We start from the raw sequence: 115,343 nt of genomic DNA, 5'->3' as shown, positions 1-115,343 counted from the left end.
TCGAGCGGCAGGATGCGGTCAAAACCAAGGTTCCTGGCCTCGGTATCGTCGGGGCCAAGCTTGGGACCTGTCCAGCGCTCGGCGGCGCGGTTGCGCTGCGGCAGCAGCAGGACCTCGGAGTAGGGACGCGTCTTGAAGGTCGAGGGCCGGCCCGGCGGCAGCTGCGCATTCATCTCCTGCAGCGCTTTCTCGTCTAGGGCGGGAACAATCAGCAGCGCCGCGCCCGGCTCGTTGACGCCGGTGAGATACCAGAAGTCCTCGTCCTGGCGGAAGCCGGTAAGCACTTCGGAGGCGTCACGCTGGATTGGAGCGAATACAACGATGGGCGAGCCACCAGCCTTCTTGGCCAGCGCCTCGCGACGGGCGCGGTAGGCCCGGTTCGGTTGGCGCTCCAGGGCGGAAGCGGCGGCGGAGACCAGCAAGAGGAAGATCAGTAAGCGCTTCAAGATTGTGACCTCACGGGCGAAGCGGGAATTATACCGAGGGAGGCGGGTAGACAGCTGTCAGGGGAGCCGCTGGCGGTCAAAGGATGGCTGCCGATCGCTTCCGAATAAAATCCAGGCCGCCTCTCATGACGACACTGTCCGCGCTGTGAATCTCAAGTGGATCACCTTGCGGGCTGACGCTGTTGGGGGTAACCTTCTGGCCGTCTGCCGGCTCGAAGATTGAACAAATCCCGCGTGAAATGAGTCGATGCGCCGTTGCGGAGGTGGGGAATATGAGGCTGTTCCTTTCCGCCCAAGTTTGTGCCGCGGTGTGCTGCTTCTTTTTTGTGCCCGCCGCATTGGCGCAATCCAAGTCTGGCCTTGCGCAGCAACGATCGGGTTCTGATTCCTGGAGCACGCACACTGACCCCGCGGGATTCGTCGTCGATCTTCCTTCTGCCTGGACCGTCGCTAAGGAGCAGGCAACCGGCCGCATCGTCCTTCGCGGGATCCGCGGCGAACAAGCCGTGATTTGGCCACTGTTTCTTGCGCATGCTGAACTCGATTCCGGCCGCGCCGCGATCCTGCTCCCGCAGTTGGCGCATCGAGTCGAGGCTCAGATGGCTTGGGGTAAGGTTCAATCCACGCAAAGAGTCGTTCGCACGTTCGCGTCGGGCGGTCAACGCAGCGGGACGGCCCTGCTGAGCTGGGCAAATGGCGCGAGCGGCGCCTCGGCTTACTTTTACTGCCTGGAAGCCCCGCGCGACGTCTACCACAGTTCCACAGACTCCTTCGTCAGAATCCTGAACAGCTTTCACATTGTCCAGGACCCCTCCCTCAAGAGTCTCGCGGAATCTGCCAGCGGTTCTGGCTCTGGAGCGCTCAGTTTTGTGAACTGGAACGATCCCCGCGAAGGCGCATTCAGCATGGCCGTTCCGCAGGGCTGGAGAGTGATTGGTGGAGCCTATCGCCTGAGCGCGACCGATGTTCGCTATGCCGTCACCATGGGCTCCCCGGACGGGCAGGTTCGGGCGACCGTCGGCGACTCGAATATCGGTCTTTTCATTCCGCCTTCACAGATGCTCGCCATGGCTGGCCTCCGGGAAGGCGGCTTTTACGGACTGAGCGACGGTACGAGGGTGGAGGTGCGCCGCTATATCCCAGGCCCGCAGTTTGTGCGTCTTTATGCGCAGAGTTTCATATCGCGCCAGTGCAGCGGGTTGCAGGTTCAGTCCAACAATGCTCGCCCGGATCTGGTTGCGACGTTCGTCCAATCCGCTCGCAACGAAGGCGTGCCCAATCCGTATATCACCGCCGGTGATGTTTCTTTCACCTGCAATCTGAACGGCAGGCCGGTACAGGGCAAGTATGTTGCCGCAACCATGCCTTTTGTCCCCAACCAGACGTCGATGTGGGTCATGTACCGCCTCTATGGATACCTTGCGGCAGCGGGCAGGGAGCGGGATGGAGAGCAGGCAATGGCGCAGGCGCTGCGAAGCATGAAATTCAATCCCCAGTGGGAAGCGCAGCAGAGAGGCATCGCGAACGCAGCCGTGCAGCAGGACAACATTCGCTCCCAGCAGATTCGCAGCCGCGCGCAGCAAGCGATTGCTGAAGACCAGCGTCAGACCTCGCAGACGATCATGAAAGGCTGGGAGCAGCGCCAGAAGGTTTACGACGAGATCAGCCGCCGGCGGGAGAATGCCATTCTGGGGACGCTCGACGTCATCGATCCACAGACCGGGACCCGGTACAAGGTCAGCAACTTCGGCGATTATCACTACATGAGCAACGAAGGCTACATCTACAGCACGAATTCGCCCAACTCCCCAGGCCCCAACCTGCGAGAAATGATTACCCTGCCATATTGACGCTGTTCGCCAACCTGGTTGTGGAGAGCGCGCCAGCTTTACCGAGGCCGGCAACAAGCCAATTCGCGCTGCCCATCTCAGTGCCGACCTTCATAATTGACAAATAGTTCAGGGAACTGCTGTCTCAGGGATTCGATCTTGGGACGATCACAAACCTGAATATAGGGATTGTCCGGGTGGTGGAGCGCGTAATCCTGGTGGTAGTCCTCGGCACGGTAGAAGGCCTTCAACGGCGTCACCTGAGTGGCGATTCGTCGCGGAAACACCTTCGCTTTGTCGAGTTCTGCGATATAAGCAGTCGCGATTCGCCTCTGGTCGTCATCGACGTAGAAGATTACCGACCGATACGAGGTACCGACGTCCGGGCCCTGCCGGTCGATCTGCGTCGGATCGTGGGCGACGGAAAAGAAAATGCGCAGCAATTGACCATAGGTGATCTTAGAGGGATCGTAATCCACTTCGACAGATTCCGCATGTCCAGTGGTTTCCGTCGTCACCTGATCGTAGGTTGCCGTTGCTGCGGAGCCGCCAGCATATCCAGCCGTGGTGTTGATCACACCCTTCACTCTTTCAAAAACCGCTTGCGTTCCCCAAAAACAGCCGCCCGCGAACACCGCCTTCTGTTTGCCTGGGGTCAAAGCGAGGGAAACATCCACTTTCGCCGTTGGAATCGGCGTCTTTGGAGCGGCATTCGCGTTACACGCGACAACAAAAATCGTGCATCCCAGGATCACAGAAACACCTAGCAAACGCGTGCGCATAAAGATCCACCTCTAGTCCTGCTCTTTATATGAGACGCGCTTTTCGGTGAATGGTTGCGATATCGGAGATAGCATCGAATGTTCAGACCTCCAGCCGCCGCTCGTAGTCCACCGACTCGCCATGCTCCAGATTCCTTCGCAGGATTCGCAAATACATCGCCCAGCAATAACAGGAGACGCGCCAATGTTCGTTCTGCTCGGGCCAACCGGTGTGATAGAAGCGGACCCATGTCACGTTGTTTCCTTCAGGCGACAGTTCACAGCCGACGCGGGTGCCCATCCAAGCCAGATGCGCTACCGTCATCTGAAGCTCGAAGGCGGAAGGCGGAATGTAACGCGTGACTTTAGCTCGCCAGTTGTATTCCGGACCGAAATAGAGCCCAAACTCGCCTGCCTCGCGCAACTCTCCTGTCGATTTCTTGGTCCACCATTTATCCAGCCCCGCCGGTGTGGAGAACAAACGGTAAACCTCACCAACCGGAGCCTTCACTGTGAACTCGTGAATGATGTCGGCCATGCTTTCCCCGTCGTCTTTCGTCCGAGTGCGCAAGTTTACTAAAAGCCTCGACGCGGGCGGTGTCGGACTTTATCAATCGATCAGCGGCGACTATGCGGAGGCGGCCTCGCGGCGGAAACTTCCGGCATTCTCCGCCAGGAATTGATCGAAGCGGCGCGGTTCGCTATTCAGGATGCGGCGAACGTCGTCGGTGACGGCAGCGCCGGGGCCGTCGGTGTAGAAGGTCTGCAATTCGAGCAGGGCGTCGGCAAGCCAGGCAGGCATTCCCTGGCCGAGCATTGCCTGCTTCAACTCGGCGGCAGGAAGATCGACGTAGCGAATGGGCCGGCCGGCGAGAATGGAGAGCCGTTCCGCAATGTCACGATGGGTCAGCAGTTCAGGCCCCGTGAGCGTGTAAGTCTGGCCGGCGTGCCATTGCTCTTGGGTGGTGAGGACGGTGGCGGCGACGGCGGCGATATCGCGGAGATCGATGTAGGCGATGGGCGCGTTTTTCAGCGCCGCAAAAAATGCGCTCTGCGCGCGGATGGTAGGAGAGTAGAAGGCGACAACGTTCTGCATGAAACTTTCCGGACGCAAAACGGTGGCAGGCACTCCCGAGGCGCGCACTTTTTGTTCCACCTCGTAATGCCAGGTGGGAAACGACGCATTGGTCTGGCCGGCGCCAAGGGCGGAAAGCTGCACCAGGTGCCGAACACGATGAGCGCGGCAGGCTTCCACCATGGTGCTTTCGAACTCGACGAGTTGTGGGATGGGGGAACAGACGAGAAAGACGCGATCGACGCCGTCGAGCGCGCGATCGAGGCTGGCTCTATCGCTGTAGTCAGCGATCGCCCGCTCGGCAGCGGCGGGCGCCTGGGCGGCATCGGAGGCGCAGCGGTACATGGCCCGCACCGGGGCATTGAGTTTCAGCAGCGCATTCAGCACCGCACCACCAACATTTCCGGAAGCTCCCGTCACCAGGATCACGACCCACCTCACTTTCAGCTTCGGCATGTTGAGATGATCGGCAAAGGATGTCAGATTCGCGAGTTGGTGTCGGCTGCTGGGACAAGAGGAGAGTATCTTGTTGAGCATGAAATCAGGTACCTGCGGTTTCGCTCTTGCCGTCCTGTTTGCCGCCACGATGTTCGGCGCCGATCTGCAGAAAGACCTCAACACAATGGCGGCGCAACACGCGGGGAAGGTGGCGCTTTATGCCAAGAACCTGAAAACGGGCGCCGCGGTTGCCGTGAACGCGGACGAGCCGGTGCAGACGGCGTCGGTGATCAAGTTGCCGGTCATGATCGAAGCATTTTACGAAGCGGCGGCGGGCAAGGTGCAACTGGAGGAGCGGCTGAAGCTGGCGAAGGAGAATCAAGTGCCGGGATCCGGCGTGCTGACACAGTTGCAGCCCGGGCTGGAGCCGACGCTGGCCGATGCCGTCACCCTGATGATCATCATCAGCGATAACACGGCGACGAACATGGTGCTGGACCGCATTGGCATTCCGCCCGTGAATGCGCGCATCGCGGCCATGGGCCTGAAAAACACCTACCTGTACAAGAAAATCTTCACGGCCGCGGAAGGGCCGATGCCGGCGGACCAGAAGAAATTCGGGCTGGGTAAAACCACCGCCCGGGAGATGGCGGAAGTGATGGAGAGCATCCAGCGATGCGACCTGAAGAATGAAGGACTGTGCGCGCGCATGCTGGCCATCTTGCGCGCGCAACAAGATCAAAGCATGATTCCGCGCTACATCACGACCGGAGAAAAAGGGCTAGCGGCGTCGATCGGCGACAAAGTGGGCAAATTGGACGCAGTACGCAACGACGTGGCGCTAGTAACCACCAAGGCGGGGCCCATCATGATCTCGATTTTCACCTGGGAAAATAAGGACCAGCGCTGGACGCCGGACAACGAAGCCGAAATCCTGATCGGCAGGATGGCGAAGCGCGTGGTGGACGAATGGACGCAGTGAGGCGCTTGCCGGCCCGAGAGAGCGTGGCAAGCGCATCCCGACTTGCGCCAGCGGTTATTGCTGCGGCGGCGTGCGCGGCGAGGACGGCGGTTCGCGGCGCTCGTGCATGCCGTCGTGCGGCCCATCGGATCGCGGACGAGGGTGGACCCGATGGGCGGCCCTCAGCGACTCCAGCTTATGCCACTGCTCGGCGGTGAGGGTGGTGCGGACGGTGAGCGCCATCTGGCCGAGGTCCTTCACCAGGCGGGTCGCGGCCGTGGATGCATTGTCCAATTCCTGGTTGTACGCATTGCGATCGAAGGGGTCAGCGTCGAGCAGTCCTTGCAGGCGGACGTAGGATTTCAGCCCACTGGCGCCCGCGTCGATGAGAGTGAGCTTCAGATTGGTGCTGACCTGCTCGAGCTGTTTTTTCTGGGCTTCGTTTAAGCGCAGGTCATTCGCGATCTCGGGATCGTTCCACCAGTCGGACATTAAGGCGGCGGGCGGGTTCCAGTTGCCCATGAATGGCACGTCAGGCGAGGGCGGACGCGATTGCGCCTGCGCCAGCGCCGCGCTGAAGGGAACCGTTAGGATGAGGGCGAGCAACAGGAATCTCAGTTTCATGGCGAGTCACCTCAGGTTCTGTAGTCCTATACGATACGCCGCACTTGCCAGTTCTGAGAATCGTATCCGGCACGTGGCATCCCGAGGCGTGCGAGCGAACCGATGAGTGCGGATTCGCCGACAAGAAATGAAGGTTTACTGCATCCAATCGGGGAAGATGGATTTTCGCGAACATGCGGGCATCACGGGCGGAGCGCTGAAGAGATGGTTTCTCGCCCAGTTGCAGGACTCGCTGGCGGTGGCTTGCCTATGGCTGGTGGGGTTGCTGATCATCGGCGTGCCGTGGGCCCCCCTGTGGGCGGTGCTGGCGGCGGCGCTGCAGTTCATTCCGCACCTTGGCCCGGTGATGGCGTTGTGCGGTCCGGCAGTGGCGGCAGCGGTGAGCGGCGGCAGCATGCGCCTGATCTATGTCTTGATTTTGTACGCGGTGGTGGCGGTCACCGACGGACTGGTCCTGCAGCCGTACCTGATGCGGCGAACCGCGAAGGTGCCGATCTGGGCGTCAATCCTGGCGCCGATTGTGCTGGGGATGATCTTCAGTTTTTGGGGCGTGCTGCTGGCGGCGCCATTGCTGGCTGTGCTCTACGCCTACCGCGGACGCCTGCGCCAGCCGCAAGATTAAGATTCGGCGACAGTTTCTCGATCGGGAACTCGGAACAACAAAACCGCGGTACAATTGGCAGCGCGCCCCCTCGCGGGATGGACTTATATGACAGTTTGGCTAGGCCAGTTGGTAATCTCCAAAGCTACCCACAAACCCCCTGCGTTCCGTGTGCAGTATTGGCGTAACCCGAGCATGACCCCGGCCTACCTCGGTTTGGATTCCCTGGAGGACGTGCACCGGTACTTGCGGCATTGCAAGCTGAGTGACACGACGCCGGAAGCGGTACTGGAACAGCTGCGAACGAAAACGCAGGTGACCCTGAACACGATCGAGTGGGAAGAGAAGATCAGCTGATTCCGCAAGGGCGGCGTTCTTCCGTGGTTCCCGCTGCTATTGGCGTTCTGCCGCATGGTATAATCCGCGGTTGCTGCAATGTTTTTGGGCGTCAGAAGGCGCCGGGCACTCTTCTGCCCACTTCTTATTGGATCGAGGTTTCTCATGTCTGGCCATTCCAAATGGGCCACCATTAAGCACAAGAAGGGCGCGCTCGACGCCAAACGAGGCAAGATTTTCACCCGCCTGATCCGTGAAATCTCGATGGCGGCGAAGTCGGGCGGGGATCCGGACAAGAATCCGCGGCTGCGCAAGGCCATCCTGGACGCGAAAGCGGAAAACATGCCGGCGGACAACATCAAGCGCGCTATCCAGCGCGGCACTGGCGAATTGCCGGGCGCCTCCTACGAAGAGTTCAACCTGGAAGGCTACGGGCCGGGCGGGGTGGCGGTGCTGGTGGACCTCTCCACCGATAACCGCAACCGCACGGTGAGCGAGATACGTCACGCCTTTGGAAAAAATGGCGGCAATCTGGGCGAGGCGGGCTCGGTGGCATGGATGTTCCACAAAAAAGGGGACATTGTGGTCCCCAAGTCGGCGGCCAAGGAAGACGACCTGATGAACCTCGTGCTGGAAGCCGGCGGCGAAGATTTGAAAGACGACGGCGAGAACTGGGAGATCATCACCGATCCGCACGCGTTTGAGGCGGTGCTGGAGGCACTGAAGAAGGCAAACGTGACACCCACGACATCGGAGATCGCCATGATCCCGCAGAACTACATCAAGCTGGAAGGGCAGCAGGCGACCACCATGATCCGGCTGGTCGAGGCCCTGGAAGAGCAAGACGACGTCCAGCACGTGTGGTCGAACTTCGATGTGGACCTGAAGCAGTTGGAGGAAGTCGCCAGCTAAACCTGGTTCCAGTTTTCAATTTTCAGAAAGGGCCGCACCAAGCGGCCTTTTTGTGTCTGGATAAACTCAGTAGCTCTGCAAATCCGTAGACTGGGAGACTGGAAGACTGAGAGCTGGTGAGCTACTGAGCTACTGAGTTACCCATTCCGCCATCGACACGGCACTTGCGGCCCTGCTACATTCTGCACATTTCCAGGAAGAACACATGAAGAAAGTCATTGCGGTGATGGTGTTGCTGTGCGCGTCGGTGTGGGCGCAGGAAAATCCACTGCGCCAGCCGGTGTGGGAGTTGGGACCGTGGTTTGGCGGCGGCACGGGATTGGGATTTGCCTCGGAATTCAAGTTCATCGATGCCGGGGTACGCTTCGGGCGCGTGCTGACGGGCGAGTTGGGCAGCGGGCGGATGCGCGGCACGTTCGAGTGGGCGGCCGACATCATGCCGCTCTACGAGGTGCGGCAGTCCGCCTTCTACAATTCCGGGCCGCAGCAGTGGGTGTACGCCTTCGCCGCGAACCCGGTGGTGCTGAAATACAACTGGACCGGCGGGAACAAGGTAATCCCTTACTTTGCCGCCGAGGGCGGCCTGCTGTTCAGTTCCAAGGAGATTCCGCTGCCGGACACATCGAAGGTGAACTTCATGCCCGGAGGCGCATTCGGATTTTATTTCCTGCGCAGCAACCGGCAAGCGGTGGATGTGTCGCTGCACATAACCCACATATCGAACGCCAGCCTCGCCGATCATAATCCCGGCATCAACGCGACCATGCAGTTTCGGGTGGGGTATACGTGGTTTAAATAGTTCGCGGTCGGCGGTCAGCTGGCGTTGAGCAGGTGGATGGTTTCAAGCACCGCGCTCCCGACAATTTCCAGGCTTTGCGCGCTCAGCTTGTCAAGCGTGTCCTGGGCGGTGTGCCAGTAGGAATTTTGGGGGCCGTAATTGAAATCGATGAGGTCGACGACGGGAACGCCGGCTTGACCGAAGGGCAGGTGGTCGTCCGCCAGTTCGTTCGGGCGCCCGAAAAAGTGGGACTGAGACCCCAGGTTTGACGCCGCCTTGTAAACCACGTCCTGCAGCCACGGAGTTGAGTTGGAGTCGCGCTCGATGTTGAGCTCGGCGTCGCCAATCATGTCGAGCAGCAGAAAGGCCTGGATCTTTTTCAGCGTGCCGTCTTTCGCCCACTTGGCAGCGAGATGCTTGCTGCCGTAAACGGAATCCGGGGGCGTCCATCGCCGGATGGCCTCTTCGCCGTCGAACCACACCAGCCAGACACTGGAACCGTCGAGCTTCTTGCCGCGCAGTTGGCGAGCCAGTTCAAGCAGCAGGCCGGTGGAGGAACCGCCGTCGTTGGCGCCGACGAAATCCTTGCGATTGTAGAGGGTGTCGTAATGGCCGGAAACGACGATGATCCCCTCTTTCTTGCCTGGAAACTTGGCGATGAAATTTGTCATCTTCAAGCTGCCGGCGGGGGTGCTGGCGGTAAAGCTATCTTCCTGGAGATTGTCGCCCTTGAGTTCCTTGCGCAGGTACTCCTCAGTTTTGGCATGGCCGGGGCTGCCGATGTAACGGGGGCCAAACCCGACCACGTCGCGCGTGAATTGCAGCGCGCGCTGGCCATCAACGCGGGGCAGCGAGTCGGGGGCGGGTGTGGGAGCGGCTGCCGGCGCCGGTCCGGCAGCGGAGGCGGTAGAGTCAGCGCGATTGCAGGCGGCGAAGGCGAACACGATGAGAAGTGCGGGGACGATGGATACCGGCCGAAAGATCATGCGACGTACCAGTCATACAGGATAACAGGTTGATTTGGCAGGCGGCATGGGATGCCAGGTTTTGCGCTCGCGATGCCGCGCGCGCCCGTTAATCCAGTAAAATCAAATCCTCCTATGGTGACCATGGTGTCGCAGGCAGCTCCAGCGCTGACGTGGCAAGCGGCTGCCAGCATGATCGATCACACGCTGCTGAAGCCGGACGCCTCGCGCGAGCAGATCGAAAAGCTGTGCCGCGAGGCAGCGCGCTTCGACTTCGCCTCGGTGTGCGTGAATGCTTACTGGGTCCCGGTATGCGCGGCCATTCTGCGTCCGACCGCGGTCAAGGTGTGCACGGTCGTGGGTTTTCCGTTGGGAGCGACGCTGACCCGCGCCAAACAACTGGAGACGGTGGAAGCGCTGCGGCTCGGCGCCGACGAAATCGACATGGTGATGAATGTCGGAGCGATGAAGTCGGCCGATCATGCCCGGGTGGAGAACGACATCCGGGCCATTGCTCAAGTAACGCATGATGCCGGCGGGCTGCTGAAGGTGATCCTGGAAAACATCCTTCTGACGCGGGAGGAAAAGATCGCGGGATGCGAACTCTCGTTGGCTGCGGGAGCCGATTTCGTCAAAACGTCCACCGGGTTTTCGACCGGCGGAGCAACGGTGGAAGACGTGGCGCTTATGCGCCAGACGGTGGGAAACTTGGCAGGCGTCAAAGCCGCTGGCGGGATTCGCACCGCCGACCAGATGCTCGCAATGGTGGCTGCGGGCGCGGACCGGATTGGCGCGAGCGCGTCGGTGGCGATTTGCCGCAAGCTGGGAGCGCCGTACTAGCCGTGCGGCCTTCCATTCGCGTGCGCTTCTGCGTTGCTGCCTGAAAGGTCACTGCTGAAGCGGGCGAGTGGCTGATATCATCCAATTCCTGAATGTCCCGAAACATGACCACGACTGCGACCCCGGCCGCGCCCTCGCAACCTGACTGGTTGCTGATGGAAGTGGCAGAGGTGGTGAATACCACGCTCGACCTGAACACCATCCTGCGCCGGGTGGCGGAATTGGTGCGCCGGGTCATCGACTACGAGCATTTTGCCATCCTGTTGCTCAACGAAAAAACGCAGGAGCTGCGGATTCGCTTCTCCATCGGCCATCCGCCGGATGCGGTGGAGCGCTGCCGAATCAAAGTGGGGCAAGGCGTGACCGGGCTGGCGGCGCAACGCCGGGAGCCGGTGCGGGTGAACGATGTCCGTAAGACGCCGCAGTATATCGAGACCATGGCGGATGTGCGCTCGGAGCTGGCGGTGCCGCTGATCATCAAGAATCGGGTGATCGGGGTGATCGATATCGAGGCGGCGCAGCCCGGCTACTTCACCGAAGATCACCAGCGGCTGCTGTCGCTGGTGGCATCGCGCATTGCCAGCGGCATCGAGAACGCGCGCCTTTACACCCGCGTCTCGCGGCAGGCGAAGACGCTGGCGGTGCTGAATGAAATCAGCCGGGACCTGACATCGATCCTGCATTTGGATGCGCTGCTGCAGCGGGTGGGCGAGGCGGTGACGCGGCTGATCGACTACCAGATGTTCAGCGTGCTGCTGGTGAACCAGGCGGGGACGTTGCTGGAACACCGCTTCTCCCTGCGCTTCAACGAGACGGTGCAGGTCAAGCACGACATTCCCATCGGCAAGGGCCTGGTCGGCTACTCGGCGCTGAACAAGACGCCAGTGCTGGTGGCCGATGTTCACAAAGACCCGCGCTACATCAACACCAACCCGGAGACGCGCTCCGAGCTGTGCGTGCCGCTGATCTACAAGGACAAGGTGATCGGAGTGCTCGACATCGAGCACACGCGGCGCGGGTACTTCACCGATGACCACTTGCGAACGATGACAACGCTGGCGGCGCAGGTGGCGATAGCTATCGAAAACGCGCGGCTCTATGAGCGGGTGGCGAAGCAGGAGCGCCGCCTGCAAAAAGACCTGGCGCTGGCGCATGAGCTGCAATTCCGGCTGCTGCCGCATTGCTGCCCGGTAATGGGAAGCGCCGAGTTGGCGGCGAAATTCGTTCCAGCGCGCGAGATCGGCGGCGATCTTTACGATTTTTTGCAGTACGAGCGCCGGGCGCTGGTCGGCGATCAGGGCGACAAACGCAACCCGACTCTGGGCATTGCCATCGGCGATGTGAGCGGAAAGGGAGCGCCGGCGGCGCTCTATGCCGCGCTGGCGAGCGGATACCTGCGGTCGCACGCAGTGTCGCGGCCGGGAGCAGCGGAGATGCTGTCGCTGCTGAACCAGTCGCTCGGTTCACGTCGCATTGATGGCCAGTACATTTCCGTCGCGTACGCAGTCTGGGACGATCAACAGAAGCTCTTGCGAGTCGCCAATTCCGGCCTGCCGCGTCCGCTGCACTGCCGCGCTGGGCACGTCGAGCGGGTGGACAGTGTGGGCCTGCCGATAGGGTTGTTCGACAATGTGAAATACGACGAAGCGAACTATGACGCGCAGCCCGGCGACGAGTTCGTGTTTTTCAGCGACGGCGTGCTGGATGCGCAGAACCGCGAGGGCGATCAGTTCGGCGAGAGGCGCCTGGAGAGAGTGATTGCGGCGAATAGCGGGCGCAGCGCCGATGCCATCGTGACCGCGATCTTTGCCGCGGTCGCCGAATTTACCGCCGGCGAAGCTCCCTACGATGACCAGACCGTGGTCGTGCTCAAGGTCCTGGACGACTCCGGCAAACGCAAATGAGCAACCGCGCCGCGCCCGAGGGGCGACCGCCCGCGTTCGTGTATCGCAGGGACGTGCTGCACTGCGACCGGGCGAAGCTGCCGGAATTGGCCCGGAAGTACGGAACGCCGCTGTATGTTTATTCCGCCGCTGCGATCCGCGACCGCTACCGGGCCTTTGACCGCGCGTTTCGCGGCTTTCCGCACACTGTCTGCTACTCCGTCAAGGCAAATTCCAACCTGGCGCTCCTGAAAATGCTGGCGGCGCTGGGTTGCGGTTTCGACGTGGTCTCCGGCGGGGAATTGCAGCGAGTGCTGCACGCCGCTAAACCCGCGGCTAAGCGCGTGGTGTTTTCCGGGGTGGGCAAGACACGGGAGGAGATGGATGCGGCGCTAAATGCGGGCATCCTGATGTTCAACGTGGAAAGCGAGAGCGAGATGGCGGTGCTGGCAGAACGCGCCGCACGCCTGAAAACCAGGGCTCAAGTCGCATTCCGCGTCAACCCGGATGTTTCAGCGGAGACCCATCCTTACATTGCTACCGGCTTGCACAAGCACAAGTTCGGCGTGCCCATCGACTCCGCGGCCAAGCTCTACCAGCAGGCGGGGAGGGAAAAGTGGCTGGAGGTGGCGGGGGTCAGCGTGCACATCGGATCGCAGATCACGCGCGTGGAGCCATTCGGGGCAGCTATGGAGCGGGTGGCGGAACTGGTGCGCGGGCTCAAGCGCGACGGACACCGGATTCGATACGTCGATGCCGGCGGCGGCCTCGGCATCCGCTATGACGCGCAGGAACTGCCCGGGTTCGCCGATCACTCCAGGGCTTTTGCCAAGGCAGTAACGGGTCCGCTGCGCAAGCTAAGGGTGCACCTGCTGCTCGAGCCGGGGCGATCGATTGTTGGCCCGGCGGGCGCGCTGGTCGTGCGGGTGCTCTACCGGAAGTCGAACAATGGCAAGCTTTTCGTGGTCGTGGACGGAGCCATGAACGACTTGATCCGGCCTGCGCTCTACGGTGCACACCACGAGATCGTGCCGGTGGTCAGGACCAGCTTGGCGGAGCGCGACATAGTGGACATCGTGGGGCCGATTTGCGAGACGGGAGATTTTTTTGCGCGCGACCGCGAGCTCTCGCCAATCGAAGAAGGCGGGTTGCTGGCAATTCTCGACACCGGTGCGTATGGAATGTCGATCACGTCGAATTACAACACGCGTCCGCGGGCGGCGGAAGTTCTGGTCGATGGCAGCAGGACGCGGGTGATCAGGAAACGGGAAACAATCGCGGACCTGTTGAGAGACGAAACCAGGTAGGCGAAGACAAGTCGCGCCATACCAGGGCACACTTGGGACCGTGACTACTCCTTGTTCCAAACCACCCGGCCGCCCACCACCGTGGTAACTACCTTCACGTCGGGAATATTCTTCGGGTTGATGGCGAAAAGATCGTCGCTGAGGATGATGACATCGGCAAGTTTGCCGGGCGTGAGCGAGCCCTTTTCGTTCTCCTGAAATTCAGCATAGGCAGAACCCAGGGTGTAGGCCTCGATGGCCTCCGCGAGCGTGATCTTCTGTTCCGGCACCCAGCCATCGGGGTTCTTGCCGTCCAGGGTTGCGCGCGTGACGGCCGCGTACAGGGTGAGCATGGGGTTTAGCGGCGCGACGGTCCAGTCGGTGCCGAGGGCAAGCCGCACTCCGTGGTCGAGCAAGCTGCGAAAGCCGTACGTTGTCTTGATGCGCTCAGGTCCGATGCGCCGCTCCGCCCAGCGGCCGTCGTCGATGGCGTGGTAGGGCTGCACGGAGGCGATGACCTTGAGCGCGGCGAAGCGGTCAAAATCTTTTTGTGCCAGGTGCTGGGCGTGCTCGATTCGCCAGCGCCGGTCGCCATCGCCGTGGAGACGCTGAACCTCGCCGAATAGGTCCAGTGTAATGGAGATCGCCTGGTCTCCGATCGCGTGCATGCAAACCTGCAAGCCGGCATCGTCGGCATTCATCAGCCAGGAGCGGACTTTGGACAACGGCTGCATGCCTTCGGTGAGCAGGCCGCGGTTCTTCGGGTCGTCGCTGTAAGGCTGAAAGAAGTAGGCGGTTCTGGAGCCAAGCGAGCCGTCGGCGAACATTTTGAGGGCTCCGACTTGCAGACGAGATGAGCCGTAGGCATGGCGGATGCCGAGTTTGGCCTCGTCCTGCCAGCGCTCCAACGGCTGGGCAACGTAAATTCGAGAGGTGAGTTCGCCTCTCTCCTGCAGCTCACCGTAAATCCTGATGTTGTCGCCAAGATCTTCGCCCATGCCCGCCATTTCCTGCACGCTGGTGACACCCAGCACGGCGGCATAATTCAGCGCGCGTTTGGCTGCGTGCAGCAGGCGATCATGCGAAAAAGTGGGAACCTTCCTGCCCGCCAGGTCCATCGCGGCGTCTTTCAAAATTCCGGTTGGATTGCCTTGCGCGTCGCGAAGAATGGTTCCGCCGGGTGGATCAGGGGTTTGCGCGGTGATGCCGGCCAGCTTCAGCGCCATCGAATTGGCCAGGACCTCGTGACCGTCGTAGCGATTGACGAGCACCGGCGTGTGCGGTGTCACCGGGTCGATCAACTCCTTGCCCGGAAGCTGCGGCGGATTCCATTTCTCCTCGTCCCAATCGCCGCCGAGGATCCACTCTCCCTTGGGAGTATGCCGGGCGCGCTCGCCGATGCGGCGGGCGAATTCCTGGGGAGAGTCGGCGTCCTTGAGCTGGACATTGTCGAGCTGAAAGCCGCCATCCATGAAGTGAGTGTGGGCATCGTTGAAGCCAGGCAGAACAAGACGCTCGCGCGCGTCGATGACGCGGGTCCCCGGACCGCGCCACTGGTCAATGTCGGTGGCGGTGCCGACGGCGACGATGCGCTCTCCGATGACGGCGAGGGCTTCAGCGCGCGGGCGCGACCTGTCGACGGTGTAGAGCTTGCCGTTGGTGATGATCAGGTCGGCGGCGGGGCGGTTTTGGGCGACAGACAGCAACTTCATGGCAAGCAAGAGAACAACGAGAAGGGAGCGCGCTGTCATGAGGTTAAGCTGTAATGTTTCACGTCGTCATTTCGTAACTTTCGTGTGTAGGCGCAATTTATTCCGCCGATCACGACGGAATCAATCTGCTCGCTACACCGCACCCGCGAGGGCACGTGCGCCACAAAAGCAATCTTCACCGCATGCCGAGCTTCAGCTTGGTCCGCAGCACGTCGAAAAACGTCTTACGCATTCTCAGCAGAGTGGTGTGGTATTCGGACTTCCGGCACCGGATGCGGTCATCGTCCGACAAGGGGACGCCGACCTGTCCGTCGATGCTGAGGTAAGCCTCTTCGCCCGCGCTCTTCACACTGATCTCGATTTCGACTGTGTCCTTGACCACGATGGGCCGATGGGTCAGCGAGTGCGGGCAGACCGGCACGATCACCACGGCGTCCACCGAAGGCATCAGAATGGGCCCGCCGGCCGCGAGCGCGTACGCGGTCGAGCCGGTCGGGGTGGAGATGATGACGCCGTCGGCCTTGTAGTTGGAGACGAACACGTTGTCGAGATAGAGGTCGAAACTTACCAGGCGCGCGATCGCGCTCTTGTTGACGACGGCATCGTTGAGGCAGTCGTAGCTGGCCACCGCTTTGCCGTCGCGCATCAACCGGCAGTTCAGCATCTTGCGGGTTTCGAAGGAGCAGCGCTGCTGGTCAACGGCCTCTAGCGTTTCCCAAAGTTCGTCGAGCGGAACTTCCGTCAGAAACCCCAGCGAACCAAGATTGGCGCCGAGAATGGGAATGTTGTTGGGGGCAACCGCTCGCGCTGCGGAAAGCAGTGTGCCGTCGCCGCCCAGGACCAGCACGAAGTCCGGCTTCTTGTCCGCAATGTCGTTGCGCTCGATGGGGTCCAACCCGGAGACGTACGCCGCGGTTTCGCGGTCCGCCCAGACACGCTCATAGCCATGCTCGCGCAACCACTGCAGGATCTTGGGCACGAGTTGCTCGAGTTCAGGCTTTTCCGGCTTCGATACGATGGCGACGGTCTTCATTGGCAACCGGGGATTGTACAGGCTGCCGGCGGAAACGGGCTAGCGCTGCGCGTACAACAAGAATTCGTGATTGCCTTCCGTGCCCAGAATGGGCGAGTCAATCACTTCGATGTTATGCCATCCAAGCTGGTGCAGGGCGTTACGGACCTTCGCCACGGCGGCTTGCTGTGCCGCCGCATCGCGGACGATGCCACCCTTCCCAACCATCTCTTTGCCCGCTTCAAACTGCGGCTTTACCAGAACCACGATGCCGGCCAGGCTTTCTCCGGCTGCCTTGACCACGGCAGGAAGCACCAGGGTCGCGGAGATGAAGGAAACGTCCATGGCGGCAAACTCCACCGGTTCGGCGATGTCCTGACCACGCAGGTAGCGGGCGTTGGTCTTCTCCAGCAAGCGGACGCGCGAGTCCTTACGGAGGCGCAGGTCGATTTGACCGTAGCCGGTGTCCACCGCAATCACCCGTGCCGCGCCGTGCTGGAGCAGGCAGTCGGTGAAGCCGCCGGTGGAGGCGCCCACATCCATGCAGAGCCGCCCGCGGACATCGATTTGCCAGTGCTGCAGAGCGCGTTCCAGCTTCAGGCCGCCGCGGCTGACGTAACGCAGATCGTCGCCGAGTAACCGAATCGTGGCATCGGCCTCGATCGCGACGCCCGGCTTTTCGATTTTCTGCTCGTTGGCCAGCACCTTGCCGGCAAGAATGAGCGCCTGCGCTCGTTCTCGCGAAGGAACCAGGCCACGCTCGACGAGCAGCTTGTCAATGCGGGTCTTCACCGCGCCAGCGTAGCACGGGCGCTACGCCGCGCGTTTCTCCTGCGCCCGCCGCGGCCGGACAAAGATCTGGCCGTCGCGGACCTCGGCATCGAAGATTTCGATGGCGTCCTTCGCCGGACCGCTCTCCACCCCGCCGGTATGGACATTGAACTGCGACCCGTGCCAGGGACACTGCACCGTGCATCCGATGAGCGCGCCGTCAGAGAGCGGCCCGCCGGAGTGGGTGCAACGGTCGGAAAAAGCGACGATGCCTTCGGAACAGCGGCCGACGGCGACGCGGGTTCCGGTGATGTCGGCCAGTAGGAGTTGCCCCTCCGCCAGTTCGTCGGCTTTGCATAGCGGCTGGTCCCACCGCGTAAGTTCCACCTCGCGGTACTTGCCGGCATTCGCGTAACGGTGATCCACCGCGATCTGGTTGCGATAGACAAGAGTGCCGCCCAGCCATCCGGAGATGGCAAGCGCAACGATTCCGATGGCGGAAAGAAGCAGAGACAGCCCATCCGGTGCGGTGGCGGGGCCGGCCCGGTGCGCGGCGACCGCAATGAAGAGCGCAATCACCACGACGTTCAGCACCGCGTGCTTGTAACCGCGGCTGCGCCCACTGGAGTTGGGAGGCACCACGGAAAACAAATCGATCGCGCCCGGAATGGCCGCCAGTCCGCCGCCGCACAATCCGGCGATGATGCAATACCATGCCGCCGCCCACAGGGCCGAGTTGCCACCCAGAACTCCGATGACGTCGAAGACGAAGCTGGTGATGAATAACCCGATCGGAAATGCGACCAGGAATGGATGGACCGGATGCGACTTGATTTGTGCACGCGCGCGCATAAAGCCTCCCCGAACTGCCTCTTTAGTGTGACGTTCATTGTGCCGGGCAGGATGGCCGAACAACAGGGTTCCGGCGCAGCTTGCTTGCGCGCGCCCGCGGCCAGAGCGGCAGTGACTAGCTCTTTTCCGGGATTTCCTTTCTAATCGGCTGCTGGCCGCGCGGAACTGGCGGCTGAAAACTTCATGAACGAACTCGGCTTCTGGATCGCGTTCAACGTCTTCGTCGTGGTTATGCTGGTGCTGGACTTGGCGGTGTTTCACCGCAAGCCCCACGCCATACGTTTTCGCGAAGCGGCCGGGTTCAGCGTCATGTGGGTCGTGATGGCGGCCGCTTTTGCCGCGTTCGTCTTTTACTGGCGCGGGCGCGCCACCGCGCTCCAGTTCGTGACCGGATACGTGGTAGAGGAATCGCTGAGCGTCGATAACCTGTTCGTATTCCTGCTGATCTTCCGCTACTTCCGTGTCCCTTCGCATTACCAGCACAAGGTGCTGTTCTGGGGCATACTGGGCGCGCTGATCATGCGCGGCGTATTTATTCTTGCCGGCGTGAGCCTGATACAGCGCTTCCACTGGATCATTTACGTCTTCGGCGCATTCTTGGTTTACACCGGGCTGCAATTGCTCCGGCAAGGCGAGCGCGACATCCACCCGGAGCAGAACCCGGTGCTCAAGCTTTTCCGCCGCTGGGTGCCGGTGACGCCTGACTACGTCGGCGGACGCTTCACGGTGCGCAACCCGGGGCTGTTTGCGACCCCGCTGCTGGTGGTCCTGATCGTGGTGGAGACCACCGACGTGCTGTTTGCGGCCGACTCCATTCCCGCGGTGCTGGCGATTACCCGGGACCCATTCATCGTGTACACCTCGAACGTCTTCGCAATCCTGGGGCTAAGGTCGCTCTATTTCGCGCTGGCGGGGATGATGGAGGCGTTTCAGTTCCTGCACTACGGACTCTCGGCGATCCTGGTGTTCATTGGGGTGAAGATGCTGATTTCGAGTCACTACGAGATCCCGACCGAGTATGCGCTGCTGGCGGTAGGCGCGGTGCTGGCTTTGTCGGTGATAAGTTCCTTGGCAATTCAACCGAAAAAAAAGCCCAAGCACTAGAGCGCAACGACTGCGTCCGCTCGGAACGTGCGGTGGCTCACCACACCCGGCATCGATCCGCAGGCGCCATCGGCTGCCCAGTCTGGCATCGGAATGCCTGCTGGAATTCCGGCATGTTGCGGACGACGCCGTTGGTGCGGTACTTAGGCGGGGAGTGCGGGTCCGTGATGGCGCGCATGCGCGCTACCTCAGGACGCTGGTTGGAGCACCAACTCTGGGCGTAGCCGATGAAGAAGCGCTGCTCCGGCGTCAGGCCGTCCACCGGCTGAAGGTTTTGTCCGCGGGTCTGATCGCGCCATGCCATGTAGGCGAGGATGAGGCCGCCGATATCGGCGACATCTTCGCCCAAGGTCAGCTTGCTGTTGATCTTGATATCGTCCACGACGGTGTACTGCGCGTACTGGCTGGCCACACATTGCGCGCGGCGCTCAAATTCCGTAGCGTCCTGCGGCTGCCACCAGTCGCGCAAATTCCCCGCTGCGTCGAACTGCCGTCCTTCGTCGTCGAAGCCGTGCGTGAGTTCGTGGCCGATGGTGCCACCGGTGTCGCCGTAATTGGGAGCGTCGTCCATCTTAGGATCGAACAGGGGAGGCTGGAGTATGCCGGCGGGAAAATTGATGCTGTTGTTCTGGGTGTCGTAGTAGGCATTGACCGTCGGCGTGGTGATGTACCACTCGGTTCGGTCCACGGGTTTGCCGATCTTGTGGAGCTGGCGCATGAACTCAAAGGCGTTGGAGCGCTCGCCATTGCCGAGGGCGTCACCACGCGCTATTTGTAGCGCCCTGTAGTCGCGCCATTTGTCGGGATAGCCGATCTTATTGACCACGGCATGAAGCTTGGTGAGCGCCTGCTGCTTGGTGGCTTCCGACATCCATGTGAGTTGTTGGATATCGCGCGCCATGGCCTGCTCGATCTGCTCGACCATTCTGCGGGCGCGCTGCCTGGCCTCGGCGCTAAAGGCGATCTCCACGTAGGCTTGGCCCAGGGCCTCGCCGAGGGCGCGGTCGGTGTAGCGCACGCACCGTTTCCAACGTGCCTGCAGTTCGCGCGCTCCGGTCAAGGTGCGGCTGTAGAAGTTGAAGTCCTCGTCGACAAACGCCGTCGACAGCCAGCGCGCCTGGGCATGGACCAGGTGCCAACGCAAGTAGGCTTGCAGCGCCGGCAGCGGTTCGCTCATGATCACCGCCTCCATGGCTTTAATGAAATCCGGCGCAGCCACATTGAGCGCTTGGACCTTCTGCAGCCCCAGCGCGCCGAAATAGCGTTCCCATGGGAATGTCGGGCTGAGCGCCTGAAGTTGCTGCAGCGACATGCGGTGATAAACGGCGTTGGGATCGCGGCGTTGAACGCGGCTCATCGAACCTTTGGCGAGGGCGGTCTCGATGCGCAGGACGGCCTGGGCGTCGGAAGCGGCGGCCGGCGCCGCCTCCCCGGCAAGCTCGAGCATTTTTTGCACGTGCGCCACGTACTGAGGCCGCAGCTCTTGCGACTTGGCATCCTCCTTGAGGTAGTAATCGCGGTCGGGAAGGCCAAGGCCGCCCTGGTCGACTTCCGCGATTACTTCCTCGGAATTTTTCGCGTCCTGCGTAGAACCGAAACTGAACAACGGCGCCTGGCCGAAATAAATTCCGATGTCGGTGGGATGTGCGTGCGAAAGATAGTCGGCGAGATCGCTTTTCGCCCGCAGCGCGGCGATGGCGGCGAGATCGGACTTGAGGGCGTTCGCGCCAGCGGCGTCCACCGCCTTCTGATCGATGCAGGAAGCGTAGAAGTCGCCAATCTTCTGCTGGATCGGGCCGCGGTGCGGATCGGGGGCCGCGGCATTTTCCAGGATCAGTCGCAACAGCTCCCGGTTGTCCTCCTGCAGCTTCGCGGTCACGCTCCACGATGATTGATCCGCCGGAATCGAGTTCTTCTTCTGCCAGCCGCCACAGGAATAAGCGTAGAAATCAACACAGGCGTCGGCGGTTTTGTCCATCGCGGCGGGATCAAGACCGGGAGCGTAGGTGACCGGCATGGACTTCGCGGGCGCTGGAGCCGCAGGCCTCGGCGCTGGATGCTGTGCCGCCGGCGCTGGCTGCTGGGCCCAACCGCCGATAGAAATCAGGAGCAGGCAAAGAATTCTTCTTGACGCTTGCATGAGCATGACTTTCCTGTTGCATCGCAATGAAATTCTGCCGTCACGGAAGTCGAACCGCGAGCGGCTATTCAAACCGGATCTGCTCGCCTTTGACGACGGAGTGTTTCTTGAACTTTGCATCGTTGGGTAGAGGATAATCCGTGCGATATTGCGCGCCGCGGCTTTCCTCTCGCGCCAGCGCGGAGCGCGTGATCAACAACGCCACCTGGTGAATGTTGGCGGCCTGGCAGCCATTCCGGGAGTGCGGCCAAATGGCTTGCAGCCTGTGCAGTTCGTGGATCGCGTGCTTGAGGTGAGAGCCGATGCGGACGATCCCCACCTGCCGCCACATCAGATCCCGGATTTGCTGCACGATGTCGGCGGCGGCAGCCGGAGCCGTTTCATTTGCGATCTCCGGCGCGGAGTGATGGGAGCCGGCGTGGGGCTTGGGCTGACGCAATTGCTCGCGCATGATCTTGGCTGCACGCGCTCCGAAGACGAGGCCCTCGAGAAGGGAATTGCTTGCCAGCCGGTTGGCGCCGTGCACGCCGGTACAAGCTGCCTCGCCCGCCGCAAACAGTCCGGGCAGGCTTGTACGACCATCCAGGTCCGTGCGCACCCCGCCCATGGCGTAGTGAGCGGCAGGACGCACCGGCACGAGGTCGGTGGTGATGTCCACGTTATATTCGAGGCAGGTTTTGTGGATCCGCGGAAAATGCGATTCGATTTTCTTCGGATTGAGGTGGGTGAGGTCGAGATAAACCACCGCATTCTCCGACTTGACGAGCCCGATCTCGTGCGCGATGGCGCGCGCCACCACGTCGCGGGGTGCGAGTTCGGCGAGCTCGTGATACTTGGGCATGAAACGCACCAGTTCCATGTTGCGGAGATAGGCGCCTTCGCCGCGCAACGCCTCGGAGAGCAGGAAACGGGGAGCGCCCTTGACGTAAAGCGCCGTGGGATGGAACTGCACGAATTCCATGTCGCTGATCTCCGCCCCCGCGCGCCAGGCCATGGCGACGCCGTCGCCGGTCGCCACGCCGGGATTCGTGGTTTCACGATAGATCTGGCCCAGGCCGCCGGTGGCGAGCAGCACCGCCGAGGCGTGCACTTCCTTGCGCTCGCCCTTTTCGTTCATGACCTCGATTCCGGCCACGCGGCCGTCATGCAGGCAGAGCTCGGTGGCAAACTCGAATTCCAACAGCGAGATATTCTTGAGGGCCTTGGTTTTGAGCCACAGGGCGCGCCCGATCTCGCGTCCGGTGGAATCTCCGTGCGCGTGCAGGATGCGGTTGCGGCTGTGCGCTCCCTCGCGCGCGAACACCAGCTTGCTGCCGGCACGGTCGAACTCGGTGCCCCAGGCAATGAGTTCCTCGATGCGCTCCGGGCCTTCCTCCACCAGCACGCGGGCGGCGGCTTCGTTGCACAGCCCGGCGCCGGCGTTGAGCGTGTCCTGGAGATGGAGGCCGATTTCGTCCTCATCGCTGAGCGCGGCGGCAATGCCACCCTGGGCGTATTGCGTGGCGGATTCGGTCAGTTCGCGCTTGGCTAAAACCAGCACCCGACCGACGGGGGCCAGGTCGATGGCGGCCCGCAGCCCGGCGATACCGGCTCCGACGACAATGAAATCGGTTTCGTGAGGAACGGATTTCATGAACGGACGATGTTACATCCTCGCCCCAGTTACGTCAGCATCACGCGCCTGGCCGGGCGGGAGCGGGTCCAAAAGTGGACTGCTACGGCCCGCCCGCAGCAACCTCGCGCGTGCGTTATCATGGAAGGGTGCGGCAAGTCGAAGTCAAACTTCCCTCCAATCCGTACACCGTCACCATTGAATCCGGGCTGCTGACGCGTGCCGGCGAGCTGCTCCGGTCGCTCCTGCCCGATCGCTCGCGGTTTGTCGTGGTCACGGTTCCTCCGGTCAAGAAGCTGTGGGCCGACACTCTGACCACATCCCTCGCCAATGCCGGGTTGCCGCACACCGTTCTGGAAATGCCGGACGGCGAGCGCGCCAAGACACTGGAAACGGTGCGTGACCTGGCCACCAAGCTGGTGCGGCGCGACGCCGATCGCAAGTCGGTGGTGATCGCGCTGGGCGGCGGCGTGGTGGGTGACGTGGCGGCTTTCGTGGCCTCCATCTACATGCGAGGCATCGACGTGGTGCAAATTCCCACCACCTTCCTGGCCCAGGTGGACGCTTCCATCGGCGGCAAAACCGGGGTCGACCTTCCCGAGGGCAAGAACCTGTTGGGAACATTTCATCAGCCGCGCGCGGTGCTCGTCGATCCCGGAGTGCTGGGAACAGTCGGGGAGCGCGAATTTCGCGCCGGCTTGTACGAGGCCATGAAGTGCGGCATCATACGACGTCCAGACATCTTCGAATTCATGGAGCAAAATCGCGAACGGGTCTTGCAGCGCGACCCGGCGGCGCTGGAATGGCTGATCGCGGAATGCGTGCAGGTGAAAGCGGACGTGGTGGCCGCCGACGAGCGCGAGTCGGGTCTGCGCCGCATCCTGAACTTCGGGCACACCGTCGGCCATGCTCTGGAGGCGGAAACCGGCTACAAGCAATTCTTGCATGGGGAAGCCGTGGCCTGGGGCATGGTGGCCGCTTCCATGATCTCCGCCGCGATGCAAATGTCAGATTCGGAAACCGCGCGCCGCATCATTTCGTCTGTGCTCGCCTACGCGTCTCTGCCCAAAGTAGAACCGCGCGGCAAGCGCATCGCGCGGCGACTGGCGCATGATAAGAAAACAATGAATGGAGTCGTGCACTTCGTGCTGCCCATCGAAGTCGGCAAGGTGGAGATCGTTCCCGACGTTCCGGAGCGTGCCGTGGTGCAGGCGGTCGAAGAGCTTCGGTACCTGTCACAGGCGTAACCATGGCGGTGACTTGCGCATCCGAGGTGCCTCGGGCATTTTTCTTGCGGAGGCGCCATGTCCCCCGCTTTGATCAAGCTGCTGTTCCTGGCCGCGCTGCTCGTGATCTGGACACTGTTCGGCAAACGCATCGTTGCCATGTTCCTGGTGCGCAGCGCCTCCCAAGGCGCGCTCAACCATGTCGGAAAGAAGGCGATCGAGTCGCAGCCTGACTTCGTCAACCTGGCGCGCGACGAATTTCCCAAGTTCAGCAATGCGGCAGGCATTGACGAGTTGAAGAACCCGCTGCTGGCGTCCGGGTTCGACTACGTCGGCACGTTTAACGTGGACAAGATGCCCGGGGTGAAGGTGGTCGTTCTGGCCAAGCCGGACGATTACGTTACCGCGCATATCTACGAGCATCCCAGGGCCGGCATCTGGATCGAACTGGTGACGCGCTACCAGGACGGCAGCAGCCACTCGTTGACCACTCTGCCTGCGACCGGCATCCAGCTTCCGCCCTTCGTGCAGACTATTCGCGCCCCCAAGGCGCCGGCCCCAGTCCTGGTAAAGATGCTCATGAGCGGGCGTCACGCCGGAGAGATGAAGCGCGTCGGCGTGTCGGAGGCAGTCCAGGAATTCGAGCAGAACTATGCCAAGTACATCCTGTGGCAAAAGAACAAGGGAATGACGACTGCTGAGATGGCTCAGATCGTGCAGAAGTGGGCCGAGCAGAAACTGCCCAGCCAGGTGCACAGCGCGCGAGCATAGAATCAGAGCGCCGGAATATGGCCCGGATTTCTGCGCCAGCCAAAGAACAGAAAAGCCACCTCAGGCCAGCCGCAATTTTGCCGTCCTCCTTGTCCTCTGTGGTTAACTACTGCACATGGCGGATTCCACGAAGCCGGTGACAGGCGCGTCGCCTGCCGGCGCAAAAGACCGGCAGCAGGCCGCCACCGCAGTGCGCGAAATGTTCACCTCTATCGCGCCCCGCTACGACCTGCTGAACCACCTGCTTTCGTTCAACATCGACCGCCTCTGGTGGCGCCGCGCCGCGCGCACCTTTCGCCATATCCTGCAGCGGCCGGAGGCGCGGGCGCTGGACCTGTGCTGCGGGACCGGAGACATGGCCTTTGCCCTGCTCCGCGCATCGCGGCGGAAAGTCCAAATCGTAGGCGCTGATTTCTCTCATGCCATGCTGGTGCGGGCGGCGCGGAAATCGCGCGGGACTTCGCTGCGCTGGCTGGAAGCGGACGGGCTTCGCCTGCCCGTGCCGGACAGCAGCTTCGACCTTGTCACCTCGGCATTCGGCTTCCGCAATCTCGCCGATTACGACGCCGGCCTGCGCGAAATCTTCCGCGTGTTGCGGCCCGGCGGGGAAACTGGGATCCTTGATTTTGGAGAGCCCTCGGGGATGATCGGGAGCGTGTACCGCGTTTACTTCAAGCGCGTGCTGCCCGCGGTGGGAACGCTGATTTCGGGCGTGAAGGGCCCCTACGCCTACTTGCCGTCGTCGGTGGAGCGGTTTCCTTCGCCCAGCGAAATGCTCGGGCAGATGCGGGCGGCGGGGTTCAGCGAAGTCACGTGGACGCCGTACACGTTTGGGATTGCAGGGCTTTACCGCGGAAAAAAGCTTTAAATCTGCGTTAATGAGAGTGACAGTTCTTTTCTTGCCTTCCTGCACCTTTGTGCCCTTCGTGGTTAGACCGACTTGAAGAAGCGGTGAAAATTCTCGGTCGTCGCCACGCCAACTTCTTCCGCCGAAATTCCACGCAATTCCCCGATGTGGCGCGCGGTTTCGGCGACAAAGGCAGGCTCGTTGCGTTTGCCGCGATGCGGCACAGGCGCGAGGTAGGGCGAATCGGTTTCGATCAGCATTCGGTCGAGCGGAATCCGGGTCGCAGTCTCGCGAATGGAAACAGCTTTGGGATAGCTCACGTTTCCGGCGAAGGAAATCATGAAACCCAGGTCCATGCCCAGTCTTGCGTGCTCAACGCTTCCGGTGAAGCAGTGCAGGATGCCGCCGAGTCCCGCCGATTTCCAGTGCTCGCGCAACAAGCGGAATAGGTCCTGCCAGGCATTGTCGTTGTTGTCGGAAGGCCGATTGTGAACCACGATGGGCAAGCCGGCCGCGCGCGCCAACTCCATCTGACGAATGAAGACCTTCTGCTGCACGTCGCGCTTGGAGTGATCATAAAAATAATCCAAGCCGATTTCTCCCCAGGCAATCACCCGCGGATCGTGAGCCAGTTTCTCCATCTCGGCAAAATGACGTTCTTCGGCTAGCGCTGCTTCATGGGGATGCACGCCGATCGTGGCATAAATGTTCAAGCCTTGGCTTGGACCGTACTGCTCGGCAAGCCGGATGCCGCAGGCGACGTCGTCGGGGCCGCTGCCGTTACCGATCGCGACCAGCGCCTGGACACCGGCTTCTCGCGCGCGGGCCAGCACCTGCTCGCGGTCTGGAGCGAACTTGGGGCCTTCGAGGTGGCAATGGCTATCTATCAACATAGGAAAAACAACGCCACGGATTTACACGCATGAACACATGTCAGAAACAAGAAACGTTAAATCCGTGTTGATCAGTGCGATCTGTGGCTGGTTATTTCAACTTCGCGCCGACTGGGATATCTTCCAGGAAGCCCGCCAGCACGGGTTTGCCGCCCTCCGTGGATGCGGCCACGATCATGCCATTCGATTCCAGGCCTTTCAGCTTGCGCGGCGCGAGATTGGCGACAATGACCACCTTGCGGCCGATCAGTTGCTCCGGGGTATAGGCCTCGGCGATTCCCGCAACAAGCTGCCGCACTTCGGTGCCAATATCGACTTCCAGGCGCAACAGGCGGTCCGCGCCTTTGACTTTCTCAGCGATTTTTACCTGGCCGACGCGCAACTCCACCTTCAAGAAATCGTCGATCGAAATTTTTCCTTCCGCCGGCGTAGGAGGTGTTTTGGGAGCCCCCGCTTTGGCCCCAGTGCCTGCCGGCCGCGCGGTTTCGCCGTTCTGCCCCATGGCCATCTCCACTGGCGGGCGCGCCGCGGCGGCCGGAGGTTTTTTCGCTTCGGCACCCACCAGGGGAGCGCGGCCCTGCTGCTCGAGTTCGTGCATCTTCTCAATCGCGGTTTTGTCAACGCGCGGAAAGACGGGCTCGACCTTGCCGAGCTTTGTGCCGAGCTCCAGTTGTCCCCACTGGAGGCGGTCGAGCCGGAATTTTTCGATGTCGCCAAGCCCAAGCTGCTTCCAGATGCGCGAACTGGACTCGGGAATCACCGGGTAAACGAGGGCGGTAGCGACGCGCAGCGCTTCGGCAGCGGTGTAGAGAATCGTGCCCAGGCGCGAGCGGCTCTGCTCATCCTGCTTTTCCGCAACTGCCCAGGGTTCATTCTCACCGATGTACTTGTTGACGGCGCCGATGACGCCCCAGACGCATTCCAGGGCGCGGGAGAACTGGTAACCGTCGAACAGGCGAGAGCACTCCGCCACGGCTCGGGTCGCGTGCTCCTGGATGGCATGATCGGCGTCGCTCAGCGCGGCCTTGCCGGACGGATAGGGAACTTCGCCGCGGAAGTAACGCTGGATCATGCTCAAGGTGCGGCTGGCCAGATTGCCGTAATCATTGGCGAGGTCGGAATTGAAGCGGCCGACGAGAGCGTCAAAGGAAAACGAGCCGTCCTGTCCGAAGACGATCTCGCGCAGCAGGAAGTAGCGCAGCGCATCCACGCCGAGCACGTCGATGATGGTTTCCGGGCGCACGATGTTACCGCGCGATTTCGACATCTTGTCCTGCTCGAACAGAATCCAGCCGTGCGCCATGATGGTGGCGGGCAGCGGCAGATTGGCGGCCATCAGGAACGCCGGCCAATAGACGCAATGGAAGCGCACGATCTCCTTGCCGATCATGTGAACGTCGGCGGGCCAGTATTTCTCGAACTGCTGCTGGTCCTTCTTCTTGTCCGACCCGTAGCCGATGGCGGTGATGTAGTTGCTCAGGGCATCAAGCCAGACGTAGATCACGTGGCCGGGATCGTCCGGCACCGGGATTCCCCATTTGAAAGTACTGCGGCTGATGGAGAGATCGCGCAGACCGCCGCGCACGAACGACATCACCTCGTTGCGCCGCGTCTCCGGGCGAATGAAGTCGGGGTGCCGCTGGTAGTACTTCAGCAGCTTGTCTTCGAAGGCGGAGAGTTTGAAAAAGTAGTTCTCCTCGCTGATGGTCTCGGTCGGACGGCCACAGGTAGGGCACGGTGCGCCGGGTCCCGCGGCATCAACATAGAGATTGTCATGAATGCAGTATTGGCCGGTGTAGCTTCCTTTGTAGATGTAGCCGTTGTCACGCAGCACCCGAAACAGCGCCTGCACACCCTGCTTGTGTTCCGCCGAGGTGGTGCGGATGAATTTGTCGTAGGTGGCGCCGACGCGTTCGGCCATGGCCTTGAAGGCAGCCGCGATTTCGTCGGCATAGTCCTGCGGCTCGCGTCCGGCCGCTTGGGCGGCGCGTTCCACGTTGACACCGTGCTCGTCGGTTCCGGTCAGGAAGTAGGTATCTTTGCCGAGCATGCGCTGGCGCCGCGCGATGGTGTCGCAGACGATGGTGGTATAGGCATGCCCGAGGTGCGGGCGAGCGTTCACGTAGTAGATCGGGGTCGTGATGTAGAACTTGTCCGGCATTTGTGTACTGATGACAACGGAGCGGAAACGTTCATCATAGGGAACGCTGAGCGACCGCGTCAAACCTTCGGGCGTTGCTATAATCCATGTTTCTTCAGCCGCTTCGAGGACGCCTGATCCTTGTACCGCCGATTTCAGCAGCAACTCGCCGCACGCGTGCGTGCCTGTCTGCACGAGAAATACGACATTGATCTGCCGAGCATCGTGATCGAGCAGCCGCCGAAGGTGGAGCTCGGTGAATACGCCCTGCCGTTGTCCTTCGAGCTTGCTAAGCGGCTGCGCAAGCCGCCGCGCAAAATTGCCGAAGAGATTGTTGGCGGTATTGGCCCGCTGGAAGGCTTCGAGAGACTGGAGGTCGCGGGGGCAGGTTATATCAATGCGCGGCTGGACCGGGGCGCGGCTGCGGCGGTGCTGGCCGCGGGAGACGAACCACCGCAAATCCCGGTCGAAGGCAAGATCCTGGTCGAACACACCAGCATCAACCCCAACAAGGCGGCGCACATCGGGCATTTGCGCAATGCCATCCTCGGCGACACCTTCGTGCGCCTGCTGCGCGCTGCCAATCGAACCGTGGATGTTCAGAACTACATCGACAACACCGGCGTGCAGGTGGCGGACGTGGTGGTCGGCTTCCGCGAACGGGAGCACAAAACCAAGGCCCAAGTCGAAGAATTGGCGAAGCGAGAGCCTCGCTTCGACTACCTGTGCTGGGACCTCTACGCCAGCGTGTCGCAGTGGTACCAGGAAGATCGCGCCAACCTGCAGAAGCGCGCCGAGGCTCTGCACGCGATCGAACAAGGCGGCAACCAGGCCGCCGAATTCGCCGAGATCATTTCCGCCGCGGTATTGCGCCGGCACCTGGAAACCATGGATCGTTTGTCGATCGAATACGATTTCCTGCCGCGTGAGAGCGAAATCCTGCGGCTGCATTTCTGGGACCTGGCTTTCCAGCAGATGAAGGAACGAGGGGTGCTGTACCTGGAAAGTGAGGGCAAGAACGAAGGATGCTGGGTGATGGGTCGTCCGCACGTGGCGGGGAAGTCGGAAGAGGAGCACACGGAAGAAGACCAGAAGGTGATCGTGCGCTCCAACGGCACCGTCGGTTACGTCGGCAAGGACATTGCGTATCACCTGTGGAAGTTCGGGTTGCTGGGGCGCGATTTCGGGTATCGCCGGTTTTACAAGTACCCGAACCAGCACGAAGTCTGGATTTCCGCCGTCGATGGAGAAAAAGAGCACCCGCATTTCGGCGGCGTGAGCGCGATCTACAACGTGATTGACGCACGGCAGGCGGAGGCGCAGAAGACGGTCATTGAAGCGCTGCGGGCGCTGGGCTACACGGAGGCGGCGGAGCATTACACGCACTTGTCCTACGAGATGGTGGCGCTCACGCCGCGTTGCGCGGCAGACCTCGGCTACGAATTGAGCGAAGATGATTGGGCCAAGGCCTACATCGAGGTCTCGGGACGGAAGGGATTCGGCGTCAAAGCGGATGACCTGCTCGATCGCCTGATTGCTGCCGCCGCCAGGGAAGTGGACACCCGCCACCCGGAGTTGGGCGATGCAGCGCGGCGCGAGATTGCGGCGCAAATCGCCATCGGAGCGCTGCGGTATTTCATGCTCAAATTTACCAAGCCCAGCGTGATCGCCTTCGACTTCAAGGAAGCGCTCAGCTTCGAGGGCGAAACTGGGCCGTACGCTCAGTATGCGGTGGTGCGCGGAACGAATATTTTTCGCAAAGCCGGGATTGAACCGGACTCGATCCTGGCTGCCGCCGGCCGGCAGGCAATCGATTTTTCAAGGTTTCTCAGCGGCGATGCGGGCAATGAATTCTGGGAATTGTTGCTGGCCGCGTCCAAGACCTCATACGTGATCGAGCAGTGCATCGCGACGGCGGAGCCGGCCCACGCCGCCAAGCATGCCTTCCAGTTGGCGCAGGTCTTCAACAATTTTTACCACCGCCATCACATCCTCAACGAGCCCGACGAGAACAGAAAGCGGTTTCTGCTCGTGACCGCGGCCATCGTACGGCGCGAACTTATCCGCGTGCTGCAAGTCATGGGAATCGCGGTGCCGCCCGTCATGTAGGCCCTGCGGACGGTCGCGACCTCCGGCGCCCCATTGTGAATCGTGCAGGAAGCGTAGTATGTTGGCCCCTCGAGCGGCAGCCCGGACCACGGAGGGACCATGTTGCTTCGAACCAGCAGCCGGATTTACGGCGAAGCGCTCATTCTCGACTGCAACGGCAGGATCGTTTTCGGCGAAGAGACCGCATTACTTCGCCAGCAGGTTCTGGAAATGCTGACGCAGACGGGCGCCGTTGTCCTGAACCTGTCCAATGTCAGTTTCATCGACAGCTCGGGAGTCGGGGAACTGATACGCTTGCTGACAACGGCCTCGCGGGACCGCAAGAAGATTGTGCTCGCCGGACTCACCGGGCGGGTGCGTGACGTGCTGCAGATCACCAAGCTGGCGAGCTGCTTCGAGACCTATTCCACGCCGATCGAGGCGGCGGAGTCGGTCAGCGCGGAGGCCGCGGGAGACAACAACTAAGAAGGGCAGCCGGCACGCGAGCCGAAAAACGCGCGGGCGTCGCGTCGCGCACGAAATCCTCCCATTCCAATCCTGAACGTCTACCAGGTTTTCTTGATCCGCGTGTCGAAGCCGAAGCCGCCATTCTGATCGCGCGTGCCGCTGACCGAAAAGCGCGGTGAAACCTTGTACTGCAGCTCGATGATCTGGTTCTGTGTCGACGTCACGTCGGTAGAAAAGGTCACGAAAATGTTGCCGGTAACGCGCTGTTGCACGGTGATGCGGGCGCCCGGATTCTGCTGGTTGCTGCCCTGCAGGACCGGATCGACCGAGAGCTGCGAGATTCCCGCGATCTTGGAAATGCGGCTGGTGACCTGGCTGCTGACCTGGGAGGCAACCAGCGACTCCGCCCCCAACGCTCCCGGTGGCGAAGGATTGGCCGCGGAAGCCTCGGTGGTCTTGCCAAACGCGATCAGGTTGATGATGTCGGGCGGCGGCAGCGACGGATCAGAGGTGTAGCTGGTTTGCAGGTGATCCACCGGCCCGCGGAACATCATGTGAATGTTGTACTGCTGGATGGTGGTCTCGACGCGCACGTTGAGCACCGGCTGGGTTTGATAAGGGTTTACGAAATCAATGAACCCGCCCTGCAGGATGTAGCGGTTGCCCTGGAAGATGAGGTCGCCACCGTTCAGGTTGATGCGGCCGAGCACGACGGGCTCATTCGCTGTGCCCTGCACTCGCAGGTTCGCCGCCGCCTGCAGGCTCAGTTCGCGGCTGACCAGGCTGACCCCGCTGGTCGATTGCACGCTGACGTTCAGCCTCAGGTTATCGGCGAAGCTCTGGGATGGCGGCGGAGCTGTGCTGCCGCCGAACGAGCCGATCATTCCCATCAGGTCGAAATCAGGTGTAAACGACAAATCACTCAGGTGCACCTGCCCAGTCAAAATTGCGTTCTCCGGCGTCCCGGCAAGTGTGAGGTTCAGGCCGAAAGTCTCGCGCACTCCGTCGGGATACAGCATTCGCACCTCGCGGCCGGTTAAGGCCACGTCAAAGCGCATTTGAGGACGGTAAATCACGCCACCGGTTGCGGTCACGGTGCCGCCGCCGACGGTGCCCTGGAACTGCGTGATGTCGAGACGATCCTTGGTCAAGGTCAGAACCCCGTTGCCGTTTTGTATGCCCAGCGGAGCGCTGCCGGTGGCGAAGGTGGCATTGACGATGCGCACTTGCCCCTGCACATCCGGATTAGCAAACTTACCGAAGGAATTGATGTTGAACTGAAGCTGGCCGGAGCTGGTGACGTCGGGGCTGAAGAGCTGCGCGATTTGAAGGTTGATGTTGCCCTGTAACAACAGCGACAGCGGTTTGCCGCGGTCAACCACCGGCACCGAACCCTGGAGTTCCAGGTTGGTGTCAGTGCCCCGGATGGTGGTGCGCTGCAGATCGAGAACGCCATTGGCGTAGTCGATGTGAACGGGCTGCACGGCCCCGATCTGCACCGTATTCTTGTAATTGACGCGCAGAGTCGGAATGACGGCGTGCGCTTCCAGCAGCGCCTTGTTCTTGAGCGGGCCGCGCAAAGTTGCGTGCAGCTCCGTCTGCCCGGTGACATTGCCGGCTTGTGCGGGCGCGTAGGCGGCGACGATTGGCGCCAGCGGAATGGGCTGCGTGTCGATAGTCACGTTGGCGAAGTATTGTCCGATGAGCTGCACCGTTCCGCGCGCGCGCAGCGACGTATTGATGGCCTGCGAATCGAGGGCAAAAGTGCCGACATGGTTGGCGACGTTGGCCTGCAACACCAGTTCATTGATTGCCTGGTCCGCAACCTTGAGCTGAGGAGCACTGATGTTAGCCGACAGTTGCGGATTGTCGAATGAGCCCTGGCCGCTGGCGTCCAGGTTCAAGATGCCGGTCATGTTGCGCGCTTTGCCCGACTGGAGCAGTTCGATTCGGATTCCGTGTGCCTGCAGGTTGGCCTGAAATTCCTTCTTCCTGGGAAAAATGGTGGCCGCGCCTTCCGCCGAGCCTGCCGGCACGCGCAAGGCGAGGCTGGTGCGGACGGTGTCGCCGGCGCCGTTGAACTTGAGGTTCAGCGATTGAATCGCCTCGCCGGAGACTTTTGCATTGGTGAGGCTGACGGTACCGTTGCCGATCGGGTTCGACTCCGAGCCGTGCACCGCAATGTTGGCGGCGAGCGTGCCCGACACCGGGGTCTGCCAACCGGCGGCTTGCGCCAGCTCCCCGGCGTTAATGTTGGACGCGTTCAGCGCGACCTGCACCGGGCTGGTATCGGTGAAGGACCATTGCCGCAGCCCGGCGCTGAGGTTGAACGTGATGCGTCCGCGGTCCAAGGGCTGCAGCAACCCGTCCTTCAGGCTGGCTTGCGACGGACTGAGGCTGACATTCGTGCGCAGCACGCGCCACGCCGTGTTTCTGACCTTCAGGTTTTGCGCATTCAGCTGCCCGGTGATCTCCGGTGAGCTGGTGGTGCCGCGAACCGAAGCGTTGAAGCTCGCCGTCCCATACAAACCGAGCGCCGGCTGACCCGCTGCCGGCGGTTGGAACATATTGGCGACGGTTTCCAGCTCATGCAAATTCTGCGATTGCAAATGGACCTGCAGAGCGGAGCGGTCGCTCACGGTGCCATCGAGCGTGAGCGAAGTTTGCGGCGTCCGCAGGTAGCTCTGCGCCAGCGTGATCTGCTTGGCGCGTGCGGAGTAGCGCGCGTGAATTGTGCCGGTCATGGGCACGCCGGCTGCCCCGTTTGCGGAAGCCAGGCGCGCGTTGAGATTGGCGTCTGCGCGAGCGACCAGGTTATCGAACGTCTTGCCCCAGGTAGCGTCGGCGGTCGCATTCACGCCGCCGCTAATGGCTACCTGCTTCAGCGATGGCGACGCCATCATGGATTTCAAGTCAGCCAGCGAGACGCCGCGCAGGGCGGCATGAAGGGCCGATTGCGGCGCATTCCCGGTAATCCCGCGAACGTTCAACGTTCCCGTCAACGAGCCGCCGAGGAGATTGGCGCGCAAGTCCCTGACATCGAGATTGCCGTTCGCGACCGTGTAGCGGGCGCCGATATTGGAGATATTGCCGCGAAACGAGGGCGTGTCGACACGCAGAGCGCGGCTGCTTAGATCGCCGTTCAACACCAGTGCCGCCATCATCGGCACATTGGGGCGGGCCGCATAGTCCACCTTTCCCGCCAACCGGATCACGCCGGCGGGCAAGGTCGGGTTCTTGGTGATGTGGCGAAACTCGCCCGTATCAATCGAGGCGTCGTAGGTCGCCCGGACATGCGGATTTGCATAGTCTTCGACGGTGGCATCCAGGTTGAACTGCGAGTGGCCGCTGCTGAGCACGGCGCGCTGCAGTGTGAACGCCTGGCGCGTAGCCAGAAACTTGGCCTGGAAATCGTGCGGCATCGGGTTGTACGCGCCCATCTGAAGATGGCCGTCGCGGTAGCCGAGCGAGCCGGAGTAGCTCTGCTGCGCGGGATCGAATGCCGCCTGGAAACTGAGATCGTGCAGGTCGGCGTTGAGCACGCTCTTGCGGTTGTTGTAGTACACCTCGCCGTTGTTCAACACGGCATGGCGCACTCCGAGATCGAAAATGTTGGTGTTGCTCTGGCTGGAGCTGCTCTTGGTCTGCGGCAGGTTGTCGGTGCCATGCCTGTCCACGAAGACGCGGACGACGGGATGATCGACTCTTATATCTTTCAGGTACCATGTTTGCCGCAGCAGGGAAGTGATCTGCACGCTGGCGAACATGTGGTCCACGGTAAGCAATGGAGGCGTCGGGTAGGGGCTGGCGCCGGCAACGACCACATCATACAAATCAACCGCCGGGCTGATTCCGGAGAAGGCGAGGCGAAAATTTCGCGTCTTCACCTGCGAACCTAATGACGCCGAGACCCTCTGCTCCACCTTGGCGAGGATGTACTGGTGACCGGAGTTGCTGTGCAGTACGAGGACCAGTCCGACCACCACCAGCAGAATCACGATCGCCACGATGCCGGCCGTCCATGCCAGTGCGGCTTTCCACGCTGGCCGCCGAGGAGGTGGCGCTTGCGCTTCCTCGGCAACGTGATAATCGGGCGGAAATTGCGGTGCGGTGCTCAAAACGCTTGTCCTAACGTAACGAAGACTTGAGTAGATTTGAGGCCCGGCGGCGCATTCAGGTTGTGACCGATGTCTATGCGGACGGGGCCAACCGGAGTGGAATAACGAAGTCCGGCTCCGATGGAATTCGTGTACTGCGCGCCGAAGTTGTGGAACCCAACCGACTGAAATACGTTGCCGCCGTCATAGAACACGGCGAAGCCAAGGTTCTTGTGCACGATCGGCAAGTCCACCGGGGACGGGACCCGAAGCTCGGAATTCAAAATCAGGAGTTGATTGCCGCCTACCGGCACCGTGATCAACGAACAAGTCGACGGGACCGCGGGATTGCCGCAGGCCGGGATTGTTCGCTGCGGGCCGGCGCCATTCAGCGGGAAGCCGCGCAGGCTGCTGCCGCCGCCGGAGAAGAAGGCCTGGCTGAGCGGCACGGTGCTGCCGCCGAAGGACTGCTCCAATCCAAGCCGAACGCTATTTGCCCAAACGATATTGCCGCGAATTTTCTTGTAATAGGCCGTCTGCCCCAGGAAACGCGCGAATTGGAAATTGGAGAGCACCCGCGGATTGATGTCAACCTCGAAGCTCTGATAAATGCCCTTGTGGGCATCGAGCACGTTGTCGCGGGTGTCATTGGTATAGGTCGTGGAAAATGTGGAGAGCCGCACATGCATCTGCGAGGACGGGACCAACTCGGGAATCAGCAGATGTGTCAGGCCGGTTTCGGAGAGGCTGTACTTGACGAACCAATACCGCGTCTTTTTCTTGTTGAGCGGCCGCCGGAACTGGAGTGCGACCTGGGCGATGCGGGATGAGTAAATCGGGTTTTCGCTGTTGTGTTCTCCGGAGAGCGAAACATCAGTCGCCCAACTGGACCAGCGGAACGAGGGATCGGAAAACACCACCGATCCGCGCTGTTCCAGGCGGGCGCCGAGCCCGCTAAACGTCAGCGATTCAGCTTTCCCCCGCAAGTTGCTGCGCGTGTATTCAATCGTGCCGCGTGGTCCCCAGAAGGTGGACTGGCTGGTCTTGAAAGTGGACGGCAGCCCCACCGGCGGCAAGCCAGGTACCGCGACCGTTCCGCTGGGAACGCTGCCTCCGCGGTTGATGACCTCGAAGCCGAAGCCATAAGTCAGCACATTGCGCTTGGCCTCGTGGACCTTGACGAGCACATCTTCTTGCGTCTGGGTGGTGATCTGGCGACGCGGGTCCACTTGCGCCCAGTCAAAGATCCCGGGCTCGTACAGCTCGGTTTCCGAGCGCATCATTTCGTCGGCCCGCAGCGGCTGCCCGGGATTGATCTCCGCGACATCGCGGGTGATCAGCTTTTGCTGCGTGTCTTCACGTCCCAGCGTAACCACAGTCGCGGTGTGCACCTGCGGCCCTTCCTCGATCTGGTAGACCACGTCGAGGCGGTGCGGTTGATTGGCCTTCGCAATTTCGCGAAACGTCGCGTTCAGGTATCCCTGGCGCAGGTAGTTGGCCATGACCTCGTTTCGGTCTTCGTCCGCCAATTTTTGCGAATAGGGCTTGCCCGGTTGCAGCTTCAGACCATGGGGAGCAAATTTTGATTCCGGCAAGGTGTTCGCGCCGGCAATGCGGATCGATTGAACGATGTCCTGCGGTCCCTCATTGACGTTGAAGGTCACAACGATGTTTCCGTTCTGATTCACAACTTGGGGCGTGACCTTGACGCTACTGTACCCGTTGGCCTTGTACAGATCGGTAAGGTTCTTGACGCTGCTGCGCACCAGTTTCTGGCTGAAGTCTCCATGACTGAGGAAGTGGGCCTTTTCCACCTTCAGGTGCTGCATTAACTCTTTGGTGCCAAGCCCCTGGTTGCCCACGACCTTCACATCGGCCACCTTATGTCGGGGGCCCTTGGCGATCTGGTAGACGATGTTTTCGCCGCCAGGCTGCTGCTGGACGTTGGTGGTGACGTTGACGTCGAAATACCCCTTGTTCTGGAAATGCGAGATGAGATTCTGGCGGCCTTCCTGGATCAGCTCTGGATCCACCCCGATCTGTTGATACACCGGGAGCAGCTTCTTCCGCGTCCAGGGCCAGAGGTGAGCGCCTTCGACGTTGACCTTGACTACTGGTCCGGTGTCGACGTGAAAGCTTATGTCGGCGCGCCGGGTTTCAGGATCGTAGTTGGCGCCGATGAGCCGCACCTGTGCTGCCAGGTGGCCGTTCTTCATCAGCGAGGTCTGCAGATACTTGGTCGCGTTCGTCAGCTTCTTCAGCTGGTAAGTCTTGCCCGGGCGGATGGCGGAGTTCCGCATGCGCGCCAGGAATGAATGCGAGACCTGGATCAGATGCTGCGTCTCCTCCGGCGTCGTACCCTCGATGTTCACCTTGCCGAACTTTGCGCGCGGGCCGAGGTCGGTTCGATAGATGACATTCGCAATCCCGTGCTGGCGGTCGGTTCGCACCTCGGGATGAATCTGCGCCTGGAAAAATCCAGTGCGACGAAAGAAGGTCCGCAGTTGATTTTCCCCGGTCTGCACATCGACCGGGGTGTAAGCGCCGCGGGGCGGGTAATTCGTCACCTGCAGCAGGCGCGAGTACGGAAAGCGACGCAGCGCGCCGGGAAAATCGTAGATCCCGAAATACACCGCCGGCTGAAGGATCATGAGGACGCGAACGCCGTTAGCGTCGGGCCTCACTTCCAGGGTAACGTCCTGGAAACGGTGTGTATTTTTCAGGGCGTCGATACTGGCCTGCACCTTGGCCTGGGAAAACGGCTGCCCGGCGCGTTGTTGCAAGAGCGGCACCAGCGACTCGGTATTCACCTCGGGCTGGCCGGCAATTTCCACCCCGGAGACGCGCTGGCCTTCATAAGAAGGCAGCACCTCCTGAGTTTGCGGTGCGGTTCTCGGAGGCGGCGGCGCCTCGGTGGGCGTTGGCTTGTTCTGGTATTCCGGCGGCTTGACGGTTTGCACGTTCTGGCCGTAGGAGACAGCGCCCATTAAAAAGATGACGCCGCACACGAGAATACAGGACGGGCACGACTTGCGAATCAACTGGCCCAAGGCGGTACGCTTCCTCTGCTGTCGTTTGGTGCCACGCCACCGCCCGGCGGGGGACTTCTCACCTGAGCGCGGCTGACGAGTGTGAGATGCCCCCGAACCCGGCGCGTTTGTCTTGATGAATCAGAACAGCTTGGCAGAGCTGCTGCTAAGTTTTCCCTCCGCTTCTGAGCCCACATTGAGAGAAGTCCGCGACGAGAGTACCCTGTGGCCATGGCGCGCGAGAAAATCACCATCTACGAAAAGCCGACGTGAAGCACTTGTCGCGAGGTCAAGAGGATCTTGACTGCGAAGGGGGCCGAGTTCGAAGCGGTGGATTATACGAAACATCCGCTTACAGCAGAGGCGCTGAAAAAATTGCTGCGCGACGCCGGCCTCAAACCCCTGGACGCCGTGCGAACGAAAGAGGCAACATTCAAGCGCCTGGTCGCCGGAAAAGACCTGGACGACGACCAGTTGATTAGGCTCATGGTGGCGCATCCGGAGTTGATCCAGCGCCCGCTCGTCGCGCGCGGGAAGAAAGTGGTGCTGGCCCGTCCGGTCGAGCGGCTGAAGGACCTTGGGATCTAAGTCGGCAGGAATTCGCCTGCTTGACTTCGTTTCGACGAGCCATTAGAAGCGAAGCATGCCTGCACAGCTCAGCGGAAAAGTAGCGGTCATCACCGGTGCCTCGATGGGAATTGGCGAGGCGCTGGCCCGGGTGTTTGTTGAAGAGGGCGCGTCGGTGGTCATGACTTCGCGCGACCAGGCGAGGGTGGAGGCGGCGCGGGCGCGGATCGGCCATCCGGAAAAGACGCTGGCGCTGACCTGCGACGTCCGCAATCGTGAAGAAATTGACCGCGTCCTCTCGCTGACACTGCACAACTTCGGCCGCGTGGACATTTGGGTAAACAATGCCGGGCACGGCCTGAACGACTCGGTCGAAGCCATGGACCGCGATGCCTACCGCAAAATGTTCGACACCAACCTGTTCGGCGCCATTGATGGCATGCAAGCAGCGATTCCGGCCATGAAGCGGCAGGCCACCGGCACCATCATCAACATCTCCAGCGTCGCCGGCCATGTTCCCCTGCCCTATGCTGGCGCCTATTGCGCGACTAAGTTTGCGATGAACGCGATCGGAAAGGCGGCTCGCGTCGAACTGCTCGGAACCGGCGTGCATGTCATGACCGTCTGCCCGGGTTACATTGCCACCAACTTCAACAAGAACAAGACGCCGGGACGGCAGCCGAAGCGTCTGAATGCCGACAACCGTATCGGTGCGGATGCCAACCTGGTGGCCCGCGATACCCTTAACGGCTACTTGAAGCGGAAGCGGGAAGTCTTTACGCCCTGGTACTACTGGTTGGTTGCCAAACTCTACCAGTTATTTCCCGGCGTGGTGGACGCGGCGATGGCGCGAAGAGTGGCGAAGAACAATTAGCTGGCATGATTGCGAAGCGCAGTGGGGAAAGCCGAGGCTTTCGCCTACTGCGGCATTACATCCAGCATGCCCTGCATCTCTGACGCGGCGTGCTGGTTGCCAGTGCGCCGGGCCGAGGCAATGCCGTCGTCAAACATCTTGCGCGCTTCCTCGATTCGGCCCGCGCTCAGCAACATTTGCCCAGCCATCTGGTAGGCGGGAACGTAATCCGGATTGTGCTGAAGAATCATCTTGAACTCAGCCAATGCACCCTCCAGGTCACCCGACGTTGAATACTCCATTGCCAGGCCGTAGCGCGCGAAAGCGTCGTTCGGGTTGGCGGCGAGGACTTCTCTGAGCGCAGCGATGCGATCCATAAGCGTGGCTACCGGTTATCTCATAATTGGTTTTGGGTAGGGCACGGCTTCAGCCGTGCCGCCCGGAGCGTCAATGATGAAGGCTTTAGCCCCTGAGGTAAAGATGATTGCCCTCTTCATTGGTTTTGGGTAATTGGTTTTGGGTAGGGCAGGGCTTCAGCCGTGCCGCCCAGAGCCGTTAACCCCCTACCCACCATCCACTGGGTTACAATGCCGCTCCATGGCGTGCCCCTACTTCCTCCCGCAGAAGCGAATTGAAAATCCACCGTGGCCGCACCCGGCGAGATTGCCGCTCGGCGACGCTTGGAGCGGCTGCTGTACCGCGCCGGGTCATGACGGCGTGCGACCCACGGATGAGGAATTGAAGGACGGCTGCAACCTGGGCTACGCTCGCCACTGCGCTCGACTGCCGGTAAGTCGAGCTGCTGACGCGGTGCGGTTTTCCGTTGCCCGCGATCGCGATCACAAGTTAAGCGTGCAGTTCGTCTGCGAAATTGGGTACGCTCCCGCCGCCCACGGCATGCTCCAGTTCGACGCGGCTGCGGGACGTTGGTCGTCCGAGCACGCCGATGCACGGATACAGAAAATGGCCGAGTGCTATGTCGAGACCTATCTGAGCCGGACCGGTACGGCCTCACAGATCGAAATGCCGCGCCAAAAGAACGGGGAAGCTCGCGGCACACGGAAGGCGACGCGGGGCCGCAAGATTGCCACCGATGGCCGCGAAAGCCAGGTCAGTTGATGGCCCAGGAAAGAACTGTTCAACCCGTCGCCAGCCTGGAGCCGCGTCCGGTGCGCGACTCGCAATCGGAAATGACAGAGATTGTTCTGCCCAACGACGCCAACCCCCTAGGCTCCCTTCTCGGTGGCAGGCTGATGCACTGGATTGACCTGGCCGGCGCCATGGCGGCTCACCGTCACGCCCGGGCTTACGTGGTGACCGCGTCCATGGACCATGTGGACTTTCTCACCCCGGTGCGGGTCGGTGACCTGGTCATCTTCAAGTCGTCGGTGAATCGCGCATTTCATTCCTCGATGGAAGTCGGTGTGAAGGTCGTGGTGGAAAACTACATCGATACGACGCAGAAGCACGTTGCTTCCGCGCTGCTGACCTTTGTCGCAGTTGACCGCGAGGGTCACCGCCTGCCGGTTCCGCCCGTCATTGCCGAGACCGAGGAAGAAAAACGGCGCTATGAAGATGCCGGGCGCCGGCGCCAACTGCGCGAACAGGAACGGGCGAGGCAAAGCAGTTTCAAGACTCGCTAATTGAGTGCCCCGCTCATGCCGGCTTTTTGGCTTGCGTGGGAAATGTTCCCAAGCGCGCGGCAACGACCGGGTCGATGAATCATTCCTCTTCGGTCCCGAATCATGACACTCAACTGGACCGAATCTGCACTCCCGCTTAGACACCTTCCTGTTGTGACCAGTATCACTGCGCGCATGGCGTGCCGACTGCAACATTACAGCCATGGGATCGTGCGGGATCGTTCATCGTTCCTCACGCCCGCGGGGCACCACCCAGCCATGGACAGCGCACTGTTGATTCATCGCCTGCACTTCGCGTTTACCGTCACCTATCACTACCTGTTCCCGCAGCTGACCATGGGGCTGGCGCCGCTGATCGTGGCGCTGAAGTCGCTGGCCTTATGGAAGAAGGACGACCGCTACAATCGCGCGGCGCGATTCTGGGCGAAGATTTTCGGCATTAACTTCGTTCTTGGCGTGGTGACCGGCATCCCGATGGAATTTCAGTTCGGCACCAACTGGTCGCACTTCTCGCAGTGGGCAGGCGGCGTGATCGGCCAGACGCTTGCCATGGAAGGCATGTTCGCATTCTTCCTGGAGTCCACATTCCTGGGGCTGTTCCTGTACGGCGAGAAGCGGCTGAGCCCGAAGCTGCACTGGTTCAGCGCATTCATGGTATTTGCCGGATCGTGGCTCTCGGGATACTTCATCGTCGCCACCGACGCCTGGATGCAGCACCCCACCGGGTACGTCCGCATACCCAACGGCAGCGTCCAACTGGAGAGCTTCTGGAAGCTGGTGCTGAACCCGTGGGCCGCCTGGCAGTACGCCCACAACATGAGCGGCGCCGTGATCACCGGGTCCTTCGTGATGGCCGCCGTGGGCGCCTTCTACCTGCTCAGCGAACAGCACCGCGAGCAGGCGCGGATTTTTCTTCGCACCGGCGTGACCGCCGGCCTTATCTTCAGCCTCCTGCAGCTGTTTCCGACCGGCGATGGGCAGGGGCGCATGCTCGCCCGTCATCAGCCGGCGACGCTGGCGGGAATGGAAGGGCTGTTCCGGACGCAGCCCGGCGCGGACCTGATCATCCTTGGGCAGCCCGATATACTCGAGCAGAAAATCGACAACCCGCTGACCGTTCCTAAGATGCTCAGCTTCCTCACCTACCAGCGCTGGAACGCGGAGGTGAAGGGCCTGGATGCGTTTCCCAAGCAGGACCAGCCGGAGAACGTTGCGCTGCTCTATTACAGCTACCACATCATGGTGGGGTTGGGGACGATCTTCATCGCCGTCATGGCGCTGGCGGCGGGGCTGCTGTGGCGCAAGAAGCTGTTCGACACACGCTGGGCGCTTTGGATCCTGATGCTCAGCTTTCCATTTCCCTACATCGCGAACACCGCCGGCTGGCTGACGGCCGAGGTCGGCCGCCAGCCCTGGCTCGTGTACGGTCTGCTGCGCACCGCCGACGGCTACTCGAAGATGGTGTCGGCGGGCAATGGCATGTTTACGCTGCTCGGCTTCATGGGTATGTACAGCGTGCTCTCGTTCCTGTTCCTGTACCTGGTTTATCGCGAGATCGATCGCGGTCCGGAAAAGGCCGCGCCGGTCAAGCTGCCATCGCATGAGCCGGAATTGGTGGAGGTGCGGTAATGGAGACTCTCTGGTTCGTGATTGTCGCGCTCATGCTGGTGGCCTATGTTGTGCTCGATGGTTTCGACATCGGCGCCGGCATCATTCACTTGTTCGCCGGACGCAACGACGAAGAGCGCCGCACCGTCCTGCGCGCCATCGGGCCGGTCTGGGACGGCAACGAAGTCTGGCTGCTGGCGGCCGGGGGGACCCTCTACTTCGCTTTTCCGCTGCTCTATGCTTCCAGCTTCAGCGGTTTCTACCTGCCGCTGATGATGGTGCTGTGGCTGCTGATGCTGCGCGCCATTGGCATCGAGTTCCGCACCCACCTGGAGAGCGAAGTATGGCGCGGCTTCTTTGACGTGGTCTTTTCCGTTTCCAGCATTCTGCTGGCGATTTTTTTTGGCGCCGCCCTGGGCAACGTGGTGCGAGGCGTGCCGCTGAACCATGACGGCTACTTTTTCGAACCGCTGTGGACCAACTGGCGGGTCGGGCCGCAGCCCGGAATTCTTGACTGGTTCACTGTTATGACCGGCGTGATGGCGCTGGCCACGCTCACGATGCACGGCGCGCTCTACATCGCCCACAAAACTTGCAACTCGATCAACGAACGCGCCCGGCGCATTGCGCTGGCGGTGTGGCCGGTGGTCCTGGCGCTCACCGTCATCAGCCTGATGCTCACCATCCGCGTGCACCTTGACGTGGTCGATAACTACACGCGCTGGCCGATTGGACTGGCGATTCCGATCATCGTTTTTGCCAGCTTGGGCGGCGTCCTTTACTTTGCCAGCGAATACCGCGAGAAGGCGGCATTCCTTTGCTCCTCGACCTACATTGCGGGAATGCTGGGTGGGGCGGCGTTTGGAATTTATCCCGACGTGCTGCCGGCCGCGATGAACCAGCCCAACAGCCTTACCATCTACAACACCGCTGCGGCGCACCACGGCCTATCGGTGGGTCTAGTCTGGTGGTCGATCGCGATCGTCATCGCCATCGGATACTTCACCTTCATCTATCGAATGTTCAAAGGGAAGGTAGTCCTGGAGGAGGGCGCCGGGCACTGATTCGTAGCTGGGAGCTGGCGATTTGGGGAGATTTGCGCCCAGTTAGGTTTCGCCTGCCAACTACCCGCTACACCCTGCCAACTGCCAGCTGCCAACTACCGCCTGCCACGCCGTCGTATAATCAAGGATTACTTTACACCTGAGGTTCTCTCTTGAGTCACATGCATGCGCAACAGCCGATGGGGCCGCAGCCGCTGCCCGGAGTGGACGCGATCGTCGCCGTGGGTTCGGGGAAGGGCGGTGTCGGCAAGACCACCCTGGCCGTCAACCTGGCGCTCGCCCTGGGCAAGCTTGGCCACAAGGTCGGCCTGCTCGACGCCGACGTCTACGGTCCTAACGTTCCCTTGATGCTCGGTTCCAGTTCGACGCCGCGCATCGTCGGCGACAACCGCATCGAGCCGCTGGAACGCTATGGCATCAAGGTGATCTCGGTCGGCTTTCTTAACCCCGGCGACAAGCCTCTGATCTGGCGCGGGCCCATGCTGCACCAGATGATCCGCGAATTTGTGCAACGCGTGGATTGGGGCCAGCTCGATTTCCTGGTGGTGGATCTGCCGCCGGGCACGGGTGATGTCGCAATCTCGCTCATCCAGACCGTTCCGATCACCGGATCGATCGTCGTCTCCACCCCATCCGATGTCGCGTTGCAGGACGCTCGCAAGGCCATCGAGATGTTCCGCCAGATGAAGGTGGACATTGTTGGCCTGGTGGAGAACATGAGCCACTTCGTCTGCCCGCACTGCCACCAGGAGATCGACATTTTCTCGAAGGGCGGCGGCGGACGTACCGCCGAGCAGTTCGGCCTGGCGTTTCTCGGGCAGATCGAAATTGATCCCGACATCCGCAAGGGTGGTGACTCCGGCCATCCCGTAGCGCTGGACGGGCCGGATTCCTCGCACGCGAAATCGATTTATGCGTTCGCACAGAAGGTGAAGGAGCGGGTGCAGGAGATCCGCGCCGCCAGCCCCGCGGACGTGATCCAGATAATGTAGTTTCTAGTTTTTGGTTTCTGGTTTCTAGTTCCTGAGCGGCCGGCACCGATGCCGGCAGCCAGGTTGATCACTGCGACTGGAAACTGGAAACTCCTTTAGCACTCCGCCCTTGTGACTGCTAACCTTGACTTCCCACCCCTCTCTTCCTACAATTCAGGAAAGGTGAGAATCGAATCCTAAGTTTTTGCATCTAAAGGTACTTAGAGCTTGCCTTAAGGTCCTATGCCCCCGAGTGGACAAATCGGCCCCCGCGAACACGAGATCCTGACCGCAATCGTGGAAAGCTACATTGCTACGGGTGAGCCCATTGGCTCGCGTACGCTGGCGCGCATCAATCGCGAGGGGCTCAGTCCGGCGACCATTCGCAACGTCATGTCTGATCTCTGCGACGCGGGATTTCTGGACCAGCCTCATACGTCGGCTGGCCGCGTGCCTACGGCGGACGCCTACCGGTATTACGTCGACCAGCTAAGCGGGGAGGCCAAGCTCTCTCCCGAAGACCAGGGAGTGATCGAAGGGGCGTTGCACGGCGTCACCGACGTGCAGGAGTTCATGGAGCGCACGTCGCACGTGCTTTCGCTGATTTCGCACGGCGTGGGTATCACCCTGACCAGCGGCGGTCCCAAGAACGCGCTGGATCACATCTACTTCTCCCGGTTAGGGGACAAGAAGATTTTGGCCGTGGTGGTCATGAAGTCCGGGGTCGTGCGCGACCGCGTGCTGCGCATGACCTCCGATTTGGCGCAAGCCGACCTGGAAATTGCCGCTCGCTACATCAATGAAAACTTCCGCGGCTGGACCCTGACCGCGGTTCAGTCGGAGTTGGAACGACGGATCCAGGCCGAGCGCAGCGAGTACGATCGGCTCATGCAATCCCTGGAGCAACTCTACAAACAGGGCGCAATCGGAGCCGAGGAGGCGCCACACGGCATCTATCTGGAGGGGGCGTCCAACCTCGTTACCAGCGAGGAAGACCGCCAGAGGCTGCGGCAGCTTTTGCAGACCCTGGAAGAAAAACAGCAGGTTGTGCAGTTGCTGAATGCTTACCTTGATGCCAAGCAGGAAGCGGTTCGAGTGGTTATCGGGCTGGAAGAAGCGGCGCCTTACCTGCGGAATTTTGTGCTCATTGGCGCACCGGCGCGCGTCGGCGAGGAAGTGATGGGATCGCTGGCGGTGATCGGACCCACCCGCATCGATTACCAGCACACCATCACGGCGGTGTCGTACATCGCGCGGCTTTTCGACCGCATACTGAACGACTCGGAATAGGGAACCATGGCACCAGGAAACGGAAAAACTGACGGCGATCGCCGGGCGCTCGATCTCGAGCACGAATTGCCGCCGGCGGAGAGCAATGAACAGGAAACGGCAAGCGCGGCCGCCGCCCGGCAGGAGGAACTCGAACGGCTACGCCAGGAGCGTGACACGCTGCTGGACCGTTTGGCGCGACTGCAGGCGGAATTCGATAATTTTCGCAAGCGCAACGCGCGCGAGCAGCAGGAATTCCGGGATTTCGCGCTGGCGGAGGCCATCAAGTCTCTGCTGCCGGTGCTGGACAGCTTCGACCGCGCGTTGTCCACTCCAGAGCGCAGCAGCGAAGAATTTCACCAGGGACTGGAGTTGATCAACCGGCAGTTCCATGACGCGTTGGGCAAGCTGGGAGTGCAGCCGATCGCGGCGCGAGGCGAGCCCTTCGATCCTAACCTGCACCAGGCGGTGCAGATGGTCGAGAGCAACGAGGCCGAGGACCACCACGTACTCGACGAGTTGCAGCGCGGGTACACACTCAAGAACAGGCTGCTGCGGCCGGCCATGGTGCGCGTCGCGACGAATCCCAAAAAATAGGCGAGTTGCACTCCCGGTTGGCTCCCGCGCCATAGCGCGGGAACTCAACCCGAAGTCGAAGGCCAGAACAAAACGGAAGCTTGGCAAACAACGGCAAACGCGATTATTACGAAGTTCTCGGTGTAACCCGCACCGCGACCGAGCAGGAGGTGAAAAGCGCCTACCGCAAGCTCGCCTTGCAGTACCATCCCGACCGCAATCCCGACAATCCCGACGCCGAGGAGCGCTTCAAGGAGTGCACCGAGGCGTACACCGTGCTCGCCGATGCCGACAAGCGCTCGGCCTACGACCGCTTTGGCCATGCCGGCGTAAGCGGGATGGGCGCCGGCGGATTCGATCCCACGATTTTCCAGGATTTCGGCGACCTCGGCGACATTCTCGGCAGCATCTTCGGCATGGGCGACATGTTCGGCGGCATGGGAGGCCGTAAGCGCACTTGGGCGCAGCGGGGCGCCGACCTGCGTCACGATCTCACGCTCGAGTTCGAAGAAGCGGTATTCGGGGTCGAGAAGAAGGTCAGCGTCCGCCGCCACGAAGCCTGCGAAACCTGCGAAGGTTCGGGGGTTGCGCCCGGACATGGCCCGACAACTTGCCGCACCTGCGGCGGTCGCGGCCAAGTGCGATATCAGCAGGGATTCTTCAGCATCGCCAGGACGTGTAGCGCCTGCCAGGGACGCGGCAGCGTGATTACCGACCCTTGCAAGGCGTGCCGCGGGGAAGGCCGCCAAGTCCGCGAGCGCATGATTGACGTCAAGGTGCCCGCCGGAGTCGAAGACGGCACGCGCATTCGATACTCCAGCCAGGGAGAAGCCGGCACGCACGCCGGACCTGCGGGCGATCTCTATATCGTGCTCCACGTTAAGGAGCACTCGATGTTTGAGCGAGAGGGCAAGGACTTGCACTGCGTTGTCCCCATTTCCTTCTCGCAGGCGACTCTGGGGGCGGAAATTGAGATTCCCACCCTGGAAGGCGTGGAGAAGCTCAAGATTCCTGACGGCACGCAGAGTGGAACAGTGTTCAAGCTCCGCAACCGCGGCGCCCCGGTCCTGAACGGGCGCGGCAAAGGCGACTTGTTCGTGGAAGTGAGGGTGCACACCCCTTCCAAGCTGACCAAGCGCCAGCGCGAACTGCTGCAGGAATTCGCGGGAACCGATGGCATCGAGAACAAGCCGCAGCGGGCCACCATTCTCGGGAAGGTCAAAGACATCTTTGGATAAATTCGCGCGCTACTACTCATGGTTCCTGCTGATCGCTACGGCGCTGCCCGCCATTGTCCGGCTGGCGCAGGCGAAAAACTTCGCCCAGATCACCAGCCAGAAGATTTCCGAACCGAAGGCCCGGGCGCGGCACCGCATGTGGGGATGGACTTCGCTGCTCGGATCGGTGGTTCTCGTCCCCGTCTATTTCTTCTATTCCCACCAGCGTTGGATGATCGTCGCGTTTTTCATTGGCATACTGACCGGGCTGGAGATGATCGGCAACGCGAAGTCGCCGGAAGAACAAAGCCTGGCCCGCCAGAACCGTTATTTCGGTTTCGCATACGCCGCTGCCGCCGCCGCGACCTGGTTTTTCCTGATCCGCAAATGACGCGCCGCCGCTGGATTGCCGACCAGGTCTCCGGCGAGCGCGCGATCCTGTTGGGACGAAACGCCGAGCACCTGGCGCGCTCGCTGCGCGTGCGCGTGGGGCAGGAGTTCGAGGTCTCCACCGGCGAATCGGTGCGACTGGGGCGGGTGGTCCATGTCGCCGATAACCGGGTGGAGTTCGAACTCGGCGACCAGGTACCGCAAAAGGAAGTCACGCGCCTGACCCTGCTGCTCGCCGTCTTCAAGTTCGATCGCATGGAGTGGGCGATCGAGAAGGCGACCGAGTTGGGAGTGGCGGCCATCTTGCCGGTCCTGGCGCGTCGAACTGAAACGCACCTCGCATCCGCCGCTGCGAAGCGGGTTGAGCGCTGGCGTCGGATCGTGCACGAGGCGGCGCAACAGTCTCGGCGTATCGCGCCTCCGGAGGTCGTCACGCCCCAGCCGCTGAAAGGGGCGCTGACGCTGCCGGCCGAATTGCGCATCATGCTTGCGGAGACAGAAGCCGGCTTGAGTTTGAGGCAGGCTCTTGACCAAGATTCGCTTCCCAAAGCCGCATCAACAACGGGCGGTGGACCATTGACGGTCGCTCTCGCCGTTGGCCCCGAGGGTGGCTGGGCCGCTGATGAACTCGCCTCATTTAAGGCTGCGGGCTGGGCCTCCGCTTCGCTCGGCCGCACCATCTTGCGCGCCGAAACCGCCGCCATCGCAGCGCTCGCCATCACGTTATCGGAAATCAACCACCAATAGTCTACGTCGCCAGGAACTCGGTATTAGCCTCGGGTTGCTTGTAAGGCAAATTCCGAGTTGCTGACCTTCTGCTCCTCCCACATAATCAACTGCTTCCCCGAAGAGAGCAGATGAGCGGCTTCGTTCCCAATCCGCAGCAGCGGCAAGCCATCGAGCACGTCCGCGGGCCGATGGTGGTCATCGCCGGGGCTGGTACGGGCAAAACCAAGGTGCTGGTGGAGCGCATCGCGCAGCTGGTCGCGAGCGGCGAAGCTCGCCCGCAGGAAATTCTCGCGGTCACTTACACCGACAAGTCCGCAGCCGAACTGGTGGAGAAGCTCGGCGAGCGCGGCGTCCCAACCGGATGGCGCGCCTGCACCTTCCACGCGCTCTGCTACGGCATCCTGCAACGAGCCCGGCAGGATTTCCGGCTCCTGGAAGAGAAAGACCTCTGGATCCTGCTGCGGCGCCGCCTCGACACGCTCGGGCTGAAGTACTACATCAAGGCGCCCAGGCCGCATGAATTCCTCAACGCGCTGCTCGACTTCTTCAGTCGCTGCCAGGACGAACTGGTCGATGCCGCGCGCTTCACCGCTTATGTGGAGCAGCTGCGGGCGGGCAAGCACGAACTGCCGCGGGTCACGAAGTCCAAGCAGTGTGACGCCATCACGCTCGCTGAACACATGGAGCGTTGCCAGGAAATCGCCCGCGTCTTCACCCGCGTGGAAGCCATGCTGCGCGAGGAGAACCTGGGAACCTTTGGCGACATGATCACCCGCGCCGTCCGGCTGCTGCGCGCCGATCCTGCCGTCCTTCGCAGCGAGCAGGAGAAAGCGCGCTTTCTCCTGATTGACGAATTCCAGGATGCCAACGTGGCGCAGATCGAACTGGCAAAGTTGCTCGCTGGCGACGAGCAGAACGTATTCGCCGTCGGCGATCCCGACCAGGCTATCTTTCGCTTCCGCGGCGCTTCCAGCGCTGCCTTCGAGGAATTCCTGCGGCGCTTTCCGAGATCCAAGGCGGTGGCGCTAAAGGAAAACCAGCGTTCGACCTCTCACATTCTTCACTGCGCCTATTCCGTCATTCTGCTCAATCCCGCCGTTCATTGTCCGCTGCCGGGCGGCCGCGAGTACGTTCGCCAGCCACTGCGCTCGGCCCGCGAACAGCGCGCAACAGACGATGGGAAGCCGCTGGTCCCGCAGAAAATGGAAATCGTTCTCAACGGCGGCAAGGAGGAAGAAGCCGCCGACATTGCTGCCGCTATCGACGAGATGCGAAAGCTGGATGCTTCGGGAAGCATTGCCGTCATCTACCGGCAGAACTCCCATCGCGAGGAAATCGCCCGCGCCCTGTCGGAGCGCAAAATACCGTTCGTCGTAAAAGGGCTGGACATCTTCGACACCGCCGTCATTCGCGATCTGGTGGCCTGCCTGGGAGCGGTTGCCAGCCTGGCGAATTCGGAGGCGCTTTTCCGTGTCGCCGCGCTTCCCATGTTTACCATCGACGGCGAAGCCATGCGCGCGGCGCTGGCCTCGGCCTCGCGCGAAGCATCCTTCGCGACCCTGCTCAAGCAAATTCCAGGCGGACCGCGCGTGCTGGCCGCCGTGGAAAAGGCGCGCAGCTACGCCGCATCGGTGGACTGGAATGCCTCGCGGGTATGCGATTACGTGGTCCGCAGCTTCCGTTTTTCTGAGTTCGATGAGGAAGTGCGCGTCTTTCGCGAGTTCGTGGACAAGTGGCACGCCAAGCCCATCACCGAAACCGGTTCGCTCGAGGAACTGATGGGTTACCTCGAATTGTTTCGCGATGCCGGCGGCGTACTGGAGATGCCCGTGCCCGAGCACAATGGCGCGGTGCAGTTGATGACCGTGCACTCGGCCAAAGGCCTGGAGTTCAACACCGTCTTCGTGCTGCGCGCCAATTCCGGCTCGTTCCCGGTCAGCTACCGCGAAACCTTGTTCGAATTTCCGCAGGCGCTTCGCGAAATGCCGCGCACCGACGACGGCAAGCAAATCCAGCAGGAGGAAGAGCGCCGTCTGTTTTACGTCGCCCTCACGCGCGCCCGCGATTCGCTTCATGTCTATGCCCGCCCTGGAACCGGGAAGGACATCAGTCCCGCCGGCCTGCTGCGCCTGGTGATGCGGAGCGATCTTGCCAAGGGCTGTTGGACGCAACGCCGAGCGCGTCCGTTCACCGCGAACCTTGCTGCGGCTGCGGCGGACACTTCGGGGATCGTGGCTTGGCTCCTGATGAAGCCGCGTGCCGACATCCGGCAGCGCCCCCTGAGCGCCACTTCCATTGACGCCTACGATACCTGCCCGCTGAAGTACAAGCTGATGTACGACTGGCGCATTCCGGGGCCCGCTTCGGCAGCCATGGTCTATGGACAGATCGTTCACGATGTCCTGCGCGACATTCACCAGGCCATCATCGCGGAACGGCCGCGCAGCGAGGGCGAGGTGCTGCAGCAATTCCGGGAGCGCATGGCGGAAGCCCGCTTCGACGACGAATATCAGCGCCGGCTGTTCGAGCAGCAGGGCGCCCGACATCTGAGCGCTTATCTCGCGTCTCTCGCCGCAGGCCCGGCGCCGGCGGTCTTGCACGCGGAACGAACCTTCGACATGAAAGTTGACGGGATACGTGTGCGTGGCCGCATGGACCGCGTAGACCGCTCCGCCGACCACCGGCTGCGCATCGTGGATTTCAAGACCGGATCGGCATTTGATCAGAAGAAGGCGGACGACAGTCTGCAACTGTCTATCTACGCCATCGCCGCCCGCGAGACGCTCGATGCAGAAGCCGGCGAACTGGTCATTCACAACCTCGAGGACAACTCCCAAGTCCTGACCCGGCGCGACGGCGATGCCATGGCGGAGACTCGCGCCAAAATTGTCACCGTTGCCGAGGGGATTGCCGCCGAACACTTTCAGGCCAAGCCGGGCTTCTGGTGCCACAGCTGCGACTTTCGCAACCTGTGTCCAGCAACCGAGCAGAAGCTGTGGGTGATTTCGAGCGCGGTAGGAACGAGCTGAACAAAACTTGCGGACAAAAAACTTAGGGGACGCTTTGGGCGTCCCCCTTTGCTTCAGTGTGAAGGCTTAGTGCTTCTTGGTTTTCTTTGCAGCCTTCTTGCCACCCTTTTTCGTTGCCATGATCTATTCTCCCTTCCATTGTTCATGGATTCGCAACAACGTACTGTTGCAATTGCTTGATTGTATAGAGTCATTCAAAAACGAAGTCAAGCAAAAAATCCACGGAACCAGAGATCGCACATTCGCGCGCGGGGATTTCATGCCGCCTCGCAACACGAATTTCGTGCGGAAGCTTACTTCAGTAACCGTGACGCGATGCCGCTGACGGAATCCTGCAGGGCGTGAGCGAACATTCCCGGCCGCAAGCTCCTCCTCCACGCCGCGAGCATCCCGAACATCGCGCCGTACACTCCGATCAGGACTACGCGGCGGGGACCCTGGTAGTAATGTGCGATGCCGAAGAAAATCGCCTGCAGCACAATTCCCCAGGCCTCGCTGCGCGTAGCTGCGGACAATTGTTTTTGCAGGTAGCCACGGAACATGATCTCCTCGCAGAACCCGGCGGTGGCGCTGAGCGCGAGCCAGACTCCGAGTTCCACTCCGTTGGCCGGCAACAGCGGCCCGATGTGCTTCTTTGCTTCCGCCATCTGCGTCGGCGAAGCCAAGCCCAGCGCGTACGACAATCCTGCCAGGATGCCCGCGGCGAGGATCCAGAACCCGAATGCGAACGCCCAGTCTTTGGCGAAGTCTTTCGGCGTGTTCCACCTTCCGCCTGCCAGGTCGCGCAAGGTGACGTTCTTCTTTTGCGCGCCCCACAAGATGTAACCGACCAACACGTATTCCCAGAACATGGTGACAAGGTACGTGGTCAGGCGACCGTGGCGGGCGATCATTTCGCCCTGCGAACGCGCTGCCAGGACGGCGGTTCCTATGACAACCGCGACGAACAGCACCGTGTGCCACGCTGGCGCTACCGGCGCGGGTGATGGCGGCGCCGGGTGCGCTGCTTCCATTTGATATAGGGTGTTTCCGTCAGCTGGCAACCTGTCCTCCCGGAAATCTTGCGGGGCGCTTCCTGGGGCATCTTATAATGGACAGTTTGTAATTCACACAGGAGCACTCTTATGGCCAGCGTTGAGGATGTAGTCATCATCTCCGGAGTTCGCACTCCGATCGGCAAGTTCCAGGGCTCGCTGTCGGAACTCTCCGCCCCCAAACTCGGCGCCATCGTGGTGCGCGAGGCGGTGAAGCGCGCCGGCATCACCGATCTGCAGCTGGTCAATGAATGCATCATGGGCAACGTGGTCCAGGCCGGTCTGGGACAGAACCCGGCGCGACAGGCGGCGCTCCTCGGCGGCCTGCCGCCACAGGTCGGGGCCATGACCGTGAACAAAGTCTGCGGCTCGGGATTGAAGTCGGTGGCGCTGGCGGCGCAGGCGATTCAAACCGGCAACAGCGAGGTGGTGGTCGCCGGCGGGATGGAGTCCATGACCAACGCTCCCTATCTGCTGCCCAATGCGCGGAAGGGGTTTCGCCTCGGCAACGTCACCATGGTGGACTCAATGATCCACGACGGCCTCTGGGATGCCTACGAGGATTACCACATGGGCAACACCGGCGAAAATGTCGCCGAGAAGTATCACATCACGCGCGAGGAGCAGGACGAGTTTGCCGTCAATTCACATCGCAGAGCTGTTTCGGCGATCAAGGAGTGCCGCTTCAAGGCGCAGATTGTCCCGGTCGAAGTTCCCGGCAAGAAGAAGGGCGAAACTGTCTTGTTCGAAAAAGACGAAGGGCCGCGCGAGGACACCACTGCGGAGGCGCTGCGCGCCCTTAAGCCCGCATTCAAGAAGGACGGCACAGTGACGGCAGGCAACGCTCCCGGCGTCAATGATGGCGCCGCCGCGGTTGTGGTTACCGGCGCGCACACCGCCGCCAAGCTTGGCGCCAAGCCGATGGCGCGCATCGTGGCGCAGGCCACCAGCGGAGTGGATCCCAAGTGGGTCATGATGGCCCCAGTGGATGCCATTCGCCAGCTTTGGAAGAAGACGGGTTGGGACAAGGGCGAGGTCGATCTCTACGAGATCAACGAGGCGTTCTCGGTCGCTGCCATTGCCGTGACGCGCGAACTCGGCCTCAACCTCGACAAGGTGAACGTCAACGGCGGCGCGGTTGCGCTCGGTCACCCCATCGGCGCCAGCGGCGCGCGCATCCTGGTCACTCTGCTTTACGAGATGATTCGCCGCGACGTGAAGAAGGGAATCGCCGCGCTCTGCCTTGGCGGCGGCAATGCCGTGGGCTTGGCCATCGAACGCTAAGGGCGCTCGGTGGCGTCGTCCAGAATAGCGTCAGCTATCAAATCCGTTTTGGGCACGCATGGGTAAAGAGTGGCCCATAGCGGCGGCACATCACCGCTTTTCAGTTCCTCCCTTTGCTATACTCCGCGGTTCTTTTGTCAGATTGGGCAACTAGCCCGTGGAATGCTTTACAAGACCCTCAGTGCCGCGGTTTATGGCATCGACGCCGCCGTGATCGAAGTGGAGGTGGACGTCTCCGGTATTCGCCGCAACGAAGATCACTTCATGACCGTCGGCCTGCCCGACGCCGCGGTCCGCGAAAGCCGCGAACGTATCCGCGCCGCCCTGCGCAACTGCGGCTACGACATCCCGCCCACCGACATCACCGTCAACCTCGCTCCCGCCGACATAAAGAAGGAGGGCTCCGGCTACGACCTCCCCATCGCGCTCGGCATCTTGGGAGCCTACGGCGGCATTGCCCGCAAGCAAGTTCCGGATTACGTGCTGGTCGGCGAACTTTCCCTCGACGGCGGCGTGCGGGGCGTCCGCGGCGCTCTTCCTATTGCCGTCGCGGCCCGCAGCGGCAAGATCGCCAATCTGGTCGTTCCTGTCATCAACGCGCGTGAAGCCGCAGTGGTGAGCGGCGTCAATGTGTTCCCAGTCACATCGCTGATGGATGTTGTCAGCCTGCTCAATGGCGGCAACGGCATCGTCCCCATGAAAGTGGACACCGGTGCGTTGCTCAGCGAGGCCCAGCAGTTCACCGTTGACTTCAAGGACGTTCGCGGGCAGCACACTGCCAAGCGCGCGCTCGAGGTCTCCTGTGCCGGCGGTCATAACATCCTGATGATCGGGCCACCCGGCTCCGGCAAGACGATGCTGGCAAAACGCATGCCGACCATCATGCCGCCGTTGACCTTTGAAGAGGCGCTGGAGACCACCAAGATTCACAGCGTCGCCGGGGTGCTTGATGCCAGGGCCGGCCTGGTCGGAACGCGTCCGTTCCGCGCCCCGCACCACACCATCTCCGATGCCGGCCTGATCGGCGGCGGCGTTGTGCCGCGCCCCGGCGAGGTGTCACTCGCCCATCACGGCGTTCTCTTTCTTGATGAACTGCCGGAGTTCCCGCGCAACGTGCTCGAAGTCATGCGCCAGCCGCTGGAAGACGGGACCGTCTGCATCGCCCGCGCCTCCATGTCGCTGACCTTCCCCGCGCGCTTCATGCTGGCCGCCGCCATGAATCCCTGCCCCTGCGGCTACTTCAACGACCGCACCCGCGAGTGTCACTGCACGCAGCCCATGATCCAGCGCTACGTGGCCAAGATCAGCGGCCCTCTTCTCGACCGTATTGATATTCATATGGACGTACCCGCGGTGAATTACAAGGAGCTACGCGGCGGCGCCAGCCCTGAGACCTCCGCCCACATTCGCGAGCGCGTGGTCCGCGCCCGCGAAGTTCAATTGCAGCGCTTTGCCGGGGCCCGTCCGCGCATCTTTTGCAATGCCCAGATGCAGACCAGCCAGATCCGCCAGTTCTGCGAGCTTTCCCCGGACTGCGAGCGCCTGCTGGAGCGCGCCATCAACCAGCAGGGACTCAGCGCCCGCGCTCACGACCGAATTCTGAAGGTCGGGCGCACCATCGCCGATCTGGAAGGTGCCCCCCACCTCGATTCCAAGCACATCGCCGAAGCCATCCAATATCGCACCCTCGACCGCACTTATTGGGCGTAAATGCAGTCCGCGCCTGCCATGCCCTCAGTTGTTGTCATCCTGGGCGAGGGCGCATGCCCGAGTCGAAGGATCCCAGCGAGCCACACAGGATGCGGCCAAACAAAGACATTTTCGATTGCCTATTCGTGGACCGCTGCAATCAGCAATGCGGTTACGCGCCTCTGTGCCTCTGTGGTGACCGGTAGCTAAGAAGCCAAGAGCCAACAGCTAAGAGCCAGGAGCTAAGAGCTAAAAGCTGGCATAATGTACCTACGTCACACGCCCATGAGACCAGCGTCACAGTCTGGGTGTGCGTGAGAAAGCTACCCTGTCGTGGCAGTCAACGATGGCAGGAGGCAGCACACTATGAAGACCGTTTTTGTCGTTGGGGCGGGACCCGCCGGCATGTTCGCCGCGCAGAAAATCGCCCTCGCCGGCCACCAGGTGGTCATCTTTAATCGCGACATCAAGCACGGTGGCCTGGCCGAGTATGGAATTTACCTGGTGAAAGACAAGATGAAAAGCGGCCTGCGCAAGCAGTTCGCCAAAGTCCTGTCGCTGCCCAACGTGCATTACTTCGGCCACGCGCCGGTGGGCGCAACCCAGAAGATCACCGTCGACGATCTCCGCGCCTTCAACCCTGACGCCATCGTCTTTTCCGTCGGCGCCCAGGGGACCAAGAAACTCGGCCTCCCCGGCGAGGACGCCAAGGGCGTCTATTCCGCCAAAGATTTCGTTTACTTCTACAACCAGCTGCCGCCGTTCGCCAGACAGGATTTCTCCATCGGCAAGAAGATTGCCATCGTCGGCATGGGCAACGTCATGGTGGACATCGCCCGCTGGGTGCTGCTCGATTGCCCTGACCGCAAGACGGAAGAATTGACCATCGTCGCCCGCCGCGGTCCCTTCGAAGCCAAGTTCGATGAGAAAGAGATCAAGTACCTCGAAGCGAATCTTGATCGCGAGCTTCTGAAAGCGGAACTGCAGCGGGTCGCCGCCAAGGTCGCCAGCGTCGGCCAGGACATCAGCAAGGCGGATGAGATTTTCACCGTCCTCAAGAAGACCGACCCGCAGACCACACCGGTGATGAAGTTCCGTTTCCTGTGCTCGCCGAAGGAGATCGTGAAAGGCCCTGACGGCCGCATCTGCAAGCTGATCGTCACCGAGAACAACCTGGTGAAAAAAGGCGAAGGCACCGCCGCCAAAGCCACCGACCAGACTGCCGAGCTCGACCTCGACACCATGATCTTCGCCATTGGCGACGTGCATGATCCCAACCTCGGGCTGCCCATGGGCCCGGAGGGCTACAGCACCAAGCCAAAAGAGGGCGACGAGCGTTCGCTATACCAGGTGGCAGATCCCGTCACCGGCGCCGAGATGGACGGCCACTTCGTGGTCGGCTGGGCCCGCCGCGCCAGCGATGGCCTGGTTGGCATCGCGCGCCATGACGCCGAGGTGGGGGCCACGCACGTCCTCCAGTACCTGGAAGGGAAGCAGGATAAGCGTGGGGCGGCGGTGGAAACAATCGAGAGCACGCTGCGGGCGCGTGGTATCCAGCTGGTGAATAAAGCCGAACTGGCGCTGCTGGGCAAGGCAGAAGAGAAAGAAGCGCAAGCGCGGAACCTTACCTATTTCAAGTATTCCGACGATACTTCCATGCTGCGGGCGATCACGCGTGAAAAGAACTCGACTAACACGCCCGCCATGGCCGGGGCCGACTAGCCCGCTTTGCAAAATCATGATCGGAGTGGCACGGCTCAACCGCCGTGCCATTTCGTTCTGGCGGAATCATTTCCTCGCTTCCACAATCTAACCCCTATGCGCACGCCAGCAGAAAAAGGAAATTTGTTTCGCGACTTGCACCACCGCGACCGGGCTTTCATCATTCCCAATCCCTGGGACGTAGGCAGTGCGCGTCTGCTGCAAATGCTGGGATTCGAGGCGCTAGCCACCACCAGCGCCGGTTTTGCATTTTCCCTGGGTAAGCCTGACGGCGCCATCGACCGCGATACCATGATTGCCCATGCCGCCGCCCTCGCCGCCGCTACCGACCTGCCTGTCAGCGCCGATCTGGAAAACTGCTACGCGGACGATCCCTCCGCGGTCGCTGAAACCGTTCGTCTGGCCGTGAAGACGGGACTTGCAGGTTGTTCGATCGAAGATATTGCTGCGCGAGCGCAACACGAACCGTATGAAATCTCGCTTGCGAAGGACCGGGTTCGTGCCGCGGTCGAGGTCGCGCATGCGCAGCCTTTCCCGTTCACGCTGACCGCGCGCGCCGAAAACTTCATTATCGGCCGTCCCGACCTGCGCGACACCATCGCTCGCCTGCAGGCCTTCCAGGAAGCGGGCGCCGACGTGCTGTTCGCGCCTGGCCTGAAAAGCAGGGAAGACATCGCCACCGTAGCGCGCTCGGTCGACCGGCCCATCAACGTGATTATGGGATTACAGGGTGTGCAGCTGAGCCTGGCAGAACTGTCGGAACTCGGAGTCAAACGCGTGAGCGTCGGCAGCGCGCTTTCCCGGGTTGCGCTGGGCGCTTTCCTGCGCGCCGCGCGCGAGATGCGGGAGCATGGCACCTTTACCTTCGCCGAGGAAGCGGTCAAATACCAGGACATCACCGCCATGCTCGCGGCGTAGGCGGACCCGGCGGCCAGTTGCTCGGCTTCTTGAATCCGCTCCTTAATTCCGATTTCCCCCCGGCAACCGCGAACTTTTCATTCCAAGTTCTGGATAAATATTCATATCGTTCTGCGACACAACCCATTTTGGGACCAGGCTACCCCTCGCTGTGACGCGCCTCACTTCGCGGATGTCCCGTCCAGTCCAACACTGAAGGTTAGCCTGGGAGGAACCATGAAACGCGTTGTCATCCTCGGCGCAGCCGGCCGCGATTTCCACGATTTCAACACTTTGTTTCGCAACAATCCCGAGTTCGAGGTGGTCGCATTCACCGCCACCCAGATTCCCGACATCGACGGGCGCCGTTATCCGGCGGAACTGGCCGGCCCGCTCTATCCCGACGGCATTCCCATCGTCGCGGAGAAGGAGTTTGAATCGCTCGTCGCCGATCGCGCCGTCGATGTGGTGGTCTTTTCCTACAGTGACATTTCGCACGCCAACCTCATGCATGTCGCTTCCCGGGCGCTGGCGGCAGGGGCTGATTTCTGGCTGGCCGGCGGACGCCACACCGAGCTGAAAGCCAACGTGCCGGTGATCTCCATCTGCGCCGTGCGCACTGGATGCGGCAAGAGTCCCGTCGCGCGCCGCGTCCTGGCCGAACTCCGCAACCTCGGGTGGAACCCTGTGGTCGTCCGCCATCCCATGCCCTACGGTGATCTCGCGCGCCAGGCGGTGCAGCGCTTCGCCACGCTGGAGGACCTGCAGCGCCACCAGTGCACCATCGAAGAGCGTGAGGAGTACGAACCGCACCTCGTCAACGGCACCGTCGTTTACGCGGGCGTGGACTACGAAGCCATTCTCCGCCGCGCCGAAAAGGAAGCCGACCTCGTTCTCTGGGATGGCGGCAATAACGACACCCCGTTTTTCCATTCCGATCTGGAGATTGTGGTTGCCGATCCGCATCGTGCCGGCCACGAAGTGAGCTACTTCCCCGGCGAAGTCAACTTCCGTCGCGCCGACGTCATTGTCATTAACAAGGTCAACACCGCCGCGGCGGCAAACGTGGACATCGTCCGCAACAACATCACCGCCGCGAACCCCAAGGCGACGGTGATTGAGGCCGCTTGCCGCGTCACGGTGGAGAATCCCGAATTGATCAAGGGGAAACACGTGCTGGTGGTCGAGGACGGTCCCACGCTTACCCACGGCGAGATGCCTTACGGCGCCGGCGTGGTCGCAACGGCCCAGTACTGGGCAGCTTCGCGCGTCGATCCGCGTCCCCATGCCGTCGGCTCCATCCGCCAGACATTTGAAAAATATCTGCATCTGCGTGACCTGCTGCCGGCCATGGGATACAGCCAAAACCAGCGGCAGGAATTGCAGGACACGATCAACCGCACGCCCTGCGACCTGGTGGTCCTGGCCACCCCGGTCGACCTGGGGCGAATTCTGCAACTGAACAAGCCCTGCGTGCGTGTCGGATATGAAGTTGAAGAACTGACCAAACCGAACCTGGCGGACCTGCTGTCCGACTTCACCACCCAACACCAGGTGAAGCACTCGGCCGTGTTCGCGGACTGAACGTATTGGATCAAGAAACTGAAAGCTGGAACGAGGCAACGTCATGGATCACCGTAATGATTTCCTTTCCATCCGCGACTTTTCGCCCTTCCGAATCCGCGAACTTCTCGACTTGGCCGCCGATATCAAGGCCAGCCCGAGCACTTACGCGGATTCGCTCAAGGGCAAGACGCTGGCCATGATTTTCGAGAAGCCCTCCCTCCGCACTCGGGTTACTTTCGACGTCGGCATCCAGCAGCTCGGCGGCTTCTCGCTTTATCTTTCCCCCGCCGAAATCAGCCTCGGCAAGCGCGAGTCCGTGTACGACGTGGCCAAGAACCTGGAGCGCATGGTGCAGGCGATCATGATCCGCACCTTTGCCCACGACATCGTCGAGCGTTTGGCCGAGTACGCTTCCATTCCCGTCATCAACGGCCTGACCGATTTCAGCCATCCCTGCCAGGCCATGGCCGACTTCCTGACGATCGAAGAACGTAAGGGACACATTGCGGGACTGAAGGTTGCATTCCTGGGCGACGGCAACAACGTGGCGCATTCCCTGATGTTCGCCGGAGCACAACTGGGCGCGAACGTCTGGATCTCAACCCCTGACGGTTACGAACCCAACCCGCAGGCGGTGCATTGGGCGCGTGAACGCAGCCTGCAGACCGGCGCCATCATCACCTTGACCAACGACCCCGTCGAAGCCGCGTTCGATGCCGATGTCGTCTACACCGATGTCTGGACCAGCATGGGGCAGGAAAACGAAGCCGAAAAACGGGCTCGCGCTTTCCATCCCTTCCAGGTCGACGCCCGGCTTTTCAGCAACGCCAAGCGCGATGCCATCTTCATGCACTGCCTCCCCGCTCACCGCGGTGAAGAGGTCACCGACGAGGTCATCGACTGCGCTCAATCCGCAGTTTTTCAGCAAGCGGAAAATCGCCTCCACGCGCAGAAGGCGATCCTGTACGAGCTCATGAAAGGGGAGGTGGTTTTGCGTCCCAGGAGAGTGGTGCGTGGGCAACCTGTTCAAGAGTTGGAGCTGGCGGAAAGGGGCTAGCCCCTAAGTCCAGAGGGAGGAAAAATGTTAACGGCAGAACTCAGTAAAAGCGACGAATTTATCGCTCTCGAAGAGCAGTACGGCGCCCACAACTATCACCCCCTGGATGTCGTCATTCATCGCGGGCAAGGGGTCTGGGTTTATGACACCGAAGGCAGGAGGTACCTCGACTGCCTGGCATCGTATTCCGCGGTCAACCAGGGACATTGCCACCCGCGGATCCTGGAAACGCTCATCGACCAGGCCCACCGCGTCACCCTCACCTCGCGCGCCTTCCGCAATGACCAGCTCCCGTTACTACTCAAGGAACTCCACGAACTTACCGGCTATGACATGGCACTGCCCATGAACACCGGCGCCGAGGCGGTCGAGACCGCTATCAAGGCCGCCCGCAAGTGGGGCTATACCGTGAAAGGTATTCCCGACGGCCAGGCAGACATCATCGTCTGCGCCAACAATTTTCATGGCCGCACCACCACCGTAGTCAGCTTCTCCACCGACGAGCAGTATCGCCACGGCTTCGGTCCGTTCACGCCCGGCTTCAAAGTCATACCGTTCGGCGACGCCGCCGCGCTGCAGGCGGCCATCACCCCGAACACCTGCGCCTTCCTGGTGGAGCCCATCCAGGGTGAAGCGGGCATCATCATTCCCGCCGACGGTTTTCTGCGCGACGCCGCCCGTGTCTGCCGGCTCAACCAGGTGCTGCTGATATGCGACGAGATCCAGTCCGGCCTCGGCCGCACCGGCAAACTGTTCGCCTGCATGCACGAGCGCGTCACTCCCGACGTGCTGATCATCGGCAAGGCGCTCGCCGGCGGCTTCTATCCCGTATCCGCCGTGCTGGCGTCGAAAGAAGTGCTCGGCGTCTTCCGTCCCGGCGACCATGGTTCCACCTTCGGCGGAAACCCGCTGGCCTGTGCCGTCGCACGTACTGCGCTGCGGGTGCTCGCGGAAGAAAACATGGTGCGTAACTCGGCCGAACTCGGAGCTTACTTCCTCGATCGCCTGCGCACCCTCAGCAAGCCTGAGATCCGCGAAATCCGCGGCCGCGGCCTTTGGATCGCCATTGAACTCCTCGGCCCGGCGCGTCCCTATTGCGAGGCCCTGAAGGAGCAGGGAATCCTGTGCAAGGAGACGCACGAAAAGGTCATCCGTTTGGCCCCGCCGCTGGTCATCACCCGTGACCAGATCGACTGGGCTTTCCCGCGTCTTCAAAAGGTGATTGAGCGCCGGCCGATGTGACCGGCGCTAAGGTTCCCACTATGTCCTGGGCCTTTGGCCCGCAAAAAATGGGCTTCGACCCTCGGCCCCTGCGCCGATCACCAGCCTGCCAGGGCTGTTAACCGTCAACTTGCCGCATCCTGGCAAATATTTCTTCGTCCCGGAGGTTCCCCCTGCTAGTCTGGCTCATCCAACCACCGGGCCCGCTAAAAAATGAGCAACTTTGGAGGCCTGTTCGGCATCTACAAGTTACGGTAGTAGATCCGCCACACTCATCCCACCTCCCCAAAATTTACGAGGTTGGCAGTTTGGAACCGGAACTCATGGTTCCGCCGCGGGTCTGACGGTACAGGAGATTATAGGATGCAACGCTCTAATCTGGTTTTCGACGCTTTACACACGCTCCGGAACCGGTATATGCTTTGCCAGCTTGCCTCCAAGGCCACGCGCCGATTTCACCGGCCCAATACCCGCATTCAGGAAACCATGAACGAGGTATTGGAGCGGATCGGGGTGGCTGACCGGGCGCAAGTCCTGGCGGAACCGGAAAAAGTTGCAGAGGCGCAGCGTCGGGCTGCATAATACAGCTTCCCAGCGCGCCTCTTCGTTGCGCGCAGCACGTCTTCTGACCCCCCTTGAACATCTCTCCGTAGGTGAATATGACCATCGCTGAACTAAAAGAAAAAAACATTACCGAGCTTACCCGCATTGCTCGGACGCTCGACTTGCCGGGAGCCTCCGGGCTCCGCAAGCAGGACCTCATCTTCAAAATCCTGCAGGCGCAGAGCGAAAAAGAAGGACACATCTTCGCCGAAGGTGTGCTGGAAATCCTGCCCGATGGCTACGGCTTCCTGCGTTCTCCGGACTACAACTATTTGCCCGGCCCGGACGATATTTACGTCTCTCCCTCGCAGATCAGGAAATTCGATCTCAAAACCGGCGACACCATCTCTGGCCAGGTCCGCCCTCCGCATGAAGGCGAAAAGTATTTCGCGCTGGTAAAAATCGAGGCGGTCAACTTCGAGTCGCCCGAGGAAGCGCGCAACAAGATCCTGTTCGACAACTTGACCCCGCTGTATCCCCAGGAGCGCGTCAAGCTGGAGACGGTCAAGGACAACATCTCCGCCCGCGTCATGGATCTGTTGACACCACTGGGCAAAGGACAACGCGGCCTGATTGTTTCTCCGCCGCGCACCGGCAAGACCATGCTGTTGCAGAACGTCGCCAACAGCATCACCACCAATCATCCGGAAATCGTTCTGATCGTCCTGCTCATCGACGAGCGCCCGGAAGAAGTCACCGACATGCAGCGCTCCGTTAAGGGCGAGGTGATCAGCTCCACCTTTGACGAGCCCGCCGCCCGCCACGTGCAGGTCACCGAGATGGTGATCGAAAAGGCCAAGCGCCTGGTCGAGCACAAGCGCGACGACGTCATCCTGCTCGACTCCATCACCCGTCTGGCCCGCGCCTACAACACCATCGTTCCGCCTTCCGGCAAGGTCCTTTCCGGCGGCGTGGACTCCAACGCCTTGCAGCGTCCGAAGCGCTTCTTTGGCGCCGCCCGCAACATCGAAGAGGGCGGTTCGCTCACCATCATCGCCACCGCGCTGGTCGATACCGGATCGCGCATGGACGATGTGATCTTCGAAGAGTTCAAGGGCACCGGCAACTGCGAAATCATTCTCGACCGCAAGCTGGTGGACAAGCGAACCTTCCCGGCCATCGACATCCAACGCTCCGGCACCCGCAAGGAAGAGCTGCTGATTCCCAAGGAAGATTTGGCGCGTATCTGGGTGCTGCGCAAGGTGCTGAACCCGTTGTCACCGGTGGAGGCGATGGAGCTTCTCATTGACAAGCTCAGCAAGACCCAGAGCAACGGCCAGTTCCTCGCCAATATGAGCTCGCTCTGAAACCGGTTCGCAAAAACTTCAGCCCGGTCGCCATCGACCGGGCTTTCCTTTTGCGAGATCGTTGCGCTGCCGATCGCGCTACGCCGCGTTGTTATAAACCCTGGTCAGACGTGACACCATGCATCCGTCCTCCAGCACCCTGGCGGCATAACGCACCGTCACCACTCCGCCGGTCTTATGCCGCAAGCTGATAATTCCGTTCTGCACTCCATCGCGAACGTAGGCCGCGAACTTGCCCGGCACGTCCACCTCCGGCACAGTAATGTCGTCGATTTTCCGCCCCAGCAGTTCTTCACGCTCATAGCCCAGCAATTCCGCGGCTGCGTCGGAGACGTGAAAGTATCTGCGGTCCTGGTCTACGAACAGCACGCGTTCGTTCTTGGACACCCGGTGCCCGTGCGCCTTGACCAGGGTTTCCCCGACAACCCGCAGCAGCCCTTCCGGCCCCGCCAGCGGCAGTACGATCGCATCACAGGCCGTTCCATGCCCAGTCATCGACACGATCGGAATACGGGGGGAAATCTTCCGCACCAGGCTTACGACCTGTTCTGCTGTAGCTTTCTTGTCGGTCCATCCCACCAGCACCAGGTCCACCGTATTGCGCTGCAGGGCCTGGTTTATCTCCGTTGCCGTCTCGGCGCGTTGCACGCGGTATCCGGCGTGTTCCAGGACCCACCGCCGTGTCTTGGACAGTGAATGCCTCGATGCAACGAATAGGATGTTGCGCCCCGCCGCCATCGAAATCCATTGTAGCTCGCCAGAGTAGTACCTGGCATCCTTGGCGAACATGCCGCACGCCGACCTCCAGGTATGGTCGCCGGGGGCCCGGCGGGTCCGTCGGGCAAGAAAAAAACGGGGCCTCTGGCCCCGAAACCGTCGTTTAGTTTTGATTACTTCCTGCTTTTCACTCTCTGGTTCCTGGGTTGTTCCTATTCCCTCGCCCTCTTCTTGATCTCAATGCTCAAGCGCTTGATCTTCTGGTTCAGTGTGGACAGCGGGATCTTGAACTTCTCCGCCGCTTCCGTCTGGTTCCAGTTGCAGCGCTCCAGCATGTCGACGATGATTCGCCGCTCGCATTCTTCCACGATCTCGAACAGGGAAGCGTCCGCCCGGTGCTCCAGCATGCTCAGTCCGGCGCCGCGGCCAGCGATGTGGTCAGGCAGCAGGTCCAGCGTCACCGTCGGGCCCGAGGACAACACCACCGCGCGCTCGACAACGTTTTCCAATTCGCGAACATTGCCCGGCCAGCCATATTCGATCAGGGCGCGCAGCGCTTCCGGCGCAATCTGCCGCACCGGCCGCTCGTTCTCCTCGGCAAATTTGCTGATGAAATGTTCCACCAGCAGCGGAATGTCCTCCCGCCGTTGCCGCATGGGCGGCAAGTCGATAGTGATCACGTTCAGCCGGTAGTACAAATCCTCGCGGAATCTTCCCTCCCGCGCCATTTGCCGCAGGTCCACATTGGTCGCGGCGATGATGCGTACGTCCACCTGCAGTTCCTGTACGCCGCCCAGGTGCATGAACTTCCGGTCCTGCAACACCCGCAGGATCTTGGCCTGCGTCTCCATGCTCATGGTGCCGATCTCATCCAGGAACAGGGTGCCGCGGTCGGCAATTTCGAACAAGCCCTTCTTGGAGGCGATGGCGCTGGTGAAGGCGCCTTTGACGTGGCCAAACAGCGTGGATTCCAACAGGTCCGCCGGCATCGATCCGGTGTTCACCGGCACAAAGGGGCGGTCCTTGCGCGGCGAATTCATGTGGATCGCCTTGGCGATCAGTTCTTTTCCGGTTCCGCTTTCCCCCTGCAGCAGCACCGTGGAGCGGCTGGGCGCGATCTGGGCGACCAGGTCGAAGATTTTCAGCATCGGCTCGCTCTTGCCGACGATGTTTTCGAAGTTATAGCGCTGCTTGAGGGCGCGCTTCAACTGCACGTTTTCTTCTTCGGCGTGGCGCCGGGCCACCACCGCCCGCACGTCGGCCAGCAGCTTCTCGTTGTCCCATGGCTTCTGGATAAAGTTGGTCGCTCCCGCCTGCATCGCCGCTACCGCGTTTTCCACGGTGCCATAGGCGGTGATCATGATGACCCCCAGCTCCGGCTCGCGATCGCGGATATCGCGCAGGATCTCGAGGCCGTTGCGATCGGGCAGCGCGAAGTCCAGCAGCACCAGGTCCATCGGCTGCTCGGCCATTCTTGCCAAGCCTTCTTCTCCGGTCGACGCGGTCTCCACCTTGAACCCTTCCAACTCTAGCAGTGTCTGCAGCGACTCGCGGATCGAGGCTTCGTCGTCAACGATCAAAATCGAACCCCTCGCCGTGCCTTGCTCCTTCATCGCGCTACGGCGGGTTATGACAGCTGCTTCACTCAATGCGTTTCCTCATTTCGCCCGAGGTCGATGGTCCATGGTCGATGGTTGATGGCCAAACGAATCAGCACCGGCCATCGACCATCCGCCATCGACGGTTGTCACACATTGACTGCTTTCCTCATCAGTGGAAACTCCAAATGGAACGTTGTCCCGCTCCCCATCCGGCTCTCGACGCGGATTTTTCCGGCGTGCTCCTGGATGATTCCGTAGGTCACCGATAATCCCAGGCCGGTGCCCCGCCGCCCGTCGTGCGGCGTGTTCTTGGTGGTGAAAAATGGATCGTAAATGCGGTCGATGTGCTCCTGTGCGATGCCCGACCCGGTATCCGACACGGTGACGTTCACGCCGTTGCCGTTCGCCGTGCGCACCTCCAGTGTGCCTCCATCCGGCATCGCGTCCTTGGCATTCAGGAACAGGTTCAGGAAAACCTGTTGCAGCTTGCCGGAGTTGCCCTGGATGGTCGGCAGCTTCTCGCACATTTCCGCCTGTACCTTCACCCGCGCCGTTTTGAGCTGGTGCTCCAGCAGGTTGAGGGTTTCGCGAATCACCTTGTTCAGGTCCACCTCGCCAAACTCGGTGCCGCTGGTGCGCGAAAAGTTCAGCAGGTTGTTCACAATTTCCGAGGCCCGGAAGGTCTGCTTGGTAATCTTCTCCAACAGTGACGAGCGCTGCTCGTCGCCCTGCAATTGTTTGGAGAGCATCTGCGCGTAGGAGGAAATCACCGCCAGCGGGGTGTTGACCTCGTGCGCCACGCCCGCCGCCAGCAGCCCAATCGACGACATCTTTTCCGCCTGGCTCAGTTGCGACTCCAGCTCGATCCGTTCCGTGATGTCGTCCACCAGCACCAGCCGCCCGATCACGTTGAATTTCTTGGTCACCAGCGGAGCGATGGCGATGTTGGTCATCCGCGTCTCGCCCGCCGGCGTATTCAGCCGATACTTGTACAGATTGTGGATGCCCGGGTTGGTGCGCACCCGGTAGAACTCTTCCAGGAACCCGGCAGGGAAGACCTCGGTCAGCTTCTTTCCCAGCGCCTGCCAGCGCGGCAGCGCATACATCACTTCCATCTGCGAGTTCCAGAACTCGACGCGGTCATCCAAGTCCACCGCAAATACCCCGACGCTGATGGATTCCACGATGTTCTCGTTGAAATCCTTGAGCCGCTCGTACTCGCTGACCTTCTGCTCCAGCGAGGCGTACAGGCGTGCGTTCTGGATGGCGATGCCGACGTATCCTGCCAGCGCTTCCAGCAGTTCGACATCTTCGCTGGATAGGAAATCCCCTTCGCTGGTCTTGCCCAGGCCCATCATCGCGATGGTGCGTCCCTGCACCGAGCAAGGAATGAAATAGTTCATGTCGAGCTGCGCAATCGAGTACTGCGCACCCGGGGTCTCCCGCACCACCGCGCGCGTGTTGTCGAAGAACAGGTGCCCGGCCGCCATCTCCGGCCGCTCTTCTCCCAGGAAGCTGAGGTCGAGGTTGGGCGGAAGATCGGATATTCCGAACGACTTGGAGAGGGTAAAGCGGTTCGGCGAATCCGCTGACGCCAAAAAGATCGCCATCCGGTCCACCAGCAACGTGCGCGCGATGCGGTCCACGATCGAACTCAGCATCTTGTCCAGGTCGAGCTGCGAACTCAACTCGCGTCCGAACTCGATCAGCGTTTTCCGGTAGTCATATCTCTTGCGGTAGAAGAAGCGGTCCAATTTCTCCTGGAACCACTTCCTTACCGGGTCGAACAGCAGCGCAGTGACCACGATTACCGCGATCATGCCGGTCGGCCCGCTGCTGGGCAGGTGCCGGTTCAGCAGCACCGCCGCCAGCCCAATCGTCGCGAAGTACACCCCGGCGATCGACGCCGCCGCCAGCGTGTAGGCCATGCCGCGCTTGAAGATCACGTCCACGTCCATCAGCCGGTATCGGAAGATGGCATATCCGAACGTCAGCGGCAGGAAAACCAGCGACAGCACCGACACCTTCATCAGCACTGTCGCCTGCGTCCCGTTCATATAGGGGATCACGTAGAACAGCGTAAACGGCGCAATCGCCAGGATCGTGCCCCGCGTCACCCACTTCATCTGCTGGCGCAGTATCGGGGTCGACGCGTGTTTGTAGCTGTGCCACAGAACCCCCGCCGCCACAACGAAGAATGCGGCCAGGTACAACATCTCCAGCCGATCCAGGTTGAACCGCAGCAATTCGCTCGGCACCAGCAGTTGCAGCGAAAGGATGTGTGCCAGCAATAACAGCAGGCCAGGCACGTAGCAGACCGGCACCAGCCACGGCCGCCGCTTGACCGAATCCTTGACCTCCGGGAAGGTGAGCACGAAGTGCAGGAACAGGGCTGGCTGCAAAAGTTCCGCCACCACGTTGGCCCAGTACACGATCCAGTCGAACTGGTTCAGCTTCCCGGTGTAGTGGAAAGCGTAGAAGATATAGGAGACCAGGCAGAACAGGTAGAAGTGCGTCGACTTGGGCGCCGTCCAGCGACGCAGCAGGACGTACAGTCCGATGCCTAGATAGATCAGTGAAATGAAGCGCAGCCCGACGTACAACGACTTATCGAAAGGCACGAGCACGACCGGAACATTGACCGTGACGCCCCCGCGCCGCAGGTTGTAGGTAGCCTTCGACCAGCTCCCGGTCCGGTACATCTGCCGGCTCAGCTCGGAGAAATTATGAATGTCGTGGTCGCTGATGCCTTGCAGTTCGTCGCCGTTCTTGATTCCGGCCCGGGCACCCGGTCCTTCGGGGTCCACTCGTTCGGCGACCAGGTGGCGGTTGTGCTCCACCCACCAAACGCCGTCGTAGGGAATCTGGAATTGCCTTTCTTTTTGGAAATTAATCCAGCCGAAGACGCCCGCAGCGGTGGTCAGCAACGCCAACACCACGGCCACAAACCGGACTTGGATGTCCCTTGTCATCGGGGGCTGCCGAAACTTCTCCTCAATCGTTCCCTTTTGGGGAACTGCGGGCAGAGAAACACTTTTCGACTTCGACAGCAACTGAGGTGCCATGGCCCTTGTACCCGGCGTGCCTTATCCTCCACCCTATCCGGTACTTACAAAATCATCATAGCCTGAGCCCGAACGAAATACAAAATATGGAAGCCGCCTCTCATTCCTCATATACCCGGCGCTAGGGCTGCTGCAAGCCTCTTGAAACGCAGTTCTGACATTTTCAAGAATTTGTTTCTCTGACCTCCCGGCGTATTCTGATTCTGGACCGGACGCGGCCTTCGCGACAGCTAAGGGTATTCGGTTCTAAGTACCTGATTCGATTGAGATCGCTGTTAAGGCAGTAGGCTGAGACTTACCGCAGCGGAAATGTCGAGTACTTAACAAAAAGGGGGAGCCGAATTGGCTCCCCACAGAAGCGACAGAGGCGATATCAGACGGTTTGGAATCCCGCGATCACAATTCGGTTGCCAAGCTTTTCAATGAAACTGCGAATTCCATCACTCAGGAAGCTGATCTCACGATTCAAGGACTTCGCGTTCATTTCCTACAAAGTGGATCGGGTTTTCCGGTTGTGCTTGTCCATGGACTGCTGGCGTACTCCTTTTCCTGGCGGCACACCATTCCTGCGCTGGCGCGCCACTTCTCCGTCTTTGCCCCAGATCTATTAGGAACCGGCTTCAGCGATCGGGTGAAAGACCTCGACTGCAGCATGCGCGCCTCCGCCCAGCGGTTGATCGCCTTCCTCGACGCACTTGGGCTGCGCGAATTCGATCTTGTCGGTACCTCTCACGGTGGCGCCCTCTCCACCATTATCGCGGCCGAACTGGGCCGGCGGATTCGCCGCCTGGTGCTGGTCGCGCCGGTCAATCCCTGGTCGCGCGCCGGTCGTAAGCGCATTGCAGTGTTTTCAACCGCGGTCGGAGGAATGTTGTTCCGCCACTCATTCCTGCGCCTCGATGCTCTGAACAACTGGGTCCTGCAGCGGCTTTTTGCCGATCCCGGAAAAATCCCGCCCGGAATGTTTGAAGCCTACGCCAAGCCGCTCCGCATCGCGGGATCAGTCGATTACCTGCTTGGCGTGGTCCGTTGCTGGCAGAGCGATATCTCCATGCTCGAACCCCTCTACGCGCAAATCCACGCGCCCACGCTGTTGGTATGGGGCGATAGCGACACCGCCGTATTGCCGGGCTCGGCCAAGCACGTGCAACGCGCCATTGCCGATTCGAAGCTGGTGATGATGTCCAAAACCGGCCACCTGCCGTATGAGGAGTCGCCCGAGGAATTCAATCGCGTGCTGCTGGAATTTCTTCGCGGCGATTAGCAACCAGCAATTCGCGCTGGCCCGCTCGCGATTTGGTTTACCATCGGGCAGCCGTCCTGATGCCGTCACGTTCTAACCGTAGGCGCTGGCTGCTCCTTTCATGCACTGGATCGTCGAAACCGCCCGCTATTATCTTCAACATTACGGCTACTGGGCGGTCGCCATTGCGCTGCTCGGGGAAAACGCGGGACTACCCCTTCCCGGCGAAACCATCCTGATTCTCGCCAGCATTGCTGCTTATCGCGGACATCACTTGAAGCTGCCGTGGCTGATACTGGTCGCGGTCTGCGCCTGCACCATCGGTGACAACATCGGCTACTGGATCGGGCGGCGCGGCGGCCGTCCTCTGCTGAATCGCTACAGGAATTTTTTTCACATCAGCGAGGAGACAATCCGCACCGGTGAAGAATTCCTGCAGCGACGCGGATGGGCTGCAATCTTCCTGGCGCGGTTTATCGCCGGCCTGCGCATTGTTGCCGGACCGCTGGCTGGCGTTCTGAACATGGAGTGGAAGCAATTCCTGGTCGCCAATGCCGCCGGCGCTGTGGTTTGGGTCACCGTAATCGCCTGCGCCGGATATTTTTTCGGCCGGCAGTTTGCTGGCGCGCTGAAGGAAACGGAATTCGTTGTCCTGATCATCGTCGTGATGGGAGGGCTTTACTTGTTGTGGAAAAATAGAAAGCGTGCTCGGGCACGCAAGCGCAAGCCGATTCTGGCTGGCAAGAAGTAGTTTTGTGTGGCATGGGTAGCGGCGGAATTCATTCCGCCGTTCACGAAATCGGAGCCGTCGGGACTTAAGCAGCTTGTTCAAATCATTCCACATCGAGAGAGAAGCCTGGGTCCGCTTCTTTGTAGCGATCGCCGGACTGTCGTTGGCTTTCGGCGCTGCTATTTTCTCTACCGTTACCCGCCAAGCCGGAAACGTCTGGGCCACTGCGGTCCTTGCCTCCGCGGCCCTGTTGCTGGCGGGTGTGGTTGGGCTGACCATCGTGCCCTACCTGGCGCGGCGGGTCGCGCTGTACCGCGTGCGCGAGGCATTCGATTACGATGTGACCCGCGAAGGCCTGGTTTATCTGGCGATTGTGCTGATGATCGGTGTCGCCGCCCTGAATACCGGGAACAACCTGTTGTTCATTGTTGTTTCCGCGATGCTGGCCGCGATTATTGTTTCCGGCGTGGCCTCGGCGGCAATACTGCGCGGCTTGGAACTCGACATCGGCTTCCCCGAGCATGTCTTTGCTGGGGAAGCCGTGCTGGCGCGGCTGAGCCTGAGAAACCTGCGGCGCGTGTTGCCGTCGCTGTCGGTGAGCGTGGTTCCCGCCAAGTCCGGGCGGGCGCACAAACGGCTGAAGTGGGAGCGCTCAGTGTTCGTGTACCCCGCGAAGGCGCCGCGCGAAAAACAATGGGTGCACCTGCCCGATCTATCGTTGCGCGTGGTTACCGGGCGGGAGAGCACGCCCGAAATTTTCAATGGGCGCGCCTATTTTCCCTTTCTGCCGGCGCGCAACACGGTCAGCCGCGAACTCGAACTCGACTTTCACCGCCGCGGACGGTACGTGCAGGACGGTTTCGGACTCTCCACCCGTTTTCCATTTTCCTTCCTGGTCAAGACGCGCAAGGTCCCTCTGACGCGCGAGGTTGTGGTCTATCCGCCGGTGCAGCCGACCGATGAACTGTTCGAAGTCCTGCCCATGATTACGGGCGAGTTTGAGGCTTTCCTGCGCGGGCGCGGGCACGACCTCTACCGCATCCGCGAATACCTGCCGGAAGATTCGGCGCGCCATGTGGACTGGAAGTCGTCGGCACGGACGGGATCGCTGAAGGTGCGCGAATTCACTCGCGAGGACGAACGCAAGCTACGCGTTGTCTTCGATAATCCTTCCTCTGCCGCGGTGAAAGGCGCCGACTACGAGCGCGGAATCGCGCTGGCGGCTTCGCTGGCATGGCATTTCGCGGGCGAGGACACCGATCTCTCGTTTGCCGCTCCCGGTTACGCCGGCGCCGGTGATATTTACGATTTCTTGCGCTACCTCGCATTGGTTGGGCCCCGGCCGCAGCAGGAGGCTTCCCAATCAATTCTCGACGGCCTGCACCTCACCGCCGACTATAACGTCATCTTCACTGCTCGACCGCGCGGCAGCATTCCCACCGAGCTGTGGGCGTGCTCGTACTTCCTCTTCTTCGGCGAGCAGAAGTAACGGATGAAATCCTGGTACCGTTATCCACAACCCCCGGTCTTTCGCCGCCCTTGTACTCTGAAGTTAGCCGTCATACGATTCTCTTCGGTCCAGGAACTCGTTGGAGGAGGCAGTCTCTCATGAAGGCACAGCGGGCGCTTGCCGCTCTTATCTCGATCGTCATTGTTTCTTCCCTTTGTTTGGCGCAGGAGCACCGCCACGCCGGCGGAATGGGCGGTCCAATTCCCGAAGGCACGCAGGTGACAATCCGGATGATTGACAACCTGAGCAGCGAGACCGCACGCCAGGGCGACACCTTTCATGCGTCGTTGGAGCAGCCCATTCTCGACCCCGACGGACGCACGCTTTATCCCAAGGATGCCGACGTGGACGGTCGCGTGCTGCGAGCGCACCCTTCTGGGCGGCTCAGTGATCCCGGTGAACTGGAGCTGACGCTCACTGCGATTACCGCCGGCGGCCGCTCTTATCCGGTGAACACGCAGCCCTGGCTGACCAAGGGCCAGTCGCACACCAAGAGCAACACCACGAAGATCGGCGGTGGGGCGGCACTGGGCGCGATTATTGGCGCAGTGGCAGGCGGCGGCAAGGGCGCGGCGATCGGTGCCGGTGTGGGTGCCGGCGCCGGAACCGGAGTCGCTGCGGCCTCCGGCAAGAAGGAAGCGAAAATCGAGTCAGAGGCAGTGCTGAACTTCATCACTGCCGCACCGGCCGCCGCGCAATATGCCGGCACGCCGGCGGCACAGCGGGAGCCCGAGCTTCGCTCTCCCGAAGGTCGTGAGCCGGAATATCGTTCCTATGACAATGCGCGGCCGCGCCCATTCCGCTCGGTGTTCACCAACTATGACCGGCAGAACATACGCGGATGCTTCGCCGACAGCTCAAGTCTGCCGCCGGGACTGGCCGAGCGCGACAACCTTCCTCCCGGACTGGAAAAACAGATCCAGCGCGACGGCACCCTGCCTCCCGGCCTGCTAAACCGCGCCCAGCCGCTTCCCGGGTCCTGCAGCGCGCGCTTGCCCAGGCTGCCGGTGGACTGGAGCCGCGTGGTGCTCGGACGTCGCGTGCTCCTGCTCGACCCTGACAGCCGCATCACTGACCTGTTCAGCCTGGACGACGACGAATAAGTACGTGCTTGGCGGCGAGACTTATCCTGCCCGGCCGCCTTGCGACCAGCCCTGGGCGGCTGTTAAAGCGCATTCCCGCGTTTTCCGGGCAGCCAACCGGGCTTGGCGAGACATCTTTTCAGGCATATACTCGGCGGTCTCTACACTTGCTGCCCCGCAGGGCGGGAGGGCTCATGGCATCCGTAGACAGCCTGATTCGCGACCGGGAAACTTACCAAGTCGAGGCCGACGAGCTGGTGGTTGACGTGGTCAGCCTGATGGTGTCGAAAAATGTCGGCGCCGTCGCGGTTATCCGCCAAGGAGAACTGGCCGGCCTTTTTTCCGAACGCGACCTGATGAAGCGCGTGGTGCACGAGGGCAGAGACCCCCGCGTCACAAAGATTTTCGAGGTCATGACCCGCGACGTGGTGACGGTCGCGCCCGACCGCAGTCTGGAAGATTGCCTGGAACTGATGCGCGAGCGTGGCTTCCGGCACTTGCCTGTGTGCCAGGGAAAACAACTGCGCGGCGTGATCTCTTTGCGCGACCTGCTGGCGCACGCCGTGGTCGAAAAGGACGGCGAAGTTCAAATGATGCGCGCCTACATCTCCCAGAGCACCTGACCGCAGCATCCGCACTTCCATGGCCGCGGCGATTTCCGCGGCCTTATTTTTTGACCATCGTAAAATAGCGGGAACTTCCGCATTGCGGGCAGGTAAACTGGTCATTACCAAGCCCGCTGACTTCGTGGCCCATGCCCTCCTCACCGATTGCGCGAGAACTGCGAAAGATCGTCGGCTCCGAAGCGGTACTCGACCGTCCCGAAGACCGCATGATCTATGAGTACGACGCCGGACTATCCACCGGTACGCCTGAAGTGATCGTATTTCCCAGCACCACCGAGCAGGTATCGCAGATCGCGCGAACCGCCTCGCGCATGAATGTGCCGCTGGTGCCCCGGGGAGCGGGAACCGGTTTGAGCGGCGGCTCCATTCCGCGAGCCGGCGGCATCGTGCTGGTGTTCACGCGCATGACATCGATTCTGGAAATCGATGCCGCCAACCGCCGCGCCGTGGTGCAACCGGGCGTAGTGAACGCGGACCTCTCGGCCGCCGTCGCGCAGCACGGGTTGTACTTCGCGCCTGATCCAGCCAGCCAGCGCGCCTCCACCATCGGCGGCAACGTCGCGGAAAATTCCGGCGGCGCGCACACCCTGGCCCACGGCGTCACCGTGAACCACATCACCGGGCTGGAGGTCGTGCTGCCTGACGGGCGCGTGGCGCACATGGGCGGCAAAGCCGTGGACTCCTGCGGCTACGACCTCACCGGCTTGTTCGTCGGAACCGAAGGCACGGTGGCGATCGTGACCGCGATTACCGTCAAGCTCACCAAGATTGCCGAAGCGGTGGAAACGCTGCTCGCCATTTTCAACACCGTGGACGATGCGGCCAACACCGTTGCCTCCATCACTTCGGAAGGCATCACGCCGGTCGCGCTGGAAATGCTGGATGGCAAGACCCTGCGCTGCGTCGAGGAAGCTACCCATGCCGGTTACCCGATGGATTCCGGCGCGGTGCTGCTGATTGAGCTGGAAGGACTGCGCGAAATGGTGACCGACCAGGCCGATGCCGTGCGCGCGGTTTGCCAGCGTCACAGTGCGCGCGAGGTCCGGCGCGCCGCCAACGATGCCGAGCGCCAACTGTTGTGGAAGGGACGCAAGACGGCTTTCGCTGCGCTCGGGCGCTTGGCGCCGGCCTACTACACCCAGGATGGCGTCGTCCCGCGCAGCCACATTCCCAAGGTGCTGCGCTACATCGAGAGCGTGGCCCAGCAATGCAAGCTGGAGATCGGCAACATCTTCCACGCCGGCGACGGCAACCTGCATCCGTGCATCCTGTTTGATATGCGCGATCCGGACCAGGTGGAGCGCACCCACCAGGCCGGCCGCATGATTCTTCAATATTGCGTCGATGCCGGAGGCACCATTACCGGCGAGCATGGCGTCGGCATGGAAAAGAACGAACTCATGCCGCTGCTGTTCACCGACAACGATCTGGAAGTCATGGCCCTCGTGCACGACGCCTTCAATCCGAAATCCATCTTCAATCCGCAAAAACTTTTTCCGACTCCGCGCAGCTGTCGCGAGACCAACATCGTGCGCAGCAGTGGAGTTCCGCGATGAGCGCGACCTCGACAGCGGCGGGACTGGCGCGTGAGCTGGCGGCAATCGCCGGCGAGCAGCACACCACCGAGGATCCGGCGCGCACGGCGGAATTCGCCATCGACGAGGTCTCGCCGCGCGCGGTGGTCTCGCCCGCATCCGCGGAAGAGGTGGCGGCGATCATGAAGTTGGCGCACGCTGAAGATCTGGTCGTCGTGCCGGCCGGCGGGTTCACTCACCAGTTCACCGGGATGGTTCCCGCGAAGATCGATATCTTGCTGCGCACGAGTCGCCTGAAAGCCTTGGAACACTACGATGCCGGCGACTTGATGATCGGCGTCGGCGCCGGTACGACGCCGGCCGAGGTGGAGGCAGTATGCGGGCCGCATGGACAGATGCTACCGCTCGATGCCGCGCAGCCTCAGCGGAGCACCATGGGCGGAGCGCTGGCGTCGGCGGCGCATGGACCGCTCAAGCACTCCTACGGCGGCCTGCGGGATTACTGCACCGGGGTGCGCTTTGTCACCGCCGACGGTAAGGTCGCAAAAGCCGGCGCGCGGGTGGTGAAGAACGTTGCCGGATATGACCTGATGAAGCTGCTGATCGGCAGCTATGGAACCATTGCGGTGATTACCGGCGCGAGCTTCAAGTTGTTTCCCCGCCCGCGGCAGACGCGTACTTTCATTGCCAGGTTTGCGAACTTGAAAGAGGCGCTGGACTTCCGTGACCGCGTACTCGCTTCACCGTTGACGCCGCTTTGCCTGGAAATTGTTTCGCCGCACGCGGCCGAGATCATCCACGGAGATTCGCACGCCGCCAAAACCGAACCCTGGCGGGTCCTGCTGCGCGCCGCCGGCAGTGACGCCGTGCTGGCCCGTTATCGCGCGGAGTTGGGCGCGGCGGTGGCAAGCGAAGCCGCTGGCGATGATGAGCGCGAGATCTGGCGCGCGCTCCCGGAATTTCCCCACGCGCTGTTCGAGCGCAGCCGGAACGCCATGCTGTTGCGAGTGGATGTTGCATTGCAGGACGCGGGCCCGGTGCTGGAAGCGGCAGAACGCGCGGCGACGGACAATAATTTTGTGTGCGCTGTCTCAGGCAGGATCGGCGTCGGATCTCTGCTGGTCGGGTTGGTGCCGGTCGCGGTGGATCCGCCCTCCGCGATGCAATACGTCAACGCGATTTCATTCCTGCGCGGCGCGGTGCCGCGCCAGGGGTCGGCAATCGTGCTGCGCTGCCCGCTCGAAGCCAAGCGGCGCTGCAGCGTCTGGGGCAGCACCCCAAATGATGTCGAGACCATGAAGGCAATCAAGCAGGCATTCGACGGCAAGAACATCCTCAACCGCGGGAGGTTCCTGTTCTGAGTGCCACCACCGTCAATGCGGAGCACGGAACCGGTAGCGCCGCGCTGCCATCGAATTTCACCACGCCCGATCGGCCGTCCTGGGAGTTGTACTCCAAGTGCATTCACTGCGGCTTGTGCCTGCAGCAGTGTCCGACCTACCGCGTGCTCGGGCGGGAAGCGGATTCGCCCCGCGGCCGTATTTACCAGGTCCTGCAAGTGGATGCCGGGCGATTGCAGATTGGTGACTCCTTCGCTACACACTTGGATCGCTGCCTCGGATGTCGCGCCTGTGAAACGGCCTGCCCCTCGGGCGTGAAATACGGCCGCATCTTGGAGCGGGCACGGGCCGAGATCGAGTCAAATTTCAAACGGCCCTGGCTCGAGCAGCGGCTGCGCGCCTGGTTCTTCGGGGCCATGCTCCACGACCACAGAAATCTTGCGCGCTGGGCAAGCCGGCTGCGGTTCTACCAGCGGTCGGGACTCCAGGGCCTGGCGCGCTCCAGCGGCATTTTGAAACTCATGGGAATGGACAAAGTGGAGGCGCTGGCGCCCTCGATTGACGAAAAGTTTTTCTTTTCACAGCTCGGCGCCACCTATCGCGGCGCCGGCGAGGCTCGCGGGCGCGTCCTCTTCCATGCCGGGTGCATCGGCAGTGTTGCCTTTTCCGCGTTGAATGAGGCCACCGTCCGCGTGCTGAATGCGAATGGATTCGACGTCTTCGTACCCAAGGGCCAGCTTTGCTGCGGCGCTTTACCGGCGCACGCGGGCTATCGCCAAGAGGCGCGGGCCTTGGCGCGGGGAAACATAGCCGCAATCATGGAGTCAACGCGCGACCCGGTGGTCACCAACTCTGCCGGCTGCGGCGCAATGATGAAGGAATACGGCGAACTGCTGGAGGCTGGCACGGAAGCGAAGCGGGCGTGCGAATTTGCCGCGCAGGTGAAGGACATTACCGAGTTCCTGGCCCAGGCGGGGTTGCGGCCGCCCAAGCGGAAACTGAAGGCGCGCGTCACCTACCAGGATCCCTGCCACCTGGCGCATGCGCAGGGCATTCGATCCGCGCCTCGCGAATTGTTGAAGGCCATCGGCGCGGAACTGGTCGAGATGGCACATCCCGATTACTGCTGCGGCAGCGCCGGCACCTACAACGTAACGCAAAACCGGCTGTCAATGGACATCCTGGAGCAGAAGATGGACGAGGTCACGGCCGCGCGCGCCGAAATCATCGCCACCGCGAACACCGGATGCATGCTGCAACTGCGGGCGGGAGTGAAAGCGCGCGGGCTGAAGATGCGCGTGGCGCACGTGGTTGAATTGCTGGACGAATCCTATCGCAACTCCTAGCGGCGGGGCACTGCCGTCATAGAACGCCTTCCGCCTTCTCGATGTCGTGGACTCCCACGATAATCAGCGCGCGCTCGCTGCCTTTCACGATCGAACCGTAGGCATAGAGCACGTTGATGCCGCGGTCGGCTAGCTTGCGCGTGGCACGACCCAGCGCGCCCGGGCGATCGGTGACCCGAATGGCGACCGCCTCCTCTTCGTCGTACGTCAAATGGATCGCGTCCAGAACTTTGCGGGCCGCTGCGTGCGGCGTTGCCACCATGCGGATGCGTCCACCCGGCTGGTCGTAGGCCGCCATGATGGCGGTGATGTTCACGGCTTTGGCGGCCATCTCCGAGCAGATGGTCGCAAGCATGCCGGGCTTATCCTCGGCCTCGATGACGAGTTGCGTAATGCGCCCCATATAGACTCCGGTGGTCAGGATTCGGAATCCAGCTTTATACCTGAGAATATCGGCTGCTGGCCACTCACCGCCCCGCCGCGGACTTCACGCCGCTTTCGCCACCAATGTCTCATGTAAAACCTTAGCCAGCTCATCGGGATCGCTGATGGGCGGCCGGCAAGTGAAGTTTGAGCACAGCACCGCCGTCGACTTACCGTCCTTCACCGCCGGAATGTTGGGCACGGTTTCGGCGATCACAGGCGGCAGGTTTTGCGGGGCGGCGGCGCTGTCGCTCACCTTGACCACCGCCTTGTTCACTGCGAAAGGCGCGACCGCCGCGGCGTAAAGCTCGCGTGCGCGCTCGTCGTTGCCGACCACGACCACCTGCGTGTGACCCTCCAGCAGCCACACTGCGGCCAGCGCGTAGGTAGCCGCGAACATCCCATATTGCTCAGCCATTCCGGCGAAAACCTCAAGCGTGTCTTCAGCCTTTTCACGGTAGCTGTCTTCATGGGTGTAGGCGTGCATGCGGAACAGCGCGATCGCGGCGGCGGAATTTCCCGCCGGAGTCGGAGAGTCCTGGAACGGTTTGCGACGGGCGGTGAGCGCGCCCAGCACCGCTTTGTTTTCGGAGTCGAAAAAGCCGCCCGAAGTCTGGTCGTACAAGCGCTCGATCATGGCGTCCACGATCTTGCGGGCAAAGGTGAAGTAGCTGAGGTCGGCCGTCGCCTCGTACCCATCGAGGCAGGCAAGCGCGGTGAAAGCGTAGTCGTCCAGCACGCCCGCCACGTTCCGCTTGGGCGCCTGGGGATCGGCATAGGCGATGACGTGCTTCAGTCCGCCTTCGGCGGTGAACCCGTGGGAAAGAATTCGGTCCAGCGAGCGCAGCGCAAAGTGCCGCGCATCCTCCAGCGAGAGCACGCGCGCAGCCTCGAGATAGGCGGAGACGCACAGCGCGTTCCAGCCGACGTAAACAGTCTTGTCGACAAACGGCGTGGCTCGCTTCAGGCGCGCCGCGTACATCTTGTCTTTTGCCGCATCGAGCAGTGCGGAAATGCGGTCGCGCTGCATGCCGGTTCGCACACCGATCTCTTCCACCGAGGCGTGCACGAAGAGCACGTTCTTGGCCGGGTTGTGATGCATCTCGCCGGCTTCGTTGATGTCATAATAGGGCTGCGCAACCTTCAGCTCTTCCTCGGTCAGCGCGGCCCGCGCTTCCTCCAGGGTCCAGGTGAAGTAGTCGCCGTCATCGTCGAGATTGATGTCGGCGTCCTGCGAAGCGTAAAAACCGCCCTCGCTGCGGTCGCTCAGCCACGCATCCATCCAGCGGATGATGTCGCGCGCCACCGCGGCAAACAACGAATTGCCGGTCGCCTGGTAGCCGTGGACATAATTCTTGAGCAGCTCCGAGTTGTCGTACGACATTTTTTCGAAGTGCGGCACCACCCAGCGCTCGTCCACCGAGTAGCGATGAAACCCGCCGCCAAGCTGGTCATATACGCCACCGCGCGCCATGCGCTCCAGCGTGTTGGCGATCACCTCCCGCAGCCTCTCGTCGCCGCTGCGCGAGTACAGGTGAATGAGCAGGTCCATGGTCGAGGGATGCGGAAACTTGGGCGCGCTGCCAAAGCCCCCATGCTCGGAATCGTAAGTCTTCAGCGCCGACGCGATCACGCTGCGCACGATGGTTGGCGGAATACTCGCGCTGCGCCCGGCGAATGACTCCGCTTGGCTGATCGAGCTGAGCACCATGTCGGCTTGCTGTAAAACTTCGTCACGTTTGCCGCGAAACGCGTCCGCGATGGCCATCAGCACGCGCTTGAAACCGGGCCGCCCCCACTGATCGTCAGGAGGAAAATAGGTGCCGCCATAAAAGGGCTTGCCTTCGGGAGTGAGGAACGCGGTCAGCGGCCAGCCCCCCTGGCCTGCCATCGCCTGCACTGCCGATTGATAGCGGCTGTCGATGTCAGGACGCTCGTCGCGGTCCACCTTCATCGCGATGAAATTCTCGTTGATGATGCGCGCCACTTCCGGATCGTCATAGGACTCGCGATCCATCACGTGGCACCAGTGACACCAGACTGCGCCGATGTCCAGCAACATTGGCTTATTCTCGCGCTGCGCCGCGGCGAACGCGTCCTCGCCCCATTGATACCAGCGGATGGGCTGATGCATGGCGGAGCGCAGGTATGCGGAGGAGGCCTGGGCAAGGGAGTTCGTCTGGTCTGGCATGGCAGTGGTTAGAGTACTCCGTTGCCGGGCAAGATGCGACAACACTAGCTACTCCCTACCAACCGCCGCGCGACTTCGGCATAGAGATCCACCGCTGCCAGCAGTTCTTTCTTCTCGATGTGCTCCTCGGGCGTGTGCGCCACATGGATTGACCCAGGCCCCAGCAGCAGCGGTTCGCCCCACTTCGTCAGTGACGGAATATCGGTTGCGAATGCCGCCATCATGGTGGGAATGCCGTCGAGCGTGCGCAGGCGCACGAACGGCAGCTCCAGTCCCCATTTCACCCGCACCTGCTCCCCCGCCGCGGCCACCAGTTGGCGTTTCAGCTCATCGGAAGCCCCAATCAGCCGGTACATCAGCTCGGCATGGGCGTGGTCGGGGATCACGTTCGGCGCGCGGCCGCCATCGATCAGCCCGATATTGAGAGTGCACGCTCCCAGCTGCGGATCGCTGGGCAAAGAAATTTGGCGGATGCGTTGCAGCGCGTCCAGCAGTTTCTCGATCGCCGACTCCCCCAGCTCCGGGTAGGCGGAGTGTGCCATGCGTCCTTCGGCGAACAGTTCGACCCGCATCGCTCCCTTGGTCGCGGTTGCCAGGCGATTGCCGGTGGGCTCGCCATTGATCAGGAAGCGGCCACCCGCGGGCCGCTGGTTGGCGTGCTGCGCGCCCGCGCTGTTGCGCTCTTCTCCCACCAGGAACAGCAGCCCCACCGCCGGACCATCCTGCCGCAGCTTTTCCGCGGCGGCGATCTGTGCGGCAATGATTCCCTTGGCGTCGCATGCGCCGCGCCCGTAAATGCGGCTCTCGTCTTCGCGGGAAGGGAAGTGGGGAGGGACCGTGTCCATGTGGGTCGACAAGAAGATTTCGGGCCGCGGCTGCTTCGGCGGCACGGCGAACACGTTGAAACGTCCCGTCTCCACTGGGTCCAGGCGTACCTCATAGCCGAGCTCGCGCAAGCGCCGGTGCAGAAACTCACCGACTCCCCTTTCATTGCCGGTGATCGACTCAATGTCCACCAGCTCCCGCGTTAGCGCGACCACGTCCATGCCCAGAAGAATATCAGTTTCGCTTTCCGTTTCTGTTCCCGCCGCTCTATTCGCGGTTTCGTCCTCCTCTGGCCACATAGGGCAGAGTTATCCAGCAGAATTTGAATAAACTGAAGCAGCTCTGCCCGCATCGAACCAGACGTGGCCATTCGGATTCAGCGGCAGAACCTCATCCTGGCGCTATGCGTCGCGGCCGCCGCGGTATTCTTGTTCCTTTGGGGATGTCCCTTCATGGCGCAGTGGGGCCACGGCAAGCTGTGCATCGCGTTCTATGCGCTGCTGATGCTGATTTACGTATATGGGCGGGCCAGCGGCGCTCGCCGCCACCGCGATGAGCCCAAGCGTCAGGTCTAGGCATCGAATGCTCCGGTGACCACACCTTCCAGTGCCATCCAATCTCTGTTCTTGAACGGTCCGGCCGGCCGGCTCGAGGCGCTACTCAATGAAGGCGTGCCTGCCGCCACCCACGCCGCGCTCGTCTGCCATCCTCATCCGCTGTTCGGCGGCACCATGCACAACAAGGTTGTGTTCCACGCCATGAAGGCGCTGAACAGCTTTGGCTTTCCGGTGCTGCGTTTCAATTTCCGGGGCGCCGGCTTGAGCGAAGGCAGGCATGACAACGGACGTGGGGAAGTCGAAGACGTTCGGGCAGCGCTGGCCTGGCTTGACCAGCAATTCCATTTGCCGATGGTGCTGGCCGGGTTCTCGTTCGGCGCGGCAACCGGGCTGCAGGCGGGTTGTCCCGATCCCCGGATCGATGCCCTCATCTTGCTTGGGACGCCCGCTCGCGGCGACGATCGCAGCTACGAATACAAGTTTCTTGCCGATTGCGCCAAGCCGAAGCTGTTCGTCAGCGGAGGCCAGGACCAGTTCGGACCGCATCATGAGTTGGAGCTGCTGGTGTCGCGCGTGCCGGAACCCAGGAAGTTGATGATCATCGACGGTGCCGACCACTTCTTCGCCGGCCACCTCGCCGAGATGCGAAAAGCCATCGAAGACTGGGTCCGTTCGTTGCCGCGGATGAACCCATCTTGACGTCTATGTTGCCGCCTGCATAAATGACGGCTGCTTTTGCCCTGGCAAGCCGGCACTTGCAACTGAATACCGGAAACTGGAAACTACCTTAATGCCACGGCGGACGCCAGCGAACACCACCTCCGATCTGGAACGCGAGGCCCGCGAATTGCGCGCGGCGGCGCGCCAGATCTTCCAGGAAGCCCTGGCGCAGAGCACCATCCGGGAAGCATTCGCGCGTCACGTCAACTACGACCCGGGCGCGCTGCGCATCTGCGACGACCTGTATTCTCTTGCCGCCTACGAGCGCGTTTCCGTGGTGTCCATCGGCAAGGGAGCGCAAAGCATGGCCGAGGCGCTGGTCGGCCAGGTCGGGGAAAGCTTCGGCGGTATTGTCGCCGGTTCCACCCAGGCCGGCACTCAGCTGCGCGGATTTCGTTACTTTCACGGCGGCCATCCGCTGCCCAATCGTGAATCGCTGGCCGCAGGCAGGACCATCCTGCGCCATGTCGGTCACGGTTCCTCCGACAATCTTGTAATTTTCCTGATCAGCGGCGGCGGCTCGGCGTGCGTGGAATATCCTATCGACCAGGACATCTCGCTCGACGACATCGTCAAAACCTACGAGGTACTGGTTCATTCCGGGGCGCCCATCGCTGAGATCAATACCATTCGCAAGCACCTGTCCGCGATCAAGGGCGGGCGGCTGGCGCAGGCTGCGGCGCCCGCGCAGCAGGTCTCGATCCTGGTTTCCGACGTGCCCGACAAGGCGCTCGACTCGCTCTCCTCGGGACTGACCATGCCCGATTCCACCACCGTCGAAGACTGCTATCGGATTGCTGAGCGTCATGCCATGGTGGATGAATTTCCTCCCCAGGTGCGCGAGCTGTTTACCAAACGAATGCTGGAAGAGACTCCAAAGTCGGACGACCCCGCCTTCGTGAGCGCGCGCTGGTGGCCGGTCCTCTCCAACAGTTCCGTCCTCCAGACGGCGGCGGCGAAGGCAGCCGCGCACGGCTTCGCGGTCGAGGTGGATAATTCCTGCGACGACTGGGATTACGCCAAGGCCGCCGATCACCTGCTCAACCGGCTGCGCAAACTTCGCAAGGGTGTGTCGCGGGCGTGCATCATTTCCGGCGGGGAAGTAACGGTCAAGGTCAAAGCCAAGCACGGCAGCGGCGGACGCAATTCACACTTTGGCCTTTATTGCGCCGAGAAAATTGCGGGCGAAAACATTACCGTGCTCAGCGCCGGCACCGACGGCATTGACGGCAACAGCGCTGCCGCCGGAGCGGTTGCTGATGGAACCACCCTCGCGCGCGCCGAAGCGATGGGATTGAGCGCGCCCGCGGCGCTCGCCGCTTTCGACGCGTTCCCTTTTTTCGATCGCCTGGGAGACGCCATTGTCACCGGGCCGACCGGGAACAACCTTCGCGATCTCCGCGTCCTGATGGCGTGGTGAAGAAGGGCCGGCAGGCCAGGCTCGCAGCTCCTGCTCCGCGGCTCCCGTTTCTAATCCAGCCGCACACCCCGGTGCGAATTCCACGCAATGCTGGGAAAGGTTTCAGGAAAAGGCGTCGGTTGTTCCTCGGGTGCCTGGGCTTGGGTCGAAGGATGGCAGAAGCAGGGATGATCGTGGTTGTACTCGGTATGACAGTACGGGCACAGCATGGTTCCGCTCCGCCGCCGCGAATGTGGAAACCTGCAGCGGCTCCTATCCGCGGATTGTGGGCGTGGTATCTGGAAAAGGGAAACTCATAATTCCGATGCCCACCATAAGTAGAACCAGTAGTTCATAACTGGTAACTATCAAGCAGGAATTCATCGCAAACGCAAAATTATCCTGAAAACAAGCGCGGATGGCTATTGACTAAGCACTAAATAGTCCTGACTCACTCAAACACCTGCGTCACACCCTCTTGTAACACCAGCACCTTTTCTTCGATTCCGTGCTTCTTCGCTTCGGAGGCGAGGAAGTGCAGCGGCTCGTCCATGGGTTCGTGTGACAAGCGGAAAGTGCCGTAGTGCATCGGCACCATGTAGCGCGCCCGCAAATCCAGGAACGCGCGCACCGCATCCGCCGGCGAGGTGTGCACGTTGCGGAACGACGGAGGATCGTAGGCGCCGATCGGCAGCATGGCCACGTCGGGCCGCAGGCGCTCGCCGATTTCGCGAAATCCCTCAAAGTAGGCGGTGTCCCCGGCATGGTACAGGGATTCGCGCCGCGAGCGGATCACGTAACCTCCGAAGCCGCGGTGCATGTCGCGCACGATACGCGCTCCCCAGTGGCGCGATGGCGTGTGCACGATGCTGACGCCATCGTGCTCGTATTCGCTCCACAAGTCGAGCTCGATGATCTCGCGGAAACCGAGATCGGAAACCAGGTCGGCCACATTGCGCGGAATCACGATGGCGGGCGCGGGCCTGTGCAGCCGTTGCGTGTGGCGGACCAGCGCTCGCAGCGATGCCCGATGCAGGTGGTCAAAGTGTGCGTGGGTTACCAGCACCAGGTCCAGCGCCGGCAGATCCCGGATCATCAGCCCGGGACGCCGCAGTCGCTTGAGCACGAACAGCCAGCGGGCGAAGTTCGGATCGATGATGAGGTTGCGGCCGGCAATCTGCACGAAAAAACTGGAGTGTCCAATAAACGTGAGCCCGAGCTGCCCGTTGCGGGCCAGAACCGGTTTTCGCACCTGTCCGGTGCGCCGCGTTAGCGCGGAGTGGCGCACCAGTTTGCTGAACTGCCGGGCCCGCCGTCGGAGTGTGACATTGATCATTTGCCTATTAGACGCGCAACCAGGCGATGATGATTCTGACCCGACGGGCGATGTTTAAGCGCGGCCGGGGCGCTCCGTCGCTCACAAGGGTCGCTCGCAACGCGCGACTTTGTATAATCACTTGCGGTTCTTTTTCGAGACAGTGAGGCAGACATGCGGGTTGCTTTTTTGGGATTGGGAATCATGGGTCGCCCGATGGCGGCGAACCTGGTCAAGGCAGGACATGAGGTCGCGGTATGGAACCGGTCCGCCGGCAAGCACGTGGATGGGGCGCGGGTAGCGGTCAGCCCGGCCGATGCCGCGCGCGGTGCTGAAGTGGTGTGGATGTGCGTCGCCGACACCGCCGCGGTCGAGCGCCTGTTGTTCGCCAGCGATGGCGTCGACAGCGTTCTGGAGCCGGGCATGATCATTGCCGATTCCAGCACCATTGCGCCTTCGGCCACGCGCAAGTTTGCCGAGCGCGCGCGCGCCAAGGGCGCCGATTTCGTGGATGCTCCCATCACCGGTTCCAAGGTCGGCGCCGAGACCGGGCAGCTGATTTTTATCGTCGGCGGCGAAGATGCCACCGTCGCCCGCCTCGAACCTCTGTTCAGCGTCATGGGGAAAAAAGTCATCCACATGGGCCCGACCGGCAGCGGCGAATCGGCCAAGCTCGGCGGCAACCTGATGATCGCTCTCATGTTCGAAGGCTTCGCCGAAGCTCTCACCCTCACCAGCAAGCTTGGTGTGCCGCGCGAGCGCTTCATGGAACTGGTGAATGCGTCCATGATCCGTTCCGGCGTCTCCGACTACAAGGCGCCCTTCGTCCTGCGCCGCGACTTTTCCCCCAACTTTCCTCTCCGCCTCATGCATAAGGACATTCATCTCATGCTTGACGCCGCGCGCGAAGCGCGTGTGAAATTGCCCGGCTTGGAGACGGTGGAAGAGATTTACGAAATTGCCACCGAGGAAGGCCAGGCCGACCTGGACTACGCGGCGACATTGGCATTATTGGAAAAGTGGGCCGGGTTCGATCGCCAAACCACCACGGCGTGACGTAAAGGCCCTTCCAAATTCACCAGTTTCACGGAGGCAGGCGTGAAACGGCCCTCGCTGGGCGCGCTGCTGTTTGGCCTGGCTCCTTTCCTCGGCGTTTGTTTCTCCGTTTCTCTCTGGGATCGGCTGGAACCCATGGTCCTGGGGATTCCATTCAACATGTTCTGGCTGATCTCCTGGGTGGCGCTGACCCCGCTGTGCTTGTGGGGTGCGTACCGGCTGGAGAGGCGTCGCGGAAACACCCGCGACCAGGGCACGCTGCCATGAGCCCGAGCGCGGTGGCCCTGACACTGATCTTCGGCATCGTGGCCCTGGGCTCGGGGATTGGCTTCTACGCCGGGGCGCGCTACAAGATGGACCTGGAACAATGGACGGTCGCCGGCCGCGGCTTCGGCTTGCTGCTGGTCTGGCTGCTGATGGCGGGCGAAATCTACACCACCTTTGCCTTCTTGGGCGCCAGCGGCTGGGCCTATGCCCGTGGTGGACCGACACTCTACATCCTCGGCTACCTTACCCTGGCTTACGTCGTCTCGTTCTTCATCCTGCCACAGATTTGGGAGGTAGGCCGGCGGCACTCGCTGCAGACGGAAGCGGATTTCTTTCGCCAACGGTACGGCAGCACCCACCTGGCCGCGTTCGTCTCCCTGGTGGGCGTCGTGTTCATGGTCCCTTATCTGCAACTGCAATTAACGGGTTTGGGAATCATCGTGGAGGTGGCCAGCTTCGAGGGGATCAGCCGCACTCCGGCGATGCTGATTGCCTTCGCCCTGGTGGCGGCATTCGTATTCACCAGCGGCATCCGCGCCGTGGCCTGGGTCAGCGTCTTGAAGGATATCCTGCTGCTCGCGGCGGCATTCACCGTCGGCATCGGCGTGCCCTATCACTACTTCGGCGGCATCGGCCCCATGTTCGCGGCTTTGATCAAGGCCAAGCCGCACCACCTCACCATGCCGGGTTCGACATTGAACCTGGGTCACTCCTGGTACATCTCGACCGTGTTGCTTACCTCGTTTGGTTTTTATATGTGGCCGCACGCGTTCGGCAGCGCCTATACCGCCAAGAGCGGCAACACGCTGCGCCGCAATGCCGTGGTGATGTCGCTCTACGGCATCACGCTGCCGCTGATTTTTTTCGCCGGCTATGCCGCAATCCTGGTGGTGCCCGGCTTGAAGAACGGCGACCTCTCGCTGCTCACCGTGGTCCGGCAAACTTTTCCCGCATGGTTCCTGGGACTGATCGGCGGTGCGGGCGCGCTCACCGCAATGGTCCCCGCGGCCATCCAGATCCTGACCGCGTCCACCTTGTTTGCCAAGAACTTATATCGTCCTGTCTTTGCGCCCGACACCAGCGACGCGCAGGTTGCCCGGTTGGCGAAGATCATGGTGCTGGTGATTACCGCGATCGCGCTCTATTTCGCAATTTACAGCTCAACCACACTGGTCTCGCTGCTGTTGTTGGGCTATGCCGGGGTCACGCAGTTTTTTCCCGGCGTGGTGCTGGGGCTGTATTCGCGGAGAGTGACCGCGGCAGGCGTGTTCGCCGGTCTGATCGTTGGTGTAGGAACGGTGGCGGCCTTGATGCTCAGCAAGCACGACCCGTTTCATGGGCTGAACGCCGGGTTTTGCGCCCTGTGTCTGAACTTCGCCGTTTCCGCGGCCGTAAGCCTGCTCTCGCCGGCGCCGGAGGGCAGGTCTTCTGAGCAGTTCTGAATACTGAAAGAAGCAGGACCGCCTACGACCAGGGCTCGTAACCCAGAATGCTCAGAACCGCGAGGCGGAGGCGCACGATGCCAGTTCACGCAGCACGTCGAAGATCTCCACTTCGTACTGCGAATCGGCGAGCGACTCCAGCGGCACGGAAGCCGAAAAGTGGGGCGAACTGCGGCGGAAATTCACGTTGAGAAAATCGCAATCTCGGGATGCGACCAGCGCCGTCATCATGGTCGTGATCTCCCGCTGCCAGTCATTGCGCGTGGTCAGCACGAACGGCTCGCAGTGCTCCACTGCAACTCGTCCGCGGCTCCTGGGGAAGTGACGCGTGCGGCCGCACCAGCGGTGGTTGTAAACCTGCAGATTAAAGGCGGGCGGGCACTCCAGGTCGGCCTCGAAGGTCAGCGTTTCTTTCCGCCTGCGAAAGCGCGCCCATAGCCAGTTCAGGGGCAGCTCTCGAGGATGAAGGTCCACCAGCACCGATGCGTGCTGGAACAACGCGCTCAATACCCGCAGGCGCACCGAAAAGCGCGACGCGCCCGCCCAGCGCACGCCGATGATCTGGGCGTGCCCCGCAAAAGCGTTCTTGATCCTTTGCAGGACCTCGATGGACTTGCGGCGATTGTGCCGCCGGAACCACAGGTACCACCCGAGCACCAGCACCATCCCGGCGATGACGGCAACAACAGTCGAGCCCACCATAACCCCTGCCATATAAAGATGCGTTGCCCCCCGACCGCAGATGTCACCGGCGGAGGGTTCGACACTTTTCCTGCCGTTGGCACAACTACGATGCTCGGGATTCGATGGAGAGGCTTGCCGGCCCAGCTACAAGCCTTTGTACGCGCCACCGTCCACCAGAATCGTCTGGCCGGTGATGAACGACGCGCGTTCCGAAGCCAGCCACACGATGGTTTCGGCAACTTCTTCAGGTCGCGCAATTCTCCCCAGCGGAGAACTTGCGGCCCAGCCCTGATAAATACTTTCTTCGGAAACGCCCCTTGCCGCCGCCTGCGCCTTTGCCAGTTGTTTTAGTCGCTCGGTGGCGGTATACCCCGGCCCGACGTTGTTGACCAGGATCCCGTCCTTTCCGAACTCATTCGCCAGGCTCTTCACCAGTCCGGCCACCCCGGTGCGCACCGCGTTGGAAAGCACGAGGTGTTCTACCGGTTGCTTGACGGTGAGCGAGGTGATGGTAATCAGCCGCCCCCATTTTTTCTTCTGCATGTGCGGGATCACGGCGCGAGCGAAATAAACCACGCTGAGCAGGTTCATCTCGACCGCGCTGTGCCAGTCTTCATCGCTGGTATCCAGAAAAGTTTTTGCGGGCGGGCCTCCCGCGTTGGTGACACAGACGTCCACTCCTCCGTACCGCTCCACGACACCGGCGACAAATTGGCGCACCGCTCCGGCATCGGCGACATCCAACCCTTCGCAATGTACCGGCACACGATGCTTGCCGGCAATCGAGGCCGCAGCCAGGCGCAAGCTTTGCGTGCTGCGCGCGCAAATTGCCAGCCGGCAGCCTTCGGCGGCGAACGCTTCTGCCGTCGCCCGACCCATCCCCTGGGCGGAAGCGGCAACAATCACCACCCGATCTTTCAGACCTGTTTCCATGAATTTGAAATTTGAAACTCGAGAATTTGAAACGTGGCGAGCGGTCCGGAAAGACTTCAAATTCTCAAATTTCCAATTTCAAATTACTAGATTACTAAATTACCCTGCCGTCTTCCCGGGCCCGGTCTGCACCAGGAACATCCCGCCCGGACCCCCGGGTTGAATGTGGTTCTTCTCGAAGCACTCCTTGATCCGGCGGCGAAGTTCCCGCGTCACCGCGTACTGCGCGCCCGGGCGCGTTTTTACCAGCATTACGTAATCCACTTCGTTGCCGCTGACGCGCTCGATGCCCGGCACCTGCGGGTCGGAAACGAGCAGGGAGGCGATGTTTTCGTCCGCCCGGATTTCCTGCCCGACTTCCTTCAGCACGCTGATCACCTTGTCGCTGCTCTCGTTGTAGGCGACCGACACGTGCAGCGCCACCTGCGCCCAGTCGCGCGTCAGATTGGAGACAATATCGATCTTACTGTTGGGAACCGTGGAGAGCGCGCCTTGGTCGTCGCGCAACAAAGTGGCGCGCAAGGTCATGCGCTCGACCACGCCGGTGATGCCGCCTACGCGCACCGTGTCCCCAACCTCGTACTGGTTTTCCATCAGGATGAAGAAGCCATTGATCACGTCGTGTACCAGGGTTTGCGCGCCAAACCCGATGGCCAGCCCCGCTATCCCCGCGCTCGCCAGCAACGGTCCCATGTTGATCCCCAGCACCGGCAGGACCTGCAGCAGGGCCAGGAACACGAGCACGAACGTGCCCGCGCTGTACACCACTCCACTCAATGTCCGAAGTTGCTGCGCGCGAAAGCCGCTGGGCAATTCCTTGGATTCGCCGAACGCTCGCAGGCGGCGCGTCACCGCTTTGAGCAGGCGGACCAGGACGAACGTTACCACCACGATGAAGAGGATTTTGGGAAGGTCCACGCGCACGAAATTCAGCGCGTCGGCGCGCCAGTGCTCCCAGACCTGCCCGGCAGTCTGTATGGAAGGCTCAGACATCGTATAAGTGCGCGATTATAGCAGCGCCAAGCACGGCTCTTTTATAATCAGCGCACTCCATGCTCATGAGGTCATCGTGAGGCTAGCTATCCTCGTATCATTTCTCGTGGTGTTGTTTTGTTTGTGCGTTCTTCCTCGAACCCATGGCGACCTCGCCGGCCCTGGGGACAACCGCAGCGTCGATCCCCAGTTCGGGCGGCAGCGCATTGAGGATGAGCAACGGATGGAGCGCGAGCGCTTGAAAGAACGCAACAAGCAGCGGCAGGCGAAGCTCAAGCGCGATACCGATAAGTTGTTAGCGGTTGCCACCGAGTTAAAAGAGTACGTGGACAAAACGAACGAGAATGTTCTCTCCGTCGACGTTGTGCGCAAGGCCGACGAGATCGAAAAACTTGCCCACTCGATCAAGGAAAAAATGAAGGACCAGTAGATGTGACGCCCGGCCGGCGTGCTCATTCCCCAGAAAATCCGGCGTCCAAGGTCTGGCTTTGCGCTCTTGGTGAAGTTCAGTTGAGGTTGGACGAGGGCTGGATGTCGTACTGCCGGATCTTGTACAGCAACGCCTTGTAACTGATTTTCAGCAGCGCCGCTGCTTTCTTCCGGTTCCAGTTAGTTTCCGTCAGCGCGCGGCTGATCGCTTCCATTTCCGCTTCATCTTTGACGCTGCGCACCAGGCCCTTCAGCCCACTGCCGCCGGCGTTGCCTCCAACTCCCGCTCCGGAGGCGGCCGCCAGCACTTTTTCAGCGTGCGGTGTCAATTCAGCGATCGCCAGTTCCTCGTCGCCGAGCACCATGTAGCGCTTGATGAAATTTCCCAGCTCGCGCAGGTTTCCTGGCCAGCCGTACCGCTCGCAGGCCTGGATCAGCGACGGAGTCAGCGGCAGCGCCGGGCGCGCAAAGCGCTCCGCTACCTGGCCCATGAAGTGCTTCAGCAGCAGCGCAATTTCTTCTCTGCGGTCGCGCAGCGGCGGAAGGTTGATGGTGAAACCGTTGAGTCGGTAATAAAGGTCCTCGCGCAGTTTCTTCTCCGCGATCGCTTCCTGGATGTTGATGTTGGTCGCCGCCAGCACGCGCACATCCACCTTCTGCACGGTGCGGCTGCCCAGTCGGGAAAACGTCTGGTCCTGCAGCACGTGCAGCAGCTTGGCCTGCAACGGAGCCGGCATCTCGCCGATTTCATCCAGCATGATCGTGCCTTTGTTGCAGAGCTCGAATTTTCCCGGCTTGGCGTGCGTGGCTCCGGTGAACGCGCCGGGCTCGTAGCCGAACAGCTCGCTTTCCAGCAGGTCGGCGGGTACGGCGGCGCAGTTCACTTTCAGGAACGTGCGGTGCGATCGCGGCGAATACTTGTGAATCATCTTGGCGATCACTTCCTTGCCGACACCGCTCTCCCCCAGGATCAGCACCGGGATGTCTACGTTCGCCACCAGCTTGGCCTGCGAGCGGATCTGCCGCATGGCCGGGCTGCCGCACACGAAGAACACGTCGTCGCCCAGGTCTTCGATCTCGCCCTGCGGCGCGGTTACCGTCGCTTTTCCGCCGATACATTGCTGGATCACTGCTTCCAGATCGTTTTTCTGGAAGGGCTTGGTCAAATAATCCTGCGCGCCCAGCCGGATCGCCTGCACCACTTTGCGGGTGTCGCTGACGCAGGACAGCATGATGACTTTCAGCTGCGGACAACGTTCGCGCATCTGCTCCAGCGTTTGCAGCCCGTCCATGCCGCCGGGCATGAGCACGTCGAGCAATACCACGTCCGGCGTCGCTTGCTTTAGCTTCTCCAGCGCCACTTCACCGCTGGCGGCGGTGTCCACGTTGTAGGATTCGACCTCGAGCAGCGTCTGCAAGTAGCGCAGCATGCTCGGTTCGTCGTCAACGACAAGGATCTTCGGCGAGTTTCCAGTCACTTCCGCGATCTGCCTTTCGGTTCGTTGAATGGATGATTGATTATCCGGCTATCCGTGCTTTAGCGGAAGCAGGAAAGAGAATTTACTTCCGCAACTGGGTTCGCTTTCCACCCAGATTTTCCCGCCGTGGGCCTGCACCAGCCGCCGCGCGATGCCGAGGCCCAGTCCCATTCCACCGCTATTCAGTTCCCGGTTGTTCGGGATCTGGAAAAAGTCTCCAAAAATTTCCTGGTGGTACTCAGGCGGTATCCCCGGGCCGGTGTCGGCCACGCTGACCCGCACCGCGTTCGGCGCTCCCACTGCATGCTTGCGTCGTTCCCGCGCCTGCGGCCGAACTTCCAGTACACGCCGTTCCCACAATTGAGGCTCCGCGTTCAGCCACACCGTCCCCCCCTGCGGCGTAAACTTCAACGCGTTCTCCAGCAGGTTGGATACGACGCGCTGGATGCGGTCGTAGTCGAAGGCAAATGGCTGCAGATGTTCGCTCGCCAGGTAGTAAAAAGCGATCCCTTTGGATTGAAAGCGGGGCATCCAGAAGCCACAGATTTCCGTGAGGCAGCCGTGCAGATCGCGCGGCTCATCCAGTTGCAGATTCAAATTGCCGGTCTGCAGCGCGCTGAAGGTGAGGAAGTCGGTGATCAGGCGGTGCAGACGCTGGCTGCTGGAATGCATGTCCTCAAGGCAGCGGTTTTGAAGCTCTGTCAGAGGGCCGAGCTTGCCGCTCATCATCAGTTCGATGTATCCGGAAACCACCGCCAGCGGCGTGCGCAAATCGTGCGCCGCCGTGGCCAGCGCTTGCGCGCAACGCTGGTAATCGATCTCCAGTTGTTGATAGGCCCGGAGCAGATCGTCTTGCACGACTTCGTTCTTCTTCCCGTCGGCGGCGGCAAGAAATGCCTTTTCGATGGCCCGCCTTGTCGATGCGGCTGCAGCCGCGTTCTCGGAGTGTTCAGGCATGGCAATTCTCAGGTCGGCACTCTGAGGGGAGAAAGCGACGCAGGTAGCCTACTCGGGTGTCTCGATGATAGGAGAGCCGCAGGATGAAGTCAAGGAAGTGGTGCAAGTAATTTCCTCGATAGTCGCAAAAGGTTGCTGCATTTGCTGGGCGGATGCCGCCGAATTTTATTGTAAACATTGCCCACGACCACGCGTAAATACTGAGCTGATAATCGCTTAGCGTAGTTTTCCACGTTAGATTCGTGGTCTAAGGTGTTTGGCACATCATGTGCCCCCAGATGCACGGGAAAACGCTTAATGCAGAAGCCACCCTCCGAGCGACGGAAGCATCAGCGTTTGCCATTATCGATCCCCGTTTTTGTCCGCGGCGTCGATCAGGATGGCAAAGAGTTTCTGGAATTTGCTACCGCTCTCAACATCAGCGCCGGAGGTATTTTGTTGGCAACCAGGCGCAGTTTGCCGCGTTCCGCCAATCTGTCCCTGGAAATTCCTGTAGCTCCTCTTCCCCCCAATACCGTCTCCCCCCAATCAGTACGTAGCCTTAAAGCCAAGCTGGTTCGTATTACCCATGGCGAGCGCTGCCATCTGCTTGGCCTCAAGTTTCATCGCCCCCTGCATGAAACAGCAAAAGGGAAAATTGCTTCCGCATAGGAAAGTAATTTCCCATATTTCATGTCCTCCCCTGCGGCTCAAGAATTCGAATATCGTGTAAGTTGCTGAAAATACATTAGCCTTTAGTTTCTCGGCCAAGAGCCAGGGCATACTATGCCCCACTAAGGTGGGTGCAAACTTTGGCAAATAGAGTGCAATATACGTGAGTAGCCACAGATTTCAGGAGAGGTCTTCACGATGGCAGTAGCTGGAGCCACTTTTTCAACCGATCGCTCGTCGCCGGTGCCTCCGGATTCGGTCCTGTTTGGCAGTACCCGCGCCATGCAGGCGGTACGCGAACGCGTACAAAAAATCGCCAGCGCCAACCTCCCCGTCCTCATTCAAGGGGAGAGCGGCACCGGCAAGGACATCATCGCGCGTATCATCCACAACCTGTCCGCCTGGTGCAATGGCCCCTGGGTGAAAGTGAACTGTCCTGCTATCCCCGGCACCTTGCTGGAGAGCGAACTGTTCGGCTACGAAAAGGGAGCATTCACCGGAGCTTATGGCTCCAAGCCGGGGCGCGTCGAACTCGCCAACCGCGGCACTCTGTTCTTGGACGAAATCTCCGAACTCGACTACAGCCTGCAATCCAAGCTGCTCCAGTTGCTGCAGGACGGACAGTTTTGCAGCATCGGCGCGCAAGAGGACAAGAAGGTTGAAGTCCGCGTCGTCTGCGCAACCAACCGGGTTCTGGAGAACGAAGTGGAAGCCGGGCGCTTCCGCCAGGACCTCTTCTATCGCATCAACGTCGTCAACATTCAAATGCCGCCGTTGCGCGAGCGCGCCGTCGACATCCCCGTGCTGGTGCATTACTTTCTCGAACTCTACAACGAAAAATACAACTCCCGTGCCCGTACGCCTTCGTCGCAGCTGCTTACCCAGCTCCAGCACTACCACTGGCCGGGTAATATCCGCGAGCTGGAGAACCTGATGCGCCGTTACTCCATCCTCGGTACCGAGGAGGCGATCACCTCCGAATTATTGCCGCGCAAGCAAGAGATGTTCGACGACGATTTCCCCGTCGACGGACCGATCTCGCTGAAAAAGGTCACGCGCCAGGCGGTGTTGGAGCTGGAACGTAAGATCATCTTCAAAGTCCTGCAGGCGAACCATTGGAACCGTAAGCGTGCCGCCCGGGCCTTGAACATTAGTTATCGCGCCCTGCTCTACAAGATCCGCGATGTCGGACTACCGGCCATCCGCGGACGTAGCCGCGTCGAAATAACGCCGCCTGCGCCGCCCGAAGTCTAAACCGCCTCCGTCTCTCTGTTTGCGCCGCTGCCTTCGTCCATCGAAGGCAGCTTTTTTTTGCGTGCGTTGCCTGTGATCCTCCTGCTTGCTGAGCTCCCGCTTCGGAGATAGCATTCCCCTGAAAATCAGCTCGTCCCCCGATCCTCTGTTGCAGGACAGGTCGAGGGTTTTCCTGATTCCGGGAGGGTCTCATGAAGAATCTCCGTTTTCCGGCATTGACGCTCGTCCTTGCGCTGCTGGCGCCGCTTGCCGTGGCACAATCCAAAATCGTGATTGCGGCCGGCACGCCCGAAGACCTGGAGTTGCAGCGCATCTCCAACGAGGCGGACGCGCAGAAGCGTACGGCCATGCTGCAGGAATTCGTGCAAAAGTTTGCCTCCAATCCCGCCGCCGCCGCGTTTGGCAATTGGCAATTGTCCCAGCAGTATGGCGCCGCCAACGATCCTCAGAAGGCCCTGGAATACGGCGACAAGGCGCTGGCCGCCATGCCGGATGCGGTCGAAATCCTGGTCTCGCAGACCGACTTCGCGCAGCAGCTCAAGGATTCCACCAAGGTCGTGGACTATGCCGTGCGTGGCGCCACCATCATCGACAGTGTCGGCAAGCCGCCCAAACCGGCCGACATGCCGGAGCAGGCTTACGCTTCGCAGATTGCCGATCAAAAGGAGGCTCTCAAGCCGAGCTACCAGTACATGGAAGTTGCCGCCTACAACGCCATCACCGGCGAGAAGGTCGCGCGCACCCGCATGCCGGAAATCGAGAAATTTCTTGCCGCGTTTCCCGCATCGCAATTCGGTGAGTCAATGGCGACGCTGGCGATTGTGACCTTCCAGGAGATGAAGGATTCCGCCGGCCTGGCCGCCTTCGGCGATAAAATGCTGGCGCAGAAACCCAAAGACATGAGGCTGCTCACCGTACTCGCCAGCGCCTACGCCAGCGATCCGGCGCACATGGCTCAAGCGGGCAGTTATGCACGGCGCGCTATCGAATTGCAGAAGACTGCCGCCTCCGCCACCCCCGATGACCGCAAGCTGGCCGGGGTGGCGCATTCTGTGCTGGGCCGCACCTTGTTGCAGGAAGGGAAATTCCCGGCCGCCGCCACCGAGTTGAAAACCGCGACCACGCTGTTGCGGGATTCTCCCGACGATCTTGCCGGCGCCTGGTATTTTCTCGGCTTCACCTACGCCAAGATGGAACGCGCCTCCGACGCCATCGGCGCCCTCACGCAAGCCGGCAACATCAGGGGGCCATATCAGCAACCGTCGCAGGATTTGCTGGCGAAAATCAAGGCCGCGCGCGCAAAGCAATAGCCCGAGGTTCAGCGCAAGGTCAACATCATTCGCTCGGCGGTCACTACTTTTGCCTCGGGACCCATCAACTCCCTCAACTCGCGCTGGTAGCGCAGCGCGTCATCGTGTTTTCCGGTGGCTTCGGCGGCCCGCGCTGCCCCGCGCACGCCACGAAACCGGTGCGGCGCGACCTTGAGGTCGGCTTCGTATTCCTGGAACGCCTGCCCCGGATTCCCCGCTTCCATCAGCAGGTCGGCCAGCAGTTCGCGCGCCGGCAGCACCGGCCCCGGCGTGACCGGATGTTTATCGGTCGAGTCTTCCAGTTCGGCGGCGGAGCGCATGAGCGGCACGGCAACCCCATCATCTTTCTCCGCGTGAGCCAGCCACGCTGCCGCCTCGCGCCGTTGCACCTCCACCTGCACCGACCAGTCGTACCCGCGCTTGTTCGCCGCCAATTGATCGCGAATCGCCTCCAGTTGCTTGATTTCAGCGCGCGCGACATCGAGTTGCCCGGCGTGAACCGCGCCCATCGCTCGGGCCCAGTGCGTGATGGCTTGCGTTTCCGGGGTGCCCGACGGGACCGGCTGCAACGACAAAGCCGTCTTCCAGTCGCCGCGTTCCACCGCATAGCGCGCCGGTATCGCCGCCTCGGCATAGAAAGAAACCAGGGTCGGCTGCACCGCCTTGATCTCCCCCAGTTCTTTCAGCACGCCCTCCGCCTGGCGATCGTGGCCTTGTTGCAGGTAGGCGTAGATCAGATAGTCCATGGCGTGCAGTTGCTGGTCCCAGCTCGACGCCATGTGGTTTCTTTGTTGGAAATCTTTTGCCGCTTTTTCCGAGGCCAGGTTGGAAGCGATGGAGTCGTTCCACAGCCCCAGCCGCGTGAAGATGTGGGAAGGCATATGCAGCGCGTGCGGAACGGAGGGCGCGATGCGGGCGTAACTGCGCGCCGCCAGGAGCGCGTCCTTGGCCAGCGCCGGATTGTCGAAGCTGTGGATGATGTAGTGCGCCGCGCCGGGATGGTCCGGCTGCTCGGCAAAGACCTTTTCCAGGATCGCTCCCGCCTCGTGCTGGTCCCGGAACGTCTTGTCGGTGGGAGAGGCGGTGGCCAGCAGCGACAGCGCGTAAAACGCCGCCACCTCATTGTCCTTCGGGAACAAACGGTGCAGCCCCTCCATCGCGACACGGTACGTCATGGCGCGCGCGCGGTGGTCAATCTTGTCGTAATCGGTGTAGAAGGCATGCAACGCGTCGATGTAGCCTCTTTCGCGTCCGGTGGGAACCTCCAGTGCGGCAGCCTTCTTGATTGCCGCCGCCCCATTTTGCAGCGCTGTGGCGTCAGGCAAGTACCACAGCGGACGCCACCACGTCATCGCCTGGCCCCAATAGGCCATGGCGCACTTCGGATCTTGCGTGGCAATGGCCGTGAACTCGGCGAGCGCTTCTTCGTAGGCGAAGGAGTGCAGCAGCGCGACCGCATGCGGAAACGCTCGTCGCGCCGGAGCGGTACAGCTCACGTCAAAAAATACAGTCCCCACCTTGTCCATGCCGAGGTGATGCCCGGCATGCGGATCGTCGCCAGCATGCGGATCATCGGCGAACGCTGAAGTTGACAGGAGAAAGCAGACAGAAATGAGGAGGCCCACAAGACCTTTGCGCATACGCCATCCTCCACCCAAGTACCCGAACTCTAGCGGGTTGGATGCGGGTCAGTCAATTTGGGACTAACGTTTTATCAGCTCCTCGGAGAGTTGGTGGGCTTTGAAGGCGAGGCGGTAGGCAAGGTCGTTGTCGCCTTCCTTGCTCGCCTGGCGGGACTGTTGCATGTAGCTGCGGATGGTCTGCACCATCGATTGTTCGCCCGAACTGAGCGCCCGGGTAAGGTTCTTCAGGTTGTAATCGGTGGTTTCCAGCAGCTGGTTGGTGTTCAGCTTCTGGTGGATCGCCTGATCGTTGGTCATGGCGGGCGAAAGCCCTGGCGTGGCCGGTTGCGTGCTGCCGTCAGAAACCACGGTTTTCGGCTTGTTTTCCGCGGTTTTCTCCGGCGGTTTTTCCGGCGACGGCGCGGGAACCGGCGGTTTCGGCTTGGCGTGGGCGCGCTTGGGCTTCGGCTTCGGCGCTGGAGGTGGCGGCGCGGTGGTGGTTTCCGGCTGTGCCTCCGGCTCTGGACGATTGGGCTCGGCGGCGACGGGAGGCGGCGTCGGCGCCGTCTCCGGCTGGGGCTGCGTGATCGTGGGCGCCTGCGCTTGCGGCGGCGGCACCGCGGGCTTCTTCTTCTTGCATCCCCCCAGGACGAGGACCGACGCAAGCAGAACACCGGCGAACGTGGCGCGCGCGATTCGCATTGTGTTGTTCTAAATCCCTCGATGCTCCGGACGCAAGTTCATCACGACGCGGTGACTTGTTGCGCGTCGGCCCCCATCCCCGAAGACGCTGAGCGGGCGTGCTCGGCGGCCGGAAAGCGGAGATGGAAAGTTGTTCCTTGTCCGGGTTGCGACTCGAATTCCATGGACCCGTTATGCAATTGCATGACGCGGTAGCTCATGGCCAGTCCGATGCCGCTGCCCGTTTTCTTGGTCGTGAAATACAGATTGAAAATTTTGTCCCTGATCTCGGGCGGAATTCCCGGCCCTTGGTCGCGGACCTCCACCTCGATCAGGTGGTCATCGCGCCGCGCCACCAGTTGCAGCGCGCCGCCGCCCGGCATCGCCTGGATGCCGTTGAGCGCGATATTGAGCACCGCCTGCTTGACCAGGTCGGCATCCGCCTTGATGGTAAGCGGGTCCGGCGGCAGGTCGCACCTCACGGTGACGCCCTGGCGCGAGGCCTCCGGCGCCGCCAGCACGGAAACGTCTTCGACGATGCGGCGCAGGTCGGCGTCGCTGAGCCGCAGTTCCACCGGCTTGGTGAAATCGACCAGCGTTTGCACCACCCGGTCCAGACGCTGAATCTCGCTGCTGATTACGTCCATGTGGCGCCTGGATTCCGGGTCGATCTGCTTGATCTTCTCCCGCAGCACCTCCAGGTGCACCATGATGGCATTGATCGGATTGCGCACTTCATGCGCCACCCCGGAGGTGAGCCTGCCGATGGCCGCCAGCCGCCGCGAGAGTTCGATCTCATCCTCGATCCGGCGCACTGACTCGGCATCGCGCATGGTCAGCAGCGCTCCGATTTTTTGTCCGCCTTCTTCGATGAAATCCAGCGAGACCTGCACCCGGCCCCCATTGTCCCCGGCCAGTTCGCGCTGGGTGAGGGAGCGGTGCTGTTCGAAGGCCTCCAGAACGGCGCGGCCCAGCCGCGTGTCGCGGGTGAAAATGTTGGAGACGTGGCAGCCCAGCATGTTGCTGCGCTTCTGGCCGACAAACTGTTCGGCTGAAGCGCTCACCAGCACCGCGCGCGCGTCCTGCGTGAACAGCATCAGGCCGTCTTGCAGGTTGCCCATGATCTGGTCGAGGTTCTCTTTCAACGCCGAGAAGACCTCTTTCACATCGCGCATCTGCTGGCCCAGGCGGTCGATTTTGGTGGTGACAACGCCGTATTCGTCATGGCGCGCCGGGCGCAGGGCGGGCGCCGGCTCGATTTCCCCCGCCGTCATTCGGTCCAGTCGCCGTGCGATCGCCTCCAGCGGCCGCAACGCGAAGTTGGAGAGCGCCGCCGCCAGCAGCATCGAAACCAGGATCGAGAGCGCGGTAAATTCCAGCGCATGCGTGACCTGCGGCTGCAATTCGCTTTTAAGAAAGACAGTGGAGAGCCCGACGCGGATTTGTCCAAACGGTTTTCCCGCGCGGCTGAGCGGCAACCGTACCTCGTAAACCTCGGGCTTGCCGAAGACCACTCGCATTTGCTGACGGAAGCCGCCTTTCACCACCGTGGAGAAATCGGGTCGCACCGAAACCGGCTTGCCCTGCGCGTCGGAGTCGGTGTGCAGCAGCGCCCGCCCGGTGGCGTCGATGATGGCGGCGTCGTAAATCGTCGGCGAGTAGCCAACAATCGATTGCAGCAGGGAATTAAGGCCGGGATCGGTCTGCAGGCTGTCTTCGATGGCAGCTTCCACGGCCGCCGGGTCGTCGGCATCGACGCGCGAGTTGGTCAGGTCCAGTTCCAGCGCCTCGCGCGCCCCGTGGTAGATCTGGTGCGCGGTGAAGTCGGCGCTCTGGTACGCCTCCGTCACCCTCTGCCGCAGCAATTGCGCGACGTAGATATAGGAAAGCGTCGCTACCAGCGCCACGACCATGGCGCTGATGGCAATCACCAGTTTGGTTTTGAGCTTGAGCCGCATGTCAGTCGGCGGTCGACGATCGTTGGTCGAGGGCCGGGTTGTCCAAAAGTCTGCTGTCGCCGGTCAGCTCGCTGAGTTTGGAGTTTTCGGAAAAACAGTCCGCGTTCTAGCCAAACCTCTGAAATTTTCGAAACCTCCGAAACCGCCGAACCTTCCGCAACCTTTTACTGTCCCACATCCGCGGTGGCCACCTGGTTGCCTCCGTATTCCTTGAGCTTGTTGTGCAGCGTCTTTAGGCTGATCCCTAAAATTTCGGCGGCGCGCGTCTTGTTGTTGTTGGTCGCTTCCAGCGTTTTCAGGATCAGCAGTTTTTCCGCTTCGCCCACCGTCGTTCCGACGCCGAGCCGCACCGCGTTGGCTTCCTGCACCGGGGCGCGGGGCGTCACCTGTCCGAATCCCGGCGGCAGGTGCTTGGTCTCGACCACGCCCCCGTCGCAAACGATCACCGCGCGCTCCAGCGTGTTGCGCAGTTCGCGCACGTTCCCCGGCCAGGCGTAGGCACGGAACACCGACATCACCGAGTCGCTCACCATCTGCACCTTGCGCCCGTGCTTCTCGTTCATCTCCGCCAGCAGCGTCGTCACCAACTCCGGCAGGTCTTCCTTGTGATCGCGCAGCGGAGGCATGCCGACACTGAACACATTCAGCCGATAATAAAGGTCGTTGCGCAGGTAGCCCTGTGCCACCGCTTCTTCCGGGATCTTATTGGTGGCGGCGAGCACGCGCACGTCCACCGAGGTTTCCATTTTGCTGCCCAGGCGGCGCAGCTTGCGGTCTTCCAGCACGCGCAGCAGCTTGGCCTGCGTCCCGACCGGCATTTCCCCAATCTCATCCAGCAGCAGCGTGCCCCCCTCGGCCAGTTCGAAGCAGCCCACCCGGCGTTCCACCGCCCCCGTGAATGCGCCCTTCTCGTGGCCGAACACTTCGCTCTCAATCAGCGTCTCCGGAATCGCGGCGCAGTTGATGGCCACAAATGGCTTGCCCTTGCGCGGGCTCAGGTCGTGGATGGTCCGCGCGACCAGCTCTTTTCCGGTTCCGCTCTCGCCGGTGATCAGCACGGCCGCTGTGCTCGGCGCCACCATTTCGATCAGGTGAAAAATCTCCTGCATTTTCCGCGAAGTGCCGACCAGCGGGCCCATGACGCCCTTGTCGCGCAGCGTCCGCCGCGTCAGTTCCAACTCGCGCTCGGTTTCGCCCTGGCTGACGGCGTGCCGCAGAATGGTGCGCAACCGGGTCGGGTCGCCGCCTTTCTGGATGTAATCGTAGGCCCCTATCTTCATCGCTTCCACCGCGCTGTCCACGCTGCCATGGGCAGTCATCACGATCACCTTGCACTCCTGCGGCAGTTCGGCCACCCGCCGCAGCAATTCCATCCCGTCCAGCCGCGGCATCATCAGGTCGGTGACCACGATCGAAGGCGACCAAGAATCCAGCTTTTCCAGCGCCTCCATGCCGTCCCGCGCGGTTTCGCACCTGAAGCCCCACAGCGAGACCAGCTCGGCCAGACCGGTGCGTTCGTTTTCCTCATCCTCGACGATGAGTACCTTTTCCTGGGTCATAGAAGGGTCTGACTCCATTATTCAGGCTTGCCACACATTCGGCAACCGTGGCCGAAACAAAAATCCGCGATCGGCGGACTTCACTCCGTTCAGCGATGGAATGTGACTTGATGCGTCTGCGCGGCCCGGTCCCGAGTACCTCCTTTATAGATGCGGGTTTCCGGCCGGCAGTAACTTGTCTTGTCATTGCCGATGAAAACCAGACAAGACGATTCCTGACTCCCAACTCCCAGCCCCCAGGGTGCCCCATTAAGGGCTTGCGTGGGAGGTTGGACCTGATCGCGCGATGCGATACAATCTCGCGACTCAAAAATGAGCTTGCACCCTGCGGCGGCGAGCTTAACGTCGTTTCTACCTACTTCAATTCTTATGCAGTCCGTGCCGGCAATTCCGGAGGATCAGGATGTCACTTCGCATTAATTTTCTTGGCCGTTCATTACTCGCCGCCTTTTTCCTCCTCCTCTCTTGCAATATGTCGGCACAGGACGAGCCCGTTCCCAAGGTCGACATCTTCGCCGGCTATTCCTGGATGAATCCCGGCGGGCAGATCGGGGCCCTCAAGCTGCCCTCCATCACACCCGGTTTCGGAATTACGCCGACATGGAATTTCAACCGCGTGTTCGGTTTCAGCCTTGACGCCGAAGCTCATTACGGCGACGTGGCCAACATCAGCACCATCATGGCGGGACCGCGCTTCAAGGCCCGCCAGGAACACTTTGAACCTTTCATCCATGCGCTCGTCGGGCTGCACCGGCTGTCGGTGGAGAATCTCGGTACAGACAATCGGATCGGCGCCGCGCTCGGCGGCGGCATTGATCTCCCGGTGACGCGCCGTTTTACCTTCCGTCTGCTCGAGGGAGATTACGTCTGGGCTCACCACAACTTCGGACCCACGGTGCCCAAGATCTCGGACTTTGCCGGCGCGCGCATCCGCAGCGGCATTGTCCTGAATTTCGGAGGCGAAGCGCCTGCGCCTCCGCTGGCTGCCAATTGTTCGATTAACCCGGCTTCGGTGATGGCCGGCGAGCCTGTCACCTTGACCGCCACCGCCAGTAATGTGATGAAGGGCCACACCGTCACCTACGATTTCAAATCCACTGGCGGCAAGGCCACCCCGAAGGACAACAACGTTGCCATCGACACCACCGGCCTCGCTCCCGGACAGTACACCGTCAACGCCACCTTGACCGACCCCAAGGCGAAGAAGATGGCGCCTGCCACCTGCAGCTCGAACTTCACCGTGCAGGAGCCGCCAAAGCATCCGCCCACCGTCTCCTGCAGCGCCAATCCGGCGACGGTGCAGGCGGGTTCGCCTTCCGCCATTACCGCGACCGGCCAAAGTCCCGACAACCGGACGCTGACCTATGACTTCTCCGCCACCGGCGGCCGCCTTTCTCCGACCGGGGCACAGGCCACGCTGGACACCGCAGGCGCTCCTGCCGGTCCAATCACCGTCACCTGCACCGCGACCGACGATCGCGGGCTCAGCGCCAGCAATACCACAACCGTGAGCGTCGAGGTTCCGCCGCCGCCGCCGTCAACCAGCAAGTTGAACCAGATCGAGTTCAAGAACCCGAAACTGCCGGCGCGCGTGGACAATGAAGCCAAAGCCATCCTTGACGACGTCGCCTTGCGCCTGCAACGGGAAGCCGATGCCAGGGCCGTCATTGTGGGCAACTTCGATCCCGCCGAGAAGAACGGGCAGAAGTTGGCCGAGCAACGCGCCGTCAACACCAAGGCATACCTCACGCAGGAAAAGGGAATCGACCCCGGCCGCATTGATCTGCGCACTGGCAGTGCCGGCAGTCGCACGGCGGAAATTTATCTGGTTCCCGCGGGAGCAAACTCTGACGTCCAAGGCACGCAAGCGTTTGACGCCAGCAAGATAAAGGCGGGTGTGAATGCGTATCCGCACGCTCCGGCCCCCAAGCCGGCGCGCAAGCGACCCGCCCCTCCGAAGCAGTAGGTCGGCTGAAGGAGTCAGGAGTCAGCGTCGACTCCTGACTCCTAGCTCCTAACCCCCAGCCCCCTAACTCCCAACTCCCAACCCCCACCTAACTCTCAACCCGTTACTCCTGATTCCTAACTCCTTCCTTTCGTCCCGCTACTTTGGTCATCGGAGTTGGTACTATTGCGCCATAGCGCGTCGCCAGGAATCGCGGCACTATTCCCCTCATGAAAAACGCGACCCACTTCATCGCATCGAATGAACAGTCAGGTATGACCGCCGCGCGCATATGCCGCTGCTTCTTAGCCGTGCTGCTGCTCGTTGTGAGTCTGGTTGCGGCGGGGCAAAACTCCCAGCAGCGCTGGGTTACCATCGGGCCTGAAGGCGGCGACGTGCGCAGCCTGGCGCATGATCCGCACGATCCCAGCCACATTTTCCTGGGCACCAGCGCCGGCGAAATGTACCTGTCCACCGATGCCGGCGCCACCTGGTCGCACTTCGCGCATTTCGGCGGCAGCGACGATTACGTGCTCGACCACATCGTGGTCGACTCCGCCAACCCGAATACTGTGTACGTGGCGGCTTGGAGCATCGAAAACAGCGGCGGAGACATTTTCCGTTCCCGCGACGGAGGCAGCACTTGGCAACCGCTTCCTGGCATGCACGGCAAGTCGGTGCGCAGTTTCGCCGTTTTCGCCGGTGACTCTCGCACCCTGATCGCCGGCGCCCTGGATGGCGTTTTTCGTAGCAACGACGCCGGGAATAATTGGGAGCGCATCTCTCCCGCCAATCACCCCGAGATCAAGAACATCGAATCCATCGCCATCGATCCGCGCTCGCCGCAGGTGATTTATGCCGGTACCTGGCATCTGCCCTGGAAGACCACTGACGGCGGTGCGACGTGGCAATCGATGAAACAGGGAATCGTCGACGATTCCGACGTCTTCTCCATCATCGTGGATCCGCAGAACCCCGCTACGGTCTACCTGAGCGCCTGCTCCGGAATTTACAAGAGCGACAATGCCGGCGATTTGTTCCACAAAATCCAGAGCATCCCTTTCTCGGCGCGACGCACCCGGGTGCTGCGTCAGGATCCAACGAATTCGGCGATCGTGTATGCCGGCACAACCGAAGGTTTATGGAGAACGCTGGACGGCGGCAAAACTTGGCGTCGCACCACCGCGCCGAACCTGATCGTCAACGACGTGGATGTTGACCCGCGTCAGCCCTCCCACGTCCTGCTGGCCACCGACCGCAGCGGCGTAATGGCGAGTGAAGACGGCACCCAGAGCGTCCGCGCTTCCAACCGCGGCTTCTCCCACCGCCAGGTGTCCGCTGTTCTGGCCGACCGCAACAACCCGGCCACGCTCTATGCGGGCGTAATCAACGACAAGGAATTCGGCGGCGTCTTCGTCAGCCACGATGCTGGCGCGCACTGGCAGCAGATGAACGCGGGCCTCTCCGGCCACGACATTTTCACTCTCGCGCAGACTTCGCACGGCGACTTGCTGGCGGGCACGCAGCGGGGTATCTACATCTACGAGCGTCCGGCGGGACGTTGGCGCGCGACTAATCTCATCGTCAATGAAAAAATTATCTCCACGCCCGCACGCGGTCCCAAGCTGAAGAACGCAAAATACGCCACGCACAAGGAATACGTGCGGGCAGAACTGAAGGGCCGGGTGGCGCGTATCGTGGTTGCCGGCGAGCGCTGGTACGCGGCCACCAGCGAAGGGGTTTTTGCCAGCTATGACCAGGGACATTCCTGGCACGGTGGCCCCGTCGGTGAGCTGCGAAACTTCTTCTCCGTTGACGTGGATGGCGAAAAGGTGGTGGCTTCCACGCCGAACTCGCTTGCGGTTTCACACAATCACGGGGTCGCTTGGACGCCTGTAAACTTGCCTTCGTTCGTGGGCACGGTGTCCAGCGTTGCCATGTCGCCCTCGGCCATGTGGGTTTCAGCCTACGCGGGAGTATTTTTCAGCAAGGACGACGGCGCCAACTGGGAGCACGTGCTGGTAGGAACTCCGCCGCAGAACCTGACCTCAGTCCGCTATGACGCCGTTTCCCAGCGGTTGCTCGGGGTGACTCATTCCGGCGAAGTCTATTCCACGGTCGACAACAACCACTGGAACCGGATTGCTGATGCCGGCATTCACATGCGATCGGTGAATTTCGCCGGCGGGCGACTGCTCGGCATTACCCCGTTTCGCGGCATCGTCGCACCGCCTGCAGGACAAGAAGTGCGCGCGACCGGCGGCGGTTTGCAGTAACCACATCGAGATATTCTTGCTTCTCATCGCCAGGAGCTACGCGGGTGACCGCAGCTCCTGGCTTTTAGTCATGGGCTTTGTTCACGCCATCCTGCTCGCGGAAAAAACTACACGACCAGTCTCGGATGACCGGGTCTAAGTGGTTGATTACAAACCATCAACATTGGCATCTGGAGTGCCCTGATTCTGTGCAGGCCCAGCCACAGGAGGGTCACTGATGAAGTTCAAGCTTACTGCTTCTTTGCTGCTGCTGGTCGCGCTCGCAATCCTGGCAGCCGGATGCAGCTCAATTCCGGACAGCGTCAAGGCAGCGGAACCCGCTGCGGAAGGTAACTCGGGTCTGCCATTCTCGAACGGGAAAACCGGCGCGCCTTCTGCTCATGCGCTGGTTCCCGACGGGGTAACGGTACAGGCCGGCACCCCGATTTCGGTTCGCTTGCAGAATGCAATTTCGAGCGCTTCCAACCGCACCGGCGACGAATTTACCGCCGTGCTCGATGAACCGCTGATGGCGGACGGAAAAACGGTTGCGCCGCGCGGAGCCGCTGTCAAAGGCCGCGTGCTGGCGGCGCGTTCCTCAGGACGGTTGAGCAATTCCGGATATCTGCGCTTGTCCTTGGTTTCGGTTGAATTAAACGGCAAAGCGGTGCCCGTTCACACCTCCAGCGTATTCGCTTCCGGAGGCGCCCACAAAAAGCGCAACGTGGCGCTGATCGGCGGAGGCGCGGGGACCGGCGCGGTGATTGGAGCAATCGCCGGCGGCGGCAAGGGAGCGCTCATTGGCGGCGCCGTCGGCGCCGGCGCCGGAACCGCGGGCGCGTATGCGACCGGCAAGAAGGACGTTTCCTTCGGGTCGGAACGCCGTCTCACATTCCGCTTGACCCAACCTTTGGTAGCCAATTCCTCAAAATCATAATTTTCATGGCTACCCCCAAGGCGCGCTGCGGCGCGCCTTTTTCTTGCTCCGAAGCCGGCAATTCCGGTAATTGCATCATTCCCAAAATGGAATGCAATCAGCACCTTACTGGTTCCTAATAACTTTCCCGGCTCTGCCGGCAAGCCCCGGCGCGTCCCATCCACCCGCTGCTTAAGTCCGCTCCCTCTGTGATTTACGTCACTTCATTCCAAAACGGAAAAACCTATCCTTGGTCCGCTCGTACCAAGTTGGGCCCAACCCGAAGGTGGGCACAGCGATGCCGCGTTCCATTTCGAAATCCCGGGCCGCAATCCTCCACCCTACCGGGAGTGAATTCCTGGAAGCCGCGGCCAACGACTGCCCGCACGGTCTTATGGTCGAACAGGCCGGGCGCGTGGTGTACGCCAACCCCGCCTATGCCCGCCTGACCGGATTCTCCAACTCCGCGGCCGTTCTCGGGAAACGGGTCGCGGGCTTGTCGATTGCAAACGCTCGGGCCGAGAAAACCGCGAATGGAGCGCCGGAATTTTCCAATACGACCATGAAGTTCCGGCGCGGACGCCAATGGTTGTGCCTGCATGTCGTACTCGACGTGACCGAGCGCAAGCGCTTGGAGCATCGCCTTCACGAATCGGAAAAAATGGAAGCGTTGGGCCGCCTGGTCGGCGGCGTCGCCCATGACTTCAACAATGTCCTGACCGCAATCACCCTGTACTCCGACCTGCTCATGGAGCAGGCGCGTGGCCGGCGCGAAGCCGAAGAGATCCACCTGGCTGCGCAGCGCGGTACCGCGATCGTGCGGCAGTTGCTGACCTTCGCTCGTCAACAGCCGCTTGCCCCGAGGGTGGTGTCGCTGCACAAGATCGTCGCCTCCATGCGCGGCATGCTGGAACCGCTGTTGGGTGAAAACATCAAGCTCATCACCCACTTCGATTCCGCGTCCGATACCGTCCGCGTCGATCCGGCCCAGTTGCAGCAAGTCATTCTGAACCTGATCATGAACGCGCGCGACGCCATGCCTGGCGGTGGCGAGGTGCGGATCTCCACCGGTTCTTGCACGCTCCAAGCCCGCCCCGCTCAGCGTCAGCCCGGGCTTCGGCCCGGACAGTACGTGACCCTGACCGTGGTGGATACCGGCTGCGGCATGGACGAAAACGTTCGTGCCCGCATCTTCGAGCCGTTTTTCACTACTAAGCCGGCCGGTCAGGGCGTTGGACTGGGCATGGCCATGACCTACGGCATCGTCACCCAAAGCGGCGGCGCAGTTTCGGTCTCCAGCAAGCCTGGCGCCGGGACCCGGATCACGATTCACCTGCCACGCCACGCCGCGACCGGCACGGCCACGGAACCCTCACCGGCTTCCTCCGCCGACACCCCCACGGGAACGGAAACCATACTGTTGGTCGAAGACGATCACGCCGTGTGCGCCTCGATGGCTCACCTGCTCACCGGCGCGGGTTACCACGTGCTGCAGGCCCGCAACGGCGATCAGGCCCTCCGCTTGGCTCGTGCTCACGCCGGCGGTTTCGATCTCTTGATTACCGACGTCGTTATGCCCGGCATGTCGGGCTACGACGTTGCTCAACACGTAAAGAACATTCATCGCGAAACCGAGGTCCTCTTTATCTCCGGATATGCGGCCCAGGGCCGCGCAGCCGAGACCGGTGCCCAATTGCTGCGCAAACCTTTCTCGCGCGCTTTGCTGGCCGAAAAGGTTCGCCAAATTCTCGATCATCGCGCGGCGGTCCCGGTCACCGCCGGCGCTCCACAAGCGGAAAGGGAACTGCCATGATCTCTTCAATGGACGTACTCAACGGCGCGCGTGAAATCCCGGGCGCCAATCTGCTCAACCTGCTGGTCGTGGATGACGAACGCGCCGTGCGCGAAGGTTGCAAGGAGGCCGCTCAAACCGCCGGCTTCAACACCTTCGTCGCTGATTCCGCCGAGCATGCTTACAAGGTCCTCGACGCCCAGAACGTGGACATCATCCTGCTCGATCTCAGGCTGCCCGGCGCCAGCGGATTGGAAGCCCTGCGCGCCGCCAAGCTGCGCCGGCCCAACGCCATCATCATCATCATTACCGGCTACGCCACGGTTTCTTCCGCGGTGCAGGCGATGAAGATGGGCGCCTTCGATTACATCAGCAAACCCTTCACCCTTGACGAGCTACGCGTGATGCTGGAGCGCGCCATTGACGAGCTGAAGCTGACCACCGAGAAGCGCGTGCTTCGTGAACGCCTGCGCTCCAAGCACGGCTTCGGCTCCATCATTGGCCGCTCGCCGGAGATGGAAAAACTCTACCGCATCATCGCCAAGGCGGCGCAGAGCTCCCATCCCGTGCTCATCCTGGGCGAGAGCGGTACCGGCAAGGAATTGGTGGCGCGCTGCATCCACTATTCCGGGCCATTCCACGACAAGCCCTTCATTCCGGTGGATTGCGGTTCGCTGGTGCCGACGCTGATTGAGAGCGAACTTTTCGGTTACGTGCGGGGCGCCTTCACCGGCGCCGTCCGCGCCAAGGAAGGCCTGCTGGCCATCGCCCAGGGCGGGACCGTTTTTCTCGATGAAATTGGCGAGTTGCCGGTCGATTTGCAGGCCAAGCTGTTGCGCTCCATCCAGGAGAAGGAAATCCGTCCCGTGGGCAGCACCAAGCCCATCGGCATCAACGTTCGCATCCTCGCCGCCAGCAACCGCGATCTGGAGTCCGCCGTCGCCGATGGCACCTTCCGCCGCGATCTCTATTTCCGGCTCAACGTGCTCAGCTTGAGGATCCCGCCGCTGCGCGACCGCAAGCAGGACATCCCGCTGCTGGCGGAGCACTTCCTGGAGCGGCTGTCCCGCAACACTGGGGCGCAGCGTTCGTTGAGCGAAGAAGCTCTGAATGTCATGATGGGCTACGATTGGCCCGGCAACGTTCGCGAACTGGAAAACTGCCTGGAGCGCGCCTGCGCCCTCAGCTCGGGCCCGACCATCCAGACTGGCGACCTGCCCTCGCCTATCCAGAACGCCAATCATCCGATTCCTCCAGAGGCCGCCGAAGCCGGAAAGATCGTTCCTATCGCCGACCTGGAAAAGGAGGCCATCTTGCGCACCATCGACCAGCTCAAGGGCGACAAGCTGTTGGCCGCCCGCATGCTCGGCATCGGCAAGACGACCCTGTACCGGAAGTTGAAGGAGTACGCGTCGCAAGACTGAAAACAACTGCTAGTTGTGTGGGTAGGGCACGGCTTCGGCCGTGCCGCCAGGAGCAACCGTTTTGGGTAGCCGCTGGTGCCCGCCCAGAACAACCCGTTTGGGTAGGGCACGGTTTCGGCCGTGCCGCCCGGAGCAACCGTTTTGGGCAGGGCACGGCTTTAGCCGTGCCGCCAGAGCCGCCTCTGATGCGGGCTTTAGCCCTGAGGGAACTAGCCACTTCTCTCCCAATTCCCGCTTCAGGCTCCCGTTCCGGGAGGTCAGAAGACGCGAACTTCGGCAAATTTGCGTGTTTTCAGTTGCACCGATCATGGCTTCCGACGTGCAATAGCATCGGCATGATTCTCCTAATCACGAATTCGTCTCACGGCCAGGAGTGCGCCAAGGTACTGCTGGCCGCTACTCGCATCAAGACGGAATTTGCTTCCGATATTCGCACCGCGCTCACCCGCCTGAGTGACCAGGAATTCACCGCCGTGGTGATTGACGAAAGCCTGCTCGAGCCCAGCGCCAAGTCGCTTGACATGCTGGTCAAGCACCTGGGAAGGGCCATCCCCATCTTCGTCAACCTCGCGGTAAGCCGCATGGAGCGGGTGGTTCGCGACGTCCAGGCCGCGCTTCGCCGGGCTGAACAGGAACGTTCCATGGCTCGGCACGCGGTCGAATCCGAGTTGCGCAGCCAGTTGAAAGGCGAGCTGACCGGGATCCTGCTCTGGACACAGCAGGCGCTGGAGACTCCGGCTCTGCCCTCGGTAGCGGAATCGAAGCTGAAGTCCGTCTACGAAGCTGCGGACAAGATGCGGGCCCGGCTGGGCGTTACCGCTTAAGCCGGCACTACACTGGCGGCCCGCTGGCGCGCCGGAAGCTCTGCGCCTCCATTTCGTTTCAACCTTGCGGCCAGCTCCGCGAATTCGCGCAATGCTGTTGGAAGTAAAACTCTTGCCTCCCCTGCAGAGGCATCCAAAGTGCTCACTCCCACTTCTAACCTCGGCATGGACCGGCACTCAGGGTCCTCCACGAACGAATGAACGTTCCGCTCCATACTCCAAGCCCGATCCTGGAGATTCCTCACCATCCTGCGAGGCTTGATCGTGAAACTCTGGCCCGCCGCATCGGCGAACTGGGCGAGTGGTTTCATAATCTCGATCTCTTCGGGGTGCCGACTGCCCCCAACCATTTCCTCGGCGATTTTCCCAACGTCAAGTGGAAGCACTTGGCGGCGTCCATCCCCCAGGACCTGACCGGCGCCGCCGTGCTCGACATCGGCTGCAATGGCGGCTTCTATTCCATCCAGATGAAGCGCCGTGGGGCCTCGCGGGTGCTCGGCATTGACGTCGACGACCGTTATCTCGCCCAGGGCCGCTTTGCTGCCGAGGTGCTCAACCTCGAGATCGACTTTGAAAAACGATCGGTGTACGAGGTCGACCAGTTGGCCGGCCAATTTGATTACGTCTTTTTTATGGGAGTGTTCTATCACCTGCGTTACCCGCTCTATGCTCTCGACAAGGTGGTGAAGAAAGTGAAAGGCAAGCTCGTCTTCCAGACCATGATCCGCGGTTCCGAACAGCTGCGCCGCTGGGAAGACAATTACCACTTCTGGAACAAGGAAATTTTCGATTCTCCGGAATTCCCCTGCATGTACTTCATCGAGCACAGCTACGCCAACGATCCCACCAACTGGTGGATTCCGAACCGTGCTGCCGCCGAGGGCATGCTGCGCAGCTCCGGGCTTCAGATCGAAGCCCATCCGGAGCCTGAAACCTGGATTTGCAACCCACGCAACGTGGCGCGCGACGGCCGGTACATCCAGGAGTTGGAGCTGGCCGGCACTCTGTAGTCCCAATCTCCGGCCGCACCGGTCTGCGCCGCCGGCTGACTGCAACATCAGTTCGCGGAAAGAGAAAGGAAGATCGCCCGATGGTCGAAGCGGTGATGCTCTGGAATGAGCCGAACAATCTCTCCCACTGGGACTTTCACGCCGACCCGGACTGGAAGAGGTTCGCCGAGTTGGCGATTGCGGCTGCCCGCGCCATCCGCCGGGTGAATTCCGAGCTGCCGATTGTGCTCGGCGGCATTTCCCCCATCGATCCCAACTTCATTCAGCTTATCGGCTCCTATGGCGTCCTCGAGCACGTGGACGTCGTCGCCCTCCATGGGTTTCCTCTCGACTGGAACCACTGGAGCATTCACGACTGGCCGAAGAAGATCGACGAAATCCGCCAGGTCACTTCCAAACCCATCTGGGTTTCCGAAGCCGGCGCTTCTTCCTTCGGTGCGGAAGAAATTCAGCTCTTCGGGCTTCGCAAAACCGCGGAGCTGCTGTTGCCCATCGTCGATCGCGTGCACTGGTACAGCTTGTTCGATCTCCCTGCTACCTGGACCGCCACCACCCGCCACAAGGAGTCCGAGGGCAGCGCCTATTACCGGCATTACTACATGGGCTTGGTGCGCGAAGATGGAAGCGCCAAGCTGGCCGCCGCGGAGTTCCCCCGCGGCCTTGGCATCTGCCAGTGGTTCCACTTCGAGGACCACCGCCTCGACGCCGGTGTGGAATGGCTTCGCCGTCTCAGGGTGCGTTACTTGCGCACCGGCATGAGTTGGGCCGATTCTTTCCGCCCCAACGCTGAAGCTTGGTTTGACCGGCAGATGAGTTCTCTCGCCGAGTTCGATACGACCCTTACCCTGTGCTTCACGCCCGAGCACCTCGGCATCGTGCCGCACT

Annotated in this window: 95 protein-coding genes and 1 pseudogene (1 of these 96 running past the window's edge); 62 read left to right on the top strand and 34 right to left on the bottom strand. The window is 61.4% G+C overall.

The genetic code is table 11. The annotated features are described in order from the left end of the window. Nucleotides 1–446: the start of an aminopeptidase P N-terminal domain-containing protein gene (locus VFI82_15330; GenBank protein HET7186057.1), read on the bottom strand. 904 nt of this gene lie to the left of the window's left edge; the window shows 446 of its 1,350 coding nt (coding positions 1–446); the start codon lies at nucleotides 444–446; its stop codon lies off the left edge, out of view. 272 nt (nucleotides 447–718) lie between these two features. Here VFI82_15330 and VFI82_15325 point away from each other — a divergent pair, with 272 nt between their 5' ends. Continuing rightward, nucleotides 719–2,296 (top strand): hypothetical protein, encoded by a 1,578-nt coding sequence (locus tag VFI82_15325; protein ID HET7186056.1) that lies wholly within the window; start codon nucleotides 719–721, stop codon nucleotides 2,294–2,296. Between the two features lie 77 nt (nucleotides 2,297–2,373). On the opposite strand, the gene msrA is transcribed toward VFI82_15325, so the two are convergent. The 3 genes from msrA to VFI82_15310 form a co-directional block, all read right to left on the bottom strand. Then, on the bottom strand, nucleotides 2,374–3,057 hold the full coding sequence (msrA, locus tag VFI82_15320; protein HET7186055.1) for a peptide-methionine (S)-S-oxide reductase MsrA: 684 nt from the start codon (nucleotides 3,055–3,057) through the stop codon (nucleotides 2,374–2,376). Nucleotides 3,058–3,139: 82 nt separating this feature from the next. Then, nucleotides 3,140–3,574: an SRPBCC domain-containing protein gene (locus VFI82_15315; GenBank protein ID HET7186054.1), complete on the bottom strand. Its 435-nt coding sequence runs from the start codon at nucleotides 3,572–3,574 to the stop codon at nucleotides 3,140–3,142. A gap of 90 nt (nucleotides 3,575–3,664) precedes the next feature. Next, nucleotides 3,665–4,567 (bottom strand): SDR family oxidoreductase, encoded by a 903-nt coding sequence (locus VFI82_15310; GenBank protein HET7186053.1) that lies wholly within the window; start codon nucleotides 4,565–4,567, stop codon nucleotides 3,665–3,667. Nucleotides 4,568–4,646: 79 nt separating this feature from the next. Between VFI82_15310 and VFI82_15305 the strand changes: the two genes are divergently transcribed. Then, the gene (locus VFI82_15305; GenBank protein ID HET7186052.1) at nucleotides 4,647–5,531 is read left to right on the top strand and encodes a serine hydrolase; all 885 of its coding nucleotides are present in this window, start codon (nucleotides 4,647–4,649) and stop codon (nucleotides 5,529–5,531) included. Between the two features lie 54 nt (nucleotides 5,532–5,585). Here VFI82_15305 and VFI82_15300 read toward each other — a convergent pair whose 3' ends face one another. Next, nucleotides 5,586–6,134, bottom strand: a complete 549-nt coding sequence (locus VFI82_15300) for a hypothetical protein (GenBank protein ID HET7186051.1) — start codon at nucleotides 6,132–6,134, stop codon at nucleotides 5,586–5,588. A 127-nt stretch (nucleotides 6,135–6,261) separates the two neighbouring features. Between VFI82_15300 and VFI82_15295 the strand changes: the two genes are divergently transcribed. From VFI82_15295 to VFI82_15280, 4 genes are all read left to right on the top strand, one after another. Beyond that, on the top strand, nucleotides 6,262–6,756 hold the full coding sequence (locus tag VFI82_15295) for an AI-2E family transporter (GenBank protein ID HET7186050.1): 495 nt from the start codon (nucleotides 6,262–6,264) through the stop codon (nucleotides 6,754–6,756). Between the two features lie 174 nt (nucleotides 6,757–6,930). Next, nucleotides 6,931–7,092: a hypothetical protein gene (locus tag VFI82_15290; protein HET7186049.1), complete on the top strand. Its 162-nt coding sequence runs from the start codon at nucleotides 6,931–6,933 to the stop codon at nucleotides 7,090–7,092. A gap of 144 nt (nucleotides 7,093–7,236) precedes the next feature. Continuing rightward, nucleotides 7,237–7,983, top strand: coding sequence for a YebC/PmpR family DNA-binding transcriptional regulator (locus tag VFI82_15285; protein ID HET7186048.1), 747 nt, complete (start codon nucleotides 7,237–7,239; stop codon nucleotides 7,981–7,983). A gap of 205 nt (nucleotides 7,984–8,188) precedes the next feature. Then, a complete protein-coding gene (locus tag VFI82_15280; GenBank protein HET7186047.1) occupies nucleotides 8,189–8,782 on the top strand; it encodes an acyloxyacyl hydrolase in 594 nt (197 codons plus the stop codon). 14 nt (nucleotides 8,783–8,796) lie between these two features. Here the strand turns inward: VFI82_15280 and VFI82_15275 are convergent, their stop codons facing one another. Beyond that, complete coding sequence (locus VFI82_15275; protein HET7186046.1) at nucleotides 8,797–9,747, bottom strand: M28 family peptidase; 951 nt, start codon at nucleotides 9,745–9,747, stop codon at nucleotides 8,797–8,799. A gap of 114 nt (nucleotides 9,748–9,861) precedes the next feature. Between VFI82_15275 and deoC the strand changes: the two genes are divergently transcribed. The 3 genes from deoC (at nucleotide 9,862) to lysA (ending at nucleotide 13,756) form a co-directional block, all read left to right on the top strand. After that, nucleotides 9,862–10,566, top strand: a complete 705-nt coding sequence (deoC, locus tag VFI82_15270; protein ID HET7186045.1) for a deoxyribose-phosphate aldolase — start codon at nucleotides 9,862–9,864, stop codon at nucleotides 10,564–10,566. 104 nt (nucleotides 10,567–10,670) lie between these two features. Further along, complete coding sequence (locus VFI82_15265) at nucleotides 10,671–12,470, top strand: GAF domain-containing protein (GenBank protein ID HET7186044.1); 1,800 nt, start codon at nucleotides 10,671–10,673, stop codon at nucleotides 12,468–12,470. After that, nucleotides 12,467–13,756 (top strand): diaminopimelate decarboxylase, encoded by a 1,290-nt coding sequence (gene lysA, locus VFI82_15260; protein HET7186043.1) that lies wholly within the window; start codon nucleotides 12,467–12,469, stop codon nucleotides 13,754–13,756. Before VFI82_15265 ends, lysA begins: the two co-directional genes overlap by 4 nt. A 44-nt stretch (nucleotides 13,757–13,800) precedes the next feature. On the opposite strand, the gene VFI82_15255 is transcribed toward lysA, so the two are convergent. The 4 genes from VFI82_15255 to VFI82_15240 form a co-directional block, all read right to left on the bottom strand. Then, nucleotides 13,801–15,447 (bottom strand): amidohydrolase, encoded by a 1,647-nt coding sequence (locus VFI82_15255; GenBank protein HET7186042.1) that lies wholly within the window; start codon nucleotides 15,445–15,447, stop codon nucleotides 13,801–13,803. 175 nt (nucleotides 15,448–15,622) lie between these two features. Then, nucleotides 15,623–16,480, bottom strand: coding sequence for an NAD(+)/NADH kinase (locus VFI82_15250; GenBank protein ID HET7186041.1), 858 nt, complete (start codon nucleotides 16,478–16,480; stop codon nucleotides 15,623–15,625). 39 nt (nucleotides 16,481–16,519) lie between these two features. Beyond that, the gene (locus VFI82_15245) at nucleotides 16,520–17,251 is read right to left on the bottom strand and encodes a TlyA family RNA methyltransferase (GenBank protein ID HET7186040.1); all 732 of its coding nucleotides are present in this window, start codon (nucleotides 17,249–17,251) and stop codon (nucleotides 16,520–16,522) included. 21 nt (nucleotides 17,252–17,272) lie between these two features. Next, nucleotides 17,273–18,082: a DUF2231 domain-containing protein gene (locus VFI82_15240; GenBank protein ID HET7186039.1), complete on the bottom strand. Its 810-nt coding sequence runs from the start codon at nucleotides 18,080–18,082 to the stop codon at nucleotides 17,273–17,275. A gap of 183 nt (nucleotides 18,083–18,265) precedes the next feature. On the opposite strand from VFI82_15240, the gene VFI82_15235 reads away from it, so the two are divergent. Beyond that, nucleotides 18,266–19,186, top strand: coding sequence for a TerC family protein (locus tag VFI82_15235; GenBank protein HET7186038.1), 921 nt, complete (start codon nucleotides 18,266–18,268; stop codon nucleotides 19,184–19,186). 37 nt (nucleotides 19,187–19,223) lie between these two features. On the opposite strand, the gene VFI82_15230 is transcribed toward VFI82_15235, so the two are convergent. After that, complete coding sequence (locus tag VFI82_15230) at nucleotides 19,224–21,203, bottom strand: M13 family metallopeptidase (protein HET7186037.1); 1,980 nt, start codon at nucleotides 21,201–21,203, stop codon at nucleotides 19,224–19,226. A gap of 187 nt (nucleotides 21,204–21,390) precedes the next feature. After that, nucleotides 21,391–22,959: an L-aspartate oxidase gene (gene nadB / locus VFI82_15225; protein HET7186036.1), complete on the bottom strand. Its 1,569-nt coding sequence runs from the start codon at nucleotides 22,957–22,959 to the stop codon at nucleotides 21,391–21,393. A gap of 74 nt (nucleotides 22,960–23,033) precedes the next feature. On the opposite strand from nadB, the gene aroB reads away from it, so the two are divergent. The 3 genes from aroB (at nucleotide 23,034) to ubiE (ending at nucleotide 25,803) form a co-directional block, all read left to right on the top strand. Continuing rightward, on the top strand, nucleotides 23,034–24,185 hold the full coding sequence (gene aroB, locus VFI82_15220) for a 3-dehydroquinate synthase (protein HET7186035.1): 1,152 nt from the start codon (nucleotides 23,034–23,036) through the stop codon (nucleotides 24,183–24,185). 57 nt (nucleotides 24,186–24,242) lie between these two features. After that, nucleotides 24,243–24,935, top strand: a complete 693-nt coding sequence (locus tag VFI82_15215) for a hypothetical protein (GenBank protein HET7186034.1) — start codon at nucleotides 24,243–24,245, stop codon at nucleotides 24,933–24,935. Nucleotides 24,936–25,050: 115 nt separating this feature from the next. After that, nucleotides 25,051–25,803: a bifunctional demethylmenaquinone methyltransferase/2-methoxy-6-polyprenyl-1,4-benzoquinol methylase UbiE gene (gene ubiE / locus VFI82_15210; protein ID HET7186033.1), complete on the top strand. Its 753-nt coding sequence runs from the start codon at nucleotides 25,051–25,053 to the stop codon at nucleotides 25,801–25,803. Nucleotides 25,804–25,865: 62 nt separating this feature from the next. Here ubiE and VFI82_15205 read toward each other — a convergent pair whose 3' ends face one another. Next, a complete protein-coding gene (locus VFI82_15205; GenBank protein ID HET7186032.1) occupies nucleotides 25,866–26,675 on the bottom strand; it encodes a TatD family hydrolase in 810 nt (269 codons plus the stop codon). A 91-nt stretch (nucleotides 26,676–26,766) separates the two neighbouring features. Then, nucleotides 26,767–29,010, bottom strand: coding sequence for a methionine--tRNA ligase (gene metG / locus VFI82_15200; GenBank protein ID HET7186031.1), 2,244 nt, complete (start codon nucleotides 29,008–29,010; stop codon nucleotides 26,767–26,769). Between metG and argS the strand changes: the two genes are divergently transcribed. Both argS and VFI82_15190 read left to right on the top strand, forming a co-directional pair. Then, nucleotides 28,957–30,924, top strand: coding sequence for an arginine--tRNA ligase (argS, locus tag VFI82_15195; GenBank protein HET7186030.1), 1,968 nt, complete (start codon nucleotides 28,957–28,959; stop codon nucleotides 30,922–30,924). The two genes, metG and argS, sit on opposite strands and share 54 nt — an antisense overlap. A 99-nt stretch (nucleotides 30,925–31,023) precedes the next feature. Next, the gene (locus tag VFI82_15190) at nucleotides 31,024–31,389 is read left to right on the top strand and encodes an STAS domain-containing protein (GenBank protein ID HET7186029.1); all 366 of its coding nucleotides are present in this window, start codon (nucleotides 31,024–31,026) and stop codon (nucleotides 31,387–31,389) included. Between the two features lie 80 nt (nucleotides 31,390–31,469). On the opposite strand, the gene VFI82_15185 is transcribed toward VFI82_15190, so the two are convergent. Both VFI82_15185 and VFI82_15180 read right to left on the bottom strand, forming a co-directional pair. Beyond that, entirely contained in the window at nucleotides 31,470–35,489 is a 4,020-nt protein-coding gene (locus VFI82_15185) for a translocation/assembly module TamB domain-containing protein (protein HET7186028.1), read from the bottom strand. After that, complete coding sequence (locus tag VFI82_15180) at nucleotides 35,486–38,518, bottom strand: POTRA domain-containing protein (protein HET7186027.1); 3,033 nt, start codon at nucleotides 38,516–38,518, stop codon at nucleotides 35,486–35,488. Before VFI82_15180 ends, VFI82_15185 begins: the two co-directional genes overlap by 4 nt. A 264-nt stretch (nucleotides 38,519–38,782) precedes the next feature. On the opposite strand from VFI82_15180, the pseudogene VFI82_15175 reads away from it, so the two are divergent. Both VFI82_15175 and VFI82_15170 read left to right on the top strand, forming a co-directional pair. Next, nucleotides 38,783–39,085: pseudogene (locus VFI82_15175) on the top strand (ArsC/Spx/MgsR family protein). 55 nt (nucleotides 39,086–39,140) lie between these two features. Continuing rightward, nucleotides 39,141–39,938, top strand: a complete 798-nt coding sequence (locus VFI82_15170) for an SDR family NAD(P)-dependent oxidoreductase (GenBank protein ID HET7186026.1) — start codon at nucleotides 39,141–39,143, stop codon at nucleotides 39,936–39,938. A gap of 44 nt (nucleotides 39,939–39,982) precedes the next feature. Here the strand turns inward: VFI82_15170 and VFI82_15165 are convergent, their stop codons facing one another. Further along, nucleotides 39,983–40,294: a tetratricopeptide repeat protein gene (locus tag VFI82_15165; protein HET7186025.1), complete on the bottom strand. Its 312-nt coding sequence runs from the start codon at nucleotides 40,292–40,294 to the stop codon at nucleotides 39,983–39,985. 340 nt (nucleotides 40,295–40,634) lie between these two features. Between VFI82_15165 and VFI82_15160 the strand changes: the two genes are divergently transcribed. From VFI82_15160 to VFI82_15110, 11 genes are all read left to right on the top strand, one after another. Next, entirely contained in the window at nucleotides 40,635–41,036 is a 402-nt protein-coding gene (locus tag VFI82_15160; GenBank protein HET7186024.1) for a hypothetical protein, read from the top strand. A gap of 71 nt (nucleotides 41,037–41,107) precedes the next feature. After that, nucleotides 41,108–41,560 (top strand): acyl-CoA thioesterase, encoded by a 453-nt coding sequence (locus VFI82_15155; GenBank protein ID HET7186023.1) that lies wholly within the window; start codon nucleotides 41,108–41,110, stop codon nucleotides 41,558–41,560. Between the two features lie 258 nt (nucleotides 41,561–41,818). After that, nucleotides 41,819–43,189: a cytochrome ubiquinol oxidase subunit I gene (locus VFI82_15150; GenBank protein ID HET7186022.1), complete on the top strand. Its 1,371-nt coding sequence runs from the start codon at nucleotides 41,819–41,821 to the stop codon at nucleotides 43,187–43,189. Next, nucleotides 43,189–44,232 (top strand): cytochrome d ubiquinol oxidase subunit II, encoded by a 1,044-nt coding sequence (gene cydB / locus VFI82_15145; GenBank protein ID HET7186021.1) that lies wholly within the window; start codon nucleotides 43,189–43,191, stop codon nucleotides 44,230–44,232. The genes VFI82_15150 and cydB overlap by 1 nt, the downstream gene beginning before the upstream one ends. 161 nt (nucleotides 44,233–44,393) lie before the next feature. Further along, nucleotides 44,394–45,224, top strand: coding sequence for an Mrp/NBP35 family ATP-binding protein (locus tag VFI82_15140; GenBank protein ID HET7186020.1), 831 nt, complete (start codon nucleotides 44,394–44,396; stop codon nucleotides 45,222–45,224). Nucleotides 45,225–45,446: 222 nt separating this feature from the next. Continuing rightward, entirely contained in the window at nucleotides 45,447–46,493 is a 1,047-nt protein-coding gene (gene hrcA / locus VFI82_15135; protein HET7186019.1) for a heat-inducible transcriptional repressor HrcA, read from the top strand. Nucleotides 46,494–46,499: 6 nt separating this feature from the next. Beyond that, nucleotides 46,500–47,069 carry a nucleotide exchange factor GrpE gene (gene grpE, locus VFI82_15130; GenBank protein HET7186018.1) on the top strand — a complete coding sequence of 190 codons (570 nt, stop codon included), beginning with the start codon at nucleotides 46,500–46,502 and terminating at the stop codon, nucleotides 47,067–47,069. An 80-nt stretch (nucleotides 47,070–47,149) separates the two neighbouring features. Beyond that, entirely contained in the window at nucleotides 47,150–48,286 is a 1,137-nt protein-coding gene (gene dnaJ, locus VFI82_15125) for a molecular chaperone DnaJ (protein HET7186017.1), read from the top strand. Then, nucleotides 48,279–48,656 (top strand): hypothetical protein, encoded by a 378-nt coding sequence (locus VFI82_15120; protein HET7186016.1) that lies wholly within the window; start codon nucleotides 48,279–48,281, stop codon nucleotides 48,654–48,656. Before dnaJ ends, VFI82_15120 begins: the two co-directional genes overlap by 8 nt. Further along, complete coding sequence (locus tag VFI82_15115; GenBank protein ID HET7186015.1) at nucleotides 48,653–49,402, top strand: RsmE family RNA methyltransferase; 750 nt, start codon at nucleotides 48,653–48,655, stop codon at nucleotides 49,400–49,402. Before VFI82_15120 ends, VFI82_15115 begins: the two co-directional genes overlap by 4 nt. A gap of 110 nt (nucleotides 49,403–49,512) precedes the next feature. Further along, nucleotides 49,513–52,413, top strand: coding sequence for an ATP-dependent DNA helicase (locus tag VFI82_15110; protein ID HET7186014.1), 2,901 nt, complete (start codon nucleotides 49,513–49,515; stop codon nucleotides 52,411–52,413). Nucleotides 52,414–52,706: 293 nt separating this feature from the next. On the opposite strand, the gene VFI82_15105 is transcribed toward VFI82_15110, so the two are convergent. Then, nucleotides 52,707–53,426 carry a CPBP family intramembrane glutamic endopeptidase gene (locus VFI82_15105; GenBank protein HET7186013.1) on the bottom strand — a complete coding sequence of 240 codons (720 nt, stop codon included), beginning with the start codon at nucleotides 53,424–53,426 and terminating at the stop codon, nucleotides 52,707–52,709. Nucleotides 53,427–53,537: 111 nt separating this feature from the next. Here VFI82_15105 and VFI82_15100 point away from each other — a divergent pair, with 111 nt between their 5' ends. The 8 genes from VFI82_15100 (at nucleotide 53,538) to rho (ending at nucleotide 64,793) form a co-directional block, all read left to right on the top strand. Beyond that, a complete protein-coding gene (locus VFI82_15100; GenBank protein ID HET7186012.1) occupies nucleotides 53,538–54,731 on the top strand; it encodes an acetyl-CoA C-acetyltransferase in 1,194 nt (397 codons plus the stop codon). Between the two features lie 162 nt (nucleotides 54,732–54,893). Beyond that, nucleotides 54,894–56,441, top strand: a complete 1,548-nt coding sequence (locus VFI82_15095; GenBank protein HET7186011.1) for a YifB family Mg chelatase-like AAA ATPase — start codon at nucleotides 54,894–54,896, stop codon at nucleotides 56,439–56,441. Between the two features lie 345 nt (nucleotides 56,442–56,786). Continuing rightward, on the top strand, nucleotides 56,787–58,142 hold the full coding sequence (locus VFI82_15090; GenBank protein ID HET7186010.1) for an FAD-dependent oxidoreductase: 1,356 nt from the start codon (nucleotides 56,787–56,789) through the stop codon (nucleotides 58,140–58,142). A gap of 96 nt (nucleotides 58,143–58,238) precedes the next feature. Further along, entirely contained in the window at nucleotides 58,239–59,060 is an 822-nt protein-coding gene (locus VFI82_15085) for an isocitrate lyase/phosphoenolpyruvate mutase family protein (protein HET7186009.1), read from the top strand. A 216-nt stretch (nucleotides 59,061–59,276) separates the two neighbouring features. Then, nucleotides 59,277–60,623: a cyclic 2,3-diphosphoglycerate synthase gene (locus VFI82_15080; protein HET7186008.1), complete on the top strand. Its 1,347-nt coding sequence runs from the start codon at nucleotides 59,277–59,279 to the stop codon at nucleotides 60,621–60,623. 43 nt (nucleotides 60,624–60,666) lie between these two features. Further along, nucleotides 60,667–61,662 carry an ornithine carbamoyltransferase gene (gene argF / locus VFI82_15075; GenBank protein ID HET7186007.1) on the top strand — a complete coding sequence of 332 codons (996 nt, stop codon included), beginning with the start codon at nucleotides 60,667–60,669 and terminating at the stop codon, nucleotides 61,660–61,662. 24 nt (nucleotides 61,663–61,686) lie between these two features. Further along, on the top strand, nucleotides 61,687–62,904 hold the full coding sequence (gene rocD / locus VFI82_15070) for an ornithine--oxo-acid transaminase (GenBank protein HET7186006.1): 1,218 nt from the start codon (nucleotides 61,687–61,689) through the stop codon (nucleotides 62,902–62,904). 638 nt (nucleotides 62,905–63,542) lie between these two features. Continuing rightward, nucleotides 63,543–64,793, top strand: a complete 1,251-nt coding sequence (gene rho / locus VFI82_15065; GenBank protein HET7186005.1) for a transcription termination factor Rho — start codon at nucleotides 63,543–63,545, stop codon at nucleotides 64,791–64,793. A 78-nt stretch (nucleotides 64,794–64,871) separates the two neighbouring features. On the opposite strand, the gene VFI82_15060 is transcribed toward rho, so the two are convergent. From VFI82_15060 to VFI82_15050, 3 genes are all read right to left on the bottom strand, one after another. Beyond that, nucleotides 64,872–65,582 carry a PAS domain S-box protein gene (locus VFI82_15060; protein ID HET7186004.1) on the bottom strand — a complete coding sequence of 237 codons (711 nt, stop codon included), beginning with the start codon at nucleotides 65,580–65,582 and terminating at the stop codon, nucleotides 64,872–64,874. A gap of 140 nt (nucleotides 65,583–65,722) precedes the next feature. Then, complete coding sequence (locus VFI82_15055; protein HET7186003.1) at nucleotides 65,723–67,123, bottom strand: sigma-54 dependent transcriptional regulator; 1,401 nt, start codon at nucleotides 67,121–67,123, stop codon at nucleotides 65,723–65,725. A gap of 134 nt (nucleotides 67,124–67,257) precedes the next feature. Beyond that, nucleotides 67,258–70,083: an ATP-binding protein gene (locus tag VFI82_15050; GenBank protein HET7186002.1), complete on the bottom strand. Its 2,826-nt coding sequence runs from the start codon at nucleotides 70,081–70,083 to the stop codon at nucleotides 67,258–67,260. A 607-nt stretch (nucleotides 70,084–70,690) separates the two neighbouring features. Here VFI82_15050 and VFI82_15045 point away from each other — a divergent pair. The 8 genes from VFI82_15045 to VFI82_15010 all read left to right on the top strand — a co-directional run bounded on the left by VFI82_15045 (nucleotide 70,691) and on the right by VFI82_15010 (nucleotide 79,588). Beyond that, a complete protein-coding gene (locus VFI82_15045) occupies nucleotides 70,691–71,440 on the top strand; it encodes an alpha/beta hydrolase (GenBank protein ID HET7186001.1) in 750 nt (249 codons plus the stop codon). 100 nt (nucleotides 71,441–71,540) lie between these two features. After that, a complete protein-coding gene (locus VFI82_15040; protein ID HET7186000.1) occupies nucleotides 71,541–72,170 on the top strand; it encodes a DedA family protein in 630 nt (209 codons plus the stop codon). Between the two features lie 73 nt (nucleotides 72,171–72,243). Further along, nucleotides 72,244–73,638 carry a DUF58 domain-containing protein gene (locus tag VFI82_15035; protein ID HET7185999.1) on the top strand — a complete coding sequence of 465 codons (1,395 nt, stop codon included), beginning with the start codon at nucleotides 72,244–72,246 and terminating at the stop codon, nucleotides 73,636–73,638. A 119-nt stretch (nucleotides 73,639–73,757) separates the two neighbouring features. Then, on the top strand, nucleotides 73,758–74,762 hold the full coding sequence (locus VFI82_15030; protein HET7185998.1) for a hypothetical protein: 1,005 nt from the start codon (nucleotides 73,758–73,760) through the stop codon (nucleotides 74,760–74,762). A 173-nt stretch (nucleotides 74,763–74,935) separates the two neighbouring features. Continuing rightward, entirely contained in the window at nucleotides 74,936–75,364 is a 429-nt protein-coding gene (locus tag VFI82_15025) for a CBS domain-containing protein (protein ID HET7185997.1), read from the top strand. A 131-nt stretch (nucleotides 75,365–75,495) separates the two neighbouring features. After that, the gene (locus tag VFI82_15020) at nucleotides 75,496–76,923 is read left to right on the top strand and encodes an FAD-linked oxidase C-terminal domain-containing protein (GenBank protein HET7185996.1); all 1,428 of its coding nucleotides are present in this window, start codon (nucleotides 75,496–75,498) and stop codon (nucleotides 76,921–76,923) included. Beyond that, complete coding sequence (locus tag VFI82_15015) at nucleotides 76,920–78,263, top strand: FAD-binding oxidoreductase (protein ID HET7185995.1); 1,344 nt, start codon at nucleotides 76,920–76,922, stop codon at nucleotides 78,261–78,263. Before VFI82_15020 ends, VFI82_15015 begins: the two co-directional genes overlap by 4 nt. An 86-nt stretch (nucleotides 78,264–78,349) precedes the next feature. Further along, nucleotides 78,350–79,588 carry a (Fe-S)-binding protein gene (locus VFI82_15010; GenBank protein ID HET7185994.1) on the top strand — a complete coding sequence of 413 codons (1,239 nt, stop codon included), beginning with the start codon at nucleotides 78,350–78,352 and terminating at the stop codon, nucleotides 79,586–79,588. Between the two features lie 16 nt (nucleotides 79,589–79,604). Here the strand turns inward: VFI82_15010 and VFI82_15005 are convergent, their stop codons facing one another. From VFI82_15005 to VFI82_14995, 3 genes are all read right to left on the bottom strand, one after another. Continuing rightward, nucleotides 79,605–79,991, bottom strand: a complete 387-nt coding sequence (locus VFI82_15005) for an ACT domain-containing protein (protein HET7185993.1) — start codon at nucleotides 79,989–79,991, stop codon at nucleotides 79,605–79,607. Between the two features lie 84 nt (nucleotides 79,992–80,075). Beyond that, entirely contained in the window at nucleotides 80,076–82,202 is a 2,127-nt protein-coding gene (locus tag VFI82_15000) for a thioredoxin domain-containing protein (GenBank protein ID HET7185992.1), read from the bottom strand. Between the two features lie 44 nt (nucleotides 82,203–82,246). Next, the gene (locus tag VFI82_14995) at nucleotides 82,247–83,326 is read right to left on the bottom strand and encodes a M20/M25/M40 family metallo-hydrolase (protein HET7185991.1); all 1,080 of its coding nucleotides are present in this window, start codon (nucleotides 83,324–83,326) and stop codon (nucleotides 82,247–82,249) included. Nucleotides 83,327–83,389: 63 nt separating this feature from the next. Between VFI82_14995 and VFI82_14990 the strand changes: the two genes are divergently transcribed. The 3 genes from VFI82_14990 (at nucleotide 83,390) to VFI82_14980 (ending at nucleotide 85,724) form a co-directional block, all read left to right on the top strand. After that, nucleotides 83,390–83,602, top strand: a complete 213-nt coding sequence (locus VFI82_14990) for a hypothetical protein (GenBank protein ID HET7185990.1) — start codon at nucleotides 83,390–83,392, stop codon at nucleotides 83,600–83,602. A gap of 15 nt (nucleotides 83,603–83,617) precedes the next feature. Beyond that, nucleotides 83,618–84,283, top strand: a complete 666-nt coding sequence (locus tag VFI82_14985; protein HET7185989.1) for an alpha/beta fold hydrolase — start codon at nucleotides 83,618–83,620, stop codon at nucleotides 84,281–84,283. 91 nt (nucleotides 84,284–84,374) lie between these two features. Continuing rightward, nucleotides 84,375–85,724: a DUF4147 domain-containing protein gene (locus VFI82_14980; GenBank protein HET7185988.1), complete on the top strand. Its 1,350-nt coding sequence runs from the start codon at nucleotides 84,375–84,377 to the stop codon at nucleotides 85,722–85,724. 430 nt (nucleotides 85,725–86,154) lie between these two features. On the opposite strand, the gene VFI82_14975 is transcribed toward VFI82_14980, so the two are convergent. Further along, nucleotides 86,155–87,039, bottom strand: coding sequence for an MBL fold metallo-hydrolase (locus VFI82_14975; protein ID HET7185987.1), 885 nt, complete (start codon nucleotides 87,037–87,039; stop codon nucleotides 86,155–86,157). A 153-nt stretch (nucleotides 87,040–87,192) separates the two neighbouring features. Here VFI82_14975 and VFI82_14970 point away from each other — a divergent pair, with 153 nt between their 5' ends. Genes VFI82_14970 through VFI82_14960 form a run of 3 tightly spaced genes read left to right on the top strand, consistent with a single transcriptional unit; the run spans nucleotide 87,193 to nucleotide 89,783 of the window. Continuing rightward, entirely contained in the window at nucleotides 87,193–88,074 is an 882-nt protein-coding gene (locus VFI82_14970; protein HET7185986.1) for an NAD(P)-dependent oxidoreductase, read from the top strand. A gap of 42 nt (nucleotides 88,075–88,116) precedes the next feature. Next, nucleotides 88,117–88,341 carry a DUF3311 domain-containing protein gene (locus tag VFI82_14965; protein ID HET7185985.1) on the top strand — a complete coding sequence of 75 codons (225 nt, stop codon included), beginning with the start codon at nucleotides 88,117–88,119 and terminating at the stop codon, nucleotides 88,339–88,341. Further along, nucleotides 88,338–89,783, top strand: coding sequence for a sodium:solute symporter family protein (locus tag VFI82_14960; GenBank protein ID HET7185984.1), 1,446 nt, complete (start codon nucleotides 88,338–88,340; stop codon nucleotides 89,781–89,783). Before VFI82_14965 ends, VFI82_14960 begins: the two co-directional genes overlap by 4 nt. A gap of 51 nt (nucleotides 89,784–89,834) precedes the next feature. Here the strand turns inward: VFI82_14960 and VFI82_14955 are convergent, their stop codons facing one another. The 3 genes from VFI82_14955 to VFI82_14945 form a co-directional block, all read right to left on the bottom strand. Beyond that, on the bottom strand, nucleotides 89,835–90,485 hold the full coding sequence (locus tag VFI82_14955) for a hypothetical protein (GenBank protein HET7185983.1): 651 nt from the start codon (nucleotides 90,483–90,485) through the stop codon (nucleotides 89,835–89,837). A gap of 126 nt (nucleotides 90,486–90,611) precedes the next feature. Then, nucleotides 90,612–91,400 (bottom strand): SDR family oxidoreductase, encoded by a 789-nt coding sequence (locus VFI82_14950; GenBank protein HET7185982.1) that lies wholly within the window; start codon nucleotides 91,398–91,400, stop codon nucleotides 90,612–90,614. Nucleotides 91,401–91,499: 99 nt separating this feature from the next. Further along, nucleotides 91,500–92,393 carry a mechanosensitive ion channel family protein gene (locus VFI82_14945; GenBank protein ID HET7185981.1) on the bottom strand — a complete coding sequence of 298 codons (894 nt, stop codon included), beginning with the start codon at nucleotides 92,391–92,393 and terminating at the stop codon, nucleotides 91,500–91,502. A gap of 76 nt (nucleotides 92,394–92,469) precedes the next feature. On the opposite strand from VFI82_14945, the gene VFI82_14940 reads away from it, so the two are divergent. Next, on the top strand, nucleotides 92,470–92,823 hold the full coding sequence (locus VFI82_14940; GenBank protein ID HET7185980.1) for a hypothetical protein: 354 nt from the start codon (nucleotides 92,470–92,472) through the stop codon (nucleotides 92,821–92,823). A gap of 76 nt (nucleotides 92,824–92,899) precedes the next feature. Here VFI82_14940 and VFI82_14935 read toward each other — a convergent pair whose 3' ends face one another. Together VFI82_14935 and VFI82_14930 are read right to left on the bottom strand one after the other, a co-directional pair. After that, entirely contained in the window at nucleotides 92,900–94,300 is a 1,401-nt protein-coding gene (locus VFI82_14935) for a sigma-54 dependent transcriptional regulator (protein HET7185979.1), read from the bottom strand. 48 nt (nucleotides 94,301–94,348) lie between these two features. Next, nucleotides 94,349–95,257, bottom strand: coding sequence for a HAMP domain-containing sensor histidine kinase (locus tag VFI82_14930; protein ID HET7185978.1), 909 nt, complete (start codon nucleotides 95,255–95,257; stop codon nucleotides 94,349–94,351). A 297-nt stretch (nucleotides 95,258–95,554) separates the two neighbouring features. Here VFI82_14930 and VFI82_14925 point away from each other — a divergent pair, with 297 nt between their 5' ends. The 3 genes from VFI82_14925 to VFI82_14915 all read left to right on the top strand — a co-directional run bounded on the left by VFI82_14925 (nucleotide 95,555) and on the right by VFI82_14915 (nucleotide 98,472). Next, nucleotides 95,555–95,908, top strand: coding sequence for a PilZ domain-containing protein (locus VFI82_14925; GenBank protein ID HET7185977.1), 354 nt, complete (start codon nucleotides 95,555–95,557; stop codon nucleotides 95,906–95,908). A gap of 198 nt (nucleotides 95,909–96,106) precedes the next feature. After that, on the top strand, nucleotides 96,107–97,162 hold the full coding sequence (locus tag VFI82_14920) for a sigma-54 dependent transcriptional regulator (protein ID HET7185976.1): 1,056 nt from the start codon (nucleotides 96,107–96,109) through the stop codon (nucleotides 97,160–97,162). Nucleotides 97,163–97,353: 191 nt separating this feature from the next. Continuing rightward, nucleotides 97,354–98,472, top strand: coding sequence for a hypothetical protein (locus VFI82_14915; protein ID HET7185975.1), 1,119 nt, complete (start codon nucleotides 97,354–97,356; stop codon nucleotides 98,470–98,472). Nucleotides 98,473–98,480: 8 nt separating this feature from the next. Here the strand turns inward: VFI82_14915 and VFI82_14910 are convergent, their stop codons facing one another. The 4 genes from VFI82_14910 to VFI82_14895 all read right to left on the bottom strand — a co-directional run bounded on the left by VFI82_14910 (nucleotide 98,481) and on the right by VFI82_14895 (nucleotide 104,292). Beyond that, complete coding sequence (locus VFI82_14910; protein ID HET7185974.1) at nucleotides 98,481–100,112, bottom strand: hypothetical protein; 1,632 nt, start codon at nucleotides 100,110–100,112, stop codon at nucleotides 98,481–98,483. Between the two features lie 63 nt (nucleotides 100,113–100,175). Next, nucleotides 100,176–100,796 (bottom strand): hypothetical protein, encoded by a 621-nt coding sequence (locus tag VFI82_14905; GenBank protein HET7185973.1) that lies wholly within the window; start codon nucleotides 100,794–100,796, stop codon nucleotides 100,176–100,178. A 41-nt stretch (nucleotides 100,797–100,837) separates the two neighbouring features. After that, nucleotides 100,838–102,733, bottom strand: coding sequence for an ATP-binding protein (locus VFI82_14900; protein HET7185972.1), 1,896 nt, complete (start codon nucleotides 102,731–102,733; stop codon nucleotides 100,838–100,840). 164 nt (nucleotides 102,734–102,897) lie between these two features. Continuing rightward, complete coding sequence (locus VFI82_14895) at nucleotides 102,898–104,292, bottom strand: sigma-54 dependent transcriptional regulator (protein ID HET7185971.1); 1,395 nt, start codon at nucleotides 104,290–104,292, stop codon at nucleotides 102,898–102,900. 403 nt (nucleotides 104,293–104,695) lie between these two features. Between VFI82_14895 and VFI82_14890 the strand changes: the two genes are divergently transcribed. From VFI82_14890 to VFI82_14855, 8 genes are all read left to right on the top strand, one after another. Then, nucleotides 104,696–106,258 (top strand): hypothetical protein, encoded by a 1,563-nt coding sequence (locus VFI82_14890; GenBank protein ID HET7185970.1) that lies wholly within the window; start codon nucleotides 104,696–104,698, stop codon nucleotides 106,256–106,258. A gap of 209 nt (nucleotides 106,259–106,467) precedes the next feature. Beyond that, nucleotides 106,468–108,513 (top strand): transcriptional regulator, encoded by a 2,046-nt coding sequence (locus VFI82_14885; protein HET7185969.1) that lies wholly within the window; start codon nucleotides 106,468–106,470, stop codon nucleotides 108,511–108,513. A gap of 217 nt (nucleotides 108,514–108,730) precedes the next feature. Continuing rightward, on the top strand, nucleotides 108,731–109,429 hold the full coding sequence (locus tag VFI82_14880) for a hypothetical protein (protein ID HET7185968.1): 699 nt from the start codon (nucleotides 108,731–108,733) through the stop codon (nucleotides 109,427–109,429). A 277-nt stretch (nucleotides 109,430–109,706) separates the two neighbouring features. Then, nucleotides 109,707–111,221 carry an ATP-binding protein gene (locus VFI82_14875; protein HET7185967.1) on the top strand — a complete coding sequence of 505 codons (1,515 nt, stop codon included), beginning with the start codon at nucleotides 109,707–109,709 and terminating at the stop codon, nucleotides 111,219–111,221. Beyond that, on the top strand, nucleotides 111,218–112,624 hold the full coding sequence (locus VFI82_14870; protein HET7185966.1) for a sigma-54 dependent transcriptional regulator: 1,407 nt from the start codon (nucleotides 111,218–111,220) through the stop codon (nucleotides 112,622–112,624). Before VFI82_14875 ends, VFI82_14870 begins: the two co-directional genes overlap by 4 nt. A 335-nt stretch (nucleotides 112,625–112,959) precedes the next feature. Then, a complete protein-coding gene (locus VFI82_14865; protein ID HET7185965.1) occupies nucleotides 112,960–113,448 on the top strand; it encodes a hypothetical protein in 489 nt (162 codons plus the stop codon). A gap of 197 nt (nucleotides 113,449–113,645) precedes the next feature. Beyond that, nucleotides 113,646–114,458 (top strand): TIGR04290 family methyltransferase, encoded by an 813-nt coding sequence (locus VFI82_14860; GenBank protein HET7185964.1) that lies wholly within the window; start codon nucleotides 113,646–113,648, stop codon nucleotides 114,456–114,458. An 80-nt stretch (nucleotides 114,459–114,538) separates the two neighbouring features. Beyond that, the coding region (locus VFI82_14855) for a beta-xylosidase (protein HET7185963.1) at nucleotides 114,539–115,343 on the top strand (805 nt) is incomplete at its 3' end.

This window comes from Terriglobales bacterium, from assembly GCA_035691485.1.
Taxonomy (GTDB): Bacteria; Acidobacteriota; Terriglobia; order Terriglobales; family Acidobacteriaceae; genus JAIQGF01.
This window is presented reverse-complemented; position numbering and strand designations above follow the sequence as displayed.

Bases quoted from the DNA above. Each gene is read 5' to 3' on its own strand.
- VFI82_15325 (HET7186056.1), top strand. From the start codon at position 719: ATGAGGCTGTTCCTTTCCGCCCAAGTTTGTGCCGCGGTGTGCTGCTTC.
- msrA (HET7186055.1), bottom strand. From the start codon at position 3,057: ATGCGCACGCGTTTGCTAGGTGTTTCTGTGATCCTGGGATGCACGATT.
- VFI82_15315 (HET7186054.1), bottom strand. From the start codon at position 3,574: ATGGCCGACATCATTCACGAGTTCACAGTGAAGGCTCCGGTTGGTGAG.
- VFI82_15310 (HET7186053.1), bottom strand. From the start codon at position 4,567: ATGCCGAAGCTGAAAGTGAGGTGGGTCGTGATCCTGGTGACGGGAGCT.
- VFI82_15305 (HET7186052.1), top strand. From the start codon at position 4,647: ATGAAATCAGGTACCTGCGGTTTCGCTCTTGCCGTCCTGTTTGCCGCC.
- VFI82_15300 (HET7186051.1), bottom strand. From the start codon at position 6,134: ATGAAACTGAGATTCCTGTTGCTCGCCCTCATCCTAACGGTTCCCTTC.
- VFI82_15295 (HET7186050.1), top strand. From the start codon at position 6,262: ATGAAGGTTTACTGCATCCAATCGGGGAAGATGGATTTTCGCGAACAT.
- VFI82_15290 (HET7186049.1), top strand. From the start codon at position 6,931: ATGACCCCGGCCTACCTCGGTTTGGATTCCCTGGAGGACGTGCACCGG.
- VFI82_15285 (HET7186048.1), top strand. From the start codon at position 7,237: ATGTCTGGCCATTCCAAATGGGCCACCATTAAGCACAAGAAGGGCGCG.
- VFI82_15280 (HET7186047.1), top strand. From the start codon at position 8,189: ATGAAGAAAGTCATTGCGGTGATGGTGTTGCTGTGCGCGTCGGTGTGG.
- VFI82_15275 (HET7186046.1), bottom strand. From the start codon at position 9,747: ATGATCTTTCGGCCGGTATCCATCGTCCCCGCACTTCTCATCGTGTTC.
- deoC (HET7186045.1), top strand. From the start codon at position 9,862: ATGGTGACCATGGTGTCGCAGGCAGCTCCAGCGCTGACGTGGCAAGCG.
- VFI82_15265 (HET7186044.1), top strand. From the start codon at position 10,671: ATGACCACGACTGCGACCCCGGCCGCGCCCTCGCAACCTGACTGGTTG.
- lysA (HET7186043.1), top strand. From the start codon at position 12,467: ATGAGCAACCGCGCCGCGCCCGAGGGGCGACCGCCCGCGTTCGTGTAT.
- VFI82_15255 (HET7186042.1), bottom strand. From the start codon at position 15,447: ATGAAGTTGCTGTCTGTCGCCCAAAACCGCCCCGCCGCCGACCTGATC.
- VFI82_15250 (HET7186041.1), bottom strand. From the start codon at position 16,480: ATGAAGACCGTCGCCATCGTATCGAAGCCGGAAAAGCCTGAACTCGAG.
- VFI82_15240 (HET7186039.1), bottom strand. From the start codon at position 18,082: ATGCGCGCGCGTGCACAAATCAAGTCGCATCCGGTCCATCCATTCCTG.
- VFI82_15235 (HET7186038.1), top strand. From the start codon at position 18,266: ATGAACGAACTCGGCTTCTGGATCGCGTTCAACGTCTTCGTCGTGGTT.
- VFI82_15230 (HET7186037.1), bottom strand. From the start codon at position 21,203: ATGCCGGTCACCTACGCTCCCGGTCTTGATCCCGCCGCGATGGACAAA.
- nadB (HET7186036.1), bottom strand. From the start codon at position 22,959: ATGAAATCCGTTCCTCACGAAACCGATTTCATTGTCGTCGGAGCCGGT.
- VFI82_15215 (HET7186034.1), top strand. From the start codon at position 24,243: ATGTCCCCCGCTTTGATCAAGCTGCTGTTCCTGGCCGCGCTGCTCGTG.
- ubiE (HET7186033.1), top strand. From the start codon at position 25,051: ATGGCGGATTCCACGAAGCCGGTGACAGGCGCGTCGCCTGCCGGCGCA.
- VFI82_15205 (HET7186032.1), bottom strand. From the start codon at position 26,675: ATGTTGATAGATAGCCATTGCCACCTCGAAGGCCCCAAGTTCGCTCCA.
- VFI82_15190 (HET7186029.1), top strand. From the start codon at position 31,024: ATGTTGCTTCGAACCAGCAGCCGGATTTACGGCGAAGCGCTCATTCTC.
- VFI82_15170 (HET7186026.1), top strand. From the start codon at position 39,141: ATGCCTGCACAGCTCAGCGGAAAAGTAGCGGTCATCACCGGTGCCTCG.
- VFI82_15165 (HET7186025.1), bottom strand. From the start codon at position 40,294: ATGGATCGCATCGCTGCGCTCAGAGAAGTCCTCGCCGCCAACCCGAAC.
- VFI82_15155 (HET7186023.1), top strand. From the start codon at position 41,108: ATGACAGAGATTGTTCTGCCCAACGACGCCAACCCCCTAGGCTCCCTT.
- VFI82_15150 (HET7186022.1), top strand. From the start codon at position 41,819: ATGGACAGCGCACTGTTGATTCATCGCCTGCACTTCGCGTTTACCGTC.
- cydB (HET7186021.1), top strand. From the start codon at position 43,189: ATGGAGACTCTCTGGTTCGTGATTGTCGCGCTCATGCTGGTGGCCTAT.
- VFI82_15140 (HET7186020.1), top strand. From the start codon at position 44,394: ATGCATGCGCAACAGCCGATGGGGCCGCAGCCGCTGCCCGGAGTGGAC.
- hrcA (HET7186019.1), top strand. From the start codon at position 45,447: ATGCCCCCGAGTGGACAAATCGGCCCCCGCGAACACGAGATCCTGACC.
- grpE (HET7186018.1), top strand. From the start codon at position 46,500: ATGGCACCAGGAAACGGAAAAACTGACGGCGATCGCCGGGCGCTCGAT.
- VFI82_15115 (HET7186015.1), top strand. From the start codon at position 48,653: ATGACGCGCCGCCGCTGGATTGCCGACCAGGTCTCCGGCGAGCGCGCG.
- VFI82_15110 (HET7186014.1), top strand. From the start codon at position 49,513: ATGAGCGGCTTCGTTCCCAATCCGCAGCAGCGGCAAGCCATCGAGCAC.
- VFI82_15105 (HET7186013.1), bottom strand. From the start codon at position 53,426: ATGGAAGCAGCGCACCCGGCGCCGCCATCACCCGCGCCGGTAGCGCCA.
- VFI82_15100 (HET7186012.1), top strand. From the start codon at position 53,538: ATGGCCAGCGTTGAGGATGTAGTCATCATCTCCGGAGTTCGCACTCCG.
- VFI82_15095 (HET7186011.1), top strand. From the start codon at position 54,894: ATGCTTTACAAGACCCTCAGTGCCGCGGTTTATGGCATCGACGCCGCC.
- VFI82_15090 (HET7186010.1), top strand. From the start codon at position 56,787: ATGAAGACCGTTTTTGTCGTTGGGGCGGGACCCGCCGGCATGTTCGCC.
- VFI82_15085 (HET7186009.1), top strand. From the start codon at position 58,239: ATGCGCACGCCAGCAGAAAAAGGAAATTTGTTTCGCGACTTGCACCAC.
- VFI82_15080 (HET7186008.1), top strand. From the start codon at position 59,277: ATGAAACGCGTTGTCATCCTCGGCGCAGCCGGCCGCGATTTCCACGAT.
- argF (HET7186007.1), top strand. From the start codon at position 60,667: ATGGATCACCGTAATGATTTCCTTTCCATCCGCGACTTTTCGCCCTTC.
- rocD (HET7186006.1), top strand. From the start codon at position 61,687: ATGTTAACGGCAGAACTCAGTAAAAGCGACGAATTTATCGCTCTCGAA.
- rho (HET7186005.1), top strand. From the start codon at position 63,543: ATGACCATCGCTGAACTAAAAGAAAAAAACATTACCGAGCTTACCCGC.
- VFI82_15060 (HET7186004.1), bottom strand. From the start codon at position 65,582: ATGTTCGCCAAGGATGCCAGGTACTACTCTGGCGAGCTACAATGGATT.
- VFI82_15055 (HET7186003.1), bottom strand. From the start codon at position 67,123: ATGAAGGAGCAAGGCACGGCGAGGGGTTCGATTTTGATCGTTGACGAC.
- VFI82_15050 (HET7186002.1), bottom strand. From the start codon at position 70,083: ATGACAAGGGACATCCAAGTCCGGTTTGTGGCCGTGGTGTTGGCGTTG.
- VFI82_15040 (HET7186000.1), top strand. From the start codon at position 71,541: ATGCACTGGATCGTCGAAACCGCCCGCTATTATCTTCAACATTACGGC.
- VFI82_15030 (HET7185998.1), top strand. From the start codon at position 73,758: ATGAAGGCACAGCGGGCGCTTGCCGCTCTTATCTCGATCGTCATTGTT.
- VFI82_15025 (HET7185997.1), top strand. From the start codon at position 74,936: ATGGCATCCGTAGACAGCCTGATTCGCGACCGGGAAACTTACCAAGTC.
- VFI82_15020 (HET7185996.1), top strand. From the start codon at position 75,496: ATGCCCTCCTCACCGATTGCGCGAGAACTGCGAAAGATCGTCGGCTCC.
- VFI82_15015 (HET7185995.1), top strand. From the start codon at position 76,920: ATGAGCGCGACCTCGACAGCGGCGGGACTGGCGCGTGAGCTGGCGGCA.
- VFI82_15005 (HET7185993.1), bottom strand. From the start codon at position 79,991: ATGGGGCGCATTACGCAACTCGTCATCGAGGCCGAGGATAAGCCCGGC.
- VFI82_15000 (HET7185992.1), bottom strand. From the start codon at position 82,202: ATGCCAGACCAGACGAACTCCCTTGCCCAGGCCTCCTCCGCATACCTG.
- VFI82_14995 (HET7185991.1), bottom strand. From the start codon at position 83,326: ATGTGGCCAGAGGAGGACGAAACCGCGAATAGAGCGGCGGGAACAGAA.
- VFI82_14980 (HET7185988.1), top strand. From the start codon at position 84,375: ATGCCACGGCGGACGCCAGCGAACACCACCTCCGATCTGGAACGCGAG.
- VFI82_14975 (HET7185987.1), bottom strand. From the start codon at position 87,039: ATGATCAATGTCACACTCCGACGGCGGGCCCGGCAGTTCAGCAAACTG.
- VFI82_14970 (HET7185986.1), top strand. From the start codon at position 87,193: ATGCGGGTTGCTTTTTTGGGATTGGGAATCATGGGTCGCCCGATGGCG.
- VFI82_14960 (HET7185984.1), top strand. From the start codon at position 88,338: ATGAGCCCGAGCGCGGTGGCCCTGACACTGATCTTCGGCATCGTGGCC.
- VFI82_14955 (HET7185983.1), bottom strand. From the start codon at position 90,485: ATGGTGGGCTCGACTGTTGTTGCCGTCATCGCCGGGATGGTGCTGGTG.
- VFI82_14950 (HET7185982.1), bottom strand. From the start codon at position 91,400: ATGGAAACAGGTCTGAAAGATCGGGTGGTGATTGTTGCCGCTTCCGCC.
- VFI82_14945 (HET7185981.1), bottom strand. From the start codon at position 92,393: ATGTCTGAGCCTTCCATACAGACTGCCGGGCAGGTCTGGGAGCACTGG.
- VFI82_14930 (HET7185978.1), bottom strand. From the start codon at position 95,257: ATGCCTGAACACTCCGAGAACGCGGCTGCAGCCGCATCGACAAGGCGG.
- VFI82_14925 (HET7185977.1), top strand. From the start codon at position 95,555: ATGCAGAAGCCACCCTCCGAGCGACGGAAGCATCAGCGTTTGCCATTA.
- VFI82_14920 (HET7185976.1), top strand. From the start codon at position 96,107: ATGGCAGTAGCTGGAGCCACTTTTTCAACCGATCGCTCGTCGCCGGTG.
- VFI82_14915 (HET7185975.1), top strand. From the start codon at position 97,354: ATGAAGAATCTCCGTTTTCCGGCATTGACGCTCGTCCTTGCGCTGCTG.
- VFI82_14910 (HET7185974.1), bottom strand. From the start codon at position 100,112: ATGCGCAAAGGTCTTGTGGGCCTCCTCATTTCTGTCTGCTTTCTCCTG.
- VFI82_14905 (HET7185973.1), bottom strand. From the start codon at position 100,796: ATGCGAATCGCGCGCGCCACGTTCGCCGGTGTTCTGCTTGCGTCGGTC.
- VFI82_14900 (HET7185972.1), bottom strand. From the start codon at position 102,733: ATGCGGCTCAAGCTCAAAACCAAACTGGTGATTGCCATCAGCGCCATG.
- VFI82_14895 (HET7185971.1), bottom strand. From the start codon at position 104,292: ATGACCCAGGAAAAGGTACTCATCGTCGAGGATGAGGAAAACGAACGC.
- VFI82_14890 (HET7185970.1), top strand. From the start codon at position 104,696: ATGTCACTTCGCATTAATTTTCTTGGCCGTTCATTACTCGCCGCCTTT.
- VFI82_14885 (HET7185969.1), top strand. From the start codon at position 106,468: ATGAAAAACGCGACCCACTTCATCGCATCGAATGAACAGTCAGGTATG.
- VFI82_14880 (HET7185968.1), top strand. From the start codon at position 108,731: ATGAAGTTCAAGCTTACTGCTTCTTTGCTGCTGCTGGTCGCGCTCGCA.
- VFI82_14875 (HET7185967.1), top strand. From the start codon at position 109,707: ATGCCGCGTTCCATTTCGAAATCCCGGGCCGCAATCCTCCACCCTACC.
- VFI82_14870 (HET7185966.1), top strand. From the start codon at position 111,218: ATGATCTCTTCAATGGACGTACTCAACGGCGCGCGTGAAATCCCGGGC.
- VFI82_14865 (HET7185965.1), top strand. From the start codon at position 112,960: ATGATTCTCCTAATCACGAATTCGTCTCACGGCCAGGAGTGCGCCAAG.
- VFI82_14860 (HET7185964.1), top strand. From the start codon at position 113,646: ATGAACGTTCCGCTCCATACTCCAAGCCCGATCCTGGAGATTCCTCAC.